General features: G+C 31.9%; 110 protein-coding genes, 1 pseudogene and 1 riboswitch (1 of these 112 only partly in view). Of the genes and pseudogenes, 29 read left to right on the plus strand and 82 right to left on the minus strand.

Going from position 1 to position 115,343, the window contains the following annotated elements:
• Positions 1-969 carry the 3' portion of a 6-phospho-beta-galactosidase gene (lacG, locus tag LQ622_RS00265; protein WP_239761924.1) on the plus strand. It extends 447 nt beyond the left edge of the window, so only the last 969 of its 1,416 coding nucleotides appear in the window; its start codon lies beyond the left edge, outside the window; its stop codon occupies positions 967-969.
• A gap of 51 nt (positions 970-1,020) precedes the next feature.
• Here the strand turns inward: lacG and lacD are convergent, their stop codons facing one another.
• From lacD to pepF, 6 genes are all read right to left on the minus strand, one after another.
• The gene (gene lacD, locus LQ622_RS00270) at positions 1,021-1,959 is read right to left on the minus strand and encodes a tagatose-bisphosphate aldolase (protein ID WP_239761923.1); all 939 of its coding nucleotides are present in this window, start codon (positions 1,957-1,959) and stop codon (positions 1,021-1,023) included.
• Complete coding sequence (locus LQ622_RS00275) at positions 1,960-2,910, minus strand: 1-phosphofructokinase family hexose kinase (RefSeq protein WP_239761922.1); 951 nt, start codon at positions 2,908-2,910, stop codon at positions 1,960-1,962.
• Complete coding sequence (lacB, locus tag LQ622_RS00280) at positions 2,907-3,434, minus strand: galactose-6-phosphate isomerase subunit LacB (protein WP_239761921.1); 528 nt, start codon at positions 3,432-3,434, stop codon at positions 2,907-2,909. The genes LQ622_RS00275 and lacB overlap by 4 nt, the downstream gene beginning before the upstream one ends.
• Positions 3,435-3,446: 12 nt before the next feature.
• Positions 3,447-3,878: an RpiB/LacA/LacB family sugar-phosphate isomerase gene (locus tag LQ622_RS00285; RefSeq protein ID WP_206167057.1), complete on the minus strand. Its 432-nt coding sequence runs from the start codon at positions 3,876-3,878 to the stop codon at positions 3,447-3,449.
• Positions 3,879-4,019: 141 nt separating this feature from the next.
• Positions 4,020-4,766, minus strand: a complete 747-nt coding sequence (locus LQ622_RS00290) for a DeoR/GlpR family DNA-binding transcription regulator (RefSeq protein ID WP_172965063.1) — start codon at positions 4,764-4,766, stop codon at positions 4,020-4,022.
• A gap of 185 nt (positions 4,767-4,951) precedes the next feature.
• Positions 4,952-6,748, minus strand: a complete 1,797-nt coding sequence (pepF, locus tag LQ622_RS00295) for an oligoendopeptidase F (protein ID WP_239761920.1) — start codon at positions 6,746-6,748, stop codon at positions 4,952-4,954.
• Between the two features lie 272 nt (positions 6,749-7,020).
• Here pepF and LQ622_RS00300 point away from each other — a divergent pair, with 272 nt between their 5' ends.
• Positions 7,021-7,362: a hypothetical protein gene (locus tag LQ622_RS00300; protein WP_126477873.1), complete on the plus strand. Its 342-nt coding sequence runs from the start codon at positions 7,021-7,023 to the stop codon at positions 7,360-7,362.
• Positions 7,363-7,732: 370 nt separating this feature from the next.
• Here LQ622_RS00300 and LQ622_RS00305 read toward each other — a convergent pair whose 3' ends face one another.
• Positions 7,733-8,311 (minus strand): GNAT family N-acetyltransferase, encoded by a 579-nt coding sequence (locus tag LQ622_RS00305; protein ID WP_126477874.1) that lies wholly within the window; start codon positions 8,309-8,311, stop codon positions 7,733-7,735.
• A gap of 137 nt (positions 8,312-8,448) precedes the next feature.
• Here LQ622_RS00305 and LQ622_RS00310 point away from each other — a divergent pair, with 137 nt between their 5' ends.
• Complete coding sequence (locus LQ622_RS00310; RefSeq protein WP_239761919.1) at positions 8,449-9,198, plus strand: MerR family transcriptional regulator; 750 nt, start codon at positions 8,449-8,451, stop codon at positions 9,196-9,198.
• Positions 9,199-9,295: 97 nt separating this feature from the next.
• Positions 9,296-9,814, plus strand: coding sequence for a histidine phosphatase family protein (locus LQ622_RS00315; protein ID WP_239761918.1), 519 nt, complete (start codon positions 9,296-9,298; stop codon positions 9,812-9,814).
• Positions 9,815-9,973: 159 nt separating this feature from the next.
• Here LQ622_RS00315 and LQ622_RS00320 read toward each other — a convergent pair whose 3' ends face one another.
• From LQ622_RS00320 to LQ622_RS00370, 11 genes are all read right to left on the minus strand, one after another.
• A complete protein-coding gene (locus LQ622_RS00320; RefSeq protein WP_049318918.1) occupies positions 9,974-11,233 on the minus strand; it encodes an aminoacyltransferase in 1,260 nt (419 codons plus the stop codon).
• 32 nt (positions 11,234-11,265) lie between these two features.
• Positions 11,266-12,519: an aminoacyltransferase gene (locus LQ622_RS00325; protein WP_037587997.1), complete on the minus strand. Its 1,254-nt coding sequence runs from the start codon at positions 12,517-12,519 to the stop codon at positions 11,266-11,268.
• Between the two features lie 145 nt (positions 12,520-12,664).
• Entirely contained in the window at positions 12,665-13,324 is a 660-nt protein-coding gene (locus tag LQ622_RS00330; protein WP_037587994.1) for a type 1 glutamine amidotransferase domain-containing protein, read from the minus strand.
• Positions 13,325-13,404: 80 nt separating this feature from the next.
• Positions 13,405-14,136, minus strand: a complete 732-nt coding sequence (gene trpA / locus LQ622_RS00335) for a tryptophan synthase subunit alpha (protein WP_126477877.1) — start codon at positions 14,134-14,136, stop codon at positions 13,405-13,407.
• The gene (gene trpB / locus LQ622_RS00340) at positions 14,129-15,346 is read right to left on the minus strand and encodes a tryptophan synthase subunit beta (protein WP_103361024.1); all 1,218 of its coding nucleotides are present in this window, start codon (positions 15,344-15,346) and stop codon (positions 14,129-14,131) included. Before trpB ends, trpA begins: the two co-directional genes overlap by 8 nt.
• Before the next feature lie 5 nt (positions 15,347-15,351).
• A complete protein-coding gene (locus tag LQ622_RS00345) occupies positions 15,352-15,969 on the minus strand; it encodes a phosphoribosylanthranilate isomerase (RefSeq protein ID WP_126477878.1) in 618 nt (205 codons plus the stop codon).
• A complete protein-coding gene (trpC, locus tag LQ622_RS00350; protein WP_037587988.1) occupies positions 15,959-16,753 on the minus strand; it encodes an indole-3-glycerol phosphate synthase TrpC in 795 nt (264 codons plus the stop codon). Before trpC ends, LQ622_RS00345 begins: the two co-directional genes overlap by 11 nt.
• A complete protein-coding gene (trpD, locus tag LQ622_RS00355) occupies positions 16,737-17,753 on the minus strand; it encodes an anthranilate phosphoribosyltransferase (RefSeq protein WP_037587985.1) in 1,017 nt (338 codons plus the stop codon). Before trpD ends, trpC begins: the two co-directional genes overlap by 17 nt.
• A complete protein-coding gene (locus LQ622_RS00360; protein ID WP_126477879.1) occupies positions 17,719-18,315 on the minus strand; it encodes an anthranilate synthase component II in 597 nt (198 codons plus the stop codon). The genes trpD and LQ622_RS00360 overlap by 35 nt, the downstream gene beginning before the upstream one ends.
• Positions 18,312-19,715, minus strand: coding sequence for an anthranilate synthase component I (locus tag LQ622_RS00365; RefSeq protein WP_239761916.1), 1,404 nt, complete (start codon positions 19,713-19,715; stop codon positions 18,312-18,314). Before LQ622_RS00365 ends, LQ622_RS00360 begins: the two co-directional genes overlap by 4 nt.
• Before the next feature lie 506 nt (positions 19,716-20,221).
• Positions 20,222-21,268, minus strand: coding sequence for a M42 family metallopeptidase (locus LQ622_RS00370; protein WP_025906082.1), 1,047 nt, complete (start codon positions 21,266-21,268; stop codon positions 20,222-20,224).
• Positions 21,269-21,381: 113 nt separating this feature from the next.
• On the opposite strand from LQ622_RS00370, the gene LQ622_RS00375 reads away from it, so the two are divergent.
• Positions 21,382-22,473: a prephenate dehydrogenase gene (locus LQ622_RS00375; RefSeq protein WP_049318928.1), complete on the plus strand. Its 1,092-nt coding sequence runs from the start codon at positions 21,382-21,384 to the stop codon at positions 22,471-22,473.
• Positions 22,474-22,985: 512 nt separating this feature from the next.
• On the opposite strand, the gene LQ622_RS00380 is transcribed toward LQ622_RS00375, so the two are convergent.
• Both LQ622_RS00380 and LQ622_RS00385 read right to left on the minus strand, forming a co-directional pair.
• Positions 22,986-23,711: a DUF3169 family protein gene (locus LQ622_RS00380; protein ID WP_126477882.1), complete on the minus strand. Its 726-nt coding sequence runs from the start codon at positions 23,709-23,711 to the stop codon at positions 22,986-22,988.
• Entirely contained in the window at positions 23,708-23,911 is a 204-nt protein-coding gene (locus tag LQ622_RS00385) for a helix-turn-helix transcriptional regulator (RefSeq protein WP_025905978.1), read from the minus strand. The genes LQ622_RS00380 and LQ622_RS00385 overlap by 4 nt, the downstream gene beginning before the upstream one ends.
• Positions 23,912-24,117: 206 nt before the next feature.
• Between LQ622_RS00385 and LQ622_RS00390 the strand changes: the two genes are divergently transcribed.
• Complete coding sequence (locus LQ622_RS00390; protein ID WP_126477883.1) at positions 24,118-25,632, plus strand: Na+/H+ antiporter NhaC family protein; 1,515 nt, start codon at positions 24,118-24,120, stop codon at positions 25,630-25,632.
• A gap of 32 nt (positions 25,633-25,664) precedes the next feature.
• Here the strand turns inward: LQ622_RS00390 and LQ622_RS00395 are convergent, their stop codons facing one another.
• Positions 25,665-26,801: a glycerate kinase gene (locus tag LQ622_RS00395; RefSeq protein ID WP_037587974.1), complete on the minus strand. Its 1,137-nt coding sequence runs from the start codon at positions 26,799-26,801 to the stop codon at positions 25,665-25,667.
• A 72-nt stretch (positions 26,802-26,873) separates the two neighbouring features.
• The gene (locus tag LQ622_RS00400) at positions 26,874-28,145 is read right to left on the minus strand and encodes an SLC13 family permease (RefSeq protein ID WP_037587973.1); all 1,272 of its coding nucleotides are present in this window, start codon (positions 28,143-28,145) and stop codon (positions 26,874-26,876) included.
• Between the two features lie 176 nt (positions 28,146-28,321).
• Here LQ622_RS00400 and LQ622_RS00405 point away from each other — a divergent pair, with 176 nt between their 5' ends.
• Entirely contained in the window at positions 28,322-29,416 is a 1,095-nt protein-coding gene (locus tag LQ622_RS00405; protein ID WP_037587972.1) for a tartrate dehydrogenase, read from the plus strand.
• A 108-nt stretch (positions 29,417-29,524) separates the two neighbouring features.
• Positions 29,525-30,232, plus strand: a complete 708-nt coding sequence (locus tag LQ622_RS00410; RefSeq protein WP_126477887.1) for a GntR family transcriptional regulator — start codon at positions 29,525-29,527, stop codon at positions 30,230-30,232.
• 60 nt (positions 30,233-30,292) lie between these two features.
• Here the strand turns inward: LQ622_RS00410 and LQ622_RS00415 are convergent, their stop codons facing one another.
• The 4 genes from LQ622_RS00415 to mqo all read right to left on the minus strand — a co-directional run bounded on the left by LQ622_RS00415 (position 30,293) and on the right by mqo (position 34,201).
• Positions 30,293-30,706: a VOC family protein gene (locus tag LQ622_RS00415; RefSeq protein ID WP_185805844.1), complete on the minus strand. Its 414-nt coding sequence runs from the start codon at positions 30,704-30,706 to the stop codon at positions 30,293-30,295.
• Positions 30,707-30,819: 113 nt separating this feature from the next.
• Positions 30,820-32,040, minus strand: coding sequence for a Y-family DNA polymerase (locus LQ622_RS00420; RefSeq protein WP_126477888.1), 1,221 nt, complete (start codon positions 32,038-32,040; stop codon positions 30,820-30,822).
• Positions 32,041-32,182: 142 nt separating this feature from the next.
• Positions 32,183-32,587, minus strand: coding sequence for a sporulation protein (locus LQ622_RS00425; protein ID WP_239774522.1), 405 nt, complete (start codon positions 32,585-32,587; stop codon positions 32,183-32,185).
• Between the two features lie 129 nt (positions 32,588-32,716).
• Entirely contained in the window at positions 32,717-34,201 is a 1,485-nt protein-coding gene (mqo, locus tag LQ622_RS00430) for a malate dehydrogenase (quinone) (protein WP_037587966.1), read from the minus strand.
• A 394-nt stretch (positions 34,202-34,595) separates the two neighbouring features.
• On the opposite strand from mqo, the gene LQ622_RS00435 reads away from it, so the two are divergent.
• Both LQ622_RS00435 and LQ622_RS00440 read left to right on the plus strand, forming a co-directional pair.
• Positions 34,596-35,609, plus strand: a complete 1,014-nt coding sequence (locus LQ622_RS00435; protein ID WP_196307476.1) for a cation diffusion facilitator family transporter — start codon at positions 34,596-34,598, stop codon at positions 35,607-35,609.
• Positions 35,609-35,794 (plus strand): 2-hydroxymuconate tautomerase, encoded by a 186-nt coding sequence (locus LQ622_RS00440; protein WP_037560206.1) that lies wholly within the window; start codon positions 35,609-35,611, stop codon positions 35,792-35,794. Before LQ622_RS00435 ends, LQ622_RS00440 begins: the two co-directional genes overlap by 1 nt.
• A gap of 71 nt (positions 35,795-35,865) precedes the next feature.
• On the opposite strand, the gene LQ622_RS00445 is transcribed toward LQ622_RS00440, so the two are convergent.
• On the minus strand, positions 35,866-36,843 hold the full coding sequence (locus LQ622_RS00445) for an LCP family protein (RefSeq protein ID WP_037587964.1): 978 nt from the start codon (positions 36,841-36,843) through the stop codon (positions 35,866-35,868).
• A 154-nt stretch (positions 36,844-36,997) separates the two neighbouring features.
• On the opposite strand from LQ622_RS00445, the gene msrA reads away from it, so the two are divergent.
• A complete protein-coding gene (gene msrA, locus LQ622_RS00450) occupies positions 36,998-37,498 on the plus strand; it encodes a peptide-methionine (S)-S-oxide reductase MsrA (protein ID WP_037587960.1) in 501 nt (166 codons plus the stop codon).
• Positions 37,499-37,591: 93 nt separating this feature from the next.
• Positions 37,592-38,209, plus strand: coding sequence for a DedA family protein (locus LQ622_RS00455; protein ID WP_126476732.1), 618 nt, complete (start codon positions 37,592-37,594; stop codon positions 38,207-38,209).
• Positions 38,210-38,287: 78 nt separating this feature from the next.
• Here the strand turns inward: LQ622_RS00455 and LQ622_RS00460 are convergent, their stop codons facing one another.
• Together LQ622_RS00460 and LQ622_RS00465 are read right to left on the minus strand one after the other, a co-directional pair.
• Positions 38,288-38,671: a VOC family protein gene (locus LQ622_RS00460; protein ID WP_126476731.1), complete on the minus strand. Its 384-nt coding sequence runs from the start codon at positions 38,669-38,671 to the stop codon at positions 38,288-38,290.
• Positions 38,671-39,567, minus strand: a complete 897-nt coding sequence (locus LQ622_RS00465) for a LysR family transcriptional regulator (RefSeq protein WP_239761912.1) — start codon at positions 39,565-39,567, stop codon at positions 38,671-38,673. The genes LQ622_RS00460 and LQ622_RS00465 overlap by 1 nt, the downstream gene beginning before the upstream one ends.
• A gap of 93 nt (positions 39,568-39,660) precedes the next feature.
• Here LQ622_RS00465 and LQ622_RS00470 point away from each other — a divergent pair, with 93 nt between their 5' ends.
• The gene (locus LQ622_RS00470) at positions 39,661-40,224 is read left to right on the plus strand and encodes a LysE family translocator (RefSeq protein ID WP_239761911.1); all 564 of its coding nucleotides are present in this window, start codon (positions 39,661-39,663) and stop codon (positions 40,222-40,224) included.
• Positions 40,225-40,612: 388 nt separating this feature from the next.
• Here the strand turns inward: LQ622_RS00470 and mprF are convergent, their stop codons facing one another.
• The 4 genes from mprF to glcT all read right to left on the minus strand — a co-directional run bounded on the left by mprF (position 40,613) and on the right by glcT (position 47,654).
• Positions 40,613-43,138, minus strand: a complete 2,526-nt coding sequence (mprF, locus tag LQ622_RS00475) for a bifunctional lysylphosphatidylglycerol flippase/synthetase MprF (protein WP_239761910.1) — start codon at positions 43,136-43,138, stop codon at positions 40,613-40,615.
• A 121-nt stretch (positions 43,139-43,259) separates the two neighbouring features.
• Positions 43,260-44,414 (minus strand): AI-2E family transporter, encoded by a 1,155-nt coding sequence (locus LQ622_RS00480; RefSeq protein WP_078099920.1) that lies wholly within the window; start codon positions 44,412-44,414, stop codon positions 43,260-43,262.
• Positions 44,415-44,627: 213 nt separating this feature from the next.
• Entirely contained in the window at positions 44,628-46,694 is a 2,067-nt protein-coding gene (gene ptsG / locus LQ622_RS00485) for a glucose-specific PTS transporter subunit IIBC (RefSeq protein WP_037587945.1), read from the minus strand.
• A 123-nt stretch (positions 46,695-46,817) separates the two neighbouring features.
• Positions 46,818-47,654: a glucose PTS transporter transcription antiterminator GlcT gene (gene glcT, locus LQ622_RS00490; protein WP_037587943.1), complete on the minus strand. Its 837-nt coding sequence runs from the start codon at positions 47,652-47,654 to the stop codon at positions 46,818-46,820.
• 101 nt (positions 47,655-47,755) lie between these two features.
• Here glcT and LQ622_RS00495 point away from each other — a divergent pair, with 101 nt between their 5' ends.
• Complete coding sequence (locus LQ622_RS00495; protein ID WP_126476724.1) at positions 47,756-48,739, plus strand: DUF1002 domain-containing protein; 984 nt, start codon at positions 47,756-47,758, stop codon at positions 48,737-48,739.
• Positions 48,740-48,785: 46 nt separating this feature from the next.
• Here LQ622_RS00495 and alsT read toward each other — a convergent pair whose 3' ends face one another.
• The 3 genes from alsT to parE form a co-directional block, all read right to left on the minus strand.
• Positions 48,786-50,348 carry a glutamine transporter AlsT gene (gene alsT, locus LQ622_RS00500; protein ID WP_126477029.1) on the minus strand — a complete coding sequence of 521 codons (1,563 nt, stop codon included), beginning with the start codon at positions 50,346-50,348 and terminating at the stop codon, positions 48,786-48,788.
• A gap of 84 nt (positions 50,349-50,432) precedes the next feature.
• Complete coding sequence (parC, locus tag LQ622_RS00505; RefSeq protein ID WP_191835539.1) at positions 50,433-52,847, minus strand: DNA topoisomerase IV subunit A; 2,415 nt, start codon at positions 52,845-52,847, stop codon at positions 50,433-50,435.
• The gene (parE, locus tag LQ622_RS00510; protein ID WP_204252978.1) at positions 52,847-54,850 is read right to left on the minus strand and encodes a DNA topoisomerase IV subunit B; all 2,004 of its coding nucleotides are present in this window, start codon (positions 54,848-54,850) and stop codon (positions 52,847-52,849) included. The genes parC and parE overlap by 1 nt, the downstream gene beginning before the upstream one ends.
• 201 nt (positions 54,851-55,051) lie before the next feature.
• Between parE and plsY the strand changes: the two genes are divergently transcribed.
• Complete coding sequence (gene plsY, locus LQ622_RS00515; protein ID WP_025905927.1) at positions 55,052-55,633, plus strand: glycerol-3-phosphate 1-O-acyltransferase PlsY; 582 nt, start codon at positions 55,052-55,054, stop codon at positions 55,631-55,633.
• A gap of 13 nt (positions 55,634-55,646) precedes the next feature.
• A complete protein-coding gene (locus LQ622_RS00520) occupies positions 55,647-55,946 on the plus strand; it encodes a HesB/YadR/YfhF family protein (RefSeq protein WP_025905926.1) in 300 nt (99 codons plus the stop codon).
• 53 nt (positions 55,947-55,999) lie between these two features.
• Here the strand turns inward: LQ622_RS00520 and menI are convergent, their stop codons facing one another.
• The 3 genes from menI to LQ622_RS00535 form a co-directional block, all read right to left on the minus strand.
• On the minus strand, positions 56,000-56,446 hold the full coding sequence (gene menI / locus LQ622_RS00525) for a 1,4-dihydroxy-2-naphthoyl-CoA hydrolase MenI (RefSeq protein WP_025905924.1): 447 nt from the start codon (positions 56,444-56,446) through the stop codon (positions 56,000-56,002).
• A 163-nt stretch (positions 56,447-56,609) separates the two neighbouring features.
• Positions 56,610-59,318, minus strand: coding sequence for an aconitate hydratase AcnA (acnA, locus tag LQ622_RS00530; protein WP_126477033.1), 2,709 nt, complete (start codon positions 59,316-59,318; stop codon positions 56,610-56,612).
• 247 nt (positions 59,319-59,565) lie between these two features.
• Complete coding sequence (locus LQ622_RS00535) at positions 59,566-61,191, minus strand: glycine betaine uptake BCCT transporter (protein ID WP_126477035.1); 1,626 nt, start codon at positions 61,189-61,191, stop codon at positions 59,566-59,568.
• Between the two features lie 200 nt (positions 61,192-61,391).
• Between LQ622_RS00535 and mscL the strand changes: the two genes are divergently transcribed.
• Positions 61,392-61,751, plus strand: a complete 360-nt coding sequence (gene mscL / locus LQ622_RS00540; protein WP_025905918.1) for a large conductance mechanosensitive channel protein MscL — start codon at positions 61,392-61,394, stop codon at positions 61,749-61,751.
• 68 nt (positions 61,752-61,819) lie between these two features.
• Here mscL and LQ622_RS00545 read toward each other — a convergent pair whose 3' ends face one another.
• The 3 genes from LQ622_RS00545 to sbcD all read right to left on the minus strand — a co-directional run bounded on the left by LQ622_RS00545 (position 61,820) and on the right by sbcD (position 66,688).
• Positions 61,820-62,440: an SCO family protein gene (locus LQ622_RS00545; RefSeq protein ID WP_126477037.1), complete on the minus strand. Its 621-nt coding sequence runs from the start codon at positions 62,438-62,440 to the stop codon at positions 61,820-61,822.
• Positions 62,441-62,535: 95 nt separating this feature from the next.
• Positions 62,536-65,559 (minus strand): exonuclease subunit SbcC, encoded by a 3,024-nt coding sequence (sbcC, locus tag LQ622_RS00550; protein ID WP_239761907.1) that lies wholly within the window; start codon positions 65,557-65,559, stop codon positions 62,536-62,538.
• Position 65,560: 1 nt separating this feature from the next.
• Positions 65,561-66,688, minus strand: a complete 1,128-nt coding sequence (sbcD, locus tag LQ622_RS00555; protein ID WP_126477040.1) for an exonuclease subunit SbcD — start codon at positions 66,686-66,688, stop codon at positions 65,561-65,563.
• A 75-nt stretch (positions 66,689-66,763) separates the two neighbouring features.
• Between sbcD and LQ622_RS00560 the strand changes: the two genes are divergently transcribed.
• Positions 66,764-67,270: a DUF2621 family protein gene (locus LQ622_RS00560; protein WP_025905909.1), complete on the plus strand. Its 507-nt coding sequence runs from the start codon at positions 66,764-66,766 to the stop codon at positions 67,268-67,270.
• 20 nt (positions 67,271-67,290) lie between these two features.
• Here the strand turns inward: LQ622_RS00560 and LQ622_RS00565 are convergent, their stop codons facing one another.
• The 6 genes from LQ622_RS00565 to sosA all read right to left on the minus strand — a co-directional run bounded on the left by LQ622_RS00565 (position 67,291) and on the right by sosA (position 71,627).
• Complete coding sequence (locus LQ622_RS00565; protein ID WP_037587925.1) at positions 67,291-67,761, minus strand: CcdC family protein; 471 nt, start codon at positions 67,759-67,761, stop codon at positions 67,291-67,293.
• A 38-nt stretch (positions 67,762-67,799) separates the two neighbouring features.
• A complete protein-coding gene (locus tag LQ622_RS00570) occupies positions 67,800-68,486 on the minus strand; it encodes a cytochrome c biogenesis CcdA family protein (RefSeq protein WP_078104443.1) in 687 nt (228 codons plus the stop codon).
• Positions 68,487-68,671: 185 nt separating this feature from the next.
• Positions 68,672-68,902 carry a YneF family protein gene (locus LQ622_RS00575; RefSeq protein WP_025905903.1) on the minus strand — a complete coding sequence of 77 codons (231 nt, stop codon included), beginning with the start codon at positions 68,900-68,902 and terminating at the stop codon, positions 68,672-68,674.
• A 127-nt stretch (positions 68,903-69,029) separates the two neighbouring features.
• Entirely contained in the window at positions 69,030-71,018 is a 1,989-nt protein-coding gene (tkt, locus tag LQ622_RS00580) for a transketolase (RefSeq protein ID WP_049318962.1), read from the minus strand.
• 85 nt (positions 71,019-71,103) lie between these two features.
• A complete protein-coding gene (locus LQ622_RS00585) occupies positions 71,104-71,340 on the minus strand; it encodes a DUF896 domain-containing protein (RefSeq protein ID WP_239761906.1) in 237 nt (78 codons plus the stop codon).
• A gap of 77 nt (positions 71,341-71,417) precedes the next feature.
• The gene (sosA, locus tag LQ622_RS00590) at positions 71,418-71,627 is read right to left on the minus strand and encodes a DNA damage-induced cell division inhibitor SosA (protein ID WP_025905898.1); all 210 of its coding nucleotides are present in this window, start codon (positions 71,625-71,627) and stop codon (positions 71,418-71,420) included.
• Between the two features lie 144 nt (positions 71,628-71,771).
• Here sosA and lexA point away from each other — a divergent pair, with 144 nt between their 5' ends.
• Positions 71,772-72,392, plus strand: a complete 621-nt coding sequence (lexA, locus tag LQ622_RS00595; RefSeq protein ID WP_025905896.1) for a transcriptional repressor LexA — start codon at positions 71,772-71,774, stop codon at positions 72,390-72,392.
• Positions 72,393-72,697: 305 nt separating this feature from the next.
• Here lexA and LQ622_RS00600 read toward each other — a convergent pair whose 3' ends face one another.
• The 3 genes from LQ622_RS00600 to LQ622_RS00610 all read right to left on the minus strand — a co-directional run bounded on the left by LQ622_RS00600 (position 72,698) and on the right by LQ622_RS00610 (position 75,752).
• A complete protein-coding gene (locus tag LQ622_RS00600; RefSeq protein ID WP_239761905.1) occupies positions 72,698-73,714 on the minus strand; it encodes a CAP domain-containing protein in 1,017 nt (338 codons plus the stop codon).
• Between the two features lie 18 nt (positions 73,715-73,732).
• Positions 73,733-74,716: a GMP reductase gene (guaC, locus tag LQ622_RS00605; RefSeq protein ID WP_025905892.1), complete on the minus strand. Its 984-nt coding sequence runs from the start codon at positions 74,714-74,716 to the stop codon at positions 73,733-73,735.
• 91 nt (positions 74,717-74,807) lie between these two features.
• Positions 74,808-75,752, minus strand: a complete 945-nt coding sequence (locus tag LQ622_RS00610) for a metal ABC transporter solute-binding protein, Zn/Mn family (RefSeq protein WP_239774533.1) — start codon at positions 75,750-75,752, stop codon at positions 74,808-74,810.
• Positions 75,753-75,912: 160 nt separating this feature from the next.
• Here LQ622_RS00610 and rpmG point away from each other — a divergent pair, with 160 nt between their 5' ends.
• The 4 genes from rpmG (at position 75,913) to LQ622_RS00630 (ending at position 79,851) form a co-directional block, all read left to right on the plus strand.
• On the plus strand, positions 75,913-76,062 hold the full coding sequence (gene rpmG, locus LQ622_RS00615; RefSeq protein WP_049318964.1) for a 50S ribosomal protein L33: 150 nt from the start codon (positions 75,913-75,915) through the stop codon (positions 76,060-76,062).
• Between the two features lie 203 nt (positions 76,063-76,265).
• Positions 76,266-77,708, plus strand: a complete 1,443-nt coding sequence (locus LQ622_RS00620; RefSeq protein WP_239761903.1) for an amino acid permease — start codon at positions 76,266-76,268, stop codon at positions 77,706-77,708.
• Between the two features lie 415 nt (positions 77,709-78,123).
• Positions 78,124-78,438, plus strand: coding sequence for a hypothetical protein (locus LQ622_RS00625; RefSeq protein ID WP_025905885.1), 315 nt, complete (start codon positions 78,124-78,126; stop codon positions 78,436-78,438).
• A 12-nt stretch (positions 78,439-78,450) separates the two neighbouring features.
• Positions 78,451-79,851 carry a phosphoribosyltransferase domain-containing protein gene (locus tag LQ622_RS00630; protein ID WP_159316256.1) on the plus strand — a complete coding sequence of 467 codons (1,401 nt, stop codon included), beginning with the start codon at positions 78,451-78,453 and terminating at the stop codon, positions 79,849-79,851.
• A 48-nt stretch (positions 79,852-79,899) separates the two neighbouring features.
• On the opposite strand, the gene LQ622_RS00635 is transcribed toward LQ622_RS00630, so the two are convergent.
• The 4 genes from LQ622_RS00635 to LQ622_RS00650 all read right to left on the minus strand — a co-directional run bounded on the left by LQ622_RS00635 (position 79,900) and on the right by LQ622_RS00650 (position 84,026).
• Positions 79,900-80,706 carry a Cof-type HAD-IIB family hydrolase gene (locus LQ622_RS00635; protein WP_239761901.1) on the minus strand — a complete coding sequence of 269 codons (807 nt, stop codon included), beginning with the start codon at positions 80,704-80,706 and terminating at the stop codon, positions 79,900-79,902.
• A 68-nt stretch (positions 80,707-80,774) separates the two neighbouring features.
• A complete protein-coding gene (gene thrB, locus LQ622_RS00640; protein ID WP_126477417.1) occupies positions 80,775-81,686 on the minus strand; it encodes a homoserine kinase in 912 nt (303 codons plus the stop codon).
• Positions 81,683-82,747: a threonine synthase gene (gene thrC / locus LQ622_RS00645; protein WP_239761900.1), complete on the minus strand. Its 1,065-nt coding sequence runs from the start codon at positions 82,745-82,747 to the stop codon at positions 81,683-81,685. Before thrC ends, thrB begins: the two co-directional genes overlap by 4 nt.
• 1 nt (position 82,748) lies before the next feature.
• Positions 82,749-84,026: a homoserine dehydrogenase gene (locus tag LQ622_RS00650; RefSeq protein WP_191835529.1), complete on the minus strand. Its 1,278-nt coding sequence runs from the start codon at positions 84,024-84,026 to the stop codon at positions 82,749-82,751.
• Positions 84,027-84,223: 197 nt separating this feature from the next.
• Here LQ622_RS00650 and LQ622_RS00655 point away from each other — a divergent pair, with 197 nt between their 5' ends.
• Positions 84,224-85,597 carry an aspartate kinase gene (locus LQ622_RS00655; RefSeq protein WP_126477419.1) on the plus strand — a complete coding sequence of 458 codons (1,374 nt, stop codon included), beginning with the start codon at positions 84,224-84,226 and terminating at the stop codon, positions 85,595-85,597.
• Between the two features lie 48 nt (positions 85,598-85,645).
• Here LQ622_RS00655 and LQ622_RS00660 read toward each other — a convergent pair whose 3' ends face one another.
• The 3 genes from LQ622_RS00660 to LQ622_RS00670 all read right to left on the minus strand — a co-directional run bounded on the left by LQ622_RS00660 (position 85,646) and on the right by LQ622_RS00670 (position 87,539).
• Positions 85,646-86,239, minus strand: coding sequence for a hypothetical protein (locus LQ622_RS00660; RefSeq protein WP_051575391.1), 594 nt, complete (start codon positions 86,237-86,239; stop codon positions 85,646-85,648).
• 81 nt (positions 86,240-86,320) lie between these two features.
• Positions 86,321-86,650 (minus strand): nucleoside triphosphate pyrophosphohydrolase family protein, encoded by a 330-nt coding sequence (locus tag LQ622_RS00665; protein WP_037587904.1) that lies wholly within the window; start codon positions 86,648-86,650, stop codon positions 86,321-86,323.
• 4 nt (positions 86,651-86,654) lie between these two features.
• A complete protein-coding gene (locus LQ622_RS00670; RefSeq protein WP_159316251.1) occupies positions 86,655-87,539 on the minus strand; it encodes an NAD(P)-dependent oxidoreductase in 885 nt (294 codons plus the stop codon).
• Between the two features lie 255 nt (positions 87,540-87,794).
• On the opposite strand from LQ622_RS00670, the gene LQ622_RS00675 reads away from it, so the two are divergent.
• Entirely contained in the window at positions 87,795-88,595 is an 801-nt protein-coding gene (locus LQ622_RS00675; protein WP_126477421.1) for a hypothetical protein, read from the plus strand.
• A 51-nt stretch (positions 88,596-88,646) separates the two neighbouring features.
• Here LQ622_RS00675 and LQ622_RS00680 read toward each other — a convergent pair whose 3' ends face one another.
• Entirely contained in the window at positions 88,647-89,153 is a 507-nt protein-coding gene (locus LQ622_RS00680; RefSeq protein ID WP_224658719.1) for an N-acetylmuramoyl-L-alanine amidase, read from the minus strand.
• A gap of 158 nt (positions 89,154-89,311) precedes the next feature.
• Between LQ622_RS00680 and LQ622_RS00685 the strand changes: the two genes are divergently transcribed.
• Positions 89,312-90,235, plus strand: a complete 924-nt coding sequence (locus LQ622_RS00685; RefSeq protein ID WP_126477422.1) for a diacylglycerol/lipid kinase family protein — start codon at positions 89,312-89,314, stop codon at positions 90,233-90,235.
• A gap of 479 nt (positions 90,236-90,714) precedes the next feature.
• Here the strand turns inward: LQ622_RS00685 and LQ622_RS00690 are convergent, their stop codons facing one another.
• The 6 genes from LQ622_RS00690 to LQ622_RS00715 form a co-directional block, all read right to left on the minus strand.
• Complete coding sequence (locus tag LQ622_RS00690; RefSeq protein WP_126477423.1) at positions 90,715-90,918, minus strand: TM2 domain-containing protein; 204 nt, start codon at positions 90,916-90,918, stop codon at positions 90,715-90,717.
• Positions 90,919-91,071: 153 nt separating this feature from the next.
• A complete protein-coding gene (locus LQ622_RS00695) occupies positions 91,072-91,281 on the minus strand; it encodes a hypothetical protein (protein WP_037587900.1) in 210 nt (69 codons plus the stop codon).
• A gap of 154 nt (positions 91,282-91,435) precedes the next feature.
• Positions 91,436-91,600: a hypothetical protein gene (locus LQ622_RS00700; RefSeq protein WP_162841924.1), complete on the minus strand. Its 165-nt coding sequence runs from the start codon at positions 91,598-91,600 to the stop codon at positions 91,436-91,438.
• A gap of 88 nt (positions 91,601-91,688) precedes the next feature.
• The gene (locus tag LQ622_RS00705; protein ID WP_239761898.1) at positions 91,689-92,057 is read right to left on the minus strand and encodes a YbgA family protein; all 369 of its coding nucleotides are present in this window, start codon (positions 92,055-92,057) and stop codon (positions 91,689-91,691) included.
• Positions 92,058-92,061: 4 nt separating this feature from the next.
• Positions 92,062-92,535, minus strand: a complete 474-nt coding sequence (locus tag LQ622_RS00710) for a pyrimidine dimer DNA glycosylase/endonuclease V (RefSeq protein WP_239761897.1) — start codon at positions 92,533-92,535, stop codon at positions 92,062-92,064.
• Positions 92,536-92,553: 18 nt separating this feature from the next.
• Entirely contained in the window at positions 92,554-93,294 is a 741-nt protein-coding gene (locus tag LQ622_RS00715) for a sulfite exporter TauE/SafE family protein (protein ID WP_239761896.1), read from the minus strand.
• Between the two features lie 219 nt (positions 93,295-93,513).
• Between LQ622_RS00715 and LQ622_RS00720 the strand changes: the two genes are divergently transcribed.
• Complete coding sequence (locus LQ622_RS00720) at positions 93,514-93,975, plus strand: MepB family protein (protein ID WP_239761895.1); 462 nt, start codon at positions 93,514-93,516, stop codon at positions 93,973-93,975.
• A gap of 62 nt (positions 93,976-94,037) precedes the next feature.
• A complete protein-coding gene (locus tag LQ622_RS00725; protein WP_204167692.1) occupies positions 94,038-94,673 on the plus strand; it encodes a sugar O-acetyltransferase in 636 nt (211 codons plus the stop codon).
• A 44-nt stretch (positions 94,674-94,717) separates the two neighbouring features.
• On the opposite strand, the gene LQ622_RS00730 is transcribed toward LQ622_RS00725, so the two are convergent.
• From LQ622_RS00730 to hflX, 5 genes and pseudogenes are all read right to left on the minus strand, one after another.
• Entirely contained in the window at positions 94,718-95,065 is a 348-nt protein-coding gene (locus LQ622_RS00730; protein WP_239761894.1) for a hypothetical protein, read from the minus strand.
• Between the two features lie 863 nt (positions 95,066-95,928).
• The gene (glnA, locus tag LQ622_RS00735) at positions 95,929-97,269 is read right to left on the minus strand and encodes a type I glutamate--ammonia ligase (RefSeq protein WP_025905621.1); all 1,341 of its coding nucleotides are present in this window, start codon (positions 97,267-97,269) and stop codon (positions 95,929-95,931) included.
• A 137-nt stretch (positions 97,270-97,406) separates the two neighbouring features.
• Positions 97,407-97,644 (minus strand): annotated as a pseudogene (locus tag LQ622_RS00740) (MerR family transcriptional regulator); the annotation flags it as partial.
• 85 nt (positions 97,645-97,729) lie between these two features.
• Positions 97,730-98,977 (minus strand): methionine gamma-lyase family protein, encoded by a 1,248-nt coding sequence (locus LQ622_RS00745; RefSeq protein ID WP_126477431.1) that lies wholly within the window; start codon positions 98,975-98,977, stop codon positions 97,730-97,732.
• An 11-nt stretch (positions 98,978-98,988) separates the two neighbouring features.
• On the minus strand, positions 98,989-100,227 hold the full coding sequence (gene hflX, locus LQ622_RS00750) for a GTPase HflX (protein WP_239762366.1): 1,239 nt from the start codon (positions 100,225-100,227) through the stop codon (positions 98,989-98,991).
• A 109-nt stretch (positions 100,228-100,336) separates the two neighbouring features.
• Here hflX and LQ622_RS00755 point away from each other — a divergent pair, with 109 nt between their 5' ends.
• Positions 100,337-100,810, plus strand: a complete 474-nt coding sequence (locus LQ622_RS00755; protein WP_037587881.1) for a glutathione peroxidase — start codon at positions 100,337-100,339, stop codon at positions 100,808-100,810.
• Positions 100,811-100,876: 66 nt separating this feature from the next.
• Here LQ622_RS00755 and hfq read toward each other — a convergent pair whose 3' ends face one another.
• The 12 genes from hfq to miaB form a co-directional block, all read right to left on the minus strand.
• Positions 100,877-101,107 (minus strand): RNA chaperone Hfq, encoded by a 231-nt coding sequence (gene hfq, locus LQ622_RS00760; RefSeq protein WP_037587879.1) that lies wholly within the window; start codon positions 101,105-101,107, stop codon positions 100,877-100,879.
• Positions 101,108-101,120: 13 nt separating this feature from the next.
• On the minus strand, positions 101,121-102,050 hold the full coding sequence (gene miaA, locus LQ622_RS00765; protein WP_239762365.1) for a tRNA (adenosine(37)-N6)-dimethylallyltransferase MiaA: 930 nt from the start codon (positions 102,048-102,050) through the stop codon (positions 101,121-101,123).
• On the minus strand, positions 102,043-102,990 hold the full coding sequence (locus LQ622_RS00770; RefSeq protein ID WP_159315067.1) for an alpha/beta fold hydrolase: 948 nt from the start codon (positions 102,988-102,990) through the stop codon (positions 102,043-102,045). Before LQ622_RS00770 ends, miaA begins: the two co-directional genes overlap by 8 nt.
• Positions 102,991-103,124: 134 nt before the next feature.
• Positions 103,125-104,801 carry a glycerol-3-phosphate dehydrogenase/oxidase gene (locus LQ622_RS00775; RefSeq protein WP_037587873.1) on the minus strand — a complete coding sequence of 559 codons (1,677 nt, stop codon included), beginning with the start codon at positions 104,799-104,801 and terminating at the stop codon, positions 103,125-103,127.
• Between the two features lie 114 nt (positions 104,802-104,915).
• Complete coding sequence (gene glpK / locus LQ622_RS00780; protein ID WP_037587871.1) at positions 104,916-106,409, minus strand: glycerol kinase GlpK; 1,494 nt, start codon at positions 106,407-106,409, stop codon at positions 104,916-104,918.
• A gap of 26 nt (positions 106,410-106,435) precedes the next feature.
• Positions 106,436-107,254, minus strand: coding sequence for an MIP/aquaporin family protein (locus tag LQ622_RS00785; protein WP_049319000.1), 819 nt, complete (start codon positions 107,252-107,254; stop codon positions 106,436-106,438).
• A gap of 190 nt (positions 107,255-107,444) precedes the next feature.
• A complete protein-coding gene (locus LQ622_RS00790; RefSeq protein WP_049319001.1) occupies positions 107,445-107,978 on the minus strand; it encodes a glycerol-3-phosphate responsive antiterminator in 534 nt (177 codons plus the stop codon).
• A gap of 9 nt (positions 107,979-107,987) precedes the next feature.
• On the minus strand, positions 107,988-109,958 hold the full coding sequence (gene mutL, locus LQ622_RS00795; RefSeq protein ID WP_126477435.1) for a DNA mismatch repair endonuclease MutL: 1,971 nt from the start codon (positions 109,956-109,958) through the stop codon (positions 107,988-107,990).
• A 14-nt stretch (positions 109,959-109,972) separates the two neighbouring features.
• The gene (mutS, locus tag LQ622_RS00800) at positions 109,973-112,498 is read right to left on the minus strand and encodes a DNA mismatch repair protein MutS (RefSeq protein ID WP_126477436.1); all 2,526 of its coding nucleotides are present in this window, start codon (positions 112,496-112,498) and stop codon (positions 109,973-109,975) included.
• A gap of 141 nt (positions 112,499-112,639) precedes the next feature.
• Positions 112,640-113,140 carry an energy coupling factor transporter S component ThiW gene (thiW, locus tag LQ622_RS00805; protein WP_126477437.1) on the minus strand — a complete coding sequence of 167 codons (501 nt, stop codon included), beginning with the start codon at positions 113,138-113,140 and terminating at the stop codon, positions 112,640-112,642.
• Between the two features lie 64 nt (positions 113,141-113,204).
• Positions 113,205-113,296: riboswitch (TPP riboswitch) on the minus strand.
• Positions 113,297-113,304: 8 nt separating this feature from the next.
• The gene (locus LQ622_RS00810; RefSeq protein ID WP_025905606.1) at positions 113,305-113,736 is read right to left on the minus strand and encodes a YlbF/YmcA family competence regulator; all 432 of its coding nucleotides are present in this window, start codon (positions 113,734-113,736) and stop codon (positions 113,305-113,307) included.
• Positions 113,737-115,272, minus strand: a complete 1,536-nt coding sequence (gene miaB, locus LQ622_RS00815; protein WP_126477438.1) for a tRNA (N6-isopentenyl adenosine(37)-C2)-methylthiotransferase MiaB — start codon at positions 115,270-115,272, stop codon at positions 113,737-113,739.
• Positions 115,273-115,343 lie beyond the last annotated feature (71 nt).

Raw genomic sequence — 115,343 nt, forward strand, 5'->3', positions numbered from 1 at the left:
GATGATGTTCAATATTGGATGACGATTAATGAACCTATCGCATATACTTTAGGTCAATATGTAACAGGCGCGTTTCCACCTGGTGAACAATATCAAGTCGTCAAGTGTCTCCAAGCTCAACATAATCTTATTGTTGCGCATAGTAAAGTAGTTAAACTCTATAAAGAGAAAGGTTATGACGGAGAAATCGGTATTATACATGCTTTAACTCAAATTTATCCAATTGATGAACAACCAGAAAATGTGAACGCTGCTAAAGTACAAGATACATTTATCAATGGATTTTTATTAGATGGTACATTTTTAGGCGCATATTCTAGTGAGAAAATGGATGTAATTAATCATTTACTTAATATATATGATGGTTCATTAGATATAACAGAATCGGAAATGGCAATCATTAAAGAAGCTAGTCAGTTACAAGATTTCTTAGGCATCAATTATTATCAAAGTAATTGGGTGAAAGCAAATGAAGCGGATAGCTTAATACATCATAATGGTACAGGGGACAAAGGTAGTTCGATTTTTAGACTTAAACAAATAGCTGAAATTGTTAAAAACTATGACGTTCCAACGACTGACTGGGATTGGTATATTTATCCTAAAGGTTTATATGATATGATTATGCGTATTAAAGCAGACTATCCAAATTATAAAAAGCTGCTAATCACTGAGAATGGACTAGGGTATAAAGATCAATTTATAGATGAACAAACAATCATCGATGATCAACCACGTATAGACTATATAGCTACACATTTAGAAAGCATTAGTGATGCGATTAAAGATGGTGCTAATGTAACAGGTTATTTTGTTTGGTCATTGCAAGATATGTTTAGTTGGTCTAATGGTTATAATAAGCGATACGGATTATTCTATATAGACTTTGAAACACAAAAAAGATATATCAAGAAAAGTGCACTATGGTATAGAGCACTATCTGAGTCATTAGAGAATAAAGCAGAATAAAAAGCAAACTAAACCCCGCTTCTAGATTAAATAGAAGCGGGGTATTTATAATTAACTTATAGCTGTTGCATATTGTTCAATCACTTTATTTAAATTTTGTATATTACTAATACCTTCATCATTTAACCAAGCTTTGCATCCTTGTTCGCCATCTTTAACATATGCTTGAGTAGCACCTGCCCATGTTGCTCTTCCACATAATACACCGTTAAATTTAGATTCTGATTCATAAGCAAATTTCAACGTCTCTTGGAATAAAGTAGGTGATACGCCTGCACTTAAAAAGATAAATGGTAAATGTGTTGCATCTGATTGTTCTAAGAAAAACTGCCTAGCTTGTGATTTCGTATATACTGGATGATCGCCAAATCCTTCTACAAAATTCATATTAACTGGCACTTCCACTTTTAATACATCTACTTTAAATCGGTCTTCTGAGAATAATTTCATTGCTTCAATAACTTTATGAGGTTTAACTTTTGCGTATGCTTCGCTTAAGTTATCATCATTTGTTGCGTCATATGACACGATTTCTAAGAAAAATGGAATATCCAATGCGACACACTCAGCACCAACTCTTTCTACAAAGGCTTCTTTTTGTGCGTTGATTTCTTGTGATTCATCAATATCAAAATATACAAGTAATTTAATGGCATCTGCACCTTGTTGTTTAAGTGCGTGTACAGACCATGTATTTAATAAATCGGGTAATCGACCTGGTGTTGCTTTATCATAGCCTGTCTTTTCGTAAGCTAAGATTAAACCGCAGTTAGGATGTCTTTCTTTTGAAGCGGGTAAACCATACTCAGGATCTAATAATATACTTGAAGAAAATTCTGTTAATGTCTTAGATATTTGTACTTTAAAATCTTCTATCGTTTCTGCTTCTATATTTTCACCAAGCATTTTCTTTAATGCACCGCGTTGATCAATGGCAAGTGCAGCAATTTGCCCTAAATCGTTTGTGAGTTTTGATAAATTTTTAACCATTTAAAAACACTCCAATTGTTCAATTTTTATTATTGCTAAATAATACTCAAAATTCTCTTTCGTTAAGAATCCAGTTTTCTGTTCTAAAGCATTCGCAATTCCAGCAGCCATGGCTGATTTAACAGCATAGTGAACATCTTGTTTCTGTATAAGTCCATAACTAAAGCCTGCTATAGAACTATCACCAGAACCAACTGCGTTAACAGCTTTAATTTTAGGAATATTTACTTTATAAATTTGATGCTGATATTTATAAAGTGCACCATTAGAACCAAGTGAAATCATCACACATGGAATTTGGCTTAAAAGAGGGGATTTCAATGCTTCGATAATCTCTTGATGATTATCATGATCTTTCACATTAAATAGCTGATTTAGTTCCTCGATATTAGGTTTTATTAAATAAGGTAAGCTTTGACCTTCATGATTTAGTAAATCTTTTAAAGTATGACCATTAACATCCAACAATACTTTCTTACCGTAACTAGCAGCAATATCAATAAGCATTTGATAAGTTTCAACATTCATGCCTGGTAAAGCACTACCTGATATCGCAATAATGTCATGCGTTTGTATGAGTTCAGTCACATGTTTCATAAAAGACTGAATATCTTCTTGCGTAATTGAATCTCCAGGTTCAAGTAATTCTGTTTGAAGCGCTCCATTTAAAATCGCAATACATTGTCTCGATTCAATATTTGTTTCATAAAAATCATGTTTAATATGATCTTGATTTAAATCACGCTTAATAAAAGTGCCCGTAGTTCCGCCGATAATGCCAGTAGCTAAATGATCAATACCTAAAATGTTTGCTACTCTCGTAACATTCAATCCTTTGCCACCAGCTGTTTTAATAACATTTTTAACGCGGTTCGTTTGGTTCAATTCAAAATGATCTAGTTGATAGGCGATATCCACTGAAGTATTTAATGTAATTGTTAATAATTTCAATGTTTCACCTCATCCACATATTCTCCTTTATTCCATTTATCAATATATTTGTTAAACTGATTGGAATCATATTGAACTTGGTCGTCTGTTAACAATTGATTCATGCGTTCTATTAAGTGATCTGATTCCGTTGTTTGGATATACTCTGCATTTATAAAGGTCTCGACGATATCAGTTATTAAATCAATGCCTGAAATCGTCCCACCAACACCGATAATATTGCAGTTATATTTTTCTTTCGCTAAACGAGCGCTTGTAATGTCTCGAACAAGCGCAACTCTCGCATTAGGTACTTTATTTGCTGAAACACTAATACCTACACCTGTACCACAAAGTACAACACCTAAGTCAGCTTTTCCTTCTGTAACAGCTTTTGCGACATTTACACCATAAATAGGGTAGTGTGTTCTTTGATGGTCATAAGTTCCAACATCTATCACTTCATGACCAATACTTTTAATAAAATCTGATACTTTGATTTTTTCATCCGTAACGATATGATCGCATCCAATAGCTATCTTCATTTAACTTCCTCCTTAACACAAACTATTTAACATATCTATTCTGATTTGATGGCGGCCAGCATCATAAGATGATTCTCCAAATGCTTTAGCACAGTTAACCGCTAGTGTAGAGCCAACAATTTCAGAAGCAAGAATCATAATTTTTGTATTGTTGTGACGTGCTGTCATATAAGCAGAACGGTCATCTGAAACTGAAGCAGCAATTATATTTTTATGTTTGTTCGCGATAATGAATGGTGCAATACCATAATCATCAATGATTAATGCCTTAGCATCTTCATTATTTTTAACTGCTTCTATTGTATTTACAGTTACAGCAAACACATCATCTTCAAGTGTTTCATCATACAAATCGATCCATTCAATGTTAGAATGAGATAGTTCCTGAATAATCTTGTCTTTTAAAGGGCTGGATTTACGAATACAATTAATAAAAACTTTCATATACATCCTCCTATGTTTGCAATTGTTCGTTTTTGTTAATTATAATATAAAATCAAACATGTTTTCTGTCAATAAAAAAAGCAATATAAAATAGCGATATGCTATTCTATATTGCGTTTCTTTTAATATTCATTTTGATAACTATTTAATCTTGTTTGGATATGTGTTTAATATTTCTTCACTTACATCATCATCTGATATAACAGCATCGACATCGTTAATATTATAGAAGTTATATAATGCTTGAACACCGAATTTTGTACTGTCTGCTGTGATGTATTTAAGCTTTGCATTTTCTAAAATGATATGAATACCTTTACCTTCTTCTTCATTAGCAGTTGTTAATTTTTGACCATATATACCGTTAACTCCGACAAATGCTTTTGCTACATGAAAGTCTTCCATCATTTTATTCGCAAAGTGTCCGATAAATGTACCCGTTTTAGATCTGAATCGACCACCTACGAGTAATACATCAATGTTTGATAAATCTTTATATTGTAAGAATATATCAAGCGAATTCGTAAATATGCTTAAGTTCTTGTCTTTTATAAAATCAAATATAAGTTCATTTGTAGAACCTGAACCGATAAATATAATATCTTCATTATGAATGAGTTCTCCACACTTTTGAGCAATTTTCATTTTATTAGATACATTAATAGTTTGCTTTTCTTTATGTGACTTTTCATTATATAAATTATCTTCAATTAATTTAGCGCCACCATGAATTCTATTTAACAAACCATTGTTTTCTAGTTCTTGTAAATCTCTTCTAATTGTCATTTCAGCAACGTTCATCTTCTCTGAAAGGGAAGATACTTTCACAGACATATTATTTTTAAGTTCATCCATTATAAAACGGTGCCTATCAACTTTTAATTTCACTTGTGATCCTCCTATATATTAACTTTTTAATAAGTTCGAATTTGTTTGATTATATTGTAACACAAATAATATTAAAATTAGAATAATATATAATGCGGTTATTTAATAAGATATGTTTATATAAAAATATAGAGACTCACACACCATAAGATGTATCAGTCTCTACATTAATATTAGAAAAAATATTATTCAATTTCGTTTGTTAGTGATTCAAGCTCGTTAATTAAGTGACCGATATACGCGATTGTTTCTTTAAGTGGTTTATCTGTCGTAATATCAATTCCTGCCATTTGAGCAAGTTCAACAGGAGATTTAGAACCACCAGCTTTTAAGACATTTAACCAATCTTCAACAGCAGGTTGTCCTTCTTTTTCAATTCTTTGACTCATAGCAGTTCCGATCGTTAAACCTGCTGAATACGTATAAGGATATAAGCCCATATAATAATGCGGTTGGCGCATCCATGTTAATTCTGCACCTTCAGTTATTTCAACTTCGTCTCCCCAGAAATCTGAAATAACTTGTTTCTTAATACTATTTAAAAGTGGGGCAGTGAGTGCTTCACCTTTATCAACGTGTCTATAAACTTCTCTTTGATATTTAGCTTCTAATAAATGTGTAACCATATTATGATAGTACGTTCTTGAAATAATTGAGCTAATAACCCAACGTTTAAATTTCGGATCATCTGATTTCTTCAATAAACTATTAGCCATTAACATTTCATTCATTGTTGATGGTGCTTCGACAAAGTACATTGAACAATCAGCTTGATATACATTTTGATGTGCATTTGCTAAATTAAAGTGTCCTGCATGACCAAGTTCATGTGCTAATACAAATACTTCAGTCATCTTACTTGTCCATGAAATAAATATGAATGGGTTAACACCGTATGGACTTGCACAATAAGCACCTGTTTGTTTCCCTTTATTTTGAGGGAAGTCAATCCAGCGTTTATCATAACTATCATTGACCATTTGCATATAATCTTCACCAAGCACACTTAATGCTTCTTTAATATATTCTTTAGAACCTTCAATTGATACATCTGGTTCATAAGTAGGGTCTAATGATATACGTAAATCTTCAAATTTTAATTTATCTAGATTATTTGTACGTTTAAGTAATTGCGCATATCTTCTCATATGTGGTGCTAATTCTTCTGAAATAACATCTATTTGACGATCATACATTTCTCTTGTTACATCTTGTGATTCTAATAAGAAATCAATAACAGAATCATAACCACGTAATTCAGATTCAATTTTTTCTTTTTGAACGTGAGCGTTATATGTTGCTGCAGTTGTATTCTCATAACGTCGTAACGCATCGCTAAATTTCTTAAATGCATTGCGTCTAACTTCTGTATTAGAGTCTACTTCATAGTCACCTTCAAATGAAACATAATCTAAAGGTATTTCTTCTCCGTTCGCTTCAAAAGTACCAAACTCAATATCTAACATTTTCGTAATACCATATAATTCATATGGCGCACCAAAAGTAGGTGAGAAGGTTGCTAACGCTTTTTCTACTTCAGGATGTAATGTATGTTCTTTTTGACGTTTTAACAACGTTAAATATTTAGGATACTCAGATTGTTTAATTAAAGCATTGAATGCTTCATCATCTAATTGCAAAATTTCTGACTCTACAAATGACAATAAACCAGCTACTTTTCCATATGTAGTAGAAAATTGTGCAGCTACTTTTTGACTTTGTTCATCTGTCGTATCAGTCGAATAAAGTAATTCTGCATATGTACTTAAGTGAATAATACTTACAATTAGGTCAGCTTGTTCACGTAAAGCAGATTCAATTGTTGATATTTCATTTAACTGATTCACATATTTTTCATTAAATGCTGTAACGTTCTCAACTAATTCTTTTAATGCTCTATAAAATGCATCATTGTCTTGATACAAACTTGAAAGATCCCATGTTTCTTGAACAGGAACTTCACTTCTTAATAATTGTCCCATCAAATCACCCTTTTTTAAAATTTACTTATTTATGTACTTATGTACATATTATACATATAAACATCTTCTACGTCATATGATACAACGCACTATACAAACAATTTATCTGGCGCATCATGGTCACATTTGTGCGCTTATGTCCGTAGAATTTAAACAAAATTGCAAATGTACAATTAAATTTATATAAATAAATCAAATTTCTATCTATATCGTAATTAAACATAAATAAAAGGGGTATAGACCAGTACAACTAGATAAAGGAGGCGTGCATCTTGAATATTTTTGATTTCCCAAACTACTTATGGATTTCATTTGTCGTCGTTATTGTTTTTTCTGTATTATCATCATTAATACTTAAAAAACACGTCATCAGTGCAATTTTGACATTTGTCGTATTAGGTATGATTGCATTTATATTACCTAATTTTTATGATATTACATACGAACCATTATTAGGCTATGCCGCATTTATGGCAATCGTAAGTTTATTTGTATGCTTATTAACATGGTACTTAATGAGAAAGAATCAAAAAAGATTAGCCGAAAAACATAGTCAAGATGAAACAATAGAAGATGAACGTCAATTTAATGAATTAAAAAGACGTAATAAATAGTGAAACGACTAAGATAGTTCTATATCTTAGTCGTTTTTTGATTGCTTAGTCGGGCGTTAGGAACACTTCTGACCAAACTTGTTCGTAACGACGGTCTTGTGAACACTTCTCGACAAACTTGTTCGTAACGAGGGTCTTATGAACACTTCTCGCCAAACTTGTTTATAACAACCTCAGTATTTGCACTTCTCACCAAACTTGCTAATAACAACACCAGTATTTGCACCTTCACCCAAAACTGCAAATAACGACACTAGTATTTGCACTTCTCATCAAACTTGCTAATAACGGCACAAGTATTTGCACTTCTCACCAAACTTGCAAATAACGACTGAGATATTTCTATATATCCCAGTCGCTTTTTCTTTCTCTATTTAAAATAAACAGGTGTCGTGATTGCATAGAGTGCTTCGTTAATAATACTTTGTTGGTCTGCGCTTAGATCTGAGTTCTTTAATGTTCCTTCTCGTTCATACCCACATCTTTCAATGGTGTTAATACTTCTTGTATTTTTAACATCTATGTATGCTTCTACTCTTACAAAGCCGTGGTTTTCTATAACATGTTGTGTAATATATTGAATAGCTTCTGTTATATAACCTTTGCCTAATCCTGAATTGACTGCCCAATAACCAATTTCACATGATGGTAATCTTAAATCGATATCTTGAAGAACAACTGATCCTACAAATTGCATCGTATCTTTTTCAAAGATAAAGTATCTAAAATATTCTTTGTTATACTGTGTGTCAGTTGATTTATTAAGAAAATCAGTCACTTTATATTCGTCAAATTGATAGTTGAAGAATGCTACCCAATCTTTTAACGTATCTACTGAGTTCAGCATTTCGTCCTTTATTGTTTCTTTGTATGAAAAAACTTGTTCTCCAGCTAGTAGTATTAAACGAGATGTTTCTAATTTTAATTCAAGTTGTATCTCTTTATTCATTATAAAACTCCTGACTTACGTGATATTCTAAATGTATTATAACATGTACGAAATTGACTTTATTTATTTTTTTGATTATATTGTTGACTCTAACGTAACGTAAGACTTTATAGTAGGGTTATGAGGAGGTTAAGTAAATGGAAATGACTGTTAAAGAAATTGCTCAATTAGTCGGTATAAGTGTGCGCACGCTTCACCATTATGATGAAATTAATTTACTGAATCCGTCTAATGTTTCATCTTCTGGTTATCGATTGTATTCAGACGAGAATGTAGACAGATTACAGCAAATTTTATTTTTTAAAGAACTTGATTTTCCTCTAAAAAAGATAAAAGAAATTCTTGATGATCCTTCGTTTGATAAAAAAGAAGCATTAAATATGCATAGAAAGATGCTCATCAATAAAAGAACAAGAATTGATCAAATGATTCAAACGATAGATCAAACGACGAAACATATGAAAGGAGAAATTAACATGACGAATGAAGATAAATTTATAGGTTTTGAGTTTAATCAGAATGAATATGAAGCTGAAGCTCGTGAAAAGTGGGGGAATAAAACTGTAGATAAAGCGAACAATCGTATTAATAGTTGGTCTAAAGAAGAAAAAGCTTCTAAAGAAGAAGAAATGAATGATATCTTTAGAGCATTTGCAGCAAACAGAAATGAATCTCCAGATTCAGAAATTGCTCAATCAATTGTACAAAGATGGTACACATATTTAAATTCTAATATTGATTGCGAGTATAGTTTAGAAGTTTTTGGTAGTATTGGTGATATGTATGTAAGTGATGAAAGATTTACTAAAAATATTAATAAATTTGGTGACGGTACCGCACAATTTGCTAGTAAAGCAATTGCAAGTTATGTCAAAATGAATCAATAGCATAAACCACTATAAATCGTATTTATTTCGATTTATAGTGGTTTTTATTTATCATGATGTATGATATGCTTTCCTAAAATCTATTTGGAGTGATTGTATGATTTATGTATTAAGACATTGCAAAGCTAATGGACAAGACGTTGATGCAGCTTTAACGGCAGATGGCATTATGTCAGCTCAACAATTAGTACCTGTATTAGCTAAACTCAATATTGACCATATATATGTTAGTGAAATGAATCGTACTTACGAATCAATCAAACCATATTTAACAAAATACCAAACACCGTTAACTTATGATAGCCGTTTAAATGAGCGCATTTTAAGTGACTTACCAATAGATAATTGGCTAACTGAGCTTAAAATGACTTTCAGTGACTTTAATTATCGTATACATAATGGCGAAACAAGTTTAGAAGCTCAACAACGAATATTAGAAGTATTTAAGTCAATACCAGTAAATGAACATGCATTAATTGTTACACATGGTAACATCATGTCATTATTACTAAATCATTTCGACAAACAATTTGGCTTTGATGAATGGAAAGCTTTAAATAATCCAGATCTATATGTAATTGATGATGCGTTACAAGTTAAACATGTAACAATATAAAATAGTTAGATATATGTAAAATAGGCGTCCCCTAAGTCAATATACTTAACTTCCTATAATATATATTATGTAAACTAATTAATAAAATAAATATGATATATGCTATTAACCCCATATTTAACACAAAAAAGCTGAAAAATGAATTTCAGCTTTTTTTGATTACTTTTTAATTTTAGATCGTACTTTTTGGATTACATTGTGTAAGAAATATTTTTTCTTATTGATTGGTTTATAGAAATCTCCGATTAATTCTTCGATTTGAACGTTAAATCCTCGTTTAAATCGATATACACCGTAATCTTCGCTATCTTCAGTGAAATCTCCTGATAATCCATAGAAATTGTATCTATCGAATCCATTTTCGAAACAATAATTAATCATATGCCAGTGCATCATATATGGTCCCATAAAGTGATTGTATTTTTCACTTGAGCCACCTGAGAAATAATTGATTTCATATGCATTTTCGAAAAATACCCCAGATGCTAAGTTTAAGATTTCGCCATCTGTTTTAATAAGTTCGCTAGTTTCTAATAATTCTTTCTGTGCATGGTCGATTAAACGATCTGTTTCAGCAATTTTCTTTAATTGTTTTTCAGATTTGTTTTCTTTAGCCATCATTTGATCGCGTTTTGTTTCTAATTCGTTTAAATTCTCTTGAGTTGATTGAATATATTCGTTTAAATCGATATATGCTAATGGTACTAATGCTTTAGAACCATATGTATCGATAAAGTTTAAGAAATATTCATCTGTCTTAGAAATAAAGCCAGCTCTTTCTTCTGTTTCTCTATATAGTTTAAAGAATATATCTAATTCATCGCGTTCTAAGAAACGTACTTTAACACCATAATTATGCGCTTTATTGACGTTACGTTTTCTTTGGCTGTCGAATCCTTTTTTAACTTCTGCTAATGTTTTATCTTTTAAGTTCAAGACACCCATCCATCTTACTTGGCTTGATGGATCATATTTAGTCGTAAAGCCGTGATGGTCATAGCCTAGTGATTTAATGAGATCAACGATTTGGTCATTAGCGCCATCTTCTTTAATTTGTTTAATATCTTTATCGTATATATTGTAAATCCAGTATGGATCGACTTTAACATATAGACATTGATGCTGTTTTAAGTACTTTTCAAGTGCTTTGAAGTAATATGTCACTAAATCTAGATTGCTATAATCCATTACCGGACCACGATTTGAATAATACACATAACTACCTAATGTTGGTATTTTAGAGAATAGACTTGCTGCAACGACTTGATTATTCTCATCTTTAACACCTAATAATACAACTTGAAAACCATCATTTTCCCTCGTCTTGATGTTTTCTTTTACTTGAAAGTAGTGACTTTCGTATCGACTATCAGATACGAACTCATCATATTCAGTAACCGTTAATTCTGTAAATTTCATATTATCTAAATTCCTCTCTTACTGAAAATCATTTATTTTTTTAATACTTTTTTTAGTGTTGTATATGCTTTGTACGCTGGTTTATTAATTGGTTTAACGAAATCACCAATATATTCATAAACATCTGCATTGTAACCTTTTTTAAATTTAATAACGCCAACATCAGGTGCATCTTCTGAGAAGTCTCCGCTGATTCCATAGAAGTTATAACGGTCAATATTGTGATCTAACGCGTATTTAATCATTTCCCACTGAATTGCATAACTACCTGCAAAGTGACGATATTCATTAGATGAACCACCTGCATAATATACAACTTCAAATGGATTGATAATGAAGAAACCTGCTGCTATTGGTAATGTATCACCATGTTCTTGTTGTAATTGACGTGCTTCTTCTAATTTAGCTTCATTTGCTTCTCTTTGTTGTTTTAAGTTGTCTATTTTATTAATCGTTTTTTGATTATCTGGTTTCTTTTCTAAATCTTTTTCAGCTTTCGCAATATCTTTGTTGTATTGTTCATGGTCTTTTTCTAATTGTGGAATGTAAGTTTCAAAGTCTATATAAGCTAAAGGAATCTTTACATTTTCAAAGTATTTTAATCTGTTGTAATAGAAGTCATCGCCGCGATCGTTGAAATCTTTCTTCTCTGTTGTATCTTCCATAAATTGACGGAATATCGGCATTTCATCTTTAGATAAGTAACGTACTTTAACACCATTTTTTTGAACTTTTTTAGTATTTCTTTTTCTCAAACTATCCATGTTCTTGATGAGTGTCTTTTCGTCCATACCTTCTAAATCAAGTACAGAGTGCCATCTAATTTGATGTATTGGGTGGAAACCAGTTGTGAAGCCTTGGTGTTCATAGCCTAATGATTCAAATTGTTTAATTAAACCATCACGGTTGAATGATTTTTTAATATTGCCATCATGATCTCTTAGTTGATATGGCAAGTAAGGATCGATTCTAAAGAATAATCCTTTATAACTTTTTAAATAGCTCACGATTTCTTTAAAGAAAAAGTCAACAAGTTCTTTGTTGTCATAATCCATTACTGGTCCTCTATTTGAGTAAAAGTAATTAAACTTCTTCATAACTGGTACACTTGTTAACAAGCATGCAGCTAATACTTCACCTTGATTATCTTTGACCCCTACTAAATGTGTTGAAGTGCCTTCAGAAGTTTTTAATTCATAATTACCTACTGCTTGTGTAAAATGCGCGTACGGCATTTTATTTGTAAAAGCTTCAAATTCACCAGTTGTTAAATTTGTAAATTTCATTTATACAATACTCCCAATCTCATTTTTATGTATTTGTTACAATTATACAATATTTTGTCTTTATTCTAAAATAATACTCATTACTATACCATTATTTCATAAATAAAAACCTACCAAATGGCAGGTTTTTATTTATATTGCTAAACTATTTTAATACATTTACAAATTTTTCGGCAACCTCTTCACTAGAATTTGGATTTTGTCCTGTGACAAATTTACCGTCTGCAACTGTATGCGATTCAAAGTCAGCACCTTTAACGAATCGAGCACCTTGCTTTTCAAGTTGTGTTTGTAGCAAGAATGGTACATCATTCTCTAAATTCATTGCTTTTTCTTCACTATCAGTAAAAGCAGTTAATTTAACACCATCCACTAAATAGTTCCCATTTGGAAGCTTAGCGCCAACAAATGCACTTGGACCGTGGCAAACTGCACCAATCACCTTATCGTTATTTCTATAATATGCTAGCATATCTTCCAAGTCTTCATTATTTGGGAAGTCGAATACTGTTCCGTGACCACCAGGTAAGAATATGCCATCATAACTCTCAAACACGATGTCTCTAATACTATATGTTTGTTGTAACTTTTCTAATACGTCATGATATTCTTTAGCTTCGTCATTTTGAGTTGAATTTGGATCTATCGGAACACTACCACCTTTTACAGATGCAATATCCACTTCTAATCCATTTTTAATAAATACTTTATAAGGAATTGCTGCTTCTTCTAGCCATAACCCAGTTGGTTTTCCATCTTTAAATTGAGATGCATTTGTAACAACTATGAGAACTTTTTTGCTCATTAGAAACACTCCTTTTCATTTGTTAATGTCGATTATACATGAAGTGTGTTTCTTTTTCTTCTATTAAGGGTTATGCTTTTTTAATCTTCATCTAAAGCTTTTCTAATACTTTGCAAATATGCTTGAGTTTGTTCTATTGAATCATTTTTTAATCTTTTAACAATTTCACTACCAATCACAATGCCGTCACTAAATGACTTTATTTCTTTAGCATGTTCTTCAGTTCTAATACCAAATCCACAAACAACAGGTACATTAGCGTGTTGTTGTATAAATTTAATTTTATCTTTTAAAGATTCATGGAAACCTCTGCCATCACCAGTCGTCGCATTCATTGTCACTGTGTAAATGAATCCTTCCGCGTGCTCAGCTATTTGCTTAATTCGTTCATCACTAGAAGTCATCGCAATTAAAGAAATTAATTTAATGTTTTTAGGCTGTAAATGTTTTTTAAATCTTTGTCCAAGTTCAAATGGTAAATCTGGAATGATTAACCCATAAACATTCGCTTCAGCAATTCGTTCTATAAAAGCGTCGACACCGTATGCATCAATTAAATTATAATAAGTCATAAATAAGTAAGGTGTATTGATTTCATCTTTATGTTCGATTAGTTGATCAATGATTTTATTAACAGACATACCTTGCTTAATCGCTTCTTGACCGGCTGCCATAATCGTTGGACCATCAGCTACAGGATCTGAGAAAGGTAAGCCAATTTCAATATAATCTGCACCATTTTCGTCCATAAGTTTGACTGAATCTATAAAATCTTTGTTTCCCATGACATATGGTATAAATAATTTACGCATGATGATCCCCCTTCTCTTGCATATACTTTCTAATTGTTTCCATATCTTTATCTCCTCTACCAGAAACCGTCACAACAATAATTTCGTCTTTATCCATTGTTGGCGCTAGTTTCTCGACGTAACTCAATGCATGCGCGCTTTCTATAGCTGGAATAATACCTTCTAATTGTGTAAATTTAATAAGCGCATCCATCGCTTCAGTATCACTTGCATTCGGATATTGAACACGACCTATATTGTTATAATAACTATGTTCCGGACCTACACCTGGATAATCTAATCCTGCTGAAATTGAGTGCGCAAGTTCGACTTGTCCATTTTCATCTTGAATTAAATACATTCTAGAACCATGCAACACGCCAGGTTTTCCTTTTTCTATAGCTAAAGCATGTTTAGTAGTATCTACACCTTCACCTGCAGCTTCAACGCCGTATAATTTAACAGATTCATCATTTACAAACGGATAGAATGTACCAATTGCGTTTGAACCGCCACCTATACATGCAACAACTGCATCTGGTAATCGGGATTCTTTTTCTAATATTTGTTTCTTAATTTCTTTACCAATCACACTTTGTAAATCTCTTACGATAGTTGGGAATGGATGAGGACCTAGCGCTGATCCAAGTAAATAATGTGTATCTTCAACATGTGAAACCCAATATTGTAATGCTTTATTTACGGCATCTGATAATGTACCTTGTCCGTCTGTAACTGGTACAACTTTAGCACCTAACAATTCCATTCTGAACACATTTAATGCTTGTCTTTCAATATCTTCTTCACCCATAAAAACAATAAGTTCCATATCAAACAGCGCTGCAATTGTTGCACTTGCCACACCGTGTTGACCAGCACCAGTTTCAGCAACGAGCTTTCTTTTACCCATTTTCTTTGCAATAAGTGCTTGTCCTAATGCGTTATTAATTTTATGAGCACCAGTATGATTTAAATCTTCTCTTTTTAAGTATATTTTTGCGCCGCCAAGTGCTTCTGTATAACGCTCAGCATATGTTAAAGGTGTCTCTCTACCTACATAATCTTTTAAATAAGCATTTAATGTTTTATGAAATTCCGGATCATTTTTTAATTGTTGATACGTATCGTTTAATTCTTGTATAGCTGGCATTAATGTTTCTGGTACATATTGGCCACCAAATTCACCGAAAAATCCTAATTCATCTGCTTCTAATTGTATATTTTTATTCAATTCAATCATTCCTTTACATATGTTAGTAATGCTTTAATTTTCTCTTTATCTTTTTGACCGTTCGTTTCAATTCCACTTGATATGTCATAACCATTATGATTAAAGTTTAATGATTCGATTTGTTTAATTTTATCTATATTAATACCACCGGCAATTAAATACGGAATATTGGATAATTCATTTAATATGGACCAGTCATAAGATACCCCTGTACCACCATAATCTTTTGAAGGCGTATCAATTAAAAATAAATCTACATCATTTTTAAAAGTTTCTATATTAGCAAGTAATTGATCATTAGCGGGTAAAGCTTTATAAATCTTAATATGCGGATATTTTTCTTTAACCTCTTGTATAAATGATACAGATTCATCACCATGAAATTGAAGTGTATTAATAGAAGTTTCTTGAATAAGTTGATCAATTTCTACCATTGTTAAATTCACAACAACAGCTACGATATCAATCGTTTGGGGAATTTCTTTACTTAATGACTTTATTTCTTCAACAGATACATATCGTTTACTTTTGGGATACGTGATAAATCCAATTGCATCGACATGATTTAAGACAGCTGTTTCGATAGCCTCTTTATCTTGAAAGCCACAACATTTAATAAACATGTTGCTCACCTTGTTTTTCTAGTCGTAAACTTGGTAGAAATTCATCTAAGTGTGGATGTTTCATTAGCGACTCCCCAATTAATGCGCCATCTATACCACTACCGATAATACTTTTCACATCATCTAAAGTACGAATACCACTTTCAGAAATGTATGTCACACCTGGTTTAATTTGTGTTAAAATCTCATTCGTATGTTTAACGTCTGTGACAAATCTTTTTAAATCACGATTATTAACGCCAATTAATTGTGCACCAATTTCATGTGCAATATCGAGTTCTTCTTTATCATGTACTTCTACAAGTACTTCTAAACCTTTTTCTGTCGCATATGCGTATAATGTTTCGAGTTCTTCTTTTGACAAAATATTCACGATTAATAATACGATAGAGGCACCAACATGATGTGCTAAGTCAATTTGTCTTTTATCAATAATAAAATCTTTACATAATACAGGTAATGTCGTCTTTGTCGTTAAACTTTGTAACCTTTCGTAACTACCGTCGAAATATTTTTCATCCGTTAATATAGATATAGCAGATGCACCGTATTGTTCATATAGTTTTATTTGAGTAGCCATATCTCGTTTCGGAATATCTGATACTGTAGGGCTTTTTGCTTTTAATTCAGCAATAATATTTAACTTATTATCTTGCTGTGTACGACTTAAGAAAGAAGTTTTATGTTGTACATCCACTTTTTCCAATGTATTTAATTTTTGTTCATAATATTGATTATTTAGTAATGTTTTTTTATATTCTACGATTTCATCCAATATTGTCATAAACTTTGCCTCCTACAGCTTCTAATATATTTAATGCATGTTTCTCATCTATTAAAGACTCTGCTAACGTAATTCCCTCTTTGATAGAGTCTACTTTTTGACCAGCATATAACGCTAAAGCAGCATTTAATACAACGACATCTCTTTTAGGACCATGATCTTGTCCTGTTAAAATATCTAAAGTAATAACTTTATTTTCTTCAGGTGTTCCACCTTTTAATGATTCGTTTGGCGCTGATTGTAATCCGTAGTCTTCAGCATTTACAGTATAATGTTTAATGCCTTCATCTTGAGACACTTCATATATAATGTTGTCACCAGATAAAGTAGCTTCGTCCATGCCACCTGCACCGTGCACGATAATGGCACGTTTTCTACCTAATTTATAAATTGCTTCAGCAATAATTTTAAGTTTCGTTTCATCATAAACGCCCATCACTTGATAATCTAAATGATATGGATGAATCATTGGTCCAAGTAAATTAAATGTTGTCGGTGTTGGTATTGATTTACGAACAGGTTGTACAGTTTTCATAATCGGATATGTTTCAGTTGCACTTAAAAATGCTAAATTTGTTTCGTTTACTTTTTCTGTCGCATCTTTAATAGGTGTTGTTTGAATATTTAAAGCAGATAAGATATCAATGCTACCTGTTTTAGATGTAATACTTTTATTACCATGTTTCAAAACTTTTAAGCCAGCTGCCGCAACAACAAATGAAGCGGTTGTTGAAATATTAAAGCTGCCAGAATGGTCACCACCTGTGCCACAAACACAAATACTATCTTCTAAATAAGGTCTTTCTTTATAGGTTGTTTCGATTAAACTTTGACTTAAGTTCGATAATTCATCTGATGTTTCACCTTTCATACTTAATGCCACTAAGTGTGCAACCTTTAATGATACATCTGCTTGTTCATCCATCATTAAATCTACAAATGATTTCATTTCTTGTTGCGATAAATCATGATACTGAATGAGTTGTTTTAATGTGTTCATAATTTGCACCTTCCTTTGTTATGTCGATAAAAGCTTTTATAATTTCATTTCCATGATCTGAAGCAAATGATTCAGGATGAAATTGTATCCCGAAATGTGGTTTTATTTTATGTTCAAATGATTGTATGGAATCTTTCGTTCTACCTGTAATTTTCAAAGTGTTCGGAAATGTTTTTTCATCACTAATTAATGAGTGATACCTCATAATATTAAAATGCTGCTCACATTCTTGATACAATTTAGAAGTTTCAATAATATCAATTTGATCGACTTTACCATGTTTAACTTCTTTACCAACTACAACTTCTCCACCGTAATATGTCGTTAATGCTTGAGCACCTAGACAAATCCCTAATATCGGTTTTTCTTTATATGCTTCTATTAAATTTTTTAAGTCTTCTGTATCATCAGGATGACCAGGTCCTGGAGATATAACCAATCCATCAATATTTAAATTGAATGGAGCCTCATCCGGATGATAGATCACGACATCATCATGTTGCTTAATTAAATCCACTAAGTTATATGTGAATGAATCATAATTATCAATTACTAATATCATGGTGTAACCTCCAATAAACTTTTTGCTTTGATCATCGTTTCTTTTAATTCTTTTTGCGGGTTTGAATCATATACAACACCACAGCCAGCTTCTACATTTACATATTCGTTATCTACAACCATTGTTCTAATTGTTAATGCAAAATCTAAATCATGGTTGCAATTGATATAACCAACACCACCAGCATATATACCGCGTTTTCTTTTTCTGCTTTCATAAATTCTTGTGATTGCTCTCGTCTTAGGTGCACCTGATACTGTTCCTGCTGGTAATAGTGCTGTAATCATTTGAAGCGGTGTAATGTCTGGTCTAATTTTACCTTCGACGATTGAGACGATATGCATAACATGTTCAAATCTTTCAACAGTCATTAACTTAGGCATATATACTGAACCTGTTTGAGCAATCATATTCAAATCATTTCTTCCAAGGTCGACAAGCATACGATGTTCAGCTAATTCTTTTTCATCTGTAATGAGTTCAATTTCATTTTGTTTATCTTCTTCTTCTGTTTGACCTCTTTTGTTAGTACCAGCTATTGGGTTCGTTGTAATGATGTCACCTTGTTTTTTAATGAAACTTTCTGGTGAAGATCCAATGATGCTTCTTTCTTCATCGTCAATGTAATACATATATGGACTTGGGTTTTGTCTTTTTAAATTTTTATAAATTTGAAGTTTCAATGTATCTTTATGTTGTTCGTTAAAGTAATGTTTATATTTATAAATTCTTGAAGGTACGACTTGGAACATATCACCTTTACTAATCAGTGATTTATAATATTCGACTTCTTGCATGAAATCTTCTTCACTTATATTTGTTTCAAGTTCACCTCTTAATGTGTGATCAATTTTATTTTGAAATAGTGAAATATCTTTTAATGTTTCAATCATATTATTAAGTTCTTGCTCAACTTGTGTTTCCGTATTCTGACTAAACAAGTTTGATGCGATAACAAACAATTCTTCTTTAAAATGATCAAATACATATACTGATTCAACGAGATTAAATGAAGCGTCTGGAATATCGGATTGCAATTCAATTTGTTTAAGTAATTTATTTTGATATCTAATTAAATCGAAACTACAGTACCCGATCATGCCAGATATAAATGGTAAATGTGTTAAAGCTTCTGGAACTTCATCAACTTTCATATTATTGATGAAATCCTCTAGTGATTCATATGGATGTTCATGTACAAGTTGTTCATCTTCATATATGAATATTTGTAAATAATCATCATATAAGTTCACTTTTCCAACTGCATCGAAAGCTACAATCGAAAATCTACCTTTCATTTGATCTGTACTGGCACTTTCTAAAATCATTTTCTTACGATTTATTTGTCCTAAAGTCTCTGGTGTAATATCAGCATTTAACTTTTTAAATTTAATAATCATCTTAATCCTCCTTAATAAAAAAACCGCGCATAAACATCCTAATCAAACAGGACGCATATGCGCGGTACCACCTTCATTAATAAGTATAAAACTTATTCACTCATTAAATATTTAATTATTTCTACATGGTCCCCATTTCTAAATTAAACTGTGTTAGTTTACATCAACCACTAACTTTCTGATTGCTACAGGATTTAATTTATACTTATGACCACTGATTTAGGTATACAAAAAGACACCACAGTATACGCTATCTGTAAGGACGCGTTACCGTGGTGCCACCTTAGTTAACATTGAATTTCATGTTCACTCTAAATTTCATTTAATTGATAATTTGAAAGCCCAATTCTCTCTTTGTGTGTAGTGCTAATTTACATCAACCATTAGCTTTCTATTTGCTACTATCAACACGAGATACTCATCTTTCAAATTCCGAATGATTTCTTCGGATTAATTAAATATCACTATACGAGAATAAATTTTAAATGTCAACCCTTAAATTCTGATTAGTTTTTAATTTCTGATAAACAATAAGCTCTTAATAACTTTTCACTTTCAAGAATAGAATCTTCATGTGTGCGTTCTAAAGCATGTGAAGATTCAATACCTGCACCGAATAATCCATGTCTAATATCAGCACCAGCATGTAGAGCAGCAGAAGCATCAGAACCATAATAAGGATATATATCTAATTTATATTGAATATCATTTTCTTTACATAAATTGACTAAATGATTTCTCAAACCTACATGATAAGGTCCTGAAGCATCTTTCACACAAATAGATACTGTGTATTCATCAGAAGCTTGTCCATCTCCTAATGCCCCCATATCAAAAGCGATAAATTCTACAACTTTATCTGAAATACTTGAATTTGCACCATATCCAATTTCCTCATTGTTCGAAATATAAAATTGTGTCGTATGTGGAAGTTCAACATTTTCTTCTTTAAGGTATTTCAAAAATTGTAAAATCATCGCAACACTTGCTTTATCATCAAGGTGACGAGATTTAACAAATCCTGATTCTGTATGTACAAATCTTGGATCAAAGCTCACAGCATCTCCAATTTCAATGCCTAATGCTCTTGTATCTTCTGGATTAAATGTTTTTTCGTCAAGTCTTACTTCCATATGTTCGGCATTTCGTGGAATTTCAGTATTATTTTTATAAACATGGACACTTGTTTCATGTAAACAAATGGTACCTGTTATTTCTTTTCCACTTTGTGTAGTGATGGTACAATACTCCCCTTCAATCGCATTCCAACTAAATCCACCTATTAAATCTAGTTGCAATCTACCATCTTCTTTAATATCTTTAACAATTGCACCTAATGTGTCTACGTGTGCTGTAATCAGTCGTTGTGCATCATCATTTTTTCCTGGTACGTTGATAAATAATCCACCTTTGTGTGTTACACTCGTATCATAATTTAATGACTCAGCAACTTTTCTACAATATTCAACTGCTGGATCAGCAAATCCAGACGGACTATTAATGTAAACAAGTTCTTTAATTGTATCGATCGTTTCTTTTACGTTAATTGTCATATTACCACTCCTTATACATTTATTATCATTCTATACTTTTAAAAAAATAAATCAATAACACTTGCTTTCACACACTAACTTACTTTAAACTATTAAAGTATTGGAGGGATTTTATGCAACGCGTATTTATTGTTGGACTAGGATTAATTGGCGGGAGTTTAATACAAAATATTAAATTTTATCATCCCAATTTACATATAACAGGTTACGATTATTTTGAAAAACATTCAGAAATCGCATTATCTATGAAAATTATAGATGAAATCGCAACGGACTTTGATTCTAGTGCTCGTCAAGCAGATTTAATTATATTAGCCACACCCGTACAACAATCTATCGAGTACGGTAAGCGCTTATTAGAAATTGATACTAAACCAGGATTAATCGTTACCGATACAGGTAGTACGAAATTAGGATTAAGTTCACTTGAATCACAATTGTTAGAACAGGATATTCATTTAATCGGCGGACATCCAATGGCAGGTAGTCATAAGTCAGGTGTCACAAATTCTAAAAAGCACTTATTTGAGAATGCTTATTATGTATTGATATATGATCAAGCGGAAAATGAAGCGGCTTATAGTGAAGTTAAACATTTGCTAGAACCTACTAAAGCAAAATTCATCAAAATGTCAGCAAAAGAACATGACTATGTAACAGGTGTCGTCAGTCATTTTCCACATGTCATCGCATCAAGTTTAATTCATATGAATGAAGAAAATACACAAATATCCGAATATGTCAGAACACTAGCAGCAGGCGGTTTCCGTGACATCACACGAATCGCGAGTAGTAATGCAGATATGTGGCGTGACATAACATTAGAAAATAAAGAACATCTTGTCACACTTATGGAAAATTGGATCGAACAAATGACACATACGAAAGAAATGATTGAAGAAGGAAATCCAGCATTAATTCATGATTTTTATCAATCAGCCAAAACATATAGAGACCAACTCCCTATTAAAGAACAAGGTGCCTTAACTTCAACATTCGATTTATATGTTGATATCCCAGATAAACCAGGTATGATCAGTGAAGTAACAAGAATACTCGGACAAAATCACATCTCTATTACAAACATCCGAATATTAGAAGTAAGAGAAGATATTATGGGTGCATTAAGATTAAGCTTCAAATCAAGCACAGACAGAGATCGCGCAATAGAAGCCTTACAATCATTTGATACGTATACATTGTAATATTGAATATTGAGAAATGGGAAAAAAGCCAAGAGAATTAAGGTCTCTTGGCTTTGTTTTGATTTGAGGAAATGATTGTGGGTGATCTCTTGGCTTAAGTTAGGCATTAAGCCATGACTTGGACGTTCTCTTGGCTTAAGTTAGGCATTAAGCCATGACTTGGGTGATCTCTTGGCTTAAGTTAGGCATTAAGCCATGACTTGGGCTATCTCTTGGCTTAAGTTAGGCATTAAGCCATGACTTGGACGATCTCTTGGCTTAAGTTAGGCATTAAGCCATGACTTAGGCTATCTCTTGGCTTATTTAGGACGTTAAGCCATGACTTGGACGATCTCTTGGCTTAATTAGGACGTTAAGCCATGACTTGGACGTTCTCTTGGCTTAATTAGGACGTTAAGCCATGACTTAGGCTATCTCTTGGCTTTACTCAGTCGTTAAGCTATGACTTGGATTCCTTCTATTGTACATCCCCCTATATTCAAACAAAAAACTGCCCATAATAGGCAGTTTTTTTATATTGATTCTGATACTTTTTTAGAGAAATACATTGTGTTGACTAAATATAAAATGATTAATAATGACACACTAAAGAATTGATTATTATCTGAAGAAACCGAGAATATTGATGCTAGTGCTATACATCCAATTATTAATTGTTGGTTCAGTGTATAAGTTTTTTGTAGTGCAATTAATGTAATATATTGTTCTCCACTATCCATCATATCAATCATTTTTTCATTTAATTTTTTATCTCCTGCTTTAGGATAGTTTCGCTCTGGGTATAATTTTCTCAATTTAGATAAATGCATATATGATATTGGTGCTGTTGCTATTAATGAAATCATCGCAATTAACAATGATAGCATACTTGGTTCTTTTGTTAAATTAATGACGATATTTAGTATTGTTAATGCTATTGTCATAATAATACCAAGCAATATGGGTGGATAAATTAATGTTTTTTCTAACTGTATTTCTATTTCATCCTCATTTTCTGGATTTGTTTCATATTTTCTATATTTTTCAGCTTTTTTATAAACGTTTAATAAAATGATAAATAAAATGATTAATGCGATTGCTAGAATAATGGCTGTAATATCAGTTTGCACGGTCGTAAGTTCAATTTCTAAAAAGTCATGTCCTTTTTTAAAAATACTTGTTAGTAATCCTCCTACTAGACCACCGATCAACATATATAATATTAAGTTACCTATTAACATAATTTTATTCTTTTTCATAATTCATCCTCCTCGAATATGAAAACATCTTCAACATTTTCTTTGAGTATTCTTGCTATTCTAACAGCAGTCAATACAGATGGCATAAAGTTATTCCGTTCTATCAAAGAAACTGTTTGTCTTGAAATACCTGCTCTTTTAGCCAATTCAGTTTGGTTAAATCCTTCCCGAGCTCTTAACTCTTTTACCCTATTTCTCATTTGACCACCACCTACATTTATCAATATACATGATTATAGTCAAAATGACAACTATACTTGTCATTTTGATATATATAATTGTCACAACTACTATGTATAAGAATGCATATCTTTGTTAATTTATTAAAATCATATTTACTTATTTGTAATTATATGTGAAGATTAAATAATTACATATTTCAGAATATTTTGAAGGGGGTATTTTTATGGATCATTTTGGCTTTTGGTCGATTATTCCTCCAATTATAGCCATCATTATGGTATTACTTACGAGAAGTGTTATTGTTTCATTATTTTTAGGATTATTTTCAGGCATACTCTTGTTAACGAGTTTTCATCCGATATCTTCTTTAAAAAAGTTACTTGGAGATTATTTGTATAGCACAGTTGCAGATGAATATAATGCTGGAATACTCATTTTGTTAGTGTTTATCGGTGGATTTGTTGCGTTGCTTGAAAATTCAGGTGGTGCAAAAGCATTTGCAAATCGGTTTATATCTGGTGCGAAAAGTCGTATCAAAATCCAACTTGCTGCTTGGTTTAGTGGTATTATAATATTCTTTTCAGAAATGGGCACACCTTTAATTGTTGGACCAATTTATGAAAGTTTATTTGATAAAGCGAAGATTTCTCGAGAAAAATTAGCTTGGATTATTGATTCAACTGCATCGCCAGTTTCTGTAATGGTACCGTTTATTGGTTGGGGCGTTTATATTATGGGGTTAATTGATACAGAATTTAAACGATTAAGTATAGATATGTCCTCATGGGATGCCTTTATGGTTTCATTACCCTACTTTATTTATCCAGTCCTTGCGGTATTAATCGTTCCTCTTATTATTTTATTAAAATTAGATTTCGGACCTATGAAAGCAGCTGAGGATCGAATAATGAATACTGGACAAATTTATTGGGACAATGCGAAACCATTAAGAGAAAGTGTGGAAGTCGATAAAGATGTTGAAAATAAAAGTAAACCTATTTTAATTTGGTTACCTATCGTCATCTTAATTGTTTCATTGTTTACATTATTAGCACCAAAAGGCTTTCCATTCCAAAGTGTGGAAGGAAAAGATTTCAGAATAGCTTTAAGTTTATCTTATTTCTTTGCTGCTATTTCTATTATCTTATTAATGTTATTTTATAAAGTTAAAACTATTAGCCAGTCATTAAATATTTATACTTCCGGTATGAAAAACATGACAGATATTTTAGTTATTTTAGTATTAGCATGGTCATTAGGCGGTGTATTGGACAAATTAGGAACGGCTAACTACATCGTTCAAGTTATCGATGGCACGATACCACCTGCTATAGTACCTGCTTTAATATTCCTAGTTGGTGCATGTATGTCTTTCGCAAACGGAACATCTTGGGGAACATTTGCAATTATGTTACCACTCGCAATTCCATTAGGGTATCATTTAGACATTTCGTTAGCAGTTTGTATTGGAGCTGTTATTTCTGGAGGTATTTTCGGCGATCATAGTTCTCCAATATCAGATACAACCATATTATCATCAACAGGTGCTGGTGCTGACCATAAAGATCACAATAAGACCCAAGTACCGATTGCTATATTTAATGGCGTTGTAACAACGATTGCCTTACTTGTTACAAGTATGATTGATTTTAAATTCACACTTATTTTAGCTATCTTATTCATGATTTGTGGCGTCTTCATTATTAATCAAGTTCAGAAATATCGGTATAATCATTAAAAAAGAGGTGGGATTTTTCCCACCTCTTTTCATTATTTCCATTTAAGCGCTCTAAAAATTTGTTCAGTTTGTTGTTCAATGAGTTTATCACCATTATTCATAGCATCTTCTAAAGTCATAGGACCATTTGCAATACTAAATGCCGCAGTTAAACCTTGTTCGTGAAGTGCTGATAATGGCATCTCAACCGTACCACCAATAGCGATAACAGGTATTTGATAAGACTTTGCAATTTGTGCAATTCCTGATATGACTTTACCACCAGAAGTTTGACCGTCAATTTTACCTTCACCAGTAATAATCAAGTCTATTTCATTCTCATTAATAATATCTTTAAAATTCACAAAATCTACTACAAGTTCGATACCTCTTTTTAATTCTGCATTTAAGAACGCTAACATGCCACCTGCTGTTCCACCTGCAGCGCCAGCACCTTCTATATTGCTTATTACTTTGCCTTTAATTGTCTTAATAACATCTGCAAAATGAATAAATGATTGATCTAGCCTTTCAACGATTTCTGGAGTTGCACCTTTTTGAGGACCAAATATATAACTCGCCCCTTGTTTACCAACGAATGGATTCGTCACATCGCAAGCAATTTCAAATTTCACATCATGTATTTGTGGCATCACATTTGATTCATCTATCGTAACAATGTTATGAATATGTTCTGCACCTAATGGTATATCTACACCATTTTCATCTAAAAATTGATAACCTAATGCTTGTAACAAACCAATTCCCGCATCATTTGTAGCACTTCCACCTAAGCATACAATAAAATGTTTAATACCTTTTTCAATGGCATCTTTAATAAGTAAGCCTGTTCCATAAGTGGTCGTATGTAATGGATTAAGTTCTTCTTGTTTTAGTAAATCAATCCCTGAACTTGTTGCTAGTTCGATAATAGCTGTCTTTCCATCGCCAGTTATACCATAACTTGATAGTAAAGGTCTTGATAACGGATCTATACTATTAACTTCTACTACTGTTCCTTTAGTTGCTTGCACTAAATTAATCATCGTACCTTCTCCACCATCTGCCATTGGAAGAAGAAACGTTTTAGTTTCAGGATCTACTGTTAAAATGCCACGTTCTATCGCTTGCGCAGCACTGAGTGCATCTATACTACCTTTAAAGGAATCTGGTGCAATTAATACTTTCATGAATAACGCCACCTTCTTAAGATTTCGTTCTAATTATATGTTACAGAAAAATTATAAAATTAACAGATTTAATTAATAAAATGGGAAGAATATTGGTAATAGAATCATTGAAACAATGATAGATAAAATAATTAGTGGGATACCCGCTATAGCATAGTCTTTAAACTTAAATCCACCAAGACCATAAACCATTGTATTGGCAGGCATACCAATTGGTGTTGCAAATGCTAGTGAACCACCGATTACAGTCGCCATTAATACAGCGCTAGGATCAGCTCCCATACCATTTGCTATAGAAATACTAATCGGAACTAATAATGCAGTTGTTGCTGTGTTAGACATAAAATTCGTCATCGTAGCAGATAATACGAGTATAACAAATAATAATACATACGGTGATGGGTCTTTACCTAATGTACTCATTAATGAACTGGCTATCACCTTTCCTGCACCAGATACTTGAATAGCATTTGCTAAAGCAAGTGAACCTACAAATAATAGTATCGTATTCATATCAATTGATCTCATTGCCTTTTTCTCAGGAATAACTCTTGTCGCTATTAATACTAAAGCACCGATCCATGCAGAAACATGTAACGCAATACCTATTTGCTGTTCAAAAATCATTGCAATAACGGTTAAAATCAATACGCCTAAAGACATAACTTGTTTCCATTTTGGAACCTTTGAATAATCAACTTCTTGTGCATATATTGAATCTTCTTCAAGATCGACTTCTTCTCTTTTAGGTAATAATTTATGTCCAATTAAAGTGAAATATAATATACCGATAATCAGAATTGGTAATCCTACTTTTGCATATTCAAAAAATCCAAATCCATCACCTATTTGTTTAAGCGCTGATTGTGCAATCATGTTACCAGGTGCACCAATTAAACTTAAGTTACCACCCATTGCAGCTGCAAAAACTAATGGTAATAGTAAAGTAGATCTTGAAAAACCGGATTTTGCTGCAATACCAATTACAACTGGTATTAAAACTGCTGCAGTACCTGTATTAGAAAGTACCCCTGACATTAAACCAGTTATTAACATTACAGAAATAATTAATTGTCTTTCAGTTTTAGCAAATTTTGTGACGATTCCCCCTATTTTTTGAGCCATTCCCGTCTCGAAAAACGCGCCACCAACAATAAACATAGCCATAAATAATAGTACGTTACTATCAACGAATCCTGCAAAAGCTTCTTCAGGTTTAAGTACGCCTGTAATGACTAATCCAATTGCGACGATCATCGCAGTTACAGCTAACGGTATCTTTTCCCAAGCGAACATAACTATTGCAAATACTAAAAATATTAAAGTAATTATTGAACTATCCATACTAAACACCCCTTATTCCAAAATTTGATAGCGTTTTCATTTCAATCATCGTACATTAACGTATACATTAAGTCAATAATTTAGTGAAATATTTTTCTTTTTAAGTTATATGTTGACATTAACGTATACATTATTTAATAATGGATGTATCACAAAGAAACAGGAGGTTATTTAACATGTCACAACAAAAAACATTTAAAATTGCTGTCATTCCAGGTGATGGTATTGGTAAAGAAGTTATTAACGAAGGGGTTCGTGTATTAGATCATTTAGCAGAGCAATCCAATAATCAATTTTCATTTGATTTTGATTACTTCCCTTGGGGATGTGAGTATTATTTAGAAAATGGTCGCATGATGGCGGAAGATGGGCTAGAAACATTAAAAGACTATGATGCTATATACTTTGGTGCTGTTGGGTTCCCAAATGTTCCCGACCACATTAGCTTATGGGGATTGAGAATTGCTATATGCCAAGGATTTGACCAGTGGGCTAATATTCGTCCAGTTGAATTTTTACCAGGTGTTGAAAGTAAATTAAATCATCCTGATGTTGAATCTTTAAATTGGGTACTCATCCGTGAAAATTCTGAAGGTGAATATTCAGGTGTTGGTGGTCGAAACTTCACTGGTAGAGGTGAAGGAAATGAAGTAGCCGTTCAATCATCTTTATTTACAGAAAAAGGCTGTGAACGTGTTATTAGATATGCTTTTGAAACTGCAAGAAAGCGTAAACGAAAAAAAGTAACAAGTGTTACTAAAAGTAATGCGCAACAATATGGGATGGTATTATGGGATGATGTATTTAAACGCGTGAGCAAAGAATATCCTGATGTTGAAACTGATCAATGGTTAGTTGATGCTATGGCGGCACACTTTGTGTTACATCCAGAAGATTTAGAAGTCGTAGTTGCATCTAACTTATTAGCAGATATTTTATCTGACTTAGGTAGTGCATTAGCAGGTAGTTTAGGTATTGCAGCAAGTGCAAACTTAAATCCAGATCGTCGTTATCCAAGTATGTTTGAATCAGTTCATGGTTCTGCACCAGATATTGCTGGTAAAGGTATCGCAAACCCTATTGGAGCTATTGGTAGTGCAGCATTAATGTTAGATCATTTAGGATTAAAAGAAGAAGCAAATCAAGTCAATGAAGCTATTAAGAAAGCGACTGGTTCTGGCGCACTTACAATAGACATTGGTGGTAATACAACAACTAAAGAAATGGCAGATTCAATTATTGAGAACTTACATTCAAATGTGAAGCAATAATTTTATTCGTAATCATTTTATATAACCGCACGTCTTTCTGTTATAATGAGAGAAACTCATTTTAAGAAAGACGTGTATTTTTTATTATTTGAATGAGGAGGATACGACATGTCAGAAGAGCATCAAATTGAGTATGATTCTTTAAAAGGAAAACTTCTAGACATCGCTAAACAGTTAGATGAACAGCGATTACCTATTCGTGCTTATCATATATTACGTATTGCGATTAAAAATTTAATACTTGAGCCAGGTCAAACAATTTTAGAAAGAGAAATTGCTGAAGCTTTAGAAATGAGTCGTACACCTGTTAGAGAGGCGTTAGTGAGACTACAAACTGAAGGATTACTGACTTTAATTCCGAGGCGTGGCTTTCATATCAATCCGATAAAAAAGCATGATTTGAAGGAAATCTATGAAATTACTGAAACATTAGATGGTTTGGCAGTAGAATTAGCGACAACTAAAGTGACAGAAGAAAATATAGCACATTTAAAGCATTTAATAGAATTACAACAAGAACAACTTGAACAAAATAATTTATACGAATGGTCGATATTAGATGATCAATTCCATGCAGATTTAATTAGTTTTGCAAATAATACACGCTTAAGTAGCGTTATTAATATTCATGCAGACCAATTATTTAGAGCTAGATTATTCACAATCAATGATCGTCCTGTTCCATATCAATCTATCGTTGAACATAAAGCGATTATTGCATGTATAGAAGCTAAAGATAAGCATGCAGCACGATTAGCTATGCAATCTCACAGAAAAAGATCGTGGGGAGAAATTGTTAATTCATTAAATGACTAGATTAAAAAACCATAAACTTTAATTAAAAAAAATGTTTATGGTTTTTCTTTATACTTTATTTTATTGATGAGTATACGTTAAATCCCAACCTATACCAAATTTATCTATTACTTTTGCATATGTTTGACCCCAGAAAGTTTGTCCAAGTTCCATTTGAACTTGTCCACCTTCTTTAAAGATATTATAAACTTCATTAATTTGTTCTTCTGTTTCAAATTCTAAAACAATATATATATTGTGATTCTTATGAAGTGAATCATCGTCATTTGGGATATCAGAAAACATAAATAAATGACCATTAACTTCTAATTGTGCATGTATAATTCTATTAGGATCTTCGGAGGCATCTACACCTGCGTCACCATAAGTTTGTGATTCTCTTACGCTTCCATCTAAGGCTTCACTATAAAACGCTAACGCTTCTTCGCAAGTTCCGTTAAAGTAAAGATAAGGTGTAACTTGTTTAATCACCATGCACCACTCCCCATATTTGATTGTTAATCAAAATAAGTATATAAATGTGCAAAGAGTTTGTCAAATGTTAATAAAATTTACATTTTTAACACATAGTGATTATTTTTTGTATTTCATCTATAATTGGCTAGATTATGAATACTTTCTTCTTGTCTACTATATGTGTTATTGACACTCATTTCATTTGTAAGCAATGCTAATGCTTCATCACGTTCTCGCTCAAATGTATCTATAAATAAATTCAGTTCACGAGCTCGTTCTGGCACGAGTTGTGTAAGTGAAATATTTAATGCTGAATACTTCTCATGTTTATCACTTAACTGTTCTGTAAAACTCCAGATTACTCTAAATATATCCATCGTAATATTCGTGCCATCTTTTAAAGTATAAGTTTTAGAGATTGTATTGACATTACTTTTCAGTGAAAAAGCAATTGTCTTAACTAATAAATTTCTAGATCTTAGTTGCTTTGTTAAACGTTCCACTTGTTGAAGAATGATTTCTTTCATCTCATAATATTGGTATTGTTTCTCAAGCGCGACTTCACATTTAATGTTCGGATTATAAATACTATGCGCTTCTCGTACAGTATTAGTATCTATTCCATTGCTGATTAAATTCAATTCCTTACCCATCGTTCCATATAATTGTGTTAATTTATTAACTGGATAGCGTGCTAAATCTCCAACAGTATATAAACCAAGCTCATTTAATTCCTTTTCTAACCGATCATTTATCCCCCACACTTTATGCAATGGATGTATCGGCCACACTTTATCTCTTATATCGCTATAATTTAATACTCCAATTGATTGATCATGTTGGTAAGACTCGTTATCTAAAGCCAACTTGCTCAGCAACATATTCGGTCCAATACCTATATGACAATTCAATTGTGTTTCTTGTTCTATTTCAGTTCGGATTCTTGCAGCAAATTCACTTGGATTATCACAATATTGTTTATAATAATCTGTCACATCAATAAAAATTTCGTCTACACGATGTTGTTGGATATCAACTTCATGTACATAATTAAGCAATACTTTATAAATAGCATTTGCATAGTTTATATATTGTTTCATATTTGGATTAATGATAAAGATATCATTTCTGTGTGGTATTTCAAATAGACGTGAACCGGTCTTGATTCCTAATTCTTGTAATGGCTCAGTAGCTGAAATAACGATGGCGCCTTGCCTTTTCGTATCAGAAATAACAGCTAATTTATTTTCATTTGGGTTAATACCTTTAGAAACACATGACACATTTGCAAAAAAATTATGATGACTTAAACATAAAATATATCTCTCTTGGAAATCACTGTAATTGTACATCACATCACCTCCCAGAACATTTGTTTGTATTATCATTATATACGAACACTTGTTCTATTTCAAGGAATTTATTTTGTCTTAATAAAAAAGTCCTACAAAGATTAACCTCTGATAGGTCAACTTTGTAAGACTTCATTATAAGTTATTGTACTATACTTAATTTTTCTTCGTCGTCAGCGCCAATTGACTGATCGATATGAACATGTGTCTTTAAAAATATTTCTTCTGGCTCGCCTTTGAATTCAATTTGTTCTAATTTAAATTCAAATTCGTATTCTTGATGGTCTTTTTTCTTAATCAAGAAGGATTGATTAACTTTATGCTTATGCAGTTCATAATCAAATTCCGAAAAATCACTATCCTCATTTTGATTATTGACGCGTTCAATAAGTGACAATTCAATATATTTAACTTCTAAATCACATGAACCGCCTTTAAATATTACTTTACCTTTTATAGGCTCTTCTTCATTAAAAGTCATTTTTTCTAAACGCGTATCGATTGTTAGATTACCGACACCTATAGAGGTAAGTAACTTTTCAAACATAATACAAATCCCCCTTAATCTTCATTAAAGATAGTTTAACTCGATTAAACTAAAATTTAAAGTGATTAAAGAGGATTTTTTAATTATTGTTGATTATTTTTTTAACAATCGTCAATTTTCAACATAAACTTACTTATATAAACCTAAAGCTTTCGAAGTTGATGTATTAATTTCATTAAATAAATCTGGATTATCAGATAAATTTGTTCTAAATGAAGGAATCATTTGTTTAATTTTATCTTCCCAGTTTACAAATTCATTAGGGAAACATTTTTCAAGTAACTGCAACATAACATGTACAGCAGTAGAAGCACCTGGAGAGGCACCTAATAATGCAGAAATAGAGCCATCTTCACTTGTTACAAGTTCAGTACCAAATTGTAATGTACCCTTTCCGCCTTCTTTTGTATCTTTAATGACTTGTACACGTTGACCAGCGATCACGATATCCCAATCTTCTAACTTAGCAGTCGGTATAAATTCTTTTAGTTCTTCTAGACGCTTTTCATCTGACAATAAGACTTGTTCTACTAAATATTTCGTTAATCCCATTTCTTTTAAACCAGCTGATAACATCGTAAAGATATTATTCGGTTTCACTGAACCAAATAAATCTAAGTTTGAACCAGTTTTTAAGAATTTAGGTGAGAAACCAGCAAATGGTCCAAATAATAATGAACGCTTACCTTCAATGTATCTAGTATCTAAATGTGGTACTGACATTGGTGGCGCGCCAACTTTTGCTTTACCGTATACTTTAGCATCGTGTTTAGCAATAATTTCTTCATTATTACATACCATAAATAAACCACTAACTGGAAAACCTCCAATATTAGAAGCTTCTTTTATGCCTGTTTTTTGTAAAAGTGGTAAGCTACCGCCACCAGCACCGATAAACACAAATTGAGTATTGTGATATTCAACCTTTTTAGTTTCGGCATTATAGATTTTTAATTGCCATGAATTATCTTCATTTCTTCGAATATTCTGAACAGAATGATTATAATTTAACTCTACGCCTTGGTCTTTTAAGTCACTTAATAGTGAGCGTGTTAAATTCCCAAAGTTTACATCTGTACCAGATTCAATTTTAGTTGCGGCAATTCTTTCATCTTGAGAACGCCCTTCCATCATAAGTGGCATCCAATGCTTTAACGTTTCAAAATTATCTGTAAACGTCATACCATTGAATAATGGATTTTTTGATAATGCATCACATCTATTTTTCAAAAATTGTACATTTTTGTCTCCATACACAAAACTCATATGTGGTACAGGACGAATAAATGATTGTGGATCTGTTAAACTACCTTTGTTTACTAAATATGTCCAAAATTGCTTTGATAATTGAAATTGTTCATTTATTTGAATTGCTTTATCAATATTAACTGAACCATCCGCCTCTTCTTTAGTATAATTCAATTCACATAATGCTGAATGACCAGTTCCCGCGTTATTCCATTCGTTAGAACTTTCTTCAGCAGGTTTTGATAATTTTTCAAATAATTTAATTTCTAAGTTTGGTGATAATTCTTTAAGCATTGTACCTAAAGTAGCACTCATAATGCCTCCACCAATTAATATTACATCTGTTTTCTTATGTAAAGCATTCATAATTAACTACAGAGCCCCTTTCAATATTAACCATTTCGACTAAATATATGTCCATAAAAAATATACAAATGAATAATTTGTATGAATTAATCTATGTATTACTACTATTATAAACCTTATACTTTCATTTAAAAAGTGACAACAAGTGCACAATGTGTAATAAGTTAATTTTATTATTAAGTTACATTAAAATAGTCGAGAATTAGTATAACTTAATTAATATATCTATATAAATAGTATAACACATTCCCTAAATGAAGGTTTAAAAAAATTCTATTAACATTTATAGTTTACATAATATTATTATGATATTTACATAAAAATACTTATATTATAAAAAATTTGGGTATTATAGTGGTATAATCAAAACAAAAATATTTTAAAGGAGTTTTTTATGAAAGCTTTCATTAATTTACTTAAAAAAGGAAGCAAGTCTTCGCTTTCTGCTGCAATTGTTAACTTTATTTTAGGTTGTTTAAAGTTATTTGCTTTTATCTTTACAGGAAACATTGCGATGTTTGCTGAAATGATGCACTCTTTCGGTGATGCAGCAAACCAACTTTTCGTATTTTTAGGATCAGCATTTTCTAAAAGAAGTCCGAATGAGAAGTTTCCTCTTGGATATGGAAGATTAATTAACCTCGTCTGTTTAATAGCTGTCATTATTGTAGGTATTTTATCTTATGAGACTGTTAAAGAAGGTTTTCACCATATTGTTCATCCAAATGAAACTGGTGGACCAATATTATTCTTCTGGATTAATATCGCTGTTCTAGCTATCGGTATTATTTTAGAAGGTAGTGTTTTAAGAAAAGCTGGTAAAGAAATCTTGGAAGAAGCTGGTGAAAGCAGTAAAGGATTATTGACACCATTTACTAAAAGTTATTTACTGATTGGTAAAGCAAAACCTGCAACAAAATTAGTATTCATGGAAGATACTGTTGCAACTGGTGGTGGTATTATTGCCGTTCTTTCAATCATTATCGCAAGATTAACAGGATTGGGTATGTTAGAAGGTATTGCTTCAGTCATTATTGGTGTGATGATGTTTATCGTTGTGGGTATTATCTTCATTGAAAATGCACAAGGCGTTCTTGGTATTGCAGATCATGAATCTGAAATACATGCTTCACGTGTCATATTAGATGATAAAGCAATTAGTGATATTAAAAGACTCGCTGTTATTAAAGAAGGAGAAGCACTTCATATAGAATGTTTATTAGAAGTTAATCACAATTATACACTTAAAGAGTTGTCAGATATCAGAAAACGGATTATATTAAAATTGTTAGACTTATCTCATGTTGAAGATGTGAACATTGAATTCATAGAAGATGACGGTCAAACAGACTGGAATGGAGATAGTGGTCCTTCAGCAAATATTCAATATAATAAGGAGCGTTTATAATGCCAATCGTAAACATTAAATTAATTGAAGGTAGATCTGATGAACAATTGAAAGGTCTTGTAAAAGATGTTACAGAAGCTGTTCATCAAAATGCAAAAGCACCAAAAGAAAATATTCATGTCATTATTGAAGAAATGAAACCTGAACACTACGGTGTTGCTGGTACTCGTAAATCTGATTCATAAGAACTATATCAATATAAAAAGCAATAAATGGTCACTTTGACCATTTATTGCTTTTTTAGTTTCCTTAATGATTAATCGTTAAGAAATTTCTTAATTGCTTCTTTATTTTTTTCTTTGTCGATTTTTAATACTGCCCCATTTTCAATATCATTCTCATTTGTATAAGAACCTTTAACAGGGACTGTTAACGTCTTAATATCTTTATCGCCTCTAGCTAAGAAGCTAGCTCCCGTTTTGTAAATTGTTTGGTCATCTAAATTGGTATTAACATAACCTCTAGCAATACCAGCTAATTTCGGTGCTTTAACAACTGAATCTACACTCATCAATTCTGATTTTAGTGCAGTCATAACTTGTTGTTGTCTTCTAACACGACCAAAGTCACCTTCTTCATCGTGTCTAAAGCGCGCATAACCTAATAATTCTTTCCCGTTTAAATTATGTTGCCCTTGTTTTAAAGAAACACCAATTTTTGCAGACATATCTTTTTCAACATCGATTGGAACGCCTTTAGGTGCAATTTCATCGACCATTTCTTCAAATCCATCAAAATCGATAATTGCATAGTATTCCGGATCAATATCAAGGTTCTTCTTCAATGTCTTACGTAATAATTCAGGTCCGCCTAATGAATATGCAGTATTAATCTTATAATTACGATAGCCACCTGGGATTTCTGAATAAATATCTCTCATGACAGATACAATTTTGAGATCTTTTTTCAAGTAATCGTATTGAACAATCATAATTGAGTCTGTTCTAGGTTGTGAATTATCTACTTTGCGGTCCTCACCTAATACGAGCACATTTACTTTACCATCATTCCGCGTTGTACTATTGAATTTATGTAATTGTTGCTTTTTACCGTTATCTGATGAAACTTTCAAACCAGATTTATAAGAAGCATTAATGTAAAATCCAAGTCCAATTAAAAGTAAGATGATACCTAAGAAAATAAAAGGTCTTTTTTTAATTCTACGCTTTTTTCTTCTTGTAGGTATATTCGTTTGACGATTATCTTCAGTTTCTGATTGATTATGCGAAGTCATTGTTACCAACCTTTTATCTTCAAAATTGAGTCTAATTATATTATAATGAGACTCATACATTAAGTTAACCAATTTATATACTAAAAATCAAGAAAAATTGCAAAGCTAACTTAAAAATAAGACTTGAGACTGAATAAAGGATGGTAAAAATATCATGAATATGAATAAAGCGTATTTTGCAGGAGGATGCTTTTGGTGTATGGTTAAGCCATTTGACCAATATGAAGGAATAGATAAAGTGACTTCAGGTTATATGGGTGGAACAACTGAAAATCCAACATACGAAGAAGTAAAAAAGGGTGATACCGGACATTATGAAGTTGTCGAAATCCAATATGATGTAGCTTTATTCTCATATAATAGACTGCTAGAAATATATTTTGCAATTATTGACCCTACTGATGCTCATGGACAATTCCAAGACAGAGGTACGCAATACGAAACAGCTATTTTCTATACAAATGATGATCAGAAGAAACTTGCTGAACAATATATCGAACAACTCAATAAAGAATTACCAGAGGGAAAATCAGTCGTTACAAAACTATTACCATATAAGCCTTTTTATAAAGCTGAAGATTATCATCAAGATTTCTATAAGAAGAATCCTGAAAGATATCAAGAAGAACAAACAATTAGACAAAGTTTAAAATAAACAAGTATAGCATAACAGTATCGTATACAATTATGCTATACTGTTATTTTTATATAACATCTATCAGTATTTAAGATATAAAAGGAGAACATTATGGAACAATGGATTACTGATTTTATGACGCATTATGGATATATCGGTGTCTTCATACTCGTATTTTTAGAATATGTTATACACCCCTTCCCTTCTGAAATCATATTAACATTCGCAGGCTTTATGACTTCACAGTCAGAGTTGAATATCATAATTGTATGTTTACTTACAATTTTAGGAGCCGTACTCGGAGCACTTGTATTATACAGTATTGGTGCATTTATAGGAGAAGAACGTTTATATAAATTTATACATAAACGTGGCAAATATATAGGTATCAAAACACAAGACTTAGATAAGACCATTCAATGGTTAGATAAATATGGACATTGGGCTATCTTTTTAGGACGCTTTATCCCAATTGTCAGAACGCTCATTTCATTACCAGCCGGTATAACTAAAATGAACTTACCCGTATTTATACTTTTAACAGCAATCGGTACAGGTATGTGGAATATATTTCTAATTATGCTAGGTAAAATGCTAGGCAATCACTGGCATCAAATTCTCGTATATGTAGGTATGTATTCTAAAGTGTTTATCGCGATTATCGCGATAGCAGTACTTTATGTACTATACTTATGGTATAAACGCATTAAAGAAACACGTGTTAATTAAATAAAAAACAAAACTTTCATAACCCCTTTTTCTAAGGATTGGTTATGAAAGTTTTTTGTATTCTATAAATAAGTGTTTTTAGTTTTTATAGTTTGAAATTTCGATTAAATTATTATCGGGATCTCTTAAATAAACAGAATTGATTTCACCAAGTGCACCAACTTTATCGATTGGCCCTACCTCAATGTTAACGTTATGATTATTTAAATGAGATACAACTTCTTCAATACTAGTTTTAGTTATTAAACATATATCAGCTGAACCTGCCATTGGGTTATGAGCGCTAGGTTTAATGATATTATGTTCGCTATGCAAGTTAATTTTTTGATTCCCAAACTTTAAAGCTTTTCTATTTTCCCCAAATTCAATAATTTCCATTCCTAATATGTTGCTATAAAAATCCAATGTCTTTTCAATATTAGAAACAGTCAAAACAATATGATCGATTCCTTCTATTTTCATTATTTTTCCTCCTTTTTCATATTTCTTCCCATATATATTTTTGCTTCTTGAATAAATAAATCAATGAGATTGTTATCCCAATTTTTCTTCTTTGTTAAAGCGAATGAATAAAAAGTAGGAAATTGCTCATTTCCCTCTATGATTTTTAACTTATTTGAATTTATTTCTTTCTCTACAGTTCTATATGGCAATACACTAAATCCCATATCATCTATTAAAAATGTCTTAATTGCATCTATACTCCATAATTCTGTTGTTTTAGAAACTTCCTTTAAGTTACTACTTAAAAAATCTTCAAACATCGTGCGATAAGTACTGTCTTTTTCATTTATTACAAAATGATTATACCGTTTACTACTTAACAACTCATCTAATGTATCTGGAGCAGAATGATGTGCCACAATAACAATTTCATCATCACTTAATTTATGTTTTTTTATTGCATTATTTTGGATTCTAGTATTGATCACAAAAGCTATATCTACTTCACCATTCATAAGTGATGCTTGATTTTTACTACAAGTATTATTAAGCAAATCAAATTCTGTATTTGGAAATTTTTCTAAAAATATTTTTATAACTTCACTTAATCCTGTTGTAACTAGTGATTCGGGTGCTGCTATTTTTAATTTATGAGTCATGTCCTCGTTCGATAATTTAATAATTTGATCGTGTGTTGAAATATAATCATTAACTAAAGGTAATATTTTTAAAAGAAACTCACTTTCAATCAATTTTTTGTTTGAGTATATAAATAATTCATTTTTCAATTCTGCTTCTAACTGATTAATTTGTTGAGATACATTTGATTGCGTATAGTTTAGTAATTCCGCTGTTCTTGTATAACTCTTCGTTTCTATAAGTGTCTTTAAAATTTTTAACTGCTTTATATTCATTCAATCACCTATTAATTTTATTAATGTATTAATAATAACATTAATTTCACTTATAACCAAAAAGACATTAAAATTTATATAGAGGTGAAGAACATGTCTGCGTTTTTAATTTATGTTTTTGTAACATCTATTACGCCAGGTCCAAGTAATATTTTTATTATGAATTCTACAAAAAAACATGGTTTATTAGGTGCAAAAAAATTTATACTTGGTATATTAGCAGGTTTTTTATTTTTAGCTATTTTAGCTTCTATTTGTTTATACTTATTTGAAGAATATATTGAAGCAGTTGAACAAACACTGAAAATATTTGGATTTGTATATTTACTGTATCTATCCTATAAAACGTTTACTGCTAGTAAAAACGATGAAACTGGTGATGTATATTCTACTTTTAAAGCAGGATTTTTATTACAAATTTTAAATATGAAAACATTATTATTTTATATCACGTTACTAGGTGTTTTTATTATCCCTAATTCCAATAACAAACCATTTATATATATGGTACTAACAATTATTATTGGTTGGGCTTGTCTTATTATATGGGGCGTATTAGGACACTATTTAAAAAGATATCTCAATAAATATCATTATATATTCAATACTGTTATGTCATTATTAATCCTATACTCCGCATTAAGCATTTTTTATTAATGAATAAAAGTGAGATTTAACTAAAAAACATAATGTGCAATATCATTTTCTGGAATCAATACTTCAATATTTAATGGTAGAGTTATTTGAGACATGTTATACACTTTATACATAAGGCACCTCGTTGATTTGGTTTTTGTCATGATTAATTAAATTATACGAGAGTGCTTTATTTTTTTGTATAAAATTGGAAATTTGTAACGATTTTGTGCTGTGCTGACGCCTGAGGGAATAGTATGTGTGAGAGACTACAGGCTCGAACCATACCCTAGGCAAGCATGCACGAACAAAATCGTAGATTATAAAAAATAACACCTCATTTTATACTGAATAAATCAGTAGAATGAGGTGTTAATAATTTGAGTTAGGAATTATCTCCCAGACTTTTTTATTTATGATTAATTGTTAATGATACTCTTATTAAATTCCATAATAGCGAACTATATTTTCGATATACTAAATATCTTGGTTCCCATTCTGGATAAAATTTTTGTTTATAATTCCGTAATCCTTGGAAGCTATATAATCCATTCATATTTTCAAATACTTTTGCTGCAAATTTTTCTCTTAAATATGCATATTGATTATGCCCTACATTGGATAACGTAGCCATTCCCATATTAAATTGTTTATAGCCTTGTTCTTGTGCCCATAATAACATATGGATATATAAAGCATCCATCATCGGTAGTTCTACTTCTTTGTTCCATCTAATTAGATCTACAGATATGGATTCATTATAATTCGTATACATTAATGAACAGAAACCTACTATTTCTTTATTATCATTTCTTATAACTGCGATTGGTGCTTTATTTAAATAATCTTCATCAAATGATCCAACTGAGAAGCTCATTTCTCTCCTATCACCTAACCAGCTATCACTAATAGATTTCAACATATCGATGTCATCTTGTGCATATGGCGCTTCTATAATTTCAAATTGATAGCCTTCTGACGCCATTTTATTATGTGTTGCACGCATACCACGCTTTTTCTTACCAGATAAACTAAATGTTTCTAGATCTATGAGCGCTTCTTCTCCTAATTTGAAAAAGACATTTCCATAATCATGATATAAAGATAGTAATTTACTTTGTACTTGATAGAAAATAATATCATGGCCTAAAAAATGCATTTGATCATAAAATTCTTTTAATACTTCATGATATTTATCCGAATTACCGACTGGATCACCTAACACGATAACTGCATTCATCTTATGTCGATACATAATAAAGACATCTTCATCTTTATTAACATAAAATGATTTATCTCCTGTAAATGCTAAGTGACTCACATAAGAACCTTGGTTTTGATCGATAATGTTCTGTATCGTTTCATATGTAGCATTTGTATATAAACTTTTTTGGAATCTTTTTGAAAGAATATAGGTTATGCACATACCGATTAAACATAATATCGCGAGTGCAATTAAGAACATTGTAAATACAGCATATTTATCAAATTTAGTAACTTCATGTGGATATAAATTTAAATAATTTTTAGTGACAATTCTATTGAAGATAAACATTGTTAATATTAATACACCACTTAAAACTATTTTCATAGGTGTCACAATCTTTTTGACAACAAGTGCATTTTTGTAACCGATAAATAATAATATTAAAAGTATCGCTAACCATAAAAATGCAATGATCGTGCTATTCGTTAATATGGATACGACTAACATTACGATGACAGAAATAATGCTCATGAGTATAGAACGCATCGTACCAGACATAACGCCTTTCGCGCAAATCAGTAACATAAGTGTAGAAGCTGTATGTAATGCTAATAAGATTGAATAAAAAGTATAATGATGTGAGTAAATAGCATCATATAAGATTAATATGTGATTAAAATAAAGAACAAATCCTGTAATACCAGATAATAGCCCTAGTGCTAATGTTGGTACTTTGTTCATAAAGTCACTTTGCACAGACTTGATAAACGATGTTGTATCAACAGCTGGTGTATAGAATTTACTTTCTTCGATATATTTTTTAGCGATACTACCAAATTCAAATGTAGATAAACCAAGTGCGATTATAAATGGGAAGAAGTAATAAGCAACTCTATAAAGTAACAACGCTAATAGTACTTTTTCTTCAGGTACACCAAGTGACTTAATACCTAATAAGATCACTAAGTCAAACGCACCGAAGCCACCAGGTATCATACTAATTAATCCTGATAAGGCTGCAACGACAAATATCCCAACTAAGTGCGCAAAGTCTACATGTATATGTAAAGCTTTTAAAATAACAAATAATAAGTAGCTCGCCGCGATCCATTCGAGTGCAGATACAATTGTAAATTTAAATCCAAGCAATCTATCTCGACTTATAGAAGGTTTTAAATACGACACAACTATAAATAATGGAAGAAACAAACTGCCAATATAAATGACAATTTTAGCCCATGAAATATCAGCTAGTAATGCATCCGCATTAAAAACACGAAATACAATAAGTGCACATAATAAACTTAAACCACTTAACATGGATAACAATAATAATGAAACACTTTTAACTAAATCTTTCTTATCTTCAACGTCATTTCTATAAGAATAAATTCTTAAACCAGCACCTATTAAACCACCAAAGCCTAAAATACTGTTAAATGTATTGATAATATAACTAATAGATAGTACTTTGTGTATCGGCAAACTGATCTTTAAAGATTGCTTTAACATCATGTCATATAATGATAAAACAGAAACGGAAAGTACACCTAATATAATGATGCCTACAAAATAAAAAGTATTCATTTCTCTAAAAAGAACGATTGTCTTTTTAAAGTCGATTTTCCCTAATTCATTATGCAATACAAATACAACGATGCATAATACGATACATATAAATAAAGCCTTTAATACTGGCAAAATTTTCTTTCGATTTAATAGTCTCATATTCCAACCTTCTTTAATTTTGTAATACTCCCAAATAATACCATATAAATATATAAATTAAAATGTTTAATAAAAGACTGCCATTAAGCTTCGAAAGTTAAAGGCAGTCTATATTTATAGTTTATTCTTTTTCGTATACAACCTCTTCATCTTTAAACTCGTAAGGACCTGAGTCATCTTGATAATATTTATTATAACGACGTTTAAATAATGTGAAGAGATGTGTCACAGCTACTTTAATAATAGCGTATGCTGGAATACCTAAAATAACACCAAGTATACCTGCTAAATTACCTGCACATAACAATACAAAGATAATTGTTAAAGGATGAATTTGCATTGTTTTCCCCATAATATTTGGCGAAATAAAATGTCCTTCTAAAAATTGAACTGCAGCCCAAACGATTGCAAGTTTCAATAACATAATTGGTGAATCAATTGCCGCTAAAATAATTGCTGGTGAAATCGCAATTATTGGTCCTAAATATGGTACAACACTTGTCACAGCAGCAATACTTGCTAAAGTTAGTGCATAGTCTAATCCAATGATTGAATAACCGATAAATAGTAATACACCAATACAGAAAGCAACAATCATTTGACCTTGAATATAAGAACCAACTTGAACATTCATTTTATCAATTAAATCGTGTGTATCTTTTCTGAATTTTGGTGGCATTAATCTAATAAAGTAATTTCTAAACTTCGCACCATCTTTAAGTAAGAAGAATAATACAAATGGGAATGTAATAATGATCACAACAACATGTGTAATTGTAGATACAAATGATTGGAACTTATTACTGAAATCCCCTACTGAATTAGATATTTTCTTTGGAATATCACTAAAGTTTTGTTGGAACCAATTTTGAGCTTGTGTATAGTAATCCGCTACAAATGAATTTTGAGAAAGCTCTTTTAATTTATCACTAAATTCATCGAAATATGTAGGTAAATTTTTAGATAAACTCTCAACTTGATGTTGCACAACAGGTATTAATAACGTCACAATTAGTGTAAATGCTGCGATAATTACACATAATAATATGATGATCCCCCATAATCTAGAGATGTTAAACCTTTCCATAAAATTAATTAAAGGATTAAACAAATAGAATGCAACAAACGCAACAATAATTGGGCCAATTAAAGTTGTCGTAATCGTAACGATAGGTTCAAAAATAAATGAAACATGTTGGAAAATAAATATTGTTAACCCTATCAAAATCAATAATCCTAAAATGAAATAAATATCACGTCCACCGAAAAACTGCATAAAACGTGTTGTTTTATTCAAAGAATTATTGGAATGCTTTTCTTTTTCCAAAATAAGCCCTCCTCTTAAAGATTTATAATCTATTATACCCTAATCGTTTCACTTTAAAAACAAAAATTTACAATTATAGTTTACATAATAATATTATAATTGTTATTTAATATATAAAAAGAAGATACACCATGAAGATGTATCTTCTAAAACATAAAAGTCTTATTTAACGACTAATATTTTATCGCCTTGTTCTACTGAACCTGTTGTTAGTACTTCTAATGAAGCATCACCAAGGTTTGTAACAACAATTGGTGTAACAGTACTATCAGCATTTTCTTTAATGAAGTCTAAATCTACTTTCATTAACGGTTGACCTTTAACGATATCTGTATCAGCTTCCGCTAAAATTTCAAATCCTTTACCTTCTAATTTAACTGTTTCTAAACCGAAGTGGATTAATAATTCAACACCGTCATTAGATTCTAAACCGATTGCATGTTTTGTTGGGAATGTCATTTTCAATTTACCATCAAATGGTGCAACTACTTCACCAGTTTCAGGAATAATTGCAACGCCGTCACCCATCATTTTTTCAGAGAATACTTTATCTGGTACTTCAGAGATATTAACAACTTCACCTTTAATAGGAGCATAAATTGTTGCGCCACCTTCAGCTAAAATAGCAGCACTTTCTTGATCGCCTTCTTCAGTAACAGTTGTTTCATCAGGTTTCGTAATTTCTCCTGAAATGATACGTGCCATGTCGTGTTTAATTTGATCTGATTTAGGTCCAAAAATAGCTTGAATATTGTTACCAACTTCAAGTACACCAGAAGCACCTAAACTTTTCAGTTCATCTTTGTTTACTTCAGATTTATTTAATACTTCAACACGTAAACGCGTAATACATGCATCTAAATGTTTGATGTTTTCTTTACCACCCATTGCATCTAATACATCGAATGGAAGTTCAGCTACCGAACTATTGCGTGTTTCAGATTCTTTATCTTCACGACCAGGTGTTTTTAAGTTAAATTTCTTAATCGCAAATGTGAATAAGAAGTAATAAACTAACGCATAAATAATACCTACTGGAATAACAAGTAGTGCATTAGTACGATCCCAGTTTAATAATCCGTATAAAACGTAATCGATAAATCCACCAGAGAATGTCATACCGATTTGGATATGTAGAAGATGCATCACTAAGAATGATGTACCTGCTAAAATAACATGAATACCGTATAATATTGGTGCTACGAATAAGAATGAGAATTCTAATGGTTCAGTAATACCTGTTAAGAATGATGTTAAACCTGCAGATAACATTAAACCACCGACAACTTTTTTACGCTCTGGACGAGCTTGACGATAGATTGCATATGCTGCAGCTGGTAAACCAAACATCATAAATGGATATTTACCAGTTGTGAATGCACCAGCTGTAAATGGTACACCGTCTTTAACTTGTGCCATGAATATTCTTTGGTCACCACGAACTAATTCACCAGCAGAATTTACATAGTTACCAAATTCGAACCAGAATGGTGAGTAGAAAATGTGATGCAATCCAAATGGAATTAAAGCACGTTCAATAATACCAAATATAAATGTCGTTAAAGCTAAGTTCTTATCCAATAAGAATGTAGATAAGTTATTTAAGCCATCTTGAATTGGTGGCCATGCAAATGAAAGAATAATACCTGCAATAATTGCAACTACAGATGTGATAATTGGTACAAATCTTTTACCAGCAAAGAATCCTAAGAATGGTGGTAAGTTGATATTATAATATTTGTTGTAACACCATGCTGCAAGAGCACCCATTATAATACCACCAAATACCCCTGTTTGAAGTGTTGGAATACCAAGAACTAATGCGTTTGCTGGATCTTTAGCAGTTTGTCCTAAAGTTTTAGCGCCTTCAGCGTAGCTATAAATATCATCAATTGAAATACCTTTAACAACACCCATTGTTGTATTCATAATAAGGTAACCAACTAATGCTGCTAATGCTGCAACACCATCTCCTCCAGCTAAACCTAATGCAGTCCCGAGTGCGAATAGCAATGGTAAATTATCAAAGATAATTTGACCAGATGATTCCATTACTGAAGCTATCATGACAATAACATCAGATTTTAACCAAGGTGCAATTTCAACGAATTGATCGTTTTGCATTGCATTACCAAACGCAAGTAAAATACCCGCTGCTGGTAAAATCGCAACTGGTAACATTAATGCTTTACCAATACGTTGCAATTGTCCAAAGAACTTTTTAAACATAATTAATACCCTCCTAATTGTTTAACTTTATAAATTACGGCATGAAAAAAGGCATGAGCAAAGAAACTTACCATTACGGTAAAGTCTATTTGCTCATGCCTGATCGTATCAGTAACACGCAATTTATAAGTTATTATTAAAGTGTTGAATGTGCATCGTTAAATATGCCAATTCAGATTGATATACCGGCTTCTTCAACTGTGTTTGCATCATCTTCACTATCTTTACAGAAATATTATAGCACAATGGATATTGCGCTTTCAATAGTGTTTCGATATTAGTTGCATCTGGAATTCGTTCATCTGCCAATACTCTTTGAATCGCAAAGTGAAGGTGCCGAACAAAACGACTATAATTAATACTATTTTTGTTAATATCAACTTCTAGGCCTTCTTCTATTATAATGATTGCTTTTTGAATAATCGCTTTTATATTGTGTATATCATGAATTGAATGGTTTACTTCTGCAGAGTGGATATGTAATGCAATAAATCCAGCTTCTGATTCAATAAACTGTAAGTTTAATTTTTCATTTAATGCTTTAACAGCTTTTTCTGCTATTTGATATTCTCTCGGATAAAGCAGTTCAGTCTCTTTTAAAAAAGGATTATGAACATGTATACCTTCTTTAATACGCTTGATAGCAAATAACATATGGTCTGTTAAAGATATTAGTGTCTTTTCACTAACACTTCCACCTAACTGTTTATCGATACCATTTACAACTTCTAATACGATATTAAACACTTCATCATTAGTACCATCTAATAATTGCTTATATTTATTTTTATCATTTTCAGATTCTAATAAATATACCTTTTCGATTAAATCTGTATTAATTTCTTCACCTTGTTTTTTTCCGAAACCAATCCCCTTACCAACTAATATAACTTCTTTATCATAATAATTAGCAACTAACACATTATTGTTTAATGCTTTTTCGATAATGTATTTTCCCATATCTAAAACCTCATTCTGAAGACCTATTACATATTATACATTTGATGATAATATAATGATAGATATATTTTATATCAATAAATACGAGGATGTGCAAACATATGAAAAAGACGAAACTATATATAATAAGTGTTCTTGCTGTTTTATTATTATCTACAATTTTATATCCGAAACATCAAGCCCATGCGGTAACTGAAGAGGCTTGGGATAATGCCGTTACTGTTTATGGTGCAGCATTACAAAACAATTCAAGTGCTAAAGATACAACTTCTAACTTATTAGGCACTAAAAACAGTGACAAGACAACTTACGTTACGGCTGATGACTTAAATAAATACTTAAATATGCAATCATCAAATGATGTCTTAAAATCAAGTATCCGTATTACAAAGACTTCTAAAGGCAGTGGTCTTAACTTAACGATCAATCAAGACCAAGGTCAAATTACAAAAGTAACTAAAGCCACATATAAAAATGCTTTAATGACAGCAGGTATTCAAGATGCAGATGTTACAATTGCATCAAGTGAAGATGTAACTGGCGAAAGTGCCTTAGCTGGTGTATACAAAGCATTTGAAGAACAAGGTGAAGAAGTAGATTCAAGCAGAACACAAGTCGCTCAAGAAGAATTATCTACAATTAATCAAATTACTGAAGAAAATAAAGGTCAAGAAGGATTTTCTCAATCACAATTAAACAAAACAATTGCAGAATCTAAACAAGCTGTAGCTGAAAAATCAGGTAATGTAACAATTAATGAAATAACAAATATCGTCAATCAGAAGATTGAAGACAATGGTTTAACAAATGTTATTAATGATAACCAAATTAATATGATTGTTAATGTTATTGATAAAGCACAAAAAGACGGTGTCTTTAGCGGTGAAAATGCAAAAGACTTTATTAATAACTCAAAAGATTATGTTAATGATTTAGTTAAATCAGATGAATTTAAAGATGCAAAGAAAAAAGCAGAAGACTTAGGTAACGATATTAAAGACAAACTTCAAGACGAAGGTTTCTGGGATAAAATCGTAAATGCTATTAAAGATATCTTCAATTCAATCGCAAACTTATTTAAATAATATAAGAAAAACGCCATGGGCTCGTGCCCATGGCGTTTTTCTTATATTATTTATCTTCGTCTTTATCATCATCTTTAATAATGTCAAAAGTATCTTGTTTAGGTTCTTCATACTTTGTATTTGCTTCAGATGATTGTTCTGTTGTTTCTTTTTTGTTTAATGTTGTATAAGGGTTATCGCCCCATGCTTCGATATTATTATAGTTAACTTTTAAGTTTTCAATTTTAAATACTGGGTTTAACTTACGCTTTCTTTGTGCACGATAATCTTTAGCAACTTCAAATACAACTGTTGCAAGTCCGAATAGTGCTACGATATTGATGATTGCCATTAATCCCATAAATAAGTCTGCTGTATCCCATACTGTTTGTACTTGTACAACTGATCCTACAAAGACCATAGCTACTACTAATGCTCTAAAGATAAACATTACGATTTTATTTTTAGTTAAGTATTCAATATTTGATTGACCGTAGTAATAGTTACCAATAATTGAAGAAAATGCGAACATAAATACGGCTAATGTTAAGAATATACCACCGAATTCACCAACATGTGTTGTAAGTGCTTGTTGCGTTACAGCCACACCTTGAGGCGCATCTGCTCCAAATTGTAAGTCAGTATAAAGTAATAACATGATTGCTGTTGCTGAACAGATAATCATAGTATCAAAGAATACACCTAACGCTTGGATTAAACCTTGTTTAACTGGGTGACTTACGGCTGCTGTTGCTGCTGCGTTTGCTGCAGAACCCATACCAGCTTCGTTAGAGAATAAGCCACGTTTAATACCTTGCATAATTGCAAATCCCATTGCCCCACCAAATGCAGGATGTAAACCAAATGCACTTCTTACGATATTTTGAATCATTGGCCAAATTTGATCAGCATTCATAAATAAGATATAACCAACTAAACCAATATATCCAACTGCCATAATTGGCACGATAAATGAAGATACTGTTGCGATACTTCTTACACCACCAAAAATAACTAATGCTGTAATAATAGCCAAGATAACTCCAGTTATCACATTTGAAAATTCATATTGTTCATTTAAAGAAGCTGCAATCGTATTAGATTGAACTGTGTTAAATACAAATGCAAACGTTACAGTTATAAGTATTGCAAACACAACACCAAGCCATTTCTGACCTAAACCACGTTCTATGTAATAAGCTGGTCCACCACGGAACCCACCTTCTTTATCTTTAACTTTATATACTTGTGCTAATGTTGCCTCAAAGAATGCACTTGCTGCACCAATGAATGCAATAACCCACATCCAAAATACTGCACCTGGGCCACCTAGTACAATCGCTGTTGCAACACCTGCGATATTACCAGTACCAACACGAGAAGCAGCACTTATAGCAAATGCTTGGAAAGAAGATATACCTTTTCTTCCATCTTCTAACGTTTCAGGTTTTTCGAAAATGACTCTAAACATTTCTGGTAGCCATCTAAGTTGTACTACTCTAGAACTTATTGTAAAGAATACACCAGCTAATAGTAATAGGAAAATTAAGTTTTGAGTCCAAATTAAATCATTACCCCATTGGACAAAATTATGAAACCAATCTGGGATATAACTATCAAAATCTTTCAAATAAATCCCTCAATTCTAATAATATAGTCATAATAAATTGCTATCATGATTTTACCATGTGCCATTCATTATGACTATATTTTTTTAATCTATAGCTTTTTCTTCAAAATATGCATCAATAACTTGACCAAAGTCATTCTCGTCAACAACAAATCGACCATTTGTATAACGTTCACTAAAGTTAAAGTCTTTAGTATTCACTTTGACTTGATCTTTTTCTGAAATGATAACGCATGTTTCATCCTCTGAAACGGTTCTAGCAAATACAATTCTATGCGCTTTTGATTTTAGTTCTTTCAAAATCATTAAGCCGCGTTGAGATCTTTTAGCAGGTACAAATTGTTCTGCTTTCATTCTTTTAACTGAACCACGATCCGTCACAATAAAGACAGATTGATCATTTGGTAATTTATCTGTCATTACAACTCTATCATTATCTTTCAAGTTGATAGATTTAACACCAGCTGCTTTCAAACCAATGTCGGATAATTCATCCGTATCGTAAGTTAAGCTCATACCTTTTTCAGTAATCACTGTTATAAGTTCATCATTTACTATTTTCAGTACGGACACAACTTCATCGTCACCTTTAAGTTTAATGGCAACGAGTGGTTTTGTAATTCTGCTCGCTTTAAATTTATCATTTGTAGACTTTTTGATCATGCCGTTTTTCGTCGCGATAATATAATTAGATGATGGCTTGAAATCAGTTTCTTTATTTACAGAAATGACACGTTCGTCATCATCAATTGGAATCATTTGTGAAATATGTTTACCAAGATCTTTCCACTTTAAGTCCACAATTTCATGTACAGGTATAAATAAGTAATTACCTTTATTTGTGAATACAATTAAAGTATCTTGCGTATTCATTTTTTCGTGCATTAATAAGTAGTCACCGTCTTTAAGTCCTACTTCTTCAACACCACTTGCGATATAACTTCTATTAGAAGTACGTTTAATGTATCCATCATGCGTAACAGAAACGATAGTTTCTTCACTTGGAACTAAAATTTCTTTTTCGATTTTAATTTCTTCGATTTTTTCTTCGATTTCAGTTAAACGTTCATCAGCAAATTCTTTTCGAACTGCTCTAAGCTCATTTTTAATCACTTTAAATAATGATTTTTCATTTTGTAAAATATCTTTTAAGCGTTCGATAGTTTGTTTAAGTTCATCAAATTCATTTTCTAATGAAACAATATCTGTATTTGTTAATCTATAAAGCTGTAACATTACGATTGCTTCAGCTTGTTCTTCAGTAAATTCAAATTTCGCAATTAAATTTTCTTTCGCATCACGTTTGTTTTTAGAAGCTCTAATTGTTTCAATAACTTCGTCTAAAATAGACAATGCTTTAATTAAACCTTCAACGATGTGCATACGTTTTTGTGCTTGAGATAATTCATATTGAGAACGTCTTGTTACGACTTCTTTTTGATGTTCAATATAACTTTCAAGAATTGATTTAAGGCCTAATAATTCAGGTCTTCTATTATTTATTGCTACCATATTAAAATGATAAAGCACTTGTAAGTCTGTATTCTTATAAAGGTAATTCAGAACACCTTCACTATTAATATCTTTCTTAAGTTCAATCGCAATTCGTAAACCTTCTCTATCTGTTTCATCACGAACTTCTACAATACCTTCAATTTTCTTATCAGCTCTAAGTTCATCAATTTTCTTAACTAGCGTACCTTTGTTAACTTCAAATGGTACTTCAGTTACGACGATTTGTTCTCTTCCGCCTCTAATTTTTTCTATTTCTACTTTACTTCTAACAACGATTTTACCTTTACCTGTTTTATATGCTTTCTTAATGCCATCTAACCCTTGAATAATACCGCCTGTTGGGAAATCTGGTCCTTTTATATGTTCAATTAATTCATCTACAGATGTACTTGGCTTATCGATAAGCTTTAATGTCGCATCAATGACTTCTCCTAGATTATGCGGTGGAATATCAGTTGCATAACCAGCAGAAATACCTGTAGATCCATTGACTAATAAGTTAGGATACCTAGCTGGTAATACCATCGGCTCCATCGCAGTATCATCAAAGTTTTGTACATGTTCAACTGTTTCTTTATCAATATCTTGTAATAACACTTCAGCTAATTTACTTAATTTTGCCTCAGTATAACGCATTGCTGCAGGAGGGTCATTATCAATACTACCGTTATTACCATGCATTTCTATTAGTACGTGTCTCAATTTCCAATCTTGACTCATACGAACCATTGCATCGTATACAGAAGAATCACCATGTGGATGATAATTACCGATTACGTTACCAACCGTTTTAGCACTTTTTCTAAAGTTTCTGTCATACGTATTACCGTCTTTATACATCGCAAATAATATTCTACGTTGTACAGGTTTTAATCCATCTCGTACATCAGGTAGTGCACGATCTTGAATGATATATTTACTATATCTACCGAATCTATCTCCAATTACATCTTCTAAAGGAAGGTTTTGAATTTGTTCAACCATTATTTAACTTCCTCCTCTAATGTTTCTACTTCATCATCAAGTACTTGAATGTCATCACTTTCAAGTATACTTTGATCTTCTTGCATACCAAATTGAACGTGTCTTTCAATCCATTCTCTACGTGGTTCAACTTTGTCACCCATTAATGTAGTCACTCTTCGTTGTGAACGTACTTCATCATCAATACTTACTCGAATTAACGTTCTTGTTTCAGGATCCATTGTTGTTTCCCATAGTTGATCGGCATTCATTTCACCTAAACCTTTATAACGTTGAAGTGTGAAACCTTTACCAATTTTCTTCATTAATACTTCTAAATCTTCATCAGTCCATGCATATTCAACTTGTTTTGATTTACCTTTACCTTTTTCTAATTTATATAAAGGTGGTAACGCAATATATACTCTACCTGCTTCTAATAGCGGTCTCATATATTTGAAGAAGAAAGTTAATAATAATACTTGAATATGTGCACCATCTGTATCGGCATCTGTCATAATAATCACTTTGTTGTAATTACTATCTTCAATATTAAAGTCTGCACCAACACCTGCACCTATTGTATGAATAATCGTATTGATTTCTTCATTTTTAAAGATATCTTCAAGTTTAGCTTTTTCTGTATTAATAACTTTACCTCTTAACGGTAAAATTGCTTGGAATTTACGATCACGCCCTAATTTAGCTGATCCTCCGGCAGAATCCCCTTCGACTAAATAAAGTTCGTTTTTCTCTGTATTTTTACTTTGTGCTGGCGTTAATTTACCAGATAATAAAGTTTCTTTACGTTTGTTTTTCTTACCATTTCTAGCTTCTTCACGTGCTTTTCTTGCTGCTTCACGTGCTTGAGATGCTTTAATCGCTTTTTTAAGTAATGCCTTTGATAATTGACCTTTCTCTTCTAGGTAGAAAGGCAGTTGATCTGACATAACGGAATCAACAGCTGCACGTGCTTCTGTTGTACCTAATTTAGACTTAGTTTGACCTTCGAACTGTAATAAATCTTCTGGAATTCTTACAGAAATTATAGCTGTCAAACCTTCACGAATGTCACTACCATCAAGATTTTTATCTTTTTGTTTAAGTTCACCAATTTTACGCGCATATTCATTAAATACACGAGTAAATGCTGTCTTTAAGGCAGTTTCATGTGTACCTCCGTCTTTAGTACGGACGTTATTTACGAAACTTAGAATCGTTTCAGAATATTGGTCATTAAATTGAAAACTAATATCTACTTCAATTCCATTTGATTCGCCACTAAACATAGCAACGTCATGTAACACGTCTTTGCCTTCATTTAAATAATTTACAAATTCTTTAATACCATCTTCATAATGATAAAATACTTCTCTAGGTTCTTCTCCCCTTAAATCCGTTACTTTTATCTTAAGTGCTTTCAGTAAAAATGCTGATTCTTGAAGTCTTTCACATAACGTTTCAAAGTTAAAATGTGTTGAAGCTTTAAATATTTTAGAATCTGGTTTGAAATGAACCGTTGTACCCGTTTTACGTGTTTTCCCCTTTTTCTCTAATGTTGTAACAGGTACACCACCGTTTTTGAACTTTTGTTTATAAATATGACCTTCTCTATAAATCGTTACTTCTAACCATTCACTCAAAGCATTAACAACTGAAGCACCTACACCGTGTAGTCCTCCAGATGTTTTATAGCCACCTTGACCGAATTTACCGCCGGCATGAAGGACAGTAAATATTACTTCAGGTGTCGGTTTACCAGTCTTATGTAATCCTGTAGGCATCCCCCTACCGTTATCATGAACAGAAATACTATTATCTTTATGAATTGTTACGTCGATTTCCGTACCGAAGCCATTTAAAATTTCATCAACAGAGTTATCTACTATTTCATATACTAAATGGTGAAGTCCGCGGACATCTGTTGAACCAATGTACATACCAGGTCTTTTTCTTACTGCTTCTAAACCTTCGAGTACTTGTATTGAATCTTCACCATATTGAACTTTTGCTTGTTTATTCAATATTTCTCCTCCTACAAACGTACGTTCGTTTCTTTTACTTTACAATAGTTATTTTGTTATAAATCCCTAGAAAATGCAAGCCCTATCCCTAATTGTGGTACAATTTCCCTTTACATTGTACAGACAATATCATATTTTTAAATAGTAACCGATATACAGTTATGGTAAACTATTAGTACCTGCTATCAAAGGAGTGTTTCAATAATGACATTTGTTGTTATTATACTTAGCTACTTAGTTGGATGTTTCCCAAGTGGCCTTGTGTTAGGTAAGTTATTTTATAAAAAAGATATTCGACAATTTGGAAGTGGCAACCTAGGTGCTACAAATACATTTAGAGTATTAGGAAAAAAAGCTGGATTTATCGTGATGTTTTTAGATATCTTCAAAGGATTTATTGTAGTTTTCTTCCCAATATGGTTTAATGTAGATATTCCTAGCATATTTGTAGGTATTTGTGCAGTAGTCGGACATGTATTTCCAATATTTTTGAAATTCAAAGGTGGAAAAGCCGTTGCAACAAGTGCAGGTGCTGTTCTAGGTGTACATCCGATACTATTAATTATACTAGCTATTATATTCTTTGTAATTCTATATTTAACTAAATATGTATCATTATCTAGTATTGTAGCGGGTATAAGTTGTTTTATAGGTGCAATTATCATTGGTGATATACCTTTCTTAATCGTATCTATTGCAATATTGGTTATACTGCTCGTCAGACACCAATCAAATATCGTAAGAATATTCAAAGGACAAGAACCAAAAATCAAATGGATGTAAAGGAGAATGCACTATGAATCTAGAAATTACTGAAAAAGCTATCGAATGGTTTAAAGACGAATTAGAATTCAATGATGATCAAGCCTTACGATTTTTCGTTCGTTATGGCGGTGAATTTCAGTTAAAACAAGGCTTCTCACCCGCATTTACTGTAGAAGAATTAAGTTCTTCTGAAGTTGGTTTTAAAGACGAGAAAAACGATATTCCATTTTTTATTGATGAAAAAGATTTATGGTACTTTGATGATAATGACTTAGTAATTGATTTAAATGATAATGGAGAAATTAAATATGAAGTCAAAGCTTCAAGATAAACTATAAAAGCAGATGTATTTCGTGTATTTAGCGAAACACATCTGCTTATTTATTATAGTTTACGATCTACACCTTGTTCAGTTTCTTCATGAATTTTTAAATATGCTTTATGCCATTCAGGGAAACTCTTATCTAATCTAATTGGTCTGTTTGAACCTTTTTTCAAGCATACATGCGTTGTTGATCCTGTTGATACAACTTCTCGTTGTTCATTTAATATCTCATAAGAATAAATTGATCTTATAGGTGAATAATGAGAAATCCACGTTTTAATGATAACTTTTTCAGGGTATGTTATAGACTTTTTATAAGTAATATTCAAATCAACTACAGGAGATATAATCCCCGCATTCTCCATATCTGCGTAACTAAATCCCGCTTTATAAATGTAATCTGTTCTCGCTACTTCGAACCAAATCGCATAATTTGCGTGATAAACAACGCCCATTTTATCCGTCTCTGCATATCTAACATCTATTGGTGTTTCACTATAAATCATGATTCAATCCCTCTTTCTAAATTCCTTAACCTAATCATAACATAAATATAATTACGCCTGTGATTATATTCTTTTAAATACATATATTTAATTTTCATATAAAAAGCAGTAGACATTCAATTTACAAAGAATATCTACTGCTCGTATATGAATTAGCTTTATATTATTGTGCTAATTTGTTTCTTAATACCATTTGTAGAATACCACCGTGTCTGTAGTAGTCAATTTCTACTTCTGAGTCGAATCTAGCTAAAGCTTCAAATTCTGTAACTTTACCATCTTCGCTAGTAGCAGTTACTTTAAGAATATCACGTGGTTTAACACCTTCATGAATATCTACTGAAATGGCTTCTCTACCAGTTAAACCTAAGCTATCTGCTGATTCACCTTTTTTGAATTGTAAAGGTAATACACCCATCATAACTAGGTTAGAACGGTGAATACGTTCGTAACTTTGAGCAATAACTGTTTTAACACCTAAAAGATTTGTACCTTTAGCTGCCCAGTCACGAGAAGAACCCATTCCGTAGTCATTACCAGCAAGTACACATAAACCAATACCATTTTCTTGATATTTCATTGAAGCATCAAAGATAGGCATTACTTCTTCTGTTGGCCAGTAAGTTGTGAATCCACCTTCAGTTCCAGGTGCTAATTGGTTCTTAATACGAATGTTCGCAAAAGTACCTCTCATCATAACTTCATGGTTACCACGACGAGAACCGTATGAGTTAAAGTCTCTAATTGCTACATCATGGTCTTGCAAGTATTTACCAGCTGGTGTATCTTTACCGATTGCACCTGCAGGAGAAATATGGTCAGTTGTAACTGAGTCACCAAATTTACCCATTACTCTTAAATCACTTAAAGGTTGAATATCTTGTGGTTCTTTAGATAAACCTTGGAAGAATGTAGGGTTTTGGATATATGTTGAATTAGGATCAAAGTCATATAATGGTTGATCTGTCGTTTCAATTTGATTCCAAACTTCATTAGATTCAAATACTGTTTTGTATTCTTCTCTGAATAATTCAGGTGTAACAACTGATAATACAGTGTCTCTAACTTCTTCAATTGATGGCCAGATGTCTTTTAAGAATACATCTTCACCATTAGATCCTTTACCGATTGGATCATTTTGTAAGTCGATATCAACAGTACCAGCTAATGCATAAGCAACAACTAATTGTGGTGATGCTAAGTAGTTCGCTTTAACTAATGGATGAATACGACCTTCGAAGTTACGGTTACCAGATAATACTGAAGTAACAAGTAAATCTTCGTCAGCAATCGCTTTTTCAATTTCAGGTAATAATGGACCTGAGTTACCGATACAAGTTGTACAACCATAACCAACTAAGTTGAATCCAAGATCATCTAAATACTCTTGTAATCCAGCGTCACGTAAATAGCCTGTAACAACTTTTGAACCAGGTGCTAATGAAGTCTTAACGTAATCTGGTACTTTTAAGCCTTTTTCGATTGCTTTTTTCGCAACTAAACCTGCACCTAACATTACATATGGGTTAGAAGTGTTTGTACATGAAGTAATGGCTGCAATTGCGATGTCACCAGTCTTCATTGAAGTCTTCGTACCATCTTGTAATTCAATATCTACAGATTTATCAAATTCTGATTTATCGAAACCATGACCTTGGTTACCTGCTGGTGCAGTCACTGATTCAACAAATGATTTTTTCATGTCGCTTAATTTGATTAAATCTTGTGGACGTTTAGGACCAGATAATGATGCTTCAACTGTTGATAAATCTAGATTAACAACATCTGTGTATGTTGGTTCTACATTTTCAGCATTGAAGAACATGTTGTTTTCTTTTAAGTATTTCTCTACAACATTAACTTGTTCTTCAGAACGTCCAGTTAAACGTAAGTAACTTAATGATTCATCATCTACTGGGAAGAAACCACATGTAGCACCATATTCAGGCGCCATATTAGCAATTGTTGCTCTGTCTGCTAATGGTAATTTTTCTACACCAGGACCAAAGAATTCAACAAATTTACCTACAACACCTTTTTTACGTAACTCTTCAGTTACACGTAAAGCTAAGTCAGTTGCTGTTGTACCTTGTGGTAATTCGTTTGTTAATTTAACACCGATAACTTCAGGAACTGGGAAGTATGAAGGTTGACCAAGCATACCTGCTTCGGCTTCAATACCACCTACACCCCAACCTAATACACCAATACCGTTGATCATTGTTGTATGTGAGTCAGTACCTACTAAAGTATCTGGGTAAGTTACAAGTTCATTTTCTTCCTCTCTAATGTGTACAACACTTGCTAAGTATTCCAAGTTAACTTGGTGAACAATACCAGTAGCTGGTGGTACAGCACGATAGTTATCAAATGATTTTGTTGCCCAGTTTAAGAATTGGTAACGTTCGATATTACGTTCGAATTCTAATTTCATATTCATTTCTAATGAATTTGGTAATGCATAGCTATCTACTTGTACAGAGTGGTCAATAACTAAATCAACAGGTACTTCAGGGTTGATTTTAGAAACATCTCCACCAACATCATCCATAGCTTTACGTAAAGAAGCTAAGTCTACAACTGCAGGTACACCTGTGAAGTCTTGTAGAATAACACGTGATGGTTTAAATGGTACTTCTGCATTAGCATCGTTAGATTTACCCCATTTTGCTAAATTCATAATATGTTCTTCTTTAATGACACGTCCGTCAAATTGTCTTAATACTGATTCTAATAATACACGAATAGAATAAGGTAGTTTATCAACATTAGATAAACCTAATTCGTCTAATGTTTTTAAGCTATAAAACGTGTATGTTTTGCCGTTCAATTCAAAAGATTTTTTAGATTGTTCTTTTAAACTTGAGCTCATTATTAGTTCCCCCTTTAAAATTGTGCAAGTTAATGCTTCATATACAATTGTATAATCAATACTTTAGTAAAACAATACATTGCGCTTAAAAATGAATATATTTATCATTCAAGTTTATAATAGGATACTATAAGTTTTACTTATGTATTTTCAAATATACATAATTTTTAGTTATTAATTGATAATGATTATCAACTATATATAAAAATAGGCTGAGACATCAATTTGTCTCAGCCTATCACTTATATTAATCTTCCATTTCTCTTGCTAAACGACGTTGTTCTTTTAATTCTTGTTCATATTCTCGTTTAGATTTTTCTACATATTCTTTCATACGATGCTTATTCGGTGTAATCGATAATCCAAGATATTTTCTTTCTTGGTTTGCATCTTTATAGAAAGCGACAATCATCATAATGATAATGAAACTAAACGGGAATGCTGAAATGATTGCTGCTGATTGTAATGCATTTAATCCAGTATCTCCACCAGATAATAATAGTACGAATGCAATAAGTGATTGTGCAACACCCCATACAATCTTCACTCTACCTGATGGTTCTAATGATCCATAAGTTGTCTGCATACCTAAAACGAATGTAGCAGAGTCTGCAGAAGTTATAAAGAATGTACATATTAATGCTAATGCAATAATTGATAGAATCGCACCCATTGGTAATTCATTAAATACACCAAATAATTGAGTTTCAGTAGTCATTTTGAAGACTTCTGGTGCCTTCTTACCTACTTCAATACCTGTTACGCCAAATACACTGAACCAAATAAAGCTAATGATTGTTGGTACAAGCATAACACCTAAAATAAACTCACGAATTGAACGTCCTCTAGAAACGCGGGCAATGAATATACCTACGAATGGACTCCAACTCATCCACCAACCCCAATAATAAAGTGTCCATGAATTTAACCATTCACTCTTTTGAGGATTTAATGGTGCTACATCAAAACTATTGAATAAGAATGAATCGAATAGCGCACCTGTTGATGATGTAAACATATTTGCAATTAAAATTGTTGGACCGATAATTAAAGTGACAATAAGTAATAGTGAAGCTAAAACAATATTTAAGTTACTTAAATATTGGATACCTTTACTTAGCCCACTCCATGCACTCATTAAGAATAAAATCGTTACAATAACGATGATGATACCTTGTATAACGATATTATTTGGGATTCCAAATAAATATTCTAATCCACCATTGATCTGTAAAGCACCCATACCTAATGATACGGCAACCCCTACAACAGTTGCGAATACTGATAACACATCAATAATGATACCTATAGGACCATCAACTCTATCACCTAAAATTGGTCTTAATGTTTTAGATAATAAACCAGGTTCACCTTTTCTAAATTGAGAATATGCTAACGCTAAAGCAACTACTCCGTAAATTGCCCAAGCATGGAAACCCCAATGTAAGAATGTAGAACGCATTGATTCAGTCATCGCTGCTTTCGTCTCTGGATCAGCATTCGGTGGTGAAACAAAGTGAGACATTGGTTCAGCTGCACCGTAGAATACAAGTCCGATACCCATACCAGCACTGAATAACATTGCAAACCAAGAAATTGTATTAAATTCTGGTTTATCATGTGGTCTACCTAATTTTAACTTTCCAATTGGGCTAAATATAATGAAAACACAGAAAAATACCATACCAATTGTAATAATCATGTAATACCAACCAAAGTATTTTGAAATCCATGCACTGATATTACCAGTTATCTCACCAAACTGAGTTGGAAAAATAACACCAAGTGCAACAATGATTGCAACAACTATGGCACTAATTGTAAAAACATTTGAAACTTTTCTTCCATTTGGATACGTTGGAATATTGGCCATTATAATTCTCCTTTCAAAATAACAAACTTTAAATTATGTATTCCCGTTTTAACTTATTTTATTCGTGATATTTTCAAATAAGTGATATATGAAAACAGCAACATTCAACACTTTAACAAATATTACACCTAAAATCAAATTGACTATTTCTTTTTATGCCATATTCATGTATGATAAAATTCGATAAGGAGGTGTTTAATATGTCATTATTAAAAGAATTTAAAGACTTTGCTTTGCAAGGTAACGTTTTAGATTTAGCAATCGCCGTTGTTATTGGTGCTGCCTTTAACAAAATTGTTACATCTTTAGTTGAGAACGTCATAATGCCACTTATTGGTTTAATTTTTGGAGAAGTAGACTTCGCTGAAAAATGGTCATTAATGGGTATCAAATACGGTCTATTCATCCAATCTATCATTGACTTCTTAATCGTCGCATTCGCACTATTTGTATTCATCAAAATTGCAAATACTGTTATGAAAAAAGGCGAAGAAGAAGAAGAAGTTGACGAACAAACTGTATTACTTACAGAAATCCGCGACGCTTTACGCGAAAAGTAAGTTTTACATATTTAAAAAACCATCGATTATTGATTGTTCAATAATCGATGGTTTTTTTGATATCTTTATTAATCTTCAATTGGACCTTCTTCTACTAATGTTTTAACATCAGCTACAATTTCTGATTTAGGGAATTTTTTATCCCCAGCATCCTGTCCGCTATATGATTTAATGATTTTTCCATTCTGATCTATTAAATAGAAACTTGTACCATGTGTAACTTGTGTACTACCTTTTGGTGGTGGCGCCACGATTGATTTAAAGTTATCTTGTGCGTATTGTTTAATAAATTTAAAATCATAATTTGTTAATAACGTCCATTTGTTATCTGGTACATTATATTGTTTAACGTAATCTTTAAGTTTTTTCGGTGTATCATTTTCTGGATCTACACTAAAACTTAATACCCCATAATTTTTAACGCCATCTTTTTCAAGTTGATCAATAACAGTACTCATATTATATGTCATTGGTGGACAAACTGTTTCACAATTCGTAAAGATAAAATCAGCTATATACACTTTCCCTTTCATATCTTTTTGTGAAAATTTATGACCGTCTTGATCAGTTACATTGAATGACTGCATTTTATTGCCAAATTGACTGTCCGGTTCAATCGCATTATTACTACATGCACTCATTATCATCATCATACTTGCAACCAATATTAGAAATATTCCCTTTTTCATCCTAACACTCCCATAACTCTGTTAGTTAAAATATATCAAATAAAAATCACTACTTAAATACACAATTTAATCTATTTATGTCTTTGATGTGTCATTCAATTATTTGAGAATGCTGTTGTACTTAAAAATCCATTCTTGTTTACATTTAAAATGGTAGGAATTCTTGTCTTTAATTCAGATACGTGAGAAATAATACCTACTAAACGACCGGACATTTGTATATTAACGAGTGTATCGAGCGCAGTTTCTAAAGTTTCAGCATCTAACGTACCAAATCCTTCATCAATAAACATCGATTCTAAATGGATAGCACCCGCTTCTTGCTGCACAACATTCGACAATCCTATCGCTAATGACAACGACGCTTGGAATGTTTCTCCTCCTGATAATGACGTAATATGTCTCGTTCTATTCGAAAATCTATCAAACACTTCAATTTCCAAACCACTTAATCCTTGTGATTTCTCTTTTCTACGCACGAGTTGATAACGATTATTTGTCATTTTAAGAAAATGTCTATTTGCATTATCTAATATATGGTTTAAATAATAAATCAGCACATAGTTCTCCAATGATAATTTCTGGCTATTCTTCCCATTCATCGTTCTCGATAAATCAATCATTTCTTCTTGTTCTTTAAGGTCTTGATTAATCTTATCTATCACATTAAGAATCGCTTTAGATTTTTGATCATTTTGTTCAACCTTCAATTGAAGTTGATTCAATTGTTTAACTAAATTGTTTAGAGAATCTTTAGCACTTACTAATTGTTCTTCTGTATTAGCGATATCAGGCATTTCTTGATCTTTTACCTTTTTACTAAGCTCTTTAACGACCGCTTCAACTTCTATATACTTTTTGTCATATTGCTGAGCACTTTCTTCTAATCGATCAATATCCTCTACTTGTAACAACAATTCATCTAACTGAGCATATGTTGAAATGTCATGTTTGCTCATTTCAGTACTTAAATAGTCTTTTGTAGATTTAATTTGTTCTTCAATCATAGATAAACGTTCTTTAACCGTAGCATGTTGCATTTGTAATGTTTGCTTATCTTTTTGATATTGTTCTTGTTGTTCGTTCAATTGTTTCATACTTTGATCAAATTTAGATAATGTTTGTTCTAATTTATTCACTCGTTCAACAAATGATGATACTTCATTATATCCCGTCTCTTTATTAAAGTACGCTAAATCATTTTCATATGTCGATACTTTATGATTTAAATCATTTAATTGTAATGTGTGTTCTGTCATTTGCTTTTCTGCATCGCTTATTTCTTTTTTTAGATGTTGAATATGCTGACGATTCTCTTGATATGTTTTTAAAGTACTCACTACTTGTTCAAGTCTTTCATTCAATGATGCTATATCCTTTTGTACATCTTTAACATCACTTAACTTGTTTAATTGTTCATTCGTTAAATTAATTCTTTCTTGATAAGTCGTAATGTGTTGATTCACTTCTTGTAACTGCTGTTCCACTTCTAATTGCTTCTCTTTTTCTTGTTTTAAGCTTTCAAAATCAACATCTCCATTAATTGTTTCTATAATCGATCCACATATAGGACAATCCTCACCTTTATGAACATGCTTTTGAATTTTCAATATTTCATCTTCCACATTCAATATATCAAACGTCTTTTCGGCATCTTTATGTTGTTCGAGTGATGTTTTTTCATTTTCATATTCTACTAATTGACGATTATATGCTTGTATTTTCTCTTCTAATGCTTGTTTATCTGCATACAGCTTTTGTGTTGTTTCTAGACCTTGTAATGTTAACTTCATTGTTTCTTGTTCTTTTAATTGTGTTTGCTCATCTTGTTCGTCATATGTTATTTGTCCAAGCTTAGTATGAAGTTCATCTGTTTCTTGCTTATTTTGTTCAATTGCCTTTTTTAAAGTTTCTTGTTTTTCTTGTTGTTTCATTATGTCTTGTTCTGCTTCTATATATTTTTCAATATTTACTTTTATATGCTTCGTATTTTGAACAAATGCTCTATATTCTTCAATTTGTTCATGTTCTTTATGCAGATCATTTATTTGTTGTACGATAGTTTCTAATTTTTGCGCATTGTCACTTATTTGTTTTTGAAGTACTTCTTCATTTTGTAATTCGTTTGTATGGTTGATTTCCTTATCTTTAAGTTGATGATATTGATAAGTTAAAGACTGTACACTTTTTAAGTATTTGACTTGTTTCTTTAAATCATTGATTTCTTTTTCTTCACTTTTCAACTGATTTAATTCTGCTTCTTTAACTTTTAACGTTTCAAAGTTTTCTTTTAATGTCTTCTCTCTTTCAAAGACACTTTCAATTTCACTAACTTGTTGCTGTTGTTTAGATTTCAAATCTGTTAGTTCTTTTAACTTTTCTTGTCCTACCGCTTCATATGACGATAATGCCTCTTGAATCACTTTATAACGATAGCCTTCAACTTGTTTATGTTCTTGTAACGTTTCATCATCAAAATCATGCATATCATTTATATACTGTGTGATTTTTTGATAGTGACTTTCGATTAGTGCAATTTCTTTCTTCATTTCTAGTTCTAATTGTTCTTGTAACTTCTCAAAACGATTACTATCGAATAGTGTTCTTAATATACTTCTTTTATCTGTGCTGTTCGATACGAGAAACTGTTTGAATTCACCTTGTGGAAGAATCAATATTTGTCTAAACTGTTTAACATTCATATGTAATAATGCTTTTAAATAATCATTACTGGTATTAATACTTTTCGTTTCTAATGACCACTTATCATTTACTTTTTTATAAACTTCAACTGTCGCATTCGTTGGGTTTTTATTACCTTCTTTAATGTATTTCACAGTTCTAACGACGCTATATTGCTCATTTTTAATTTCGAATTCAAATTCTACTTTTGTTGGTAACTTAGGATCAGCAAAATGGCTTCGTAAATCAACTTCTTCACGCGATTCTGTCGATGTCTTACCAAACAAAGCATAAACCATCGCATCAAAGATCATCGTCTTTCCTGACCCTGTCTTACCACATATTAAAAACAATTGTGATTTAGATAAATGTGTAAAATCCACTTGCTCATTTATAAATGGTCCAAAATATTGCATCTTTAATAATAAAGGTCTCATCTTATTCTTGTGCCCCCTTATTTAAATCATTTTCTAACAATGCGATAATTTTCTCTCTTTTTATACCTTCTAACGGTTCACCCGTTACATGATCGTAAAAAGATTCAATAATCTCTAGATCCGTCAAAGTATGAACATCTACATCTATTTCATCATTTGCAACTTCATAATCTTGCCTAGATATTTGAAGTGTGTTCGGATATATACTTCTTATCTTCATAAGCGGATCTGTCACATGGTCCATATCAGATAATTTAAAGTGAAAATAGTCTTCACGATTTTTTATGTCTAATTTTTCATGTATGACATCTTCATAGCTTGCTTGTATCACTTGAAATGCTCTTCTAGGTTCTATTGGTATAAATGACTGTTTAAATGATTTATGACCAAAATCAAATAGTCTATATCCTTTAGCTTGGTTTGCCTCTGAAAATGAATATTGCATTGGCGTTCCAGAGTAAAATATGTAATCGGACTGTATTGCAAATGGGTGATGTAAATGCCCTAATAATACAGCGTCGAATATATCAAAGGTTTGCGCACTGACTGTTTCTATAGTCCCAATAGATAAAGGTCTTTCAGAGTCTGTCGATTCACCACCAGCAACGAATAAATGACCTATTAAAATATTCGTTTCATCTTCGTTTATAACTTCTTTCATTTTATTAACAATAAATTCAGTCGCTTCTTGATGTGTATGAATATCTTTTACTTCAAATACATGTCTAATATCAGCAGGTGTAAAGTAAGGCATCACGTATATATTGACATCATTGACTTTAATAGGTTCAAGTAACTGATCGTATCCTGTTATAATTTTTAAACCTGTTTTTTCAAACCATCTTTCTCCGTAATTTAAACGCTCTTTACCATCATGATTACCACTTATGGCTATAATTGGCGTGTTAAGTTCTAAATTGATTGTTGAAAGTGCATCTTCAAGTACAACCATTGCCTCTTTATTAGGATAGTGTAAGTCATATAAATCACCGCTAATCACGACAATATCTGGTTGATGTTCTTTAATTGCATCGAATAATTTTGAAAGTATAAACTTTTGATCTTCTATTAAGGATTGACCATTTATGGTTTTACCAATGTGCCAATCAGCAGTATGTAAAATTTTCATTTTATAGCTCCTTTTATAATATTTATTAGACAGGTTGAAACGCTTCATTTATACTAAATCTAAGGAGTGATTTCATTGAGTAACGCATTTATATTTTTTATTATTTTATGGTGCATCGTATTTATTTCGTTACTTGCAATCGGTGGATTCTTTATGTTTCGTAAATTCTTAAAACGTATGCCTAAAGATAATGGTATGAGTGAACTTGATTGGCAAGACTACTACATTAATAAAGCTTTACCATTATGGAATGATGAAGCGCGTAGTTTATTAAACGAACTCGTTTCACCTGTTCCAGAATTATTTAGGGATGTTGCGAAAGAAAAGATAGGTGGTCGTGTTTCTAAAATTGCATTAGAAGAACATGCCACAACAATCGAACTTGACCATATCATGAGAGGATATATCGTAGCAACACCAAAAAGAGATCACAAATTCATGAAGAAAAAGCTAACCGAACTTAATATAGATTATACACCATATTTAAAATTGTTCGAATTAGCTGATGATGAGAAGAATAAATTTTCTATCTTTGATCATAGAGAAGAAATTTCAAATGCAAAAACAACGCACACTCAATAATTGAGATGTGCGTTGTTTTTTTAATTTACAATTGGCATACGGTCTTTTAATTTTTTATATTTAACATACATAGCAATTCTCCAAGGTACAATCATACTAAATGCAAGTAAGAAAAACATACCTGCTAATTGACCCGGATCGATTGAATCACTTAAGAAAAATTTACCGACTGATCTAATGATTAATAACGATATTAAAATAACCGGAAATAATTTAGAACGTTTCATATAAATTTCTGTTCCTTTAACTTCAAAGTTAGAAGTAAAGATAAGAAATAGAGAAAAGAACAATCCAACTAAAATTGCTTCTATAATTTCACTGCCATTTAATCTAAAGTACGGAACAACATACATCAATGCACCTGTAGCCATAAAAAATGGCGGTAATACAATCTTTTTAGCATTCGTTGGATAATTTTGTGCTTTCATTCTAACAACAATAACTGCCAATCCCATTAAAGCTGCTATTACAAATGAAAAAAGGAAATACATATCTAAAACCCCTTATAAGTACGAAATATCAATAATATTTAATTTAAACCTAATGATTGGAAGAATATCGTGATCTCCGTTAATAAATCAAAGAACAATAATATTCCCATAATTATCATAATTATACCACCAAACTTCATGATAGCAACATTGTACTTTTTAATAATTTGTAATTTAGTTATAAAGAATGTCAGTACGAAAAATGGAATGCTGAATCCTAATACATATAACAACATATAAAGTAATGCTTGTGATGAATTAGTAGCAGCCAACGTACCAATCGCTGCAATAATCGGACCATTACAAGGTGTCCATCCTGCAGCAAATGCCATACCTATAAGAAAAGTACCTATATAACCTGTGGGTTTCGTCTTGAAATTTATTTTACGGTCTTTCATTAAAAATTGAGGTTGGAATACACCTAATATAATGAGACCAAATACTATAATAATAATGGCACCTAATTGCCTGATTAACGTTTGGTAATTAATCAACATACCAGAAATATATCCTATACCCATTCCAAGTATCATATATATAACACTAAATCCAAGCAAAAAGATAATCGTATGTAAAATTGCATTACGACTAAGTCCTTTAGTTTTGATGTCGTCATAACTCATGCCTGTTATATAAGAAATAAACGCTGGATAAATAGGTAATACGCAAGGAGATACGAAACTTAATATGCCTGCACCAAAAGCTACAAATACTGTGATTTCCACAATGATCCCCCTCTCACTCATATTCTATTTTATCAAATAACAATTAAGTTAAAACACCTTTATTTGAACAATAAGTGAAAACTTAAACAAAATAAGAAACGAGCCTTAGACTATTGTATACGTCTGAGACTCGTTTAAAAATATCACGGTTATACGTTTTATTTTTACTTATGATTAATATAAGATTATTTAATTTTTTGATCCATATTCTTATTCATCATTGTCATCATTTGATTAATTTTCTTTTGAGATGGTTTTTGACCCATTTGCATCATCATCATACGTAACATTTCTTCGTTAATTGGTGGATTCTTTTTCAAGTAATCCATCATATATTTACGTGCAAGGAAGAATCCAAGTGCAAGCCCACCGATTAATGCCACGACGATTAATAATATTGCTAACCACGTTGCCATTATTTCACCCACTTTCTGTATCCTATAAAAGTTTACTAAATTCATTACATTTTATCAAGATGAAACTTAATGTTTAAAATGAAAAAGCCTCAGCCAAGTTTCTTGGATGAGGCTTTTTTAACATTCTTTAGAAGCTTAATACTTGGTTTAATACATTTTCTTTTGTAAATCCGTATTTTTCAACTACTAAGTCGCCAGGCGCACTTGCACCGAATGTATCAATTGTAATGACTTTACCTTCAAGGCCAACATATTTATGCCAACCTAGAGAAGATGCCATTTCGATAGCTACACGTTTTGTGATTGATGCTGGTAATACTGATGCTTTATATTCAGCATCTTGTTGATCAAATGCATGCCAGTTAGGTAATGATACAACTTGTACACCTTTACCTTGTGCTTCGATATCTTTAGCTGCATCTACAGCTAATGAAACTTCAGAACCAGATGCGATTAATAAGTATTCAGGTTCGATTTCAGAACGATATACGACATATCCGCCTTTACGAACGCCTTCTTCTAATACTGATTCTTCAACATCTAAAGCTGTTAAGTTTTGTCTTGTTAACACTAAAGCTGTTGGTGTTGTTTCAGATTCTAAAGCTACTTTCCATGCTACTCTTGTTTCATTACCATCTGCAGGGCGAATAACGTTTAAGTTAGGAATCGCTCTTAATCCGGCTAATTGTTCAACTGGTTCATGTGTTGGACCATCTTCACCGACAGCAATTGAATCATGTGTGAATACAAATGTTGAAGGTACACCCATGATTGCTGAAAGTCTTACAGCCGGTTTCAAGTAGTCACTGAATACGAAGAATGTTGCACCATATGGTTTAACACCACCGTGAACTGCCATACCATTAACTGCAGCAGCCATACCGAATTCACGAACACCAAACCAAACGTTACGTCCTTCTGGAGTTTCGCTACTAAAGTCAGCTTCACCTTTAACATTTGATTTGTTTGAAGATGCTAAGTCAGCTGAACCACCAAAGAATGCAGGTACTGATTTACTTAATGCTTGAATCACTTCACCTGAATCCGCACGTGTTGCACTGCTATTTCCAGCTTCATAAACTGGTAATTCTTTATCGTAATCAACTGGTAATTCATTAGAAATAGCTTGTTTAAATGCTTGTCCTAATTCAGGATATTCATTTGTATATGCTTCAACTAATTTTTCCCAAGCTGCTTCGTCTTCATTTGCACGTTTAAGCATTGTTTCACTGAAGATATCATATACTTCTTGAGGTACATTAAAGCGTTTAGAAGGATCTAAACCGTATGCTTTTAATGCTAATTCACGTTCTTCTTCACCTAATGGAGCACCATGCACGCCATTAGTACCCGCTTTGTTAGGCGCACCATAACCGATAACTGTTTTAACTTCGATTAATGTTGGACCTTCTAATGTTTTCGCTTCAGTAATCGCTTTATCAATAGCTTCTAAGTCATTACCGTCTTCAACTAAGATATAGCTCCAACCATATGATGTGAATCTTTCTTTAACATTTTCAGAGAATGCTTTATTTAATTCACCATCTAATGAAATATCATTAGAATCATATAAAGTGATTAATTTATCAAGGTTTAAGTGACCTGCTAATGAAGCTGCTTCATGAGAAATACCTTCCATTAAGTCACCATCACTTGCTAAAACATATGTGTAATGATCTACTACATCGTATTTATCTTTATTAAATTTACCTGCTAAGTGTTTTTCAGCCATTGCCATACCAACACTCATTGCAAAACCTTGTCCTAAAGGTCCTGTTGTAACTTCTACACCATCAGTATGTCTAAATTCTGGATGTCCAGGTGTTTTAGAATCCCATTGTCTGAAGTTCTTCACTTCTTCAAGTTCTAAACTACCTGAAACGTGTAATAAACTATATAGTAATGCAGAACCATGTCCAGCAGATAATACAAAACGGTCTCTATTAAAATAGTTCTTAGATTGAGGATTGAAATTTAAATGCTTAGTCCATAATGCATATGCCATAGGCGCAGCACCCATTGGTAAACCAGGATGTCCTGAGTTAGCTGCTTCAATAGCATCTATACTTAAAGCACGGATTGAATCTACTGCAAGTTGATCTTTTTCGTTAAACATAAATGTAGTCTCCTTTATTCTTGTAATCCCTTTTCATTATACATGAAATTTTTTCAAAAATTAATTATTATTACTTAATTTTTACTTACTTTCTTATATTATTATTTTTTTGAATTTCTTTTACCTTATCAGGAGTTACATCATTACCTTCTGGATCTATGATTTTAGTATTCTCGATTGTATTTTTAAAATTACCGCGGAAAGCTTGTAAATACTCAGCACGTAATTTTGATTGTTCTTTAGCTTCACTATCTGTTAAACCTTCAGATTTCTTTTTGTTCGCTAATTCATTGATTCTATCTATTTTTGCTTTTTCTAGCATAATATCCCCACTTTCTTTATACATAAAAGATACCAAAAAACACGAGTAAATCCAAATGGATTTACTCGTGTTTAAATTCAATCTATTGACCCTACTAATGTATTGGAATCAGATATATGGTTATGTTGTTTATCGCTTTGTTGTTTAATTTGATGATCGGTCATTTCGTACGTTTGTTCTGTATTATAAAGATCATTAGACTGAGCTAAATATAAATATCCAATTAATAGAGTCATTAAGAATACTGCTATATACACTAATACTGTCTTCTTAATTGTAATTGTCATACTCAATTCCTCCTAGAACGTTTGTTTGTATTATCATAATAACAGAACAACTGTTCGTAGTCAATAAAAATACGAACAAATGTTTGTTCAAAGGAAACGTATGTGCTATAATAAATTTAAATAATTAATTGGGAGCGTGCGACTATGAAAGAATTAACTAAACGTCAATCTGAAATATATCAATTCATCAAACATATAGTACAAACGAAAGGCTATCCGCCTAGCGTACGTGAAATTGGTTTAGCAGTCGGCTTAGCGTCAAGCTCTACAGTACATGGTCATTTATCAAGACTAGAAGAAAAGGGCTACATTAAACGTGATCCAACTAAACCGCGAGCTATAGAAATTACAGAAACAGTTGGAGAGAACATTAACCAAGAGAACACCATTCACGTTCCAGTTATCGGTAAAGTTACAGCAGGTATACCTATTACGGCTGTAGAGAATGTAGAGGAATACTTCCCATTACCAGCACATTTCACATCAACACATAATAGCAATATCTTTATATTAGATGTTGTCGGTGATAGTATGATCGAAGCTGGTATACTAGACGGCGATAAAGTAATCGTACGTAGTCAATCAATCGCTGAGAATGGTGATATCATAGTTGCAATGACAGAAGACGATGAAGCTACTGTTAAACGTTTTTACAAAGAAGAAACGCGATATAGACTTCAACCAGAGAACAGTACAATGGAACCTATTTATTTAGATAACGTTACAGTATTAGGTAAAGTTGTTGGATTATTTAGAGAAATGTAACATAACAAAAAGGAGATGCGATTGCATCTCCTTTTTTCATATTCCCTTTATCGAGTTCTTTCTTTACTTGTCATATATTTATGATACATCTTTTTTATTTAATAATTCTTTAATACGTTCTAAGACATCTAAATCTTTTCGTTTTATTTCTTTATTTTCCATGTAAAACTACCCCTTTATATGTTATTTCACCAATCAAAATTACTAGAAACAACATGTGTTAAACATTTAAGGAAATATGAAATATTGACTTTTCTCGATTTAATTATATCAACGTTGATAAGATAATATCATTTATCTCTTTTCTATTGTTGCGTGATGTAGTTCTCCGTCCAATATGGCTGTAATTCTTCGCCGATATCAACACCTACACCTAATTCTTTATAATCTTTATTTAAAATGTTTTTTCTATGTCCAAGTGAATTCATAAGACCATGATGTGCATATATACTACTGATTTGACCATAAGCCAAGTTTTCCCCAGCAGTAACATAATTAAAACCATCTCGATCTAATCTATCAAATGGAGACATACCTTGTTTGTTATTATGATCAAAATAATCATTATTCACCATGTCTTGACTATGCTTTCTTGCAGTTTCACTAACACGCTCATTATAAGCTAATGTAGGTAGTCCAAACTGTACGCGTTCAGCATTTACAAGATCAAAGCTTTGTAATTCTAAAGCTTTTTTGTATTCATCAGAAGCTGCATGATACTGATTCGTTCGTTTATCTTCAGTTGATGATGCAATCTGCATGATACCTTTAATTTGATTATTTTCATGTTTATCATAAAACACGGTTGTATAGATGTTATCAAATTTGAAAACATCATAATCTTCATCATTTTGTATGAGTTTCACTTTGTCTTTTTCTATTGCTTTTTCAGGTTCTCCAAGTATAGAACGAACTTTATCTTTGTTCATTTTACTTGTGATACCTTTTTTAGAAGTTATAAGGTCTTGGTTTGTATATAAACCAGTTACTTTGTCATGATCATAACTTACCATCACAAATTCATGATAGTCGTTATGATACACATGCCATTTCTCGTTATATTCATTAGCAGTTATACGCTTAGGTTTACCAAGTTTCTTTTCTACTTCATTCTTTGTTTGATTGATTTGAATATTATTAATCGCAAATTCTTGGTCATCTGGTGTCTTCAGTTCAACTTTCTTAGCTGTTTCTTCGTGTTGTAATCCTTGTTGAACGTTCAATACTTTTTGCCCAATTTGTCTAGACAAATCTGATTCTGGGACTGGCTTGATAAGTGTTAAGCATAATAGCAACATAAATAAAAAGAATACTTTTCTCAAGTCGTCACCTCACTTGTTTTAGCCGCGATCACTGTCACCATTAAATATTGAATTACGAACAATTACATAGTCTACTTTTGTAATAGAATGTAGATCTTTTCCACCTGCATAAGAAATAGAACTTTGTAAATCTTGTTCGATTTCAATTAACGTATCTTTTAGAGAGCCTTTATGTTCAACAAACATCTTTTTACCCTCTACATTTTTACGTTCACCTTTTTGAAATTCAGATGCACTACCGAAATACTCTTTATATAGTTTACCTTCTAATTCAACTGTTTCACCTGGAGATTCTTCGTGCGCAGCAAATAATGAACCAACCATTACCATACTTGCACCGAATCTAATAGATTTAGCAATATCACCATTTGTTCTAATACCACCATCAGCGATCATTGGTTTTCTAGCAGCTTTGCTACAAGCGTTAATTGCAGCTAATTGCCATCCACCAGTACCAAATCCAGTTTTAATTTTTGTAATACATACTCTACCTGGTCCGATACCAACTTTAGTTGCGTCAGCACCCGCATTTTCAAGTTCACGAACACCCTCAGGCGTACCAACATTACCTGCAATTACAAATGATTCAGGAATATGTTGTTTAATATGTTTAATCATTCTAATAACTTGCTCAGAATGACCGTGTGCAATATCTATTGTTATATATTCAGGAACAAGCCCTTCATTAGAAAGTTGTTCTATAAAAGTATATTCATTGTCTTTAACACCTACAGAAATTGAGGCGAATAAGTTTTGGCTTTGCATTTTTTTGATAAATGGAATACGTCCTTCTTCATCAAAACGATGCATGATATAAAAATAATCATTACTAGCAAACCATTCAGCTAGTTCTTCATTCATGACTGTTTGCATATTTGCAGGTACTACTGGTAATTTAAATGTCTTTGGACCAAATTTTACAGTAGTATCACATTCAGAACGGCTTTCTACTATACATTTATTTGGTATTAACTGTACATCTTCATAATCAAAAATTTTCATATCAATAACCTCTTTCACAACTATTAATAATAATCCATTAGTTACTATACATGGTTAAGTAGTAAAAGTAAACGAAATAATACTATAAATGTTATTTATTTAGAGCTTTATCAAGAGTTTTGATATTTTCTTCCATTAAAGACTGATATGAAATATTTTTTTGTTTGGCTTCATCTTTAGTTAATACTTCTAAATTATGAAATTTTAGCGGTTTACTTTTCGTATCTTTCTTTATAATATCTGTCATTTTTGAACTAACATTTTGTTCATATAAAATATATGGTGATTTCGAGTTGTTAATATCTTTAATGATTTCTAATATTTCTTTTTGAGTTGGTTCTTCATTATTCATGCCTGTGACACCTTTTTGTTTAAAATGATATCTGTTAGCTAAATAACCTAGAGAATCATGAGAAATAAATACTGTGTCTCTTTTTGTATCTTTCGTTACGTTTTGTAAACTTTCATCAATCTCGTTTATATCTTTAATGAGGTTTTGATAATTTTTTTGATAATATTCTTTATGCTCAGGATCCTTTTGTACAAGTTTATCTTTAATAGATTTCGCCGCTTCTTTATTGACAATTGGATCCAACCAAATATGAGGATCGTTATCACTTTCTTCCCCTTCGTGCTCATGTTCATGCTCTTCTTCACCGTGTTCATGATGATGTTCTAAAATATGACTTTCTTTCAAATTAGCTACTGCTTCTAATTTGTGATCATCATTTTTAATAGTAGAACTAATTTTTTTAGCTACTGGATCTAATTCATTTGAAGAATATATAAACAAATCACTTTTAGCAATATTAAGCATTTCTTTTTGTGTTGGCTCATAATTATGTAAATCCGTACCACTTGGGTAAATTGAATTTGCATCTACATATTTTCCACCAATTTGTTTTGCAAAGCTTTCATATGGAAAGTTTGTTGCATAAATTTTAATTTTGTCGTCTTTAGATGTTTCGGTGTTACAACCTGAAAGTATCAGTCCAATCGTTAGTAACGTACCAACTATAATATATATTTTTTTCATATTTTAACTCCTACGTTATTAATTGTTTTAATTATAACAATATACGCTTTTACACATCATATCGCAATTATATAATACACATATTTTTGCATTGAAAACTCATTTGTATTATGCTAAAATTATAAAACGTAACGATTACTGAATAGAAAGGCTGATGAACATGCGTGTCAATATCACGTTAGCATGTACTGAATGTGGCGACAGAAATTATATTACAACTAAAAACAAACGTACAAATCCTGAACGTATTGAAATGAAAAAATACTGTCCAAGATTAGGTCGTCACACTTTACACCGCGAAACTAAATAATTTCTTATTTTATAAGAAAATATACGACAAAGAAGTCAATTCATACATTTGAAATGACTTCTATTTTTTTATACTATCGCTTTATGACTTTAAAGCATTTATGCGTTAAAAGTTTTTGTTGCTTATTTACTGAAATACTAATAAAATAATATGTATATTTTATTTACAGATAAATTGTACTATTAGAAAGCAAGGTGAATTATATGGAAGAAATGAAACGAGGATTAAAGACTAGGCACATATCAATGATCGCTATTGGTGGTTCAATTGGTACTGGTTTATTTATGGCCAGTGGTGCAGTCATCACTCAAGCAGGACCTGGTGGTGCACTTATAGCTTATTCTATTATTGGTGTTATGCTCTACTTTTTAATGACAGCTATAGGAGAACTTGCAACTTTTTATCCAGTTTCTGGGTCATTTAGTGCATACTCAAGTAGATTTATAGATCCATCAGCAGGATTTACTGTTGGTTGGCTTTATTGGGTGATTTGGGCTCTTGTAACAAGCGTCGATATATTAACTGCAGCAAAAATTATTACATACTGGGATATATTCCAAAGTATTAACCCGTTTGTATGGAGCATTATTTTCTTAGTTATTCTATTCTTATTAAATGCATTTACTGTTAAAGCATTTGGTGAAGCTGAATATTGGTTAAGTTTTATTAAAGTCGCGACTATTATCATCTTCTTAATAGTTGGTGTACTTGTGATATTTGGAATCTTAGGCGGTAATGAACCATTAGGATTATCAAACTTCACTTATAAAGAAGCACCATTCGTAAATGGTATTTCTGGTTTCTTAGGCGTACTACTTGTTGCTGGATTTAGCTTCGGTGGTACAGAAGTAGTAGCCGTAACAGCTGGTGAATCTGAAAATCCTAAAGAATCCATGCCAAAAGCAATTAGACAAGTATTCTGGAGAATTTTATTATTTTATATTTTAGCAATCGCTGTGATTGCAGCAATTATTCCATATACTGATCCATTGTTATTAAATAAATCAAACACTGTAACACAAAGTCCTTTTACAATCGTATTTGATAGAGTTGGTATAGCATTCGCCGCTTCAATTATTAATGCAGTTATTTTAACAGCACTTATTTCAGCTGGTAACTCAGGTTTATATGCTACAAGTAGATTACTTTACTCACTTGCTCAACATAAGCAAGCACCTAAGTTTATCAATAACTTAAATAGAAACAATATGCCATTCGTTTCATTATGTGTCACAATCGTATTAATATTCGTGTCAATCGTATATGCAACAATTAACGCTGATGGTTATTATAGATTATTGAATATGTTAGGCGCACTTGTTACTTTAGTTTGGCTTATGAGTATAATCAGTCATATTCGATTAAGAATGGCTATTAAGAAACAAGGCAATTCAGCGACAGATACACTAGAATATAAAGCACCTTTATATCCATTAGGACCAATCATCGTAATCGCTGTAATAGCATTCTTATTAATCGGTCAATCATTTGATAGCATTATGACATTGAACTTCCCAGTATTAATCGAATCATTCTTACCGATTATATTAGGTTTCGTAGTATACTTTATTCATAAATTCACAACGAAATCAAAAATTATCAAACTAGAAGACATCGATTTAACAAAACACCAATATAAGAAATAATTATTAAAAGCGCCACTCAAGTTGATTGAGTGGCGTTATTTTTATTTTGTATTTTGTTTGTATATGCTTGTCTTATTTACACTTTGACCTAGTTTTGTTATTAACGGCTTCCTTAGTTACAATTCGCTCGACTTTTTTTACTATAGCACCCCTTAGTTACACTTCCAGCTACTTTTGTTACTATTGCCGTTCTTAGTTACAATTCCACCGACTTTTGTTACTATAGCACCTCTTAGTTACAATTCCACCGACTTTTGTAATGATAAACTCTATACAAAATATCATTCCCCTAATCCCGAACTACCTCATTCAAAACATTTATAAAAATTTGCTAACTATAATCTACTTTTTCATATTGCAATATATATAGTATAATAAATATTAATGATAATTTTAGAATAAAGAAGGTGTAAATATGACAGGTCAAACAAATTTATTTGATGATGTTATGGAACAAGATGAACGTTTTGTCATTGTTGTTCAAAGTATTTATGACACACATGCTCAACTCGTTAAGAAAACACTTAGAGAATATACAAGTTTAACTCGGGAACAGATGCAATCATTATTTGATCATCTTAAAGATTTATATTTAAATGAACCATTTGAAGAGAATCAAGCATTTTTTGATATTACTGTTTATACGAACCAAGACTATGCAGCGGACCAAATTTATGCGCATATTAAGAGAAAGAAATTCAGCCATGAATGGACGCACACAAGTAAATAAAGGAGTAATCACATGTCCCAAGTAAGTAAAGTTTTTCCTTTAGATAATGAACAGCAAGTTGAAGTGAAAGTTAAAGAAAATAGATTTGATTTTGAAATAGATGAAATGCTCGCAATTACACAAGAAGAACATTCAGAATTTCCATTTATACCTGTATCTCCATGTTTAGGATATTCTAGAGGGTTATATCCAGAACATCCTTTACTCGTTGGTTTATTGTTAGGATTCTTATATCATGAATCTTTAACAGGCGAAACGGATGAACGCATTCAAACGATTGCTAAAGCTATTAATAGTAAAAATCGCAGTAAAATGATTCAAGCTTTAAATATGGTTGAATCAAATAAACTTGGTCACTATCCACCAACGAGATTTCTAGGTTTAAGTGAACGTGCTGTCAATTTAGGACAATCGATTTTTAGTTTATTTGATGATGATGTGATGTTCTTAGCTTCTACACGAGATAAGATTATTTCTCATCCACCATTATTAGATCATAGCGATATTGTTGACCCTCAAGAACGTTTATTTTTCTATACGAAAGATAAAGACTTTTTCGATAATGATGAACGTGTCGCAATCATTGATAATCATTTATTAAATGGTAATTCTGTACTAAATCTCATTAAAAAGATTTATGATAAATGTCCTGAAAGAGAAACATTTACTGTATTAACACCTATTGATTTAAGATCTCAAAGTGTTAAAGAAGCATTTTCAAGTTTGGAAAAATCTTTAAATATTAAAATCAACATCATTTCACTCATGTCATTTGATGTAGAAATCACAGCTATTGAGCATGAAACGAAAGATTTAATTCAAAATGAACTACTAGATAATCAAAAACATGAGACGAAAGTTCAATATTACTCTTTAAGAAATGTCATCAATGATCATTTCATTGTAAAAGCTCAAAACATGCTACGTGATGGTACGATTCACGATAATCCATACTTTATTTCAACAGGAAGATTTACTTTAAATGGTAAAGAACAACAAGTTTCTGAAGACCTGTTTCAACGTATGGGAGAATTATTGAATGACTTTTTAGATGATTCACCTAAATTCGTCATTGGTATAGGAGAATTCATGTACGTTCCACTTCAAATTGCTCGTTATTTACCTGGTAAAGAAATACGTGTACAAGGTACAACACGCTTTAATTTCGATTCTAGTACATTAAGACATTCTAATAAAAAGATTAGTTTTATGTCGCCTTTAGAAAGAACAATCACTCATTATTTATATAATTTAGAGATTGATCAATACGAACAAATCATCGTATTTGTTGAAAGACTAAGACATAAAACTGAAATTGATGATATTGTACAACAATTAAAAATACTTGGGGCAAAATCAATTCTCGTAATTGAAATGACTTCAATTGCGTTTAATGAAGATCGTCACGAATAATAAAAAGCAGCTCAAATCTTAAATTTTAAGGTTTGAACTGCTTTATTTTTATGCTTTTAATATTTTTTCTAGCGCTGTTACGATACCATCATGGTCATGGTCGTCTGTAACGACATCTGCAATACCTTTAATCGTATCGTTCGCATTTCCCATAGCAACACCAACTGCTGCTCTTTCTAACATATCAGAATCATTTAAACTATCACCAAAAGCAATCACTTCTGAGAAATCCGCTCCAATTTGATCAAACAATCTTTGTAATGATTTCCCTTTAGATACTTCACTATTCATGAATTCTAAAAAGTACGGCTTACTTATTGTTGATGATACTTGTTCATTAAATTTGCCATTCAGCTCTTGATTTGCACTTGCAATGTTTTCCTCGAAATCAACCCCCATTATTTTTGGAACGTCATCAATAATAGCTTCTTTAATATCATTGACTTTTTTCATTGGAAGACCTGTTAATTCACTTTCAATGTTCATATAATCATGTGTTGTATCATGAATAATTTGGTCATTTAAATACGTTAAATAAAAGAAATGATGACTTCTACAATAATCAATAATATCGTGTGCATCTTTTTGACTAATTGTTTGATTAAATACGATACTTTGATCTTCTGCCTTGATGACAAATGCACCATTATAACTTACGATATAGCCTCCATAACTCTTTAAATCAAGTGCTTCTGCATGCTTAACCATACCTGCAGTTGGGCGCCCTGATGCGAGTATTAACTTCATGCCTTGTTTTTGTTTCTCCATTAAGTATTGATATGTCACTTCACTTATTTCATTCTTTGAAGTTAAAAGTGTATCATCCATATCCATTACGATGTATTTATATATCATGTTTATCTCCTTAAATATAATAATGCTTATATTCTATCATACATAGAATATAAGCATCTCATTTTTAATTATAAGTTTATAATTTTTTGGCTAATGCCATATCGATTAATGGTTACCAATTCAGATTCGCAATCTTCAAATTCGTCCTGCAATGCTCTCACAAGCTTACCACTCAATTCTTTTTTTACGAGCGTTAGTACAGTTGGACCAGCACCACTAATGACTGTCGCATACGCACCATGTTCTAAAGCTAATGCTTTAATATGTTCAAAATCAGGGATCAAATGTTGACGATAAGGTTCATGAAAACCATCTTTCATCATCATCTTTCCAGCTAATTCATAATTATGTTGAATTAACGCACTGATCATCGTATTGCTAATCGCACTATATTTAACGGCATCTTTTAAAGATAATGTTTCTGGTAATACTTTACGTGCTTTCTCTGTTGATAACTCATACGCTGGTATTGTAGCAATAACATCGACTTTTGGTATATCAATATATGAGACATCCGTATGTTTAGCTTCTGGATCATATACACCTAAGACTAAACCACCATAAATTGTTGGTGCAACATTATCTGGATGCCCTTCAATTTCAGTTGCAAGTTGTAGCAACTCATATTTAGATAACTTTAAATTTGCAAAATAATTAGCAAGAAATAAACCTGTTACGAGCGCAGATGCTGAACTACCTAACCCTCTTGCAAGTGGAATATCACTATACATTTTTAAATTTAATGCAGGCATTTCTTTAGAAAATTTCTTTGTAGCAGTTTGTGCAATTTTAGTAATATAATGGTCTTCATTATCAGGTAAACCTTGAAGATGAGGTCCAATATGCTCAAAATGCCATTTTCCATCTTCGGAAAGATGTGCTTCTACTTCTAAATATTTATCTAGAGCCATTCCGATTGAGTCGAAACCAACCCCAAGGTTAGCAGTTGAGGCTGGTACTTTAAGCTTTAATTTCTTCATTGTAATGCACGCTCAATATAATCAATAATTGCTTGTTCGTCATTTTCTAAAGGTGTAATTGGCGAATCAAGTAAATCGATTGCAGTATCAGGATCTTTCAATCCATTACCTGTTAAAATTGCGACAACAGTTTGATTTGGCTCTAATTTACCTTGCTCATGCAATTTCAACAAACCTGCAATTGAAGCGTTACTAGCTGGTTCACTGAAGACACCCTCTTTACTTGTCATAAGTTTGTACGCTTTAAGGATTTCTTCATCTGTCACACTATCAATTAGTCCATTTGACTCATCACGTGCTGCCTCAGCTAATTTCCAACTTGCTGGATTTCCGATTCTAATAGCAGTCGCTACTGTCTCTGGATTTGTGACAACTTTACCTTGTACGATTGGAGACGCACCTTCAGCTTGGAAACCACACATAACAGGTAAACCTGATTGATTTAATTGATGATATTCTTTGAAACCTTTCCAATATGCTGTGATATTTCCAGCATTTCCTACTGGTATCGCAAATAAGTCTGGCGCTTTACCATCTAATTGTTCAACAATTTCAAAAGCACCAGTCTTCTGACCTTCAATTCTATAAGGATTTACAGAGTTTACAAGTGCTATTTCACCTTTTTCTGCTACTTTTTTAACGATATTTAATGCTTCATCAAAATTCCCTTTAATTGATACAATTTCAGCACCGTACATAACTGCTTGTGCTAATTTACCAAGTGCTATTTTACCTTCAGGAATAACAACAATTGCTTTTAAGCCTGCTCTTGCAGCATAAGCGGCAGCTGAAGCTGATGTATTACCAGTAGAAGCACATATTATAATCTTTTTACCTTCTTCTTTCGCTTTTGCGACTGCCATTACCATACCTCTATCTTTAAAAGAACCTGTAGGGTTAAGACCTTCAAATTTAGCAAATAAATTAATATTCAATTTATCTGATAAATAAGGTAAATGAATTAATGGTGTATTACCTTCATTTAATGTCAGTTGAGGTGTTCCTTCGTTTACTGGTAAATATTCTTTATAATTATGAATTAATCCTTGCCATCTGCCCATATTACTTATCTCCTTCAATTGGATAATATTTCAAAATATTAATGCCATTTTCTTTTAATTGTTCAACTGGTAATTCATCAATACCTCTGATGACAATACCATACGTATTTTCAGTTCGTTGTTCTACTTTAACACTTCTATGAAATTCGATTGTCGCTTTAATGTCATCTCTTAAGACATCTTCATCTTTGTCACTTTCAACAATGATAAAATGACTATTTTTCAGTGGGAATTTAACCACTTCATCTTCAACGATTTCTTTCGTACGTTCTGTTTTAAGTTCAAAGTGTGGCGGTAACGTATGTAAATCTGATTCAAATTGTAATGAAACGTTTAATAAATCAGATACAACTGCACTACCAGTAGCTAAACTACCTGCACCTTTACCGTAAAACATTGTATCCCCAACAGCATCACCAATAACATATATAGCATTATATTCATCTTCAACATGCGCCATTTGATGACTGTTTGGTAATAATGTTGGTTTAACACTTGATATAACTCGGCCATTCTCATATTTACCTTGACCAATTAATTTAATTTTATAGCCTAATTTTTCTGCAACTTTAATGTCTTCTATTTCAACATCAGAAATACCTACTCTTTCAACATCATTTAACGAAATGACTCTATTAAATGATAAATAGCTCGTAATTACGACTTTACGAGCTGCGTCAATTCCTTCAACATCGTCAGTTGGATCCGCTTCTGCATAACCTAAATCGGTTGCAAGCTGTAATGCTTCATCATATGATTTTCCTTCGCGCGTCATTTGACTAAGAATAAAGTTAGATGTGCCATTAAAGATACCCATAAATTGATTAATATTATTGGCATTTAATCCATTATTAATCGCATTCACAATCGGAATACCACCTGCTACACTCGCTTCATATTTAAGCGCAACTTTATTTTTCTCAGCTAAATCTTCTAAATCTCTTAAATGTACGGCTAATAAATCTTTATTTGCAGTAATGACGTGTATACCTTTAGAAAGAAATGCTTTCAACCATTCTACTGTTGGTTCGATACCACCCATTACTTCAACAACGATATCCAATTCATCGTCTTCTAAAATTTCGTTAATATTTTCAGTTAAATGATAGCTAGAAGTATTAATTGCACGTTTCTTGTTAATAGAACTCACAAGAATATGTTTAATATGTATAGATTTCCCAATCGTGTCTTCTATTTGCTTTTTATTTTCTTCGACAATCTTTACGACACCTGTTCCAACAGTGCCAAGACCTAATACTGCTACATTTAATACTTTCATTTCCTCACTCACCTTAAATATATTGTTCTTGTTAAAAATACAAATGTCTACTTGAAATAGACTCAAGTTTATTATAGTATAAATTCATTAAAGTTTTTTGTAAAGTTTGAATAATTAGAATTAATAGTAATATTATCATTATTTCTCGCTTTGTAAAGAGCTACAATTACATTACCCCCAGTAAAAGGACTGATAAAATGAAAGTTTCAAAATTTGGCGGAAGTTCCGTCGCTAACAGTGAGCAAATTAAAAAAGTCGTTAACATCATTAACGCTGATGATGAAAGAAAAATTGTAGTCGTATCCGCACCTGGAAAAAGATTTAAAGAAGATATTAAAACAACGGATTTGCTCATACGCTTATATGAAAAAGTTATTAATCAATTAGATTATTCAAACAAACTCAGCCAAATCGTTGGTCGTTATGAAGAAATTGTGACTGAATTGAACATGGATCGTTCTATTTTAGATGAAATTAAAAACCACTTATTAAATTTGATAAACGTGTATCACGATAAACCTGAACGCTTACTAGATGGTTTAAAAAGTTGTGGAGAAGATTTCAATGCGCAACTCATCGCACAATATAATAGTCAGTTAGGATTCCCTACACGTTACTTATCGCCTAAAGATGCAGGCATCATCGTCACAGATGAACCAGGAAACGCAATGATATTAGAATCGTCGTATGAGAAGATTTATAAATTACGTGAATATGATGAGAAATTAATCATTCCTGGATTCTTTGGTTATTCTGAAAATGGTGATATCGTGACTTTCCCTAGAGGTGGATCTGACATTACAGGGGCTATTTTAGCAAGAGGTATTAAAGCAAGCTTGTACGAGAACTTTACGGATGTATCAGGTATCTTTAGAGCAAACCCAACAGTCGTATCTCAACCAGAAGTAATTCCAGAAATCACATATAGAGAAATGCGTGAATTATCATATGCCGGATTTGGCGTATTTCATGATGAGGCACTAGAGCCACTTTATAAAGATCGCATTCCAGTTGTGATCAAGAATACAAATAGACCAACTGATAAAGGAACATACATTGTAAGTGAACGTAACATTTCTAACTTATCTCATATCGTTTCTGGCGTAAGCTGTGATAAAGGTTTTACAATTATCAACGTCAAAAAGTACTTAATGAATAGAGAAGTTGGATTTACACGTAAAGTACTTAGTATCTTAGAAGAAGAAAACATTTCAATCGAACATATCCCATCTGGTATTGATAGCATTAGTATTATTATGAGATCGACTCAAATTAAAGGAAAAGAAGAAAGAGTTTTAAATAAAATTCGAGAAAATATTCCTGTAGACGAGTTAACAATTGACTATGATTTAGCTATTTTAATGATTGTCGGAGAAGGAATGAATAAAGCAGTTGGAACAGCAGCTGGAGCAACTGCAGCACTTAGTAAGAGAAATGTTAACTTAAATATGATTAACCAAGGATCATCTGAAATTTCTATGATGTTTGGTATTGATGAGCAATATTCTGATATAGCCGTTCAAGCGATTTATGACGAATACTTCGCAAATAAAACAACACAACTCGCATAGTAACTATTAGTAACTAAAAGAAGCCAACGATTTAATCGTCGGCTTCTTTTATGTATCTGATAAAATAATCTGATTGAGTTTATCTTTACCTATTACTTTTCTAAGCATAAAGAATTGATAATAACTTAAATGTTGAATTAACTTTTGATATTTATAAATATCATCTTGTCTCAGCTCATGATATAGCTTATACATCATTTGGATTTCTGGTCGCAAATACTTCACATCATGTTCTAAGCTATGAAAGTATATTTTGTAATCTTCCACTTCTATATTGTGATCATGACTAAATTGCCATTTCTCATCTTTCGTTTCATATATATAAACTTTAAGAATTTTACATTCGCTCTTCTTATTATAAATATAATATTTCTTATAATCTCTAAGTTCTTCAACAGTAATTTCTTTTAGTTCATTCAATGGTGTCTCAACTACTATTTGATAATGGCGTTCTAAAAAGTAGTTTGCTAAAGCAAGCTCTTCTTCTCTGCTTACTGTTATGCTCATGATTTCTTTAGTGTGCGTATATTCGTTCAAAAATAAATCAATCGCACTTTGTCCACAAACAATATATTGAAATGGGTAGTCAGACATTAACTGTTTTAGTTCATCTATAGATAAATATTGTTCGTTTCCTTCCAATATAGCTACCTCCTACGTAAGCGTTTTCACTCCTTTTCATTCTAACAGTTTTGTCATTATTATCCAATAGATAATTGTTGATTATTCTTTACGATTTAGTGAATCTTCTTTTGAAAATCCATTTGGATATCTATTTTTAAGTTTTTCAATATTTAGCTGACCAATTTCATCCAGATCTACATCAAGAGCAGAAGCGCAACATGCGATATACCAAAGTACATCCCCTAGTTCTTTCTTTAATGCTTCTTTATCTAGGTCATGACCATGAAATACGTATTTCTTAACAATATCTGCAACTTCACCAGATTCTCCTGTTAAACCTAATGCTCCATTAATTAAGCTTTTATCTGGATCTCTTTTAACATCAGACATAGTTCTTAATGCAAGATTTTGATATTCATTTAAATCCATTGTTTTACCCCTTTTTAATATGATCTTTTAATAATTGAATAACAGATTGTGTGCCATTATCTTCAAAACCTGCTTCACTTAATGCATCATATACTTCTTTAGCTTTTAATAATCCAGGCATATATAAGCCTCTTTTTTCACTTTCTTCTATCGCAATTCTCATATCTTTAATGAAATGTTTAACATAAAATCCTGGTGCATAATCTCCTTTAACCATTCTTGGTCCTAAATTGGATAATGACCAACTACCCGCTGCACCATGTTCAATAGAACTGAATACTTTATCAATATCTAATCCCGCTTCTTCAGCATATATAATGGATTCTGCTACACCTAACATACCTGCTGCGATAGCGATTTGATTCGCAAGTTTCGTATGTTGTCCATTACCACTTTTACCTTGATAGACAACATTTTGTCCAATAACATTGAAAATATCTTCAACTTGATTAAATACTTCTTCGTCTCCACCGACCATAATCGTTAATGTAGCATTTTTCGCACCAACGTCGCCACCAGATACAGGTGCATCTAAACTGTTAATATTTTTTGTTTTTGCTTCGTTGTAAATGCTCTCTGCAAGAGCAGGGCTTGAAGTTGTCATATCTATAATAGTTGTGCCTTCTTTAGCATGGTTTATAATGCCACTTTCATCTAAATAAATAGATTCAACATCTTTAGGATAACCAACGATAGATATAATCACATCACTAGTCTTAGATAAATCTGCAATAGTGTCACACCAAATCGCGCCTATTTCTACCAATTCATCTGCTTTAGATTTTGTTCTATTATAAACATTTACTTCATAACCTTCATTAATTAAGTGGGTTGCCATAGATTTACCCATAACGCCTGTACCTACAAAGCCGATTGTTTTTTTAGTCATTTCAATTCCTCCTACATATTCTAATCATATAAACATTATACAGATTTATCAGAAAAATCTAAACAAACTCACTTAGTCTTTTAGATTCAATTAATGATTATAAAAAGGACATTTGTACGATTTTTAATACTGTTATTAAAACGGTATAAAAAGTTTAAAAAAATTATAATAAATTTTGTTTGAGATTAATATTTAGTGGTATTGAATTATTGTTGATACATAAGTGTCAAACAAAAAAAGAAATGGGGTTTATATATGAAGAAATTTTTAATCTTGTTACTATCTTCATTTTTATTCTTAGCAGCATGCGGTAACGATGATAGTAACGGCAGCAAAGATGATTCATCTGCAAATAAAGATTCTTCGAAATCTGATGATGCATCTAAATCAAAAGATAGTAAGTCTGATAAAGATTCAGATAAAAAATCTGATGATAAATCTGACAGTAAATCAGACAGCAGTAAGGACTCTGATAGTAGTTCTGATGATGTCGCTTCAGGCGATTCTGCTAGTTCAAATTCAGATGGTAATAACTCCGATGATAACGGGTCTAGTGACTCTAATTCAAATGGCACTAATGGCTCAGATGATAGTAGTGGCACAGACGGTAATAGTGCTTCTAACTCTGACTCAAGCAATTCAAATGCTAATAGTGACGATAACGCAAATAACAATAACTCAGCTAATTCTGATGGATCAAACAATGGTGCTAATAGCAACGCTGACCAAAATAGCAATGGCGCTTCAAATGCTGATAATTCAGCAGCTAATGACGCTAATAACGCAGCTAGCAATGATGCTAACAATGCTGCAAGTAATAGTCAGTCGAATTCAGCACTTGGTGCAGAACAAGCTCAACAAATTTACAATGAAACAGGACAAAATCCTTACTTAAATTCTATTAATGCAGAATGGAGACAAAAATATGAAGGCGGATTAACAAATCCTGAAAAAGCTTCATTAACTGCTTTAGAAAAAGGAACATACAATGGTCCTGAACAACCTGAACTATTCTATAATGCATTAGTTCAAATACAACAACAATATGCACAATAATTAAAAAAGCGTGGGATTGAAATCAAATGATTTCATATCCACACGCTTTTTTTAATTCAACATATATTGTTTAATTTGTTCTATAAAATAATCTTTCATTTCATTAATAATCCACTCATCCGGCATGCCATCTATTGTCGTCTTCCAATTCGTATGAATTTCTAACGAACGATGAGGACATTCCGTTTCACTAAACTCCAAATGTAATCGAACAGTATCTCGATTAGGTGTTAAATTATAATCAATCATATCTGAAGCGATTGCTCTTAATGTTTCTTGCTCATTTAATAAAAATTCTTCATCTGTACTCGAGAGAGATTCTAATACTTCATACCCTAAATATTGTTCATTACCTATTGGGTTAGCAGTATGCCACGCAATACGCTCAGTATCAATCGCTTGCCATTGTTGATTTCTATCGATGTAATAATGCGCGATACCTTGGACATATCTTTCTTCAGGTGCGTTTATTAATACTTCACGCCATTCATTAGCATTTAATTCACTTGCATCGTTATGGATCACAACACCTAGTAAAGGTTGCTTTCTTTTTTCCATTTCATAATGGATATAATCATTTTGTGAAGCGATAATAATCCTCCCCTTTTCATTGCTTTTATTTATTTTAACACATTAAAATATTTTATTTAAAATTGTTTATCAATCGTCATACATGGTATTGTAATAAAAGGTACAATACAGGAGGTATCATGATTATGACACAACATTTTCATAGAGGAATTTTATTTTACCACGAGGCGGCTGGCCAAGGTAATATATATAAAGAACTGGGACAAGTTACAGAAAATTTAACACAGCTTTGTGATGAATTAACAATAAAATTAAGTAAAGAAGAAGGACAAATTCGTTCTTATTGTAAAACATTAGCTGCCGATACTAACGAACAAGCTTATGATGTATTTTTTATACTAGGCGGCGATGGAACATTAAATGAATTAATAAATGGTGTCGTAGAAAACAATCTCCAAATACCCATTGGTGTCTTACCTGGTGGAACATTCAATGATTTCACGAAGACTTTAAATATATCTCAAAAACCAATGCAAGCTTCTCAAGATTTATTAGCGAGTCAAATTAAGTCATTTGATGTATTAGATGTCAATGGTACATATGCACTTAACTTTGCAGGTATTGGTTTAATGGTTCAAAACGCTGAAAATGTTGAATCCAATCAAAAAGAATTATTAGGTAAATTCAGTTATATCTTTTCTACAATCAAAACGGTAGCTAACCCAGAAATTTATCAATATAATTTAACAGCTGATAACGAAACATATTCAGGAGAAACTTCAATGATTTTGATTGCGAATGGTCAACACGTAGGTGGTAGTAGAATTCCTTTAGAAGACTTATCACCTAATGACGGGAAAATGAATATATTTATTTTCGACAAACAAAATTTCAGTATTATCAATGACTTCTTTAAAGTAAAAGATAGCATGAATTGGAACGAGATTAGTGACAGCATACAACACATATCTTGTGAATCAGCTACGTTATCTACTGATCCATCAGCCAAATTAGATATAGACGGTGAAATTCTATTCGAAACACCTGTTGAAATAAAAATATTACGTGACCAAGTTAAATTGCTATATGTAGATTTGAATAATGCATAAATTTAAGAGACTGAGACATTACATTATGTGCCAGTCTCTTTTATTTGGAAAAATCAATGTAAACGTGAAGTTCTAGGTTGCTTGTTTGGGGAGTCTTACTATATACGGAGCTTCTATGTTGCTTGTTTGGGCAGTCTTGCAATATACGGAGCTCCTATGTTGCTTGTTTCGCCTGTCTTGATAAATACAAGGCGCCTATTTATCTTGTTTCGTCAGTCTTGATAAATACGAAGCCCCTATTTATCTTGTTTGATCAATCTTGATACATACAAGGCCACTATTTATCTTGTTTCACTAGTCTTGATAAATACAAGGTCCAGAATATTGCTTGTCGTACACCTCTAGCAATATTCTGCCCTTCCTATTTCTAAAAATATGAAAAGAGTCTAGAACATTTCTGTCCGAGACTCTTTTTTCGAAAAATTATTTATAAATATATCTAGGGTTTTAAAAACTTAATAAAAGCATGTCACAACATACTATGCTTGAATATTACCATGTTCATCAGATGGTCTAAACAATGCGAATACAGCACTGAAGAATGCGATAACATGTGGAATCCCTGTCCAACAGAATGCTAAGTGTAATAGTCCAACAACTGGTTTTTGTGCATAAAATTTATGAACACCAAAGTTTCCTAATAACACAGCTAATGCGATATAAATCCATTTATTTACGAGCATAATATCCCTCCTTCAACTATAAATTCATTATAGTCTCTATATACATATATTACCCAAATATAAACGAACAAAATCAGCGATAGTATGACAATTTTGTCACTTATCAATAAAAAAAGCTGTCTCAAGTTTTAAACTTGATGACAGCTAAATGCATTAGTTCCCTAAATAGTCATTAAAATCAGCAATAAATTGTTCTTTGTTCTGTGCTGAAGGATATTGTAATCCACCTAAAATAATAGATTGGCTACTTATTGTAATAAAGTCATAATCAATGGAATGTCTCAAAAATATATTTTTTGCTTCTTCTTGATTGTATTTATTCTCTAAATTCTCAAATACGATAATCTTTTTATCAAAAAACATAACTGCCTCCAAAAAACTTAATATATAAATACTACAAAACTATATTAAGCGAATCTAGAGGAAATTGATGTAAATACTTATTAATAATGTATAATTACATATATTTTATAGATTTACAGAACAAATTTAAATGTTTTTAAATGATTATGATTGATTATGAATTTTTGATAAACTCTTTTTCTAGATGATCCATCATGTTCTGGGCTTTTTTTAATCCTGGAGATTCGTTTTCTTCTTCCATTTGTTCGAGTTCCACTATATTGAATTGCACTTCTTTCTTTAAAGTGTCCCACATTTTTTGATATACACGTTCTTCCATTATATTCAGCCTCCTTGAAAATCTACTTTCTATATAGTATTTACCCTTTTCATGGTTACACAATCATCATTAAACTTTGATTGGTAAATCAATGTAAAATAGTAGATTCTAATAAATACTTTTGATTATATTTCACAGCAAGCTTGTATATAAATGTGATTAAACATTGGTATTGAATTTCATTCTCTTGATATTGTGATTTATACTTCAAGTATTGGTTACGTTCTTCTTCAGTAGCAATTTTCTTAAAATACCCCCACATATGATCATAAGTATTGATGATTGAACCTTTAGTCGGAACAATGGCTTTAGCATCATCAATCATACTTTGTAAATCGTCATATGTGATATTTCCCTTTAAAGCTTCTCTTATATCTAAATATGACTTTTGACTATGCATCATGACATTATATTTTTCATGTCTCCATAACTTTTCAATATCTGCTCTCTTACTCATGTTATCACCTACTTATATTACACCGAGGTGCAATTTTATCTGCTGTCCATTTCATAAATAATAATTTTTCATATTCTAAATAAGCTTGGTCACTCATTAATTTCGTTTCACCATAAACAAATATAGGTGGTAACTTTTCAGTAGAAAATGCACCATCTTTAATACCAGTATCAATCATATTACCCATATTTGAAATTTGATGTTCAAAGTCTTTTGACCTTTTCCCACCTCTTCTTTTATGTTCTTTATCCATTTCTAACAATAATTCATAAGTGTCAGCTAAATAAGGATAGCCATCATTAAAAACATGCTTCACGATAGGATGACTTAAATAACGTGTATTGCCATCAATATATTCAAGCTTAGCCAGACAAACATTAATAATTTGATAAAGTTCTAATACTTGCTTAGAAAGACGACGGTTATCTAAAAATTTTGCGCTTATTTCATGATTCTTGTGAACTCTAAAAATTTGCATTGCGTAATTCCTCTCTCATTATTTAACAATCATGATGATTCCGAAACAAATCAACAACATATAAATATATTTAATTAAAGCACGTTGATCAATTTTATTATTGATAATATGTCCCAACCATAATGTTAGGATGAGAAGCGGTAAAATGGCCAATAACAAATACGAAAGTGAGATTGACCAAAATCCTGAAACACCGTGACTAAAGACAATAAAACAACCTGTAATAAAAAAATGTACTTGTGAAATATTTTTTAAATCAGTAATATGCCATTTTTTCAAAGTTCCATATATAATAATCGGTACACCGTGACTATTATATGCACTACCTAAAACACCCGAAACAACACCTGCAATATAGTCATAAAACTTTGGAATATTCAATTTAACTTGGTATATATTCTTATAATAATTAACAAGATTAATAGCACCGTACAATAATATAAATACCCCTAAAAACTTAATAATCACATCTTCATTTGCCCATTTAACAATTACAATACCAATAGGCGTCCCAATAATAGAACCCATTAATAAACGTTTAATAATAGACCAATCAAGATTGCCACGGCTTCTAATAAACACAGGTAAAGCCACTAATAATCCAACAATTGCCACTACAGAAATAGACAATTTAAAATCTAAATTTAATAAAGCGAGTAATGGCATCGTAACCAAAGCCTCACCAAACCCAAACACAATTCGTACCATAGCCCCCAGTAGAATTGAAAAAATAACGAGTGTCCAAATAGTAATATCCATAGAATCCCCTTTTATATGTTTATAAAATAAAAACACCTTCTAAACATTAGAAAGTGTCAAAATTTCATTAATATTCTACTTCCATTATACCTTTTTTAAGAACTAAAAAATATGAAAAGAGTATAAAAACAAGGGAATACTAGAATATTTTACTAGCGTATTTAATAGTTCAATCTTTGTTATAATCAATTATGAAAAGTCATATAAGGAGGTTTGAAATTGTTTGAGTCAATTGAATTAATAAAAAGCTATTTTAATAATGAACCAATTGAAGACTACAAACTTGAAGAACTTAATATTAAGTATGAAGCTTGTAGTTTTCAAATTCACAATATTACTTATAGAAGTAGATGTGCTAAAAAGACATCTAATAAAAAAGGCTATTTTGTCGTATTTTGGGTTAAAGATCAAAATGATCAAAACAGACCTTATACATATTCAGAAACACCAGAAAAACTCATCATAGCTATACTAGATAATAATAAAAAAGGGCTGTTTATTTTTCCTAAAGATATTCTACTTAAGCAGAAAATCATAAGTAATCACGACGTAAATGGAAAAATGGCAATGAGAGTTTACCCACCATGGGAAAATCATTTAAATAAGACTGCTAGTCAAACTCAAAATTGGCAAAAAGAATTTTTCATAGATTTATCTAACATATCATTTATTACCTCTTAACTTGTATATACAAGTTCAACAAGATATAATATGTTCATATTCATATAAAGGGGAATTATGTTATGCAGAATGATTTTGATTATATGCAAATGCTTAAAGGTGAACTATACATAGCACAGGATATTCATGAATCTAATGGTTCAAAAAAAGGAAAAATGTTAGCAGATAAAATTAATCATACACCTATTGAAAATAGTGATGAAATTATTAAATTAGAAAAAGAACTTTTTGGTAAAACAGGAGAAAATATATACTTACATCCACCACTCTATGTTGATTACGGTAGACATATCAATATTGGTGAGAATTTCTATGCTAATATGGATTGTATATTTCTAGATGTTAATTATATCAATATTGGTGATAATGTTATGTTTGGTCCAAGAGTGAGTTTATATACAGCAGGTCATCCTATTGATCCCACAATTCGAAATGAACAATTAGAATTTGGTCATGAAATTAATATTGGAAATAATGTATGGATTGGTGGAAATGCAGTCGTATTACCAGGCGTGTCGGTAGGAGAAAACTCTGTAATCGCATCAGGAGCAGTCGTAACAAAAGACGTGCCACCCAATACAGTTGTAGGTGGAAATCCAGCAAAAGTCATTAAGCAAATCACAAGTTCTGATTATGACAAATGGCATCGAATGAAATTAGAATATTACGAGAAAAAACGACAATCAGTAGAAAAATGATAGTCTTTTAAAGATCATCACTAATTAGATGGTCTTTTTTTGATTTAATAAAATCCTAATATTCTTCCTACAAATCCTATTATAATGAGAGTTGTGGCAATATACCATTTTATTTGAGTGTGTTTCATCTCTTCCTTATTTGCCTTTTCTTTTTCATCAAATAAAGATATAAGATCATCTTTCAAATTTTTTATATCAGTTTTTAACTCTGTTCTTAAGTTTTTCATATCGCCCTTAAACTCTGACCTTAAATTATTTATATCTGTTTTTAATTCTAATCTTGTTGTAGTCAATTCTTGCTTTACTTCCTTGATATTATCTTCAAGTGTATTAAAGCGCGAGTCCATATGATTTTTATGTTCTTCAAATTCAGGTCTTGTTACAAAATCCATTTTTATCACCTCTTAGTTGTTATTATTATTTTATTATGGTGTGAGCTAACTAACGATATCTCAGTCTATTTTATTCTCTGTATTTTATATAATTATAAAATATATTTATTTTTAAATCAACTTTTACTACGCCTATTTTGTGTCTTCTACTTTAGTTGCAATTCCTCCGACTTTTGTTACTATGGCTTGCCTTAGTTACACTTCGAACGAGTTTTGTTACTACGGCTGCCCTTGTTTACACTTCCACGGACTTTTGTTACTATAGCCATCCTTAGTTACAATTCCCTCGACTTTTGTTACTATAGACGCCCTTAGTTACATTTCCTACGACTTTTGTTACTATAGCCATCCTTAGTTACAATTCCCTCGACTTTTGTTACTATAGACGCCCTTAGTTACATTTCCACAGACTTTTGTTACTATAGACACCCTTAGTTACAATTCCCTCGACTTTTGTTACCATAGGCGTCCTTAGTTACATTTCGCCCAACTTTTGTTACTATAGACACCCTTAGTTACACTTCGAACGACTTTTGTTACTATGGCCGCCCTTAGTTACATTTCCTACGACTTTTGTTACTATGGCCGTCCTTAGTTACATTTCGCCCAACTTTTGTTACCATGGCTGCCCTTAGTTACAATTCCTACGACTTTTGTTACTATAGACGCCCTTAGTTACACTTCGCCCAAATTTTGTTACTATGGCCTCCCTTATTTACTCTTCCCACGACTTTTGTTACTATAGCCAGCCTATTCATACTGCCACCAACCCATTACTTTATCTTCTCAATCACCATCACTCACTCCCCCCCAAAATCCACACAAAAAACCCTCAAAGCTTAAGCTTTGAGGGTTAATAGCAATTAGTATTGCTTCATATATTGATCTCTTTCCCATTCTGATACTTGTGTTCTGTAATAATCCCACTCTAATGATTTAGATTGTATGAATTGGCGATAGATATGATTACCTAATGCTTGTTTAACAACTTTATTTTCTTTCATTGCTTTAACAGCTGTATAAAGTGTTGATGGTAAGTCTTGTACGCCTACCGCTTCACGTTCTTCTCTATCCATTTCATAGATGTTTTGATCTACTGATTCTGGTGGTGTTAATTTATTTTTAATACCATCTAATCCAGCTTCTAGGATAGTAGCTAATGCTAAGTAAGGATTAGCTGCTGGGTCTACTGAACGAATTTCAACACGTGTTGATAATCCGCGAGATACAGGTATTCTTACTAATGGTGAACGGTTTTGACCACTCCATGCGATATAACATGGTGCTTCATAACCAGGCACTAAACGTTTGTATGAATTTACTAATGGGTTACATACTGCTGTAAATCCACGTGCATTTTTCAAGATACCAGCAATAAAGTGATATGCATCATCAGTTAATTGCATTTCTCCATTTGGATCGAAGAACGCATTTTCTTTACCTTTGAATAATGAAACGTTAAAGTGCATTCCGCTTCCGTTTACACCAAATAATGGTTTTGGCATGAATGTCGCATGCAAGTTATGTTTACGCGCAATTGTTTTTACAACTAGTTTGAATGTTTGAATGTTATCACATGCTGTTATAGCATCAGCATATTTAAAGTCGATTTCATGTTGACCAGGTGCTACTTCGTGGTGACTTGCTTCAATGTCAAAGCCCATATCTTCTAATTCTAGAACGATATCACGACGACAGTTTTCACCTAAATCTGTAGGTGCTAAGTCGAAGTATCCACCATTATCGTTTAATTCTAATGTTGGTTCTCCTTTTTCATCTAATTTGAATAAGAAGAATTCTGGTTCAGGTCCTAAGTTGAAATCTGTAAATCCTAACTCTTCCATCTCTTTTAATACACGTTTTAAGTTTGTACGTGGATCACCAGGGAATGGTTTGCCATCTGGATTGTAAATGTCACAAATTAATCGTGCTACTTTGCCTTTTCCTGCAGTCCAAGGGAAAATTACCCAAGTGTCTAAGTCAGGACATAAATACATATCCGATTCTTCAATTCGCACGAATCCTTCAATTGAAGAACCGTCAAACATCATTTCATTGTTTAATACTTTTTCTAATTGTGCAATTGGTACTTCAACATTTTTAATTGTTCCTAAAATATCAGTAAATTGTAATCTTAAATAACGTACGTTTTCTTCGTCAGCAAAACGAAAAATATCTTCTTTTGTAAAAGTTTGTTTAGCCATGTGATTATCCTCCAGTTTTTAATTAAAAAATCTTGATAAATCTCCACGGTTAAGTGGTCCCTCTGTTTTAGAAGTTCCTCTAATTACCCGCTCTCTCATCTTCAGTTCTTCATCAGAAAGGTCATTTTCTTCTTCTAAAAGAATTTGTTTGATCCCTTTCATATTAAATCCCTTTTCGATAAGATTTTTAATTTCCAGTAATCGTTCAAGGTCATTTAAAGAAAATAACCGTTGATTACCTTCAGTCCTTTTGGGCGAAACGAGCTCATTGCTTTCGTAGTATCTGATTTGTCTGGCTGTTAGCTCTGTTAACTTGATTACGACACCAATCGGGAACACGGCCATGTTTCTTCTGATTATATCTCTTGACAGCACGACCGCCTCCTTTTGTAAGAACTTGTTATAAATTTAGCACATAAATTTTCAGAAAACAAATGAATGTCAGGAAACCTTACATCTTTTATAATTCAACAAGCTTTTGCTTGATTAAATGCTCTACAGCACGCGTTATCGCAATTTTAACATGTTCATAAGTTAAGCCACCTTGAATGTATGCTTCATATGGTGGTCTAATTGGACCATCTGCCGTTAATTCAATTGAAGATCCTTGAATAAATGTACCTGCAGCCATGATAACATCATCTTCATAACCTGGCATATAGCTAGGCATCGGACTAAAATGCGCATTAATTGGAGATGCGTGTTGTATCGACTGACAAAATGCAATCATTTGTTCTTTTGTTTCAAAAGTAACAGATTGAATAATATCTGTGCGTTTATCTTGGTAATGCGGTGTCGTTGTCATATTTAATTTTTCTAACAAGCGAGAAGTAAATAATGCACCTTTCAAACTTTGACTGACAACATGTGGTGCTAAGAAGAACCCTTGATACATTTCTGGTAAACTTCCTAAAGATGCGCCCGCTTCTTTACCAATTCCTGGTGCTGTTAATCTGTATGCACAACGTTCTATCAGGTCAGCTTTTCCTGAAATATAACCGCCAATTTTAGCTAAACCACCTCCTGGATTTTTAATTAAAGAACCTGCTATTAAATCTGCACCAATTTCAATGGGTTCTTTATCTTCAACAAATTCTCCATAACAATTATCTACAAAGACAATTTTATCTGGATGTCTTTCTTTAATCGCTTTGATTGCTTGTTCAATTTGTGCAATTGTTAATGAAGGTCGCGAACTATAACCTTTAGATCTTTGTATCGCAATGACTTTAGTATTTTCATTAATATTTTCTAACACTGAGTTTATATCTATTTCATTTTGTTTCAATGGTACTTCTCGGTATGTGATACCTTGTTCGATAAAACTTCCTATACCATTACCATTTATACCGATTACTTCTAATAACGTATCATAAGGTGTTCCTGTAATATATAATAATTCGTCTCCATATTTCAGTTGGCTGTTAAGCGCTAATGTTATAGCGTGCGTACCTGAAATAATTTGAGGTCTTACTAAACTGTCTTCAGCTTTAAATACTTTACTATAAACATCTTCTAAATGATCTCGACCTACATCATCGTACCCATATCCAGTTGTACCGATTAAGTCTGATTCAGTGATTTTTACTTCATGAAATGCATCAAGTACATGTTCTTGCGCAATTAATGCATTATGTTCGATTTGATCAAAATATGGTCTTAATTCTTTTTCTACATCAATAATTAATTCTTTTAATTTCTGTTCCATTTGTTTACCTCTTATTTCTGTTTATAACCTTTTATGTGATATGTTTCTGTTTCTTCATCAAAATTCATTTTTTCAACTAAAGTATGGTTTTTTTGCCAATATAATTTGTCAGCATCACTTGATGGAATATCCATTTCATAGTAATCCATTGTCTCTTTAATCATATCGACTAATTTTTCTTTAAATATAGCTTTATCATTAGAATCTTTAGCTGAAACAAATATAGATTGTCCTGATATTGCTGAATGATTAGAAGGCGCTAAATCTTTTTTATTAAATACGACTAACATCGGAATATGGCCCATATCTAATTGATTGACTAAAGACATAACCGTTTCATACTGTTCCATATAGTGTGGATGACTTGCATCTACAACATGAACGAGTAATTGTGCATATTTCGCTTCTTCTAAAGTAGACTTAAATGCTGCAATCAATGTTGTAGGCAACTTCTGAATAAACCCAACTGTATCAGAAAGTATGACGTTAAACCCGTCATTTATTGTAATGGCGCGAGATTTAGGATCTAAAGTCGCAAATAATAAATCTTGTTCAAATGTTTCATCATTTGATAACTGATTAAACCACGAAGATTTACCGGCATTTGTATAACCAATTAATGCAACTTGGTATGCTTGATTATGTTGACGTCGTTCTCTATAACGTGAACGATGAGAAACGATTGTTTCTAGTTGATGCTTTATTTCATTCATTCGAGTACGAATATGTCTTCTATCTGTTTCTAATTTCGTTTCACCTGGACCTCTCGTACCGATTCCGCCACCTAAACGAGATAAGCTTTTGCCGTGTCCAGATAATCTCGGCAATAAATAATCTAACTGTGCTAATTCAACTTGCAATTGACCTTCTCTACTTGAAGCTCTTTGCGCAAAAATTTCTAAAATCAATTGAGTGCGGTCTATAATTTTTGTGTTAAATAACTCATCTAAATGTTTCGATTGCGCAGTTGTCAATTCATCATTTGCGATGACTGCATTCACTTTAATATCATTCAATTCGATATATTCAATGACTTCTTCTATTTTACCTTTACCAAAATAATATTGTTGATCAGGTCGCTCTCTTTTTTGAGTGAAGACTTCCATGACTTCTAGTTGGCTTGTAACAGCAAGAGATTCCAATTCTTGAACTGTTGATTTAAATGTTGCTTCATCATCTTTTTTATCATGAATTGCTAACAGGATTACTTTTTCAGTTTCTTGCTTTGTCGACTTCATATCATTTTTCATTTTTATCACGCTCACTTTAAATATATTTTAACATATAAACATGCATGCAAATTGATATGACTTTGATAAATTTTTGATTATAATAGAAATAAGAAAAGGAGTGATGGCAATGTCAATTTATGACTTCGTTGTTGCAAAAACGAACGGTGAAGAATATTCATTATCTGAGTATAAAGGAAAAGCAATTTTAATTGTTAATACAGCAAGTGAATGTGGTTTCACACCTCAATTTGAAGGGTTAGAAGCTTTATACCAAGATTATAAAGATCAAGATTTCGTGGTGTTAGGATTCCCATGTAATCAATTTGGTAATCAAGAACCTGGTGACTCTTATGAAGCATACCAAAATTGTAAATTAAATTATGGTGTAACTTTCCCAATGCATGAAAAAATAAAAGTTAAAGGTTCAGAACAACATCCACTTTATGAATATCTTACTTCTGCTAAAAAAGGTATTTTAAATGGATCAATTAAATGGAACTTTACTAAGTTCTTAGTAAATAAAGACGGAGAAGTTGTGAATCGATTTTCTCCACAAAAAAGTCCTGAACAATTGAGAAGTTCAATAGAAGCAGTATTATAATTGATTACACATAAATAAGCGGCTAAGACAATAAAATGTCCTAGCCGCTTATTTTTTCATACACGATTATTGTTCGCTATCTTGATTTTCATCATCTTGAGCATCTACGAAAGTTGAGATAGCATGTTTGTAAATTAGATGTTCTTTCCCTAGAATATCTAATAATACAACTTTGTCGTCAAAGTCGACAATTTTCCCTTTCATTTGAAATCCATTTAGTAAGAATACTGTAAGTTCAGTTCCTTCTGATTTGAATTTCTTAAGTAAAACTTCTTGAATATTTTCTTTCTCTGCCATATGACTTTCCCCTTCACTTGGATAATTGGATTACGTTGTCTGCGATTTCTGTTAAAGACTGTTTATCCCGTTGAAACCAAGTCACATTCATTTTATTTTTAAACCATGTCATTTGACGTTTGGCATATCTTCTTGAATTTTGCTTGATTTGTTCTGTAGAAGTTTCTATGTCTATTTCTCCTTTTACTACTGGTATCAATTCTTTGTATCCAATTGCTTGCATACTTTGTGAATCTTCATACCCTTTCTCAACAAGATTAGACACTTCTCTTAATAATCCTCGCTGCAACATCATGTCAACGCGCATATTAATTCTTTGATATAATGTTTCGCGCGACATTTCTATCCCAATTAATATTGTACTATATTTTCCAGAAAATGTCTGGCTTTTCTTTCTTTCACTTAAAGTTTTTTTTGTATTTAAGTAATATTCAATTGCTCGTTCTACTCTTTTACGATTGTTCGGATGCACTGATGACGCAGTTTCTGGGTCGATTTCATATAAATAATTGCGCAATTCAATATTTGAGCATTTAGATAATTTATTTAATTTATTTTTTGTAATTTCCATTTTTTCAGAACTGATTTTTTCTTCTTCAAGGTTATAATCATATAAAACTGACTGTACATATAAACCTGTTCCACCGACAAGTATCGGCAATTTACCTCTAGCATGAATATCCTTTACAATTCTTTCAAAGTCTTGTTTAAATCGATACACTGAATATGGTTCATCCGGTTCATATACATCTATTAAATGATGAACAACGCCTTCTTTTTCTTCTTCTGTCACTTTTGCTGTACCAATATCTAGACCTTTATAAATTTGAAAGGCATCACCATTAATAACTTCACCGTTTAAAGATTTTGCTAATTTAATGCTTAATTCTGTTTTACCTACTGCAGTAGGGCCTACTATTGCAATTAATGGTTTTTCATTCATTTGATATTTCCTCTTTTTCTAATTGTTTAATTTGTACCATCAACCAATTATATAAATGTTCATACACTGCATAACGGTTCGTCTCAAATAAAACTTCGTGACGCTTATTCTTATATAATTGTACTGTGACATGCTTAACGCCTGAACGTTTATAAATAGAAGCTAACTGTTTAATACCGTTACCGAATCCACCAAAGTGATCTTCTTTACCTGATACTAGTAAAATCGGCATATTTAAATTTTGTTTTTTAATATAATTGATTTTCTTCGTTTGGACAGCTGCCTTTACTGTTTCTAAAAGTACTTTATGTGAAATTGGAAATCCTGAATAAACATCTTTTTCATATTGCTCGCGATTTTCATCACTTTGACTTAACCATTTATTATCTTTATTTAAATCTTTATGTTGTCGATTCATTGTCTTAAAAGCAATATTATTGATAAATTTTGATTTCGTGCGACTACCTAAAAATAAATTCACAAACTTTAATGCATATAAATTTAACTTGCCTTGAATTTTAGGGTAAACAACCGTCCCTGAAAGTATCAACGCATCTACATCATTAGGATAATCGTGAACAAATTGTCTCGCAACTAGCGAACCCATAGAGTGTCCTAGCATTATAAATGGCAATTTTGGATTAAGTTCATTTTTAAACGTATCACTTACTTCTTTAACATCATCGACTAATTCTTGTAATGCATTAAAATGACCTCTTGAAGAAGCTTCTATGTTCATACCGTGACCTCTGTGGTTATGACGGATAACATGAAAACCTCTTTTACATAAATATTCTGCTACTGCATCATATCTATCTTTATGTTCAGCCACACCATGCAGTATATGTATAATTCCAAACGGTTTTTCATCCGTTTTATCAATTGTAACTTCTAAAGTTTGTTCTGTAGATAATGTAATTCTATGATTAAATCGTCTCAAAGACATGCGCCTCCCTTATAAGACATTATAGCAAAATCTATAGTGCTTAAAAATATATTCACAAATCAATCACATAATATATAAAAAACCTGCCGACAAAAATTGTCAGCAGGTTTAAATAGTTGGTTTATAAATTATTTAACAATAGCTGGTTGATCATTTGGATTAACCGCTTCTTTAATAGCTTGTTCTAATTCATCTTTATAAACACGTTTAGTATCATTATCATAATTTAATACTTGAGCCATTACTTCAACTATCGCATCTTTATGATCTAATACATATTGAATATCAAAGTATAAACGACCTGAACGACGTACTAAGAAGTCAGTTGGTTTATGAACCATTTCTTTTTGAATGCTGTAAATAACTTCAGCATATACTTCGATTGGAAGATTAACATCTGCAACTTGTGTAGCATGAGCAATAGCAAATACTTCATCTACATTAGATCCGTATTTTCTAGCTAAATAACGTGCTGCATCTTCTGATAAGTTGTAGTTTTTAGCTTCTTTAACTTTACTTTCAACGAATGATTCATAATTTTTACTACCACCAACGTTACCGCCAGAAATGTAAGTTTCTTTTGTACGACAAGGTTTGAACGATAATTTATATTCTTCTTTAAGACGTTTACTTAATAAATCAACAATATCTTGAGCCATATGACGGTAACCTGTTAATTTACCACCAGCGATTGTAAGTAAGCCTGAATCGCCTTCCCAAATTTCGTCTTTACGAGAAATTTCTGATGGATCTTTACCTTTTTCAAAGATTAATGGTCTAACACCAGCCCAAGTTGATTCGATATCCTTATCTTCAACTTTTACAGTTGGGAACATATAGTGAATAGCATCTAATAAATATTGACGATCTTCTTCTGTAACTTTAGGAGAAGATTTATCATTATCATAAATTGTATCAGTAGTACCAACGTATGCTTTTCCATCTCTAGGAATTGCGAAAATCATTCTGCCATCATTTTCTGTATCAAAGTATACAGCTTGACCTAATGGGAATATGCTTTGGTCTATTACAATATGAACACCTTTAGTTAATCTAAGTTGTTTATTGTTTGTTGAATAGTCTTTACCACGTACTTCATCAACCCATGGACCTGCCGCGTTGATAACTCTTTTACCTTTAATTTCGAAAATTTCATTTTGCAATAAATCAGTTACTTCGATACCTGATACTTTTTTCTTTTTGTTGTATAAGAATTTATTTGATTTAGCATAGTTAATGATATCTGCACCAAATTCACGTGCGCGTTTCATAACTTCAATTGTTAAACGAGCATCATCTGTACGGTACTCAACATAGTAACCACCAGCTTTTAAACCGTCTTGTTTTACAAGTGGTTCTTTCTTAATTGTTTCTTCTCTGTTTAACATTGTACGACGTTCAGCTTTTTTAACACCTGCTAAGAAATCATAAACTTTCAAGCCGATTGATGTTGTAAATGGACCCATGCTACCGCCTTTGTGTAAAGGTAATAACATCCATTCTGGTGTTGTTACGTGAGGACCATTTTCATAAACGATCGCTCTTTCTTTACCAGTTTCAGCAACTACGCCAACTTGGAATTGTTTTAAGTAACGTAATCCACCATGAACTAATTTCGTACTTCTAGAACTTGTACCTTGTGCAAAGTCTTGCATTTCAACTAATGCTACTTTCATACCACGTTGCGCTGCATCTAAAGCAATACCTGCACCAGTGATTCCTCCACCGATAACAACTACGTCATATTCAGTATTTTTAAGTTGATCTTTAACTTGATTACGATTTAATGCTGATAATTGTTGCATAACCATTTCCTCCTGTAAAATGTAAAAAAATGAGAGACTTATCCCTACAAAAATGTACGAACAAAGCCTCTCATGTCTCTACGAAATATTAACTTAACTATATGATAACACAACTTAATCTAATTTAAAAGCTTGAGTGGCTTTTACTGCAGTTTTCCAACCTTTATAAAGTTTTTCACGTTCTTCTTCTTCAAGTTCAGGTTTGAATTCTGTTTCTAATTTCCAACGTTGTTTTATCTCATCTTTAGATTTCCAGAAACCTACTGCTAATCCAGCTAAGTATGCTGCACCTAATGCAGTTGTTTCATTTACTTCTGGTCTTTCTACTGGCGTATTTACAATATCAGCTTGGAATTGCATTAAGAAATTATTCTTAACAGCACCGCCATCAACTCTTAATGTTTCAACATTAATGCCAGAATCTTTTTCCATTGCTTCTAACACATCTCTAGTTTGGTAACATAATGATTCTAAAGTTGCTCTAATGAAATGTTCTTTTTCAGTACCACGTGTTAAGCCGAAGATTGCACCTCTAGCATCTGCATCCCAATAAGGTGTACCTAAACCAACAAACGCTGGTACGACGTATACGCCTTCTGTAGATTTAACACGATTTGCATAATCTTCTGATGCTGGTGCTGATTTAATCATTCTTAAACCATCTCTTAACCATTGAATAGCAGATCCTGATACGAAAATACTACCTTCAAGTGCGTAGTTTACTTTACCATCTAGACCATAAGCTAATGTTGTTAATAAACCACTTTCAGATTTTACAGCTTTTTCACCAGTGTTCATTAACATAAATCCACCAGTACCGTATGTGTTCTTAACTTCTCCACTTTCGAAGCAAGCTTGTCCGAATAATGCAGCTTGTTGGTCACCTGCTACACCAGCGATTGCAATTTTTTCACCGAAGAAGTGATGTTGTTGAGTATAACCATATACTTCACTTGAAGGTTTAACTTCTGGCAACATAGAAGCTGGTACATCAAGATATTCTAATAATTCTTCGTCCCATTTCAAGTCATAAATGTTATACATTAATGTTCTACTTGCGTTTGAATAATCTGTTACATGAACGTCACCTGTAAATTTCCAGATTAACCATGTATCAATTGTTCCGAATAATAAATCGCCGTTTTCAGCTTTTTCTCTAGCACCTTCAACATTATCAAGAATCCATTTAACTTTTGTACCTGAGAAATATGGATCTAATAATAGACCAGTTTTTTCTTTAAAAATTGGTTCTAAATCTTTAGATTTTAATTCTGTACAAATGTCTTGAGTTTGTCGAGATTGCCAAACAATTGCATGATAAACTGGGCGTCCCGTATTTTTATCCCATACGACAGCAGTTTCCCTTTGGTTTGTGATACCAATACCTTCGATTTGTTTTGGACTAATGTTATTTTCATTAAGTACACTTGAAATAACTGCTAATACTGAAGTCCAAATTTCATTCGCATCATGCTCAACCCAACCACCTTTAGGGAAGTATTGCTTAAATTCTCTTTGACTCACAAATTTGATAGTACCTTCTTTATCAAAAAGTATTGCTCTAGAACTTGTTGTACCTTGGTCAATTGATAAAATGTATTTTTCCATATTAAACACTCCTATAAATTTGTATATTACAGAATTTCTGAAACTTCGTCTTTAAGTATTGATTTATTTAAGAAAATACCAGACAATACGACAATCACTGTAAAGATGATTGAGAATATAACAAAACCGTTTACAACCCCGTTAAATAAAATATTAAATAATGCTGCACCTAACATACCGCCTGAAATCGGTCCTAAAATTGGCACAATTGCATATTTCCAATTTGAACTTCCTTTACCCGGAATTGGTAATAGCATATGCATGATACGTGGTCCGATATCACGAGCTGGGTTAATCGCATAACCTGTCGCACCACCTAAACTTAAACCAATTGCTACGATTAATAAACCAACAATTAAAGGATTTAAGCCATCAGTAAATTTATTAGTTCCTATAAATAATAATCCCATAACTAAGATCATAGTTCCAATAATCTCACTTAAGAAGTTTGCTACATAGTTTGGATAAGATGGACCAGTTGAGAATACACCTAACTTAGCACCTTGATCTTCAGTTTTTTTCCAATGTGGTAAATAAGTAGCCCATACTAAAAATGCACCAATCATAGCACCAAGCATTTGAGCCACAATAAATGGAACAACTTTAGACCATGGGAATGATCCGTCAATTGCAAAGCCAAGCGTAACAGCTGGGTTTAAATGTGCCCCGGAAACATTACCAACTGCATAAACACCAAGCATAACAGCTAGCCCCCAACCTAATGAAATAACAATCCAGTCTGCACCTTTACCAAGTGCCCCTTTTAGATTGACGTTAGCACATACACCGCCACCAAATAATATTAAGATGGCTGTACCAATTAATTCGCCTAAAAATTCACTCATATTAAACACCCTCCTAAATATAATATGCTAATACATAAAAAGCCCCCTACGTTGAACTACACATCATATTCATATAGTAATTTATACAAATTTAACGCATAGTTTCTTTTCGTAGAGGGTCTCATTTACTCATCTCATATATTAACTTAATTAGAAGTATAATACTTTATGAAAACGTTGTCAAATAAATTTACCAAATTGTAATATCGCTAGATGTAACATATTGTGCACCGCTTTCAATTGCTAAATCAATTTCTTCTTTCGTATTAATTAATCCACCTGCAATAATTCGCTTACCTGTTTTATCACTAATTTCCTTGATCACTTTAGTAGCAACTCCTGGCAGTACTTCTACTAAATCAGGGTCTGATTGTTTAATCAGTTCAATACTTCTACTTAACGCTGTGCTATCAAGAATGAACACACGTAATATCGTTAACGTATTTAATTTTTTGGCACGTTTAATAATTTTTGATTTCGTTGATATAATGCCATGTGGTTTATATTGTTGTATAACATATTCAACAGCCGCTTCATCATTTGATAAACCTTTAATTAAATCAATGTGTAGCATCACTTCTTTTTGATGCTTTTTCATTTGCTCTAAAATGCCTTGCAAATGACCGATATGTGTATCTAATAAAACGCATCTTTCATAATCCATTTTTAAAAACTTTTCCATATCTTTCATAGAGCGAATAGCCGGTAATATATGCTTATTCATTTTATCCTCCTACATAACGCGTTTAAATAATTTTTCTAATTCATACGTCGTCAATTCAATAATAATTGGTCTTCCGTGCGGACAAGTAAACGGGTCAGTTGTTTCTCTTAATTCATCAATCAAATGACTCATTTCATGATTTCTTAAATAATGATTAGCTTTAATAGATTTCTTACAACTCATCATAATTGCTGCATCTTCTCTTAATTTTTTAATATCAACTTTTTCATGATTTAACACGTAATCGATCATATCTTTTATGATTTCTTCTGCATCAACATTTGGTAGCCAAACTGGATATTCACTCACCATATAGTCATGATGACCAATTGGTTCTAAAAATACGCCCGCTTCAGCAAGTGATTGTAAATATTTTTCAATAATCATGTGCTCATCTTTAGAAAAATTAAATGTTAGTGGCAACAACAAACTTTGTGTTTCGTTTGTGACTTCACCAATTTTTTCTTTGAAAAATTCATATTTAATTCGTTCTTGCGCTGCATGTTGATCAATCATAAACATGCCCGTATCATTTTGTGCCACAATATATGTTCCGTGAACTTGACCTACAACTTCCATATACGGTACACGTGGCGCTTCAGATACTTGCTCTTCTTCAATTGGCGCTTGATATGGTGTATCGACATGCTCTACTGTATCTTGAACTTCATAAGTTTCTTCATTATTTTCAATATGCTCGGGTTCATCATGTTGAACATCTAAATCTCTATTAGTTTCCTGTTTGATAGTATCTTCTTGTATAACCGAATGATGTTCTGTCTTATCTTTAAATTGCCAAGAAGGTGAAGGTTCTCTGCTTGCAATGTCATTTGTTTTTTCAATTTCTTCAACACTTTTAGTATTATGAGATATATGCTGATGTTGAGTTGTATTTTGATTTCTTTTAGCTTCAAAATCTATTTTTTGTTGTTCAAAAATTTCTTTTTGTGATTTTTTAGGTTTTTGCTTTTCTAAAGATGTATCTGGAATTAATGACATACCTCTAAATGCTTCTTTAATTTTTTGATTAATCAAATCATAAAGTAGTTGTTCTTTAGAAAGCCTTACTTCTAGTTTAGTTGGATGTACGTTAACATCTACTAAAATCGGATCCATTTCAATATTTAAATAAACGATTGGATATCTACCGATTGGTAAGAGTGTATGATAACCTTCTATAATCGCTTTGTTAAGTACAAAGTTCTTAATATATCGCCCGTTGATAAATATAGAAATATAATGACGATTACTTCTCGTGTGCTCAGGTTTACAAATAAATCCGTTTACGACGTAATCATCTGTTTCTCCATTTATTGGTACAAGGTCTTTCGCAATTTTCATGCCATAAATTTCAGCCATTACTTCATTTGTTCTTCCCGAACCATTCGTTGAAATAACTGTTTTATCATCTGATACGAGATTAAATGCAATATTCGGATGACTCATTGCCATTCTATTCACTATATCCGTAATTTTACCCAGTTCAGTATACAAACTTTTAACATATTTTAATCTTGCTGGCGTATTATAGAATAAATCTTCAACAAGAATATCTGTACCTTTTTTAGCTTTAGCAGGTTGTTTTTTCGTAATTTCACCATTTTCAACGCGCACTTCATGTCCAAGCATACCATCCGTACAAGTCTTCATCGTCACTCTACTCACTGATGAAATACTCGCCAAAGCTTCTCCTCTAAAGCCAAGTGTACGAATATGAAACAAATCATAATCGTTATTAATTTTACTTGTCGCATGTCTACCAAATGCTTTGGCAATATCCTCTTCTTCAATGCCTGTTCCATTATCTACGACTCTAATAGATTGAATACCTGATTCTTTAATCGAAATATCAATTTGAGTTGCTTGAGCATCAATTGCATTTTCCAACAATTCTTTCACAACAGAAGCTGGTCTTTCTACCACTTCACCTGCAGCTATTTTGTTGGCTAAAGATAATTCAAGTTCTTTAATTTTTCCCAATGCACTCACACTTTCTATTTAAGTTGTTTTTGTAATTCATGCAGTTTTGATAATGCTTCAATAGGTGTTATGTTCATTAAATCAATTGATTTAAGTTTCTTTTCAATTTCAGATTGCCCTTGTTCTTCAAATAATTGGAATGACGGTTGTTCATACTTATCTGCTTCTTTCTCTACTTTTGTATGAGATTCAAGTTCTTGTAAAATAGTATTTGCTCTTTCAATAATTTCATCAGGTAAATCCGTTAACTTCGCTACATGAATACCATAACTTTGATCAACTGCGCCTTCTTTTACTTTATGCAAGAAAATCAATTCTCCTTGATATTCTTGTGCAGCTACGTGAATATTTTTAAGTCCAGATAACGTTTCATCTAAATGTGTTAACTCATGATAATGTGTTGAGAATAACGTTTTTGCTTTTGTATGATGATGTACATATTCAATCATAGACTGTGCAAGCGCTAGACCATCAAATGTAGATGTACCTCTTCCAATTTCATCAAATATAATTAAGCTATCTTCAGTTGCACCTACCATGGCTTTTTCAGCTTCTAACATTTCGACCATAAATGTACTTTTCCCTGATACTAAATCATCTGCAGCACCAATTCTCGTAAAGATTTGATCAAATATTGGCAATTGCGCATAATCTGCAGGCACGTATGCCCCCATTTGAGCCATAATACTAATAATAGCTATTTGACGCATATACGTACTCTTACCAGACATATTTGGTCCTGTTATTAAATAGATAAAGCCTTCTTTATCTAAATAACAGTCATTTGGAACATAGTCATTATGATCCATTACGCGTTCAACAACTGGGTGTCTCGATGATTTAAGTGATAATGTTTTATCTTCACTAAAAATCGGACGTGTATAATGATATTTTTGAGCAATTTCAGCAAAGCTTTGTAAACAGTCTATTTCTGATAGTAATTTAGCTTGTGCTTGTAACTTTTCAGTATAGGCTTTCACTTCTTGTCTTAAATCCAGGAATAGTTGATATTCTAGTTCGATTGCTTTATCTTCTGCACCTAAAATGATAGATTCTTTTTCTTTTAATTCTTCAGTTATAAAACGTTCAGCATTTGATAATGTTTGCTTACGTTGATATCCTAGAGCATCTGTATCAATATGATTTAAATTTGCTTTTGTAATTTCAATATAGTACCCAAAAACTTTGTTAAAGCTTACCTTTAATGATTTAACACCCGTTCGTTCACGTTCTTTTAATTGTAATTCTGCAATCCATTGCTTACCATTTGTTGAAGCTTCTTTATATTGATCTAGTGTTTCGTTAAAGCCTTTTTTAAATATCCCACCTTCTTTAACAGAAATCGGTGGATCTTCTACTAAACTTTCATCTAATAATCGTTCTAAATCATTTAATGGTTCAAGATCTTTAAATCGATCTATAGACGTTGAGTCTAATCTTTCAATAATTTCTTTAACATATGGAATTTGTTTTATTGAATAATTCAACTGTACTAAATCTTTAGCATTCACATTGCCGTAGCTAACTCTTCCGACTAATCTTTCAATATCATATACCATATTCAAATAACTTCTAAGTTCATCACGTTCAATAAACCCATTCACTAATTGTTCAACAGCATCTAATCTTTGTTCGATATCTCTTTGGTTAATAAGTGGTCTATCTATCCATTGCTTTAATCTTCTTGCGCCCATAGGTGTCTTTGTATCATCCATCAACCATAATAATGTACCTTTTTTAGATTTAAGTCTGATACTTTCTGTTAATTCAAGATTTCGTTTCGCGTAAAAGTCCATTTTCATATAATCTAAAGCTCTATATACGACAACTTCTTCTAAGTGTGGCATATCGCGTTTACCATTATCATGAATATAATTTAATAAATAATTTAATGATCTTTTTTGAGCGTGAGATGTGCCCGTGACAACTTCATAATCTCGTTCTTCATAGCTATCAATAACTGTGATTGTTTCAGTTATGAGCTGAATTTGTTTATATAAATTATCTGGTAACACTTTATTGACAATAATTTCATTAGGGTGAATCGTTGTAATTTCATTAATTAAAGTTGTTTCATCTACAAATGATGTTACTTTTAATTCACCTGTTGTGACATCACAGTAACTTAAATGAAACTCTCCGTCTTCTTTTATAAATCCTAATATATAATTATTTGTTTTTTCATCCATACCCTTTTGATCCATAACCGTACCTGGCGTTATGACTTGCACAACTTCTCTACGAACCATTCCTTTAGTTTGTGTTGGATCTTCCATTTGTTCACAAATCGCGACTTTATAACCTTTTGAAATAAGTTTTTCGATATATCCAGAAGCAGAATGATACGGTACCCCGCACATTGGAATTGGATCTTTCTTAGCATCTCTTCTTGTTAGTGTTATTTCTAATACTCTCGATGCTTCAATTGCATCATCGTAGAACATTTCATAAAAATCACCTAATCTGAAAAATAATAATGTATCTTGATATTGAGATTTTATCTTTAAATATTGAGCCATCATTGGCGTTGGTTTAGACATCTTTATTCACGTTCCTTTTTTTAACTTTCGATTTATCTATTTTATCAAAATTTCTACTATTAAACGAGTATGTTTATTTATTAAAAAAAAGAGCGTAATGAAGCAATTTATGCTTCACGCCCTTTAATTCATGATGTATCTTTAATTATCATTTTTTAATTTCTTTAATATACCTCTTTTTTCAAAAGCCTTTAATAATATATAACTTGCGATAGCGCCTATTAGACTACTAAAGAAAAATGATAAAAATAATGGCCAAAATGCAATTTTCCCTAGTCCTAGTAACCAACTTATCGGAATACAAACGAAGCTACCTATCACACCAGTACCTATAACTTCTCCTAGAGATGCAATCGATAATTGTTTGCGATATTTATAAAGTAAACTTGCTAATAATACACCTATCATACTACCTGGAAAAGCAAAAATCGTGCCTAAACCTAGTAAGTTTCTAATAAACGAAGATAACAAAGCTTGCGCTAAGCCATACCATGGTCCAAGAAATACGGCTGATATAACATTAATGAAATGTTGCATTGGCAATGCTTTTATTGGACCTATTGGTATCGTGATAAATGTACTAAAGACAACATTTATTGTTGTTAATATTGCGGTTAAAGTCATTAATTTTGTCTTCTTCATTATATTTCCTCCATAAAAAAATCATTAGTCTACGTATTGGCAGACTAATGATTATGAGCATATATAATCTTTAGTTGCACAATCTCTACGCCAGTATTACCTGGATCAAATCTACACGTATATTCTCAGCCTTGTTAGGCACCGTGTGTGCAATATATTAAATATTAATTTGAGCAGCTACTTGTATTTGGCGCATTTCTAACTGCTGCACCAGTTTCACCAGTAAGTTGATTACCACCTGTTGATTCAATAATTTCATTTGTAACTGTGTGGCTAATTGAATGAGATACCATTTGTAAAAGTTCATTTACTTCAACTTGTGCTTCTTTAAATTCACTTACAATTGGCATTTCATCTAATTCTTTTTCAATATTTTTAATTTTTTCTTCAACCATAGCTAATGCTTTATCTTTACCATAGTTTTGGAAATTAACTGCTTGTTTTTGTAAAGATTTCAAACTAGCCATTTTTTCTCTGACTGTTTGATTCTCATGAATTTGCGCTTCTGCACGTTTAAAGAAATCTACTTCTTCTGTTTCTGACATCATTTTCCCCAGTTTACGCGCTTGTTCTAAAATATCATCTTTTGTATACATTTAATGTACCACCTTTTCTTTAGATACAACATCTATAAATTCACCATTTAATGAATATTGTTTTGCTTCAGTAATTTTTACTTTTACGATTTTGCCGATTACATCTTTTGGTGCTTTAAAGTTAACTAATTTATTCTTTTCAGTATAGCCTGCTAATACCGCTTCATCTCTCTTACTTGAACCTTCACATAGAACAAACACTTCTTGTCCTTCGTATGGTTTCAATGATTCCGCAGCATATTCACCAACTACTTTATTTAATCTTTGAAGTCTTTCTTTTTTCTCTTTATCAGGCACATTATCTTTCATCTTAGCTGCTGGTGTACCTTCTCTCGGAGAATATACATATGTGTAAGCATGTTCGAAACCAACTTCATGATACAACTTTATTGTTTCTAAAAATTGTTCTTCTGTTTCATTAGGATAGCCAACAATGATATCCGTTGTCAATGCTACATCTGGAATTGCTGCTCTTATTTTTTGAACTAATTCCAAATAACTTTCACGTGTATATTTTCTACCCATAATTTTTAACACTTGGTTATTACCAGATTGTACTGGTAAATGTATATGAGGTACGATATTTCCACCATTAGCAATCACTTCAATTAAACGATCATCAAAGTCCCAAGGATGACTCGTCGTAAAACGTACGCGCGGTATATCGATTTTAGTGATGTCATTTAACAAATCACCTAATCCATAATTTAAACCTTCGATATCTTTACCGTATGCATTTACATTTTGACCTAATAAACATATTTCTTGGTAGCCTTGTCTTGCTAAGTCTCTTACTTCAGCAATAATTTCTTCAGGCATACGACTTCTCTCTTTACCACGAGTGAACGGTACAATACAATACGTACAGAATTTGTCACAACCGTACATAATATTTACCCACGCTTTAATTCTACCATTTCTTACTTTAGGTAAATTTTCGATGACGTCGCCTTCTTTAGACCATACTTCAACAACCATCGCTTTAGACATATATGCTTCTTCTAAAATTTCAGGCAATCTATGGATGTTGTGTGTACCGAAAATCATATCAACATTCTGGTATGATTTAAGAATCTTATTAACGACAGATTCTTCTTGTGACATACATCCACATACACCAATTAAACAATCTGGTCGCTCTTGTTTAAGATGCTTTAAATTCCCAATTTCACTGAACACTTTATTTTCAGCATTCTCTCTTATCGCACACGTATTAAGTAATATTACATCTGCATCTTCTACTGAATTCGTCGGTCCAAAACCTAACGCCTGTAAAATACCAGCCATTACTTCTGTATCATGTTCATTCATTTGACAACCATATGTTCTAATATAGAATTTACGACCTTTCCCCATACCTCTATGTCGTTCGTCTATTTTAAAATCATCATGATATTCAACTTGTGATTTCCCTCTTTGTTTAGCGTCCTTTAAATTTGGAGGTTGATAAACATGTTCGAAGTACTTGCTATAATCCTTCTCTAAATTAGGTTCTGTCTTCGCTTTGGCCCCATGTTTTCTTTGCTCTTCATTCAATTTCAAAACCCTTTCTGCCCATATATTTATACCTATATATTATATTAGAGTTCAACATAAAGTGCAAAAAT

It is taken from the genome of Mammaliicoccus sp. N-M50, assembly GCF_022386995.1.
Classification (GTDB): domain Bacteria; phylum Bacillota; class Bacilli; order Staphylococcales; family Staphylococcaceae; genus Mammaliicoccus; species Mammaliicoccus sciuri_A.

Bases quoted from the DNA above. Each gene is read 5' to 3' on its own strand.
- LQ622_RS00785 (WP_049319000.1), bottom strand. From the start codon at position 107,254: ATGAGTGAATTTTTAGGCGAATTAATTGGTACAGCCATCTTAATATTA.
- msrA (WP_037587960.1), top strand. From the start codon at position 36,998: ATGAATATGAATAAAGCGTATTTTGCAGGAGGATGCTTTTGGTGTATG.
- rpmG (WP_049318964.1), top strand. From the start codon at position 75,913: ATGCGTGTCAATATCACGTTAGCATGTACTGAATGTGGCGACAGAAAT.
- LQ622_RS00790 (WP_049319001.1), bottom strand. From the start codon at position 107,978: ATGAATAAGCATATATTACCGGCTATTCGCTCTATGAAAGATATGGAA.
- mscL (WP_025905918.1), top strand. From the start codon at position 61,392: ATGTCATTATTAAAAGAATTTAAAGACTTTGCTTTGCAAGGTAACGTT.
- LQ622_RS00365 (WP_239761916.1), bottom strand. From the start codon at position 19,715: ATGATTATTAAATTTAAAAAGTTAAATGCTGATATTACACCAGAGACT.
- LQ622_RS00575 (WP_025905903.1), bottom strand. From the start codon at position 68,902: ATGGCAACGTGGTTAGCAATATTATTAATCGTCGTGGCATTAATCGGT.
- sosA (WP_025905898.1), bottom strand. From the start codon at position 71,627: ATGACAATTACAATTAAGAAGACAGTATTAGTGTATATAGCAGTATTC.
- LQ622_RS00655 (WP_126477419.1), top strand. From the start codon at position 84,224: ATGAAAGTTTCAAAATTTGGCGGAAGTTCCGTCGCTAACAGTGAGCAA.
- LQ622_RS00635 (WP_239761901.1), bottom strand. From the start codon at position 80,706: ATGATATATAAATACATCGTAATGGATATGGATGATACACTTTTAACT.
- LQ622_RS00690 (WP_126477423.1), bottom strand. From the start codon at position 90,918: ATGCTCGTAAATAAATGGATTTATATCGCATTAGCTGTGTTATTAGGA.
- LQ622_RS00455 (WP_126476732.1), top strand. From the start codon at position 37,592: ATGGAACAATGGATTACTGATTTTATGACGCATTATGGATATATCGGT.
- trpD (WP_037587985.1), bottom strand. From the start codon at position 17,753: ATGAACACATTAAAACAACTCATTCAGTATCATGATTTATCGCAACAA.
- acnA (WP_126477033.1), bottom strand. From the start codon at position 59,318: ATGAGCTCAAGTTTAAAAGAACAATCTAAAAAATCTTTTGAATTGAAC.
- LQ622_RS00375 (WP_049318928.1), top strand. From the start codon at position 21,382: ATGCAACGCGTATTTATTGTTGGACTAGGATTAATTGGCGGGAGTTTA.
- lacB (WP_239761921.1), bottom strand. From the start codon at position 3,434: ATGAAGATAGCTATTGGATGCGATCATATCGTTACGGATGAAAAAATC.
- LQ622_RS00415 (WP_185805844.1), bottom strand. From the start codon at position 30,706: ATGGTGATTAAACAAGTTACACCTTATCTTTACTTTAACGGAACTTGC.
- mqo (WP_037587966.1), bottom strand. From the start codon at position 34,201: ATGAATGCTTTACATAAGAAAACAGATGTAATATTAATTGGTGGAGGC.
- glcT (WP_037587943.1), bottom strand. From the start codon at position 47,654: ATGGGAAAATACATTATCGAAAAAGCATTAAACAATAATGTGTTAGTT.
- LQ622_RS00470 (WP_239761911.1), top strand. From the start codon at position 39,661: ATGTCTGCGTTTTTAATTTATGTTTTTGTAACATCTATTACGCCAGGT.
- thrB (WP_126477417.1), bottom strand. From the start codon at position 81,686: ATGAAGAAATTAAAGCTTAAAGTACCAGCCTCAACTGCTAACCTTGGG.
- LQ622_RS00370 (WP_025906082.1), bottom strand. From the start codon at position 21,268: ATGACAATTAACGTAAAAGAAACGATCGATACAATTAAAGAACTTGTT.
- LQ622_RS00420 (WP_126477888.1), bottom strand. From the start codon at position 32,040: ATGTACAATTACAGTGATTTCCAAGAGAGATATATTTTATGTTTAAGT.
- LQ622_RS00675 (WP_126477421.1), top strand. From the start codon at position 87,795: ATGAAGAAATTTTTAATCTTGTTACTATCTTCATTTTTATTCTTAGCA.
- LQ622_RS00665 (WP_037587904.1), bottom strand. From the start codon at position 86,650: ATGGATTTAAATGAATATCAAAATCTTGCATTAAGAACTATGTCTGAT.
- LQ622_RS00380 (WP_126477882.1), bottom strand. From the start codon at position 23,711: ATGAAAAAGAATAAAATTATGTTAATAGGTAACTTAATATTATATATG.
- lexA (WP_025905896.1), top strand. From the start codon at position 71,772: ATGAAAGAATTAACTAAACGTCAATCTGAAATATATCAATTCATCAAA.
- LQ622_RS00775 (WP_037587873.1), bottom strand. From the start codon at position 104,801: ATGCAACAATTATCAGCATTAAATCGTAATCAAGTTAAAGATCAACTT.
- LQ622_RS00480 (WP_078099920.1), bottom strand. From the start codon at position 44,414: ATGCAGTTTTTCGGTGGACGTGATATTTATTTCATTTTAGGATTATTG.
- LQ622_RS00410 (WP_126477887.1), top strand. From the start codon at position 29,525: ATGTCAGAAGAGCATCAAATTGAGTATGATTCTTTAAAAGGAAAACTT.
- LQ622_RS00610 (WP_239774533.1), bottom strand. From the start codon at position 75,752: ATGAAAAAAATATATATTATAGTTGGTACGTTACTAACGATTGGACTG.
- LQ622_RS00650 (WP_191835529.1), bottom strand. From the start codon at position 84,026: ATGAAAGTATTAAATGTAGCAGTATTAGGTCTTGGCACTGTTGGAACA.
- mprF (WP_239761910.1), bottom strand. From the start codon at position 43,138: ATGAGACTATTAAATCGAAAGAAAATTTTGCCAGTATTAAAGGCTTTA.
- LQ622_RS00730 (WP_239761894.1), bottom strand. From the start codon at position 95,065: ATGGATTTTGTAACAAGACCTGAATTTGAAGAACATAAAAATCATATG.
- LQ622_RS00445 (WP_037587964.1), bottom strand. From the start codon at position 36,843: ATGACTTCGCATAATCAATCAGAAACTGAAGATAATCGTCAAACGAAT.
- LQ622_RS00360 (WP_126477879.1), bottom strand. From the start codon at position 18,315: ATGATATTAGTAATTGATAATTATGATTCATTCACATATAACTTAGTG.
- guaC (WP_025905892.1), bottom strand. From the start codon at position 74,716: ATGAAAATTTTTGATTATGAAGATGTACAGTTAATACCAAATAAATGT.
- LQ622_RS00705 (WP_239761898.1), bottom strand. From the start codon at position 92,057: ATGAGTAAGAGAGCAGATATTGAAAAGTTATGGAGACATGAAAAATAT.
- ptsG (WP_037587945.1), bottom strand. From the start codon at position 46,694: ATGTTTAAAAAGTTCTTTGGACAATTGCAACGTATTGGTAAAGCATTA.
- LQ622_RS00685 (WP_126477422.1), top strand. From the start codon at position 89,312: ATGACACAACATTTTCATAGAGGAATTTTATTTTACCACGAGGCGGCT.
- LQ622_RS00755 (WP_037587881.1), top strand. From the start codon at position 100,337: ATGTCAATTTATGACTTCGTTGTTGCAAAAACGAACGGTGAAGAATAT.
- parC (WP_191835539.1), bottom strand. From the start codon at position 52,847: ATGGTTGAACAAATTCAAAACCTTCCTTTAGAAGATGTAATTGGAGAT.
- LQ622_RS00315 (WP_239761918.1), top strand. From the start codon at position 9,296: ATGATTTATGTATTAAGACATTGCAAAGCTAATGGACAAGACGTTGAT.
- LQ622_RS00700 (WP_162841924.1), bottom strand. From the start codon at position 91,600: ATGGAAGAACGTGTATATCAAAAAATGTGGGACACTTTAAAGAAAGAA.
- LQ622_RS00620 (WP_239761903.1), top strand. From the start codon at position 76,266: ATGGAAGAAATGAAACGAGGATTAAAGACTAGGCACATATCAATGATC.
- LQ622_RS00465 (WP_239761912.1), bottom strand. From the start codon at position 39,567: ATGAATATAAAGCAGTTAAAAATTTTAAAGACACTTATAGAAACGAAG.
- LQ622_RS00460 (WP_126476731.1), bottom strand. From the start codon at position 38,671: ATGAAAATAGAAGGAATCGATCATATTGTTTTGACTGTTTCTAATATT.
- LQ622_RS00395 (WP_037587974.1), bottom strand. From the start codon at position 26,801: ATGAAAGTATTAATTGCACCAGATTCCTTTAAAGGTAGTATAGATGCA.
- LQ622_RS00710 (WP_239761897.1), bottom strand. From the start codon at position 92,535: ATGCAAATTTTTAGAGTTCACAAGAATCATGAAATAAGCGCAAAATTT.
- LQ622_RS00585 (WP_239761906.1), bottom strand. From the start codon at position 71,340: ATGCTAGAAAAAGCAAAAATAGATAGAATCAATGAATTAGCGAACAAA.
- LQ622_RS00810 (WP_025905606.1), bottom strand. From the start codon at position 113,736: ATGTATACAAAAGATGATATTTTAGAACAAGCGCGTAAACTGGGGAAA.
- glnA (WP_025905621.1), bottom strand. From the start codon at position 97,269: ATGGCTAAACAAACTTTTACAAAAGAAGATATTTTTCGTTTTGCTGAC.
- pepF (WP_239761920.1), bottom strand. From the start codon at position 6,748: ATGGGACAATTATTAAGAAGTGAAGTTCCTGTTCAAGAAACATGGGAT.
- LQ622_RS00520 (WP_025905926.1), top strand. From the start codon at position 55,647: ATGAATCTAGAAATTACTGAAAAAGCTATCGAATGGTTTAAAGACGAA.
- miaA (WP_239762365.1), bottom strand. From the start codon at position 102,050: ATGAATGAAAAACCATTAATTGCAATAGTAGGCCCTACTGCAGTAGGT.
- LQ622_RS00670 (WP_159316251.1), bottom strand. From the start codon at position 87,539: ATGACTAAAAAAACAATCGGCTTTGTAGGTACAGGCGTTATGGGTAAA.
- LQ622_RS00405 (WP_037587972.1), top strand. From the start codon at position 28,322: ATGTCACAACAAAAAACATTTAAAATTGCTGTCATTCCAGGTGATGGT.
- LQ622_RS00630 (WP_159316256.1), top strand. From the start codon at position 78,451: ATGTCCCAAGTAAGTAAAGTTTTTCCTTTAGATAATGAACAGCAAGTT.
- LQ622_RS00330 (WP_037587994.1), bottom strand. From the start codon at position 13,324: ATGAGCAAAAAAGTTCTCATAGTTGTTACAAATGCATCTCAATTTAAA.
- thrC (WP_239761900.1), bottom strand. From the start codon at position 82,747: ATGGGCAGATGGCAAGGATTAATTCATAATTATAAAGAATATTTACCA.
- LQ622_RS00725 (WP_204167692.1), top strand. From the start codon at position 94,038: ATGCAGAATGATTTTGATTATATGCAAATGCTTAAAGGTGAACTATAC.
- LQ622_RS00680 (WP_224658719.1), bottom strand. From the start codon at position 89,153: ATGGAAAAAAGAAAGCAACCTTTACTAGGTGTTGTGATCCATAACGAT.
- LQ622_RS00320 (WP_049318918.1), bottom strand. From the start codon at position 11,233: ATGAAATTTACAGAATTAACGGTTACTGAATATGATGAGTTCGTATCT.
- LQ622_RS00625 (WP_025905885.1), top strand. From the start codon at position 78,124: ATGACAGGTCAAACAAATTTATTTGATGATGTTATGGAACAAGATGAA.
- LQ622_RS00495 (WP_126476724.1), top strand. From the start codon at position 47,756: ATGAAAAAGACGAAACTATATATAATAAGTGTTCTTGCTGTTTTATTA.
- LQ622_RS00545 (WP_126477037.1), bottom strand. From the start codon at position 62,440: ATGAAAAAGGGAATATTTCTAATATTGGTTGCAAGTATGATGATGATA.
- sbcD (WP_126477040.1), bottom strand. From the start codon at position 66,688: ATGAAAATTTTACATACTGCTGATTGGCACATTGGTAAAACCATAAAT.
- LQ622_RS00325 (WP_037587997.1), bottom strand. From the start codon at position 12,519: ATGAAATTTACAAATTTAACAACTGGTGAATTTGAAGCTTTTACAAAT.
- glpK (WP_037587871.1), bottom strand. From the start codon at position 106,409: ATGGAAAAATACATTTTATCAATTGACCAAGGTACAACAAGTTCTAGA.
- menI (WP_025905924.1), bottom strand. From the start codon at position 56,446: ATGATTTATAGTGAAACACCAATAGATGTTAGATATGCAGAGACGGAT.
- LQ622_RS00435 (WP_196307476.1), top strand. From the start codon at position 34,596: ATGAAAGCTTTCATTAATTTACTTAAAAAAGGAAGCAAGTCTTCGCTT.
- LQ622_RS00565 (WP_037587925.1), bottom strand. From the start codon at position 67,761: ATGTATTTCCTTTTTTCATTTGTAATAGCAGCTTTAATGGGATTGGCA.
- LQ622_RS00305 (WP_126477874.1), bottom strand. From the start codon at position 8,311: ATGAATAAAGAGATACAACTTGAATTAAAATTAGAAACATCTCGTTTA.
- LQ622_RS00695 (WP_037587900.1), bottom strand. From the start codon at position 91,281: ATGTTTTTTGATAAAAAGATTATCGTATTTGAGAATTTAGAGAATAAA.
- thiW (WP_126477437.1), bottom strand. From the start codon at position 113,140: ATGAAGAAGACAAAATTAATGACTTTAACCGCAATATTAACAACAATA.
- LQ622_RS00715 (WP_239761896.1), bottom strand. From the start codon at position 93,294: ATGGATATTACTATTTGGACACTCGTTATTTTTTCAATTCTACTGGGG.
- LQ622_RS00285 (WP_206167057.1), bottom strand. From the start codon at position 3,878: ATGAAAGTTTTTATTAATTGTATTCGTAAATCCAGCCCTTTAAAAGAC.
- tkt (WP_049318962.1), bottom strand. From the start codon at position 71,018: ATGTTTAACGAAAAAGATCAACTTGCAGTAGATTCAATCCGTGCTTTA.
- mutS (WP_126477436.1), bottom strand. From the start codon at position 112,498: ATGTCTAAACCAACGCCAATGATGGCTCAATATTTAAAGATAAAATCT.
- trpC (WP_037587988.1), bottom strand. From the start codon at position 16,753: ATGACAATATTGGATGAAATCGTAGAATATAAAAAAACATTACTAAAT.
- trpA (WP_126477877.1), bottom strand. From the start codon at position 14,136: ATGCGTAAATTATTTATACCATATGTCATGGGAAACAAAGATTTTATA.
- LQ622_RS00385 (WP_025905978.1), bottom strand. From the start codon at position 23,911: ATGAGAAATAGGGTAAAAGAGTTAAGAGCTCGGGAAGGATTTAACCAA.
- LQ622_RS00310 (WP_239761919.1), top strand. From the start codon at position 8,449: ATGGAAATGACTGTTAAAGAAATTGCTCAATTAGTCGGTATAAGTGTG.
- lacD (WP_239761923.1), bottom strand. From the start codon at position 1,959: ATGGTTAAAAATTTATCAAAACTCACAAACGATTTAGGGCAAATTGCT.
- LQ622_RS00345 (WP_126477878.1), bottom strand. From the start codon at position 15,969: ATGTTTATTAAATGTTGTGGCTTTCAAGATAAAGAGGCTATCGAAACA.
- hflX (WP_239762366.1), bottom strand. From the start codon at position 100,227: ATGAAAAATGATATGAAGTCGACAAAGCAAGAAACTGAAAAAGTAATC.
- LQ622_RS00745 (WP_126477431.1), bottom strand. From the start codon at position 98,977: ATGGAACAGAAATTAAAAGAATTAATTATTGATGTAGAAAAAGAATTA.
- LQ622_RS00400 (WP_037587973.1), bottom strand. From the start codon at position 28,145: ATGGATAGTTCAATAATTACTTTAATATTTTTAGTATTTGCAATAGTT.
- LQ622_RS00425 (WP_239774522.1), bottom strand. From the start codon at position 32,587: ATGTTTGAAAAGTTACTTACCTCTATAGGTGTCGGTAATCTAACAATC.
- sbcC (WP_239761907.1), bottom strand. From the start codon at position 65,559: ATGAGACCTTTATTATTAAAGATGCAATATTTTGGACCATTTATAAAT.
- LQ622_RS00440 (WP_037560206.1), top strand. From the start codon at position 35,609: ATGCCAATCGTAAACATTAAATTAATTGAAGGTAGATCTGATGAACAA.
- hfq (WP_037587879.1), bottom strand. From the start codon at position 101,107: ATGGCAGAGAAAGAAAATATTCAAGAAGTTTTACTTAAGAAATTCAAA.
- LQ622_RS00390 (WP_126477883.1), top strand. From the start codon at position 24,118: ATGGATCATTTTGGCTTTTGGTCGATTATTCCTCCAATTATAGCCATC.
- LQ622_RS00535 (WP_126477035.1), bottom strand. From the start codon at position 61,191: ATGGCCAATATTCCAACGTATCCAAATGGAAGAAAAGTTTCAAATGTT.